Origin of the sequence: Clostridium gasigenes (assembly GCF_900104115.1) — a bacterium.
In the GTDB taxonomy this organism is placed as follows: Bacteria; Bacillota; Clostridia; order Clostridiales; family Clostridiaceae; genus Clostridium; species Clostridium gasigenes.
Window position 1 is genome coordinate 1 of the sequence record NZ_FNJM01000011.1, and the last position, 94,358, is coordinate 94,358.

85 protein-coding genes, 1 pseudogene and 1 riboswitch are annotated in these 94,358 nt (G+C 27.7%); of the genes and pseudogenes, 69 read left to right on the forward strand and 17 right to left on the reverse strand.

The features are described from left to right. Window positions 1–255: 255 nt before the first annotated feature. The 3 genes from BLS77_RS20155 to BLS77_RS14580 all read left to right on the forward strand — a co-directional run bounded on the left by BLS77_RS20155 (window position 256) and on the right by BLS77_RS14580 (window position 2,251). A complete protein-coding gene (locus tag BLS77_RS20155) occupies window positions 256–645 on the forward strand; it encodes a hypothetical protein (protein ID WP_242873994.1) in 390 nt (129 codons plus the stop codon). 4 nt (window positions 646–649) lie between these two features. Next, window positions 650–1,357, forward strand: a complete 708-nt coding sequence (locus BLS77_RS14575; RefSeq protein WP_089971481.1) for a hypothetical protein — start codon at window positions 650–652, stop codon at window positions 1,355–1,357. 195 nt (window positions 1,358–1,552) lie between these two features. Further along, on the forward strand, window positions 1,553–2,251 hold the full coding sequence (locus BLS77_RS14580; protein ID WP_089971484.1) for a MerR family transcriptional regulator: 699 nt from the start codon (window positions 1,553–1,555) through the stop codon (window positions 2,249–2,251). 140 nt (window positions 2,252–2,391) lie between these two features. Here the strand turns inward: BLS77_RS14580 and BLS77_RS14585 are convergent, their stop codons facing one another. After that, on the reverse strand, window positions 2,392–2,865 hold the full coding sequence (locus tag BLS77_RS14585; protein ID WP_089971485.1) for a hypothetical protein: 474 nt from the start codon (window positions 2,863–2,865) through the stop codon (window positions 2,392–2,394). Window positions 2,866–3,227: 362 nt separating this feature from the next. Between BLS77_RS14585 and BLS77_RS14590 the strand changes: the two genes are divergently transcribed. The 3 genes from BLS77_RS14590 to BLS77_RS14600 all read left to right on the forward strand — a co-directional run bounded on the left by BLS77_RS14590 (window position 3,228) and on the right by BLS77_RS14600 (window position 6,717). After that, window positions 3,228–4,208, forward strand: a complete 981-nt coding sequence (locus BLS77_RS14590; RefSeq protein WP_089971487.1) for an LCP family protein — start codon at window positions 3,228–3,230, stop codon at window positions 4,206–4,208. A gap of 101 nt (window positions 4,209–4,309) precedes the next feature. Next, window positions 4,310–5,722 carry a glycosyltransferase family 39 protein gene (locus BLS77_RS14595; protein WP_089971489.1) on the forward strand — a complete coding sequence of 471 codons (1,413 nt, stop codon included), beginning with the start codon at window positions 4,310–4,312 and terminating at the stop codon, window positions 5,720–5,722. A gap of 38 nt (window positions 5,723–5,760) precedes the next feature. Continuing rightward, window positions 5,761–6,717, forward strand: coding sequence for a glycosyltransferase family 2 protein (locus BLS77_RS14600; protein WP_089971492.1), 957 nt, complete (start codon window positions 5,761–5,763; stop codon window positions 6,715–6,717). A 151-nt stretch (window positions 6,718–6,868) separates the two neighbouring features. Here the strand turns inward: BLS77_RS14600 and BLS77_RS14605 are convergent, their stop codons facing one another. After that, window positions 6,869–7,741 (reverse strand): hypothetical protein, encoded by an 873-nt coding sequence (locus BLS77_RS14605; RefSeq protein WP_089971495.1) that lies wholly within the window; start codon window positions 7,739–7,741, stop codon window positions 6,869–6,871. Between the two features lie 320 nt (window positions 7,742–8,061). Here BLS77_RS14605 and BLS77_RS14610 point away from each other — a divergent pair, with 320 nt between their 5' ends. The 4 genes from BLS77_RS14610 (at window position 8,062) to BLS77_RS14620 (ending at window position 12,380) form a co-directional block, all read left to right on the forward strand. Next, window positions 8,062–8,601 (forward strand): fasciclin domain-containing protein, encoded by a 540-nt coding sequence (locus BLS77_RS14610; RefSeq protein WP_089971498.1) that lies wholly within the window; start codon window positions 8,062–8,064, stop codon window positions 8,599–8,601. Between the two features lie 991 nt (window positions 8,602–9,592). Beyond that, window positions 9,593–10,993, forward strand: a complete 1,401-nt coding sequence (gene amrA / locus BLS77_RS14615; protein ID WP_089971501.1) for an AmmeMemoRadiSam system protein A — start codon at window positions 9,593–9,595, stop codon at window positions 10,991–10,993. A 312-nt stretch (window positions 10,994–11,305) separates the two neighbouring features. After that, window positions 11,306–11,458 (forward strand): lmo0937 family membrane protein, encoded by a 153-nt coding sequence (locus BLS77_RS19530; protein WP_139164849.1) that lies wholly within the window; start codon window positions 11,306–11,308, stop codon window positions 11,456–11,458. A gap of 214 nt (window positions 11,459–11,672) precedes the next feature. Continuing rightward, a complete protein-coding gene (locus BLS77_RS14620) occupies window positions 11,673–12,380 on the forward strand; it encodes an SIMPL domain-containing protein (RefSeq protein WP_242873995.1) in 708 nt (235 codons plus the stop codon). A 158-nt stretch (window positions 12,381–12,538) separates the two neighbouring features. Here the strand turns inward: BLS77_RS14620 and BLS77_RS14625 are convergent, their stop codons facing one another. Beyond that, entirely contained in the window at window positions 12,539–13,792 is a 1,254-nt protein-coding gene (locus BLS77_RS14625) for an MBL fold metallo-hydrolase (RefSeq protein ID WP_175490870.1), read from the reverse strand. A 717-nt stretch (window positions 13,793–14,509) separates the two neighbouring features. Here BLS77_RS14625 and BLS77_RS19975 point away from each other — a divergent pair. The 8 genes from BLS77_RS19975 (at window position 14,510) to BLS77_RS14660 (ending at window position 19,699) form a co-directional block, all read left to right on the forward strand. Continuing rightward, window positions 14,510–14,647: a hypothetical protein gene (locus tag BLS77_RS19975; protein WP_175490871.1), complete on the forward strand. Its 138-nt coding sequence runs from the start codon at window positions 14,510–14,512 to the stop codon at window positions 14,645–14,647. A gap of 72 nt (window positions 14,648–14,719) precedes the next feature. Continuing rightward, on the forward strand, window positions 14,720–15,406 hold the full coding sequence (locus BLS77_RS14630) for a lysoplasmalogenase (protein ID WP_089971510.1): 687 nt from the start codon (window positions 14,720–14,722) through the stop codon (window positions 15,404–15,406). A 114-nt stretch (window positions 15,407–15,520) separates the two neighbouring features. Next, complete coding sequence (locus BLS77_RS14635) at window positions 15,521–16,270, forward strand: hypothetical protein (RefSeq protein ID WP_089971513.1); 750 nt, start codon at window positions 15,521–15,523, stop codon at window positions 16,268–16,270. A 114-nt stretch (window positions 16,271–16,384) separates the two neighbouring features. Continuing rightward, window positions 16,385–16,771 carry an SMU1112c/YaeR family gloxylase I-like metalloprotein gene (gene gloA2 / locus BLS77_RS14640; RefSeq protein WP_089971516.1) on the forward strand — a complete coding sequence of 129 codons (387 nt, stop codon included), beginning with the start codon at window positions 16,385–16,387 and terminating at the stop codon, window positions 16,769–16,771. A gap of 71 nt (window positions 16,772–16,842) precedes the next feature. Further along, window positions 16,843–17,271: a GNAT family N-acetyltransferase gene (locus BLS77_RS14645; protein WP_089971518.1), complete on the forward strand. Its 429-nt coding sequence runs from the start codon at window positions 16,843–16,845 to the stop codon at window positions 17,269–17,271. Window positions 17,272–17,568: 297 nt separating this feature from the next. Continuing rightward, window positions 17,569–18,489 carry a DUF2935 domain-containing protein gene (locus BLS77_RS14650; RefSeq protein ID WP_089971520.1) on the forward strand — a complete coding sequence of 307 codons (921 nt, stop codon included), beginning with the start codon at window positions 17,569–17,571 and terminating at the stop codon, window positions 18,487–18,489. 56 nt (window positions 18,490–18,545) lie between these two features. Next, a complete protein-coding gene (locus BLS77_RS14655) occupies window positions 18,546–18,989 on the forward strand; it encodes a MarR family winged helix-turn-helix transcriptional regulator (RefSeq protein ID WP_089971523.1) in 444 nt (147 codons plus the stop codon). Between the two features lie 113 nt (window positions 18,990–19,102). Then, window positions 19,103–19,699 (forward strand): FMN-dependent NADH-azoreductase, encoded by a 597-nt coding sequence (locus BLS77_RS14660; protein ID WP_089971526.1) that lies wholly within the window; start codon window positions 19,103–19,105, stop codon window positions 19,697–19,699. Window positions 19,700–19,841: 142 nt separating this feature from the next. Here the strand turns inward: BLS77_RS14660 and BLS77_RS14665 are convergent, their stop codons facing one another. Both BLS77_RS14665 and motA read right to left on the reverse strand, forming a co-directional pair. Then, on the reverse strand, window positions 19,842–20,597 hold the full coding sequence (locus tag BLS77_RS14665) for a flagellar motor protein MotB (RefSeq protein ID WP_089971528.1): 756 nt from the start codon (window positions 20,595–20,597) through the stop codon (window positions 19,842–19,844). Between the two features lie 17 nt (window positions 20,598–20,614). Beyond that, complete coding sequence (gene motA / locus BLS77_RS14670) at window positions 20,615–21,403, reverse strand: flagellar motor stator protein MotA (RefSeq protein WP_089971531.1); 789 nt, start codon at window positions 21,401–21,403, stop codon at window positions 20,615–20,617. Between the two features lie 297 nt (window positions 21,404–21,700). Here motA and BLS77_RS14675 point away from each other — a divergent pair. After that, window positions 21,701–22,817, forward strand: a pseudogene (locus BLS77_RS14675) (nucleoside recognition domain-containing protein); the annotation flags it as partial. A 32-nt stretch (window positions 22,818–22,849) separates the two neighbouring features. Then, on the forward strand, window positions 22,850–22,990 hold the full coding sequence (locus BLS77_RS14680) for a FeoB-associated Cys-rich membrane protein (protein WP_089971534.1): 141 nt from the start codon (window positions 22,850–22,852) through the stop codon (window positions 22,988–22,990). Between the two features lie 60 nt (window positions 22,991–23,050). Here BLS77_RS14680 and BLS77_RS14685 read toward each other — a convergent pair whose 3' ends face one another. The 3 genes from BLS77_RS14685 to BLS77_RS14695 form a co-directional block, all read right to left on the reverse strand. Then, window positions 23,051–23,680 (reverse strand): hypothetical protein, encoded by a 630-nt coding sequence (locus tag BLS77_RS14685; RefSeq protein ID WP_089971537.1) that lies wholly within the window; start codon window positions 23,678–23,680, stop codon window positions 23,051–23,053. Between the two features lie 208 nt (window positions 23,681–23,888). Further along, complete coding sequence (locus BLS77_RS14690; protein ID WP_139164850.1) at window positions 23,889–26,057, reverse strand: sensor histidine kinase; 2,169 nt, start codon at window positions 26,055–26,057, stop codon at window positions 23,889–23,891. After that, a complete protein-coding gene (locus BLS77_RS14695; RefSeq protein WP_089971543.1) occupies window positions 26,029–26,733 on the reverse strand; it encodes a response regulator transcription factor in 705 nt (234 codons plus the stop codon). Before BLS77_RS14695 ends, BLS77_RS14690 begins: the two co-directional genes overlap by 29 nt. A 474-nt stretch (window positions 26,734–27,207) precedes the next feature. On the opposite strand from BLS77_RS14695, the gene cplR reads away from it, so the two are divergent. Then, window positions 27,208–28,857, forward strand: a complete 1,650-nt coding sequence (gene cplR / locus BLS77_RS14700; RefSeq protein ID WP_089971546.1) for an ABC-F type ribosomal protection protein CplR — start codon at window positions 27,208–27,210, stop codon at window positions 28,855–28,857. A 115-nt stretch (window positions 28,858–28,972) separates the two neighbouring features. Here cplR and BLS77_RS14705 read toward each other — a convergent pair whose 3' ends face one another. Then, window positions 28,973–29,218 (reverse strand): hypothetical protein, encoded by a 246-nt coding sequence (locus BLS77_RS14705; RefSeq protein ID WP_089971549.1) that lies wholly within the window; start codon window positions 29,216–29,218, stop codon window positions 28,973–28,975. Next, a complete protein-coding gene (locus BLS77_RS14710; protein WP_089971552.1) occupies window positions 29,211–31,091 on the reverse strand; it encodes an LTA synthase family protein in 1,881 nt (626 codons plus the stop codon). Before BLS77_RS14710 ends, BLS77_RS14705 begins: the two co-directional genes overlap by 8 nt. A 280-nt stretch (window positions 31,092–31,371) precedes the next feature. Here BLS77_RS14710 and BLS77_RS14715 point away from each other — a divergent pair, with 280 nt between their 5' ends. The 15 genes from BLS77_RS14715 to splB all read left to right on the forward strand — a co-directional run bounded on the left by BLS77_RS14715 (window position 31,372) and on the right by splB (window position 47,924). Next, window positions 31,372–33,687 carry an ABC transporter permease gene (locus BLS77_RS14715; protein ID WP_089971555.1) on the forward strand — a complete coding sequence of 772 codons (2,316 nt, stop codon included), beginning with the start codon at window positions 31,372–31,374 and terminating at the stop codon, window positions 33,685–33,687. Between the two features lie 12 nt (window positions 33,688–33,699). Continuing rightward, window positions 33,700–34,458, forward strand: a complete 759-nt coding sequence (locus BLS77_RS14720; protein ID WP_089971557.1) for an ABC transporter ATP-binding protein — start codon at window positions 33,700–33,702, stop codon at window positions 34,456–34,458. A gap of 92 nt (window positions 34,459–34,550) precedes the next feature. Continuing rightward, window positions 34,551–35,246, forward strand: coding sequence for a response regulator transcription factor (locus BLS77_RS14725; protein ID WP_089971560.1), 696 nt, complete (start codon window positions 34,551–34,553; stop codon window positions 35,244–35,246). Next, on the forward strand, window positions 35,239–36,609 hold the full coding sequence (locus tag BLS77_RS14730; RefSeq protein WP_089971562.1) for a sensor histidine kinase: 1,371 nt from the start codon (window positions 35,239–35,241) through the stop codon (window positions 36,607–36,609). Before BLS77_RS14725 ends, BLS77_RS14730 begins: the two co-directional genes overlap by 8 nt. A 247-nt stretch (window positions 36,610–36,856) precedes the next feature. Beyond that, the gene (locus tag BLS77_RS14735; protein WP_089971565.1) at window positions 36,857–37,708 is read left to right on the forward strand and encodes a DegV family protein; all 852 of its coding nucleotides are present in this window, start codon (window positions 36,857–36,859) and stop codon (window positions 37,706–37,708) included. 21 nt (window positions 37,709–37,729) lie between these two features. Beyond that, window positions 37,730–38,233 carry a DUF1836 domain-containing protein gene (locus tag BLS77_RS14740; RefSeq protein ID WP_089971568.1) on the forward strand — a complete coding sequence of 168 codons (504 nt, stop codon included), beginning with the start codon at window positions 37,730–37,732 and terminating at the stop codon, window positions 38,231–38,233. 258 nt (window positions 38,234–38,491) lie between these two features. Further along, window positions 38,492–39,544: a CdaR family transcriptional regulator gene (locus tag BLS77_RS14745; RefSeq protein ID WP_089971570.1), complete on the forward strand. Its 1,053-nt coding sequence runs from the start codon at window positions 38,492–38,494 to the stop codon at window positions 39,542–39,544. Between the two features lie 169 nt (window positions 39,545–39,713). Continuing rightward, window positions 39,714–40,970: a GntP family permease gene (locus tag BLS77_RS14750; RefSeq protein WP_089971573.1), complete on the forward strand. Its 1,257-nt coding sequence runs from the start codon at window positions 39,714–39,716 to the stop codon at window positions 40,968–40,970. Window positions 40,971–40,992: 22 nt separating this feature from the next. After that, entirely contained in the window at window positions 40,993–42,120 is a 1,128-nt protein-coding gene (locus tag BLS77_RS14755; RefSeq protein WP_089971574.1) for a glycerate kinase family protein, read from the forward strand. Between the two features lie 155 nt (window positions 42,121–42,275). Further along, the gene (locus BLS77_RS14760) at window positions 42,276–42,983 is read left to right on the forward strand and encodes a Crp/Fnr family transcriptional regulator (protein ID WP_089971576.1); all 708 of its coding nucleotides are present in this window, start codon (window positions 42,276–42,278) and stop codon (window positions 42,981–42,983) included. 125 nt (window positions 42,984–43,108) lie between these two features. After that, window positions 43,109–43,885, forward strand: coding sequence for a formate/nitrite transporter family protein (locus BLS77_RS14765; protein ID WP_089971577.1), 777 nt, complete (start codon window positions 43,109–43,111; stop codon window positions 43,883–43,885). Between the two features lie 12 nt (window positions 43,886–43,897). Then, on the forward strand, window positions 43,898–44,905 hold the full coding sequence (gene asrA, locus BLS77_RS14770) for an anaerobic sulfite reductase subunit AsrA (RefSeq protein WP_089971580.1): 1,008 nt from the start codon (window positions 43,898–43,900) through the stop codon (window positions 44,903–44,905). After that, window positions 44,906–45,697 (forward strand): anaerobic sulfite reductase subunit AsrB, encoded by a 792-nt coding sequence (asrB, locus tag BLS77_RS14775; RefSeq protein WP_089971583.1) that lies wholly within the window; start codon window positions 44,906–44,908, stop codon window positions 45,695–45,697. Between the two features lie 12 nt (window positions 45,698–45,709). Beyond that, the gene (gene asrC, locus BLS77_RS14780) at window positions 45,710–46,672 is read left to right on the forward strand and encodes a sulfite reductase subunit C (protein WP_089971586.1); all 963 of its coding nucleotides are present in this window, start codon (window positions 45,710–45,712) and stop codon (window positions 46,670–46,672) included. 229 nt (window positions 46,673–46,901) lie between these two features. Then, window positions 46,902–47,924 carry a spore photoproduct lyase gene (gene splB, locus BLS77_RS14785; RefSeq protein WP_089971589.1) on the forward strand — a complete coding sequence of 341 codons (1,023 nt, stop codon included), beginning with the start codon at window positions 46,902–46,904 and terminating at the stop codon, window positions 47,922–47,924. A gap of 55 nt (window positions 47,925–47,979) precedes the next feature. Here the strand turns inward: splB and BLS77_RS14790 are convergent, their stop codons facing one another. Continuing rightward, a complete protein-coding gene (locus BLS77_RS14790; RefSeq protein WP_089971592.1) occupies window positions 47,980–49,965 on the reverse strand; it encodes an early set domain-containing protein in 1,986 nt (661 codons plus the stop codon). A 243-nt stretch (window positions 49,966–50,208) separates the two neighbouring features. Between BLS77_RS14790 and BLS77_RS14795 the strand changes: the two genes are divergently transcribed. From BLS77_RS14795 to BLS77_RS14805, 3 genes are all read left to right on the forward strand, one after another. Beyond that, on the forward strand, window positions 50,209–51,537 hold the full coding sequence (locus BLS77_RS14795; RefSeq protein ID WP_089971595.1) for a glycoside hydrolase family 18 protein: 1,329 nt from the start codon (window positions 50,209–50,211) through the stop codon (window positions 51,535–51,537). A 49-nt stretch (window positions 51,538–51,586) separates the two neighbouring features. After that, window positions 51,587–53,116: a glycosyl hydrolase family 18 protein gene (locus BLS77_RS14800; RefSeq protein WP_175490872.1), complete on the forward strand. Its 1,530-nt coding sequence runs from the start codon at window positions 51,587–51,589 to the stop codon at window positions 53,114–53,116. Between the two features lie 135 nt (window positions 53,117–53,251). Beyond that, window positions 53,252–54,202 carry a serine hydrolase gene (locus BLS77_RS14805; protein WP_089971598.1) on the forward strand — a complete coding sequence of 317 codons (951 nt, stop codon included), beginning with the start codon at window positions 53,252–53,254 and terminating at the stop codon, window positions 54,200–54,202. Between the two features lie 166 nt (window positions 54,203–54,368). Here the strand turns inward: BLS77_RS14805 and BLS77_RS19980 are convergent, their stop codons facing one another. Further along, window positions 54,369–54,518, reverse strand: a complete 150-nt coding sequence (locus BLS77_RS19980) for a hypothetical protein (RefSeq protein WP_167865404.1) — start codon at window positions 54,516–54,518, stop codon at window positions 54,369–54,371. A 163-nt stretch (window positions 54,519–54,681) separates the two neighbouring features. Here BLS77_RS19980 and BLS77_RS14810 point away from each other — a divergent pair, with 163 nt between their 5' ends. The 4 genes from BLS77_RS14810 (at window position 54,682) to BLS77_RS14825 (ending at window position 57,643) form a co-directional block, all read left to right on the forward strand. Continuing rightward, window positions 54,682–56,436: a WG repeat-containing protein gene (locus tag BLS77_RS14810; RefSeq protein WP_089971601.1), complete on the forward strand. Its 1,755-nt coding sequence runs from the start codon at window positions 54,682–54,684 to the stop codon at window positions 56,434–56,436. A gap of 234 nt (window positions 56,437–56,670) precedes the next feature. Next, window positions 56,671–56,913 (forward strand): helix-turn-helix transcriptional regulator, encoded by a 243-nt coding sequence (locus BLS77_RS14815; protein ID WP_089971604.1) that lies wholly within the window; start codon window positions 56,671–56,673, stop codon window positions 56,911–56,913. Continuing rightward, entirely contained in the window at window positions 56,888–57,190 is a 303-nt protein-coding gene (locus tag BLS77_RS14820; protein WP_089971608.1) for a hypothetical protein, read from the forward strand. Before BLS77_RS14815 ends, BLS77_RS14820 begins: the two co-directional genes overlap by 26 nt. Window positions 57,191–57,340: 150 nt before the next feature. Continuing rightward, on the forward strand, window positions 57,341–57,643 hold the full coding sequence (locus BLS77_RS14825) for a hypothetical protein (RefSeq protein ID WP_089971611.1): 303 nt from the start codon (window positions 57,341–57,343) through the stop codon (window positions 57,641–57,643). A gap of 98 nt (window positions 57,644–57,741) precedes the next feature. On the opposite strand, the gene BLS77_RS14830 is transcribed toward BLS77_RS14825, so the two are convergent. The 3 genes from BLS77_RS14830 to BLS77_RS14840 are packed head-to-tail and all read right to left on the reverse strand — an operon-like array spanning window position 57,742 to window position 60,361. Continuing rightward, window positions 57,742–58,533, reverse strand: a complete 792-nt coding sequence (locus BLS77_RS14830; RefSeq protein ID WP_089971614.1) for an ABC transporter permease — start codon at window positions 58,531–58,533, stop codon at window positions 57,742–57,744. A gap of 4 nt (window positions 58,534–58,537) precedes the next feature. After that, on the reverse strand, window positions 58,538–59,356 hold the full coding sequence (locus BLS77_RS14835; RefSeq protein ID WP_089971617.1) for an ABC transporter permease: 819 nt from the start codon (window positions 59,354–59,356) through the stop codon (window positions 58,538–58,540). Between the two features lie 3 nt (window positions 59,357–59,359). Next, window positions 59,360–60,361: an ABC transporter ATP-binding protein gene (locus BLS77_RS14840; protein WP_089971620.1), complete on the reverse strand. Its 1,002-nt coding sequence runs from the start codon at window positions 60,359–60,361 to the stop codon at window positions 59,360–59,362. Between the two features lie 228 nt (window positions 60,362–60,589). On the opposite strand from BLS77_RS14840, the gene BLS77_RS14845 reads away from it, so the two are divergent. From BLS77_RS14845 to BLS77_RS14885, 9 genes are all read left to right on the forward strand, one after another. Next, entirely contained in the window at window positions 60,590–63,907 is a 3,318-nt protein-coding gene (locus BLS77_RS14845) for a collagenase (protein ID WP_089971623.1), read from the forward strand. Window positions 63,908–64,004: 97 nt separating this feature from the next. Further along, the gene (corA, locus tag BLS77_RS14850) at window positions 64,005–64,958 is read left to right on the forward strand and encodes a magnesium/cobalt transporter CorA (RefSeq protein WP_089971627.1); all 954 of its coding nucleotides are present in this window, start codon (window positions 64,005–64,007) and stop codon (window positions 64,956–64,958) included. A 265-nt stretch (window positions 64,959–65,223) separates the two neighbouring features. After that, window positions 65,224–66,177, forward strand: a complete 954-nt coding sequence (locus tag BLS77_RS14855; RefSeq protein ID WP_089971673.1) for an ABC transporter permease — start codon at window positions 65,224–65,226, stop codon at window positions 66,175–66,177. Between the two features lie 91 nt (window positions 66,178–66,268). After that, window positions 66,269–67,180: an iron chelate uptake ABC transporter family permease subunit gene (locus BLS77_RS14860; protein ID WP_207648697.1), complete on the forward strand. Its 912-nt coding sequence runs from the start codon at window positions 66,269–66,271 to the stop codon at window positions 67,178–67,180. Window positions 67,181–67,182: 2 nt separating this feature from the next. Further along, window positions 67,183–67,938 carry an iron ABC transporter ATP-binding protein gene (locus tag BLS77_RS14865; RefSeq protein ID WP_089971633.1) on the forward strand — a complete coding sequence of 252 codons (756 nt, stop codon included), beginning with the start codon at window positions 67,183–67,185 and terminating at the stop codon, window positions 67,936–67,938. Between the two features lie 72 nt (window positions 67,939–68,010). Continuing rightward, window positions 68,011–68,970 (forward strand): siderophore ABC transporter substrate-binding protein, encoded by a 960-nt coding sequence (locus tag BLS77_RS14870; RefSeq protein WP_089971635.1) that lies wholly within the window; start codon window positions 68,011–68,013, stop codon window positions 68,968–68,970. 151 nt (window positions 68,971–69,121) lie between these two features. Further along, complete coding sequence (locus BLS77_RS14875; protein WP_089971638.1) at window positions 69,122–70,213, forward strand: ribose-phosphate pyrophosphokinase; 1,092 nt, start codon at window positions 69,122–69,124, stop codon at window positions 70,211–70,213. Window positions 70,214–70,461: 248 nt separating this feature from the next. Further along, window positions 70,462–72,216, forward strand: a complete 1,755-nt coding sequence (locus tag BLS77_RS14880) for a flavocytochrome c (protein ID WP_089971641.1) — start codon at window positions 70,462–70,464, stop codon at window positions 72,214–72,216. 191 nt (window positions 72,217–72,407) lie between these two features. Further along, window positions 72,408–74,720, forward strand: coding sequence for a M4 family metallopeptidase (locus tag BLS77_RS14885; protein ID WP_089971644.1), 2,313 nt, complete (start codon window positions 72,408–72,410; stop codon window positions 74,718–74,720). Window positions 74,721–74,864: 144 nt separating this feature from the next. Here BLS77_RS14885 and add read toward each other — a convergent pair whose 3' ends face one another. After that, window positions 74,865–75,890 (reverse strand): adenosine deaminase, encoded by a 1,026-nt coding sequence (gene add, locus BLS77_RS14890; RefSeq protein WP_089971645.1) that lies wholly within the window; start codon window positions 75,888–75,890, stop codon window positions 74,865–74,867. Window positions 75,891–75,982: 92 nt separating this feature from the next. After that, a riboswitch (purine riboswitch) is annotated at window positions 75,983–76,083 on the reverse strand. 187 nt (window positions 76,084–76,270) lie between these two features. On the opposite strand from add, the gene BLS77_RS19985 reads away from it, so the two are divergent. The 8 genes from BLS77_RS19985 to BLS77_RS14925 all read left to right on the forward strand — a co-directional run bounded on the left by BLS77_RS19985 (window position 76,271) and on the right by BLS77_RS14925 (window position 84,838). Further along, on the forward strand, window positions 76,271–76,423 hold the full coding sequence (locus tag BLS77_RS19985) for a hypothetical protein (RefSeq protein WP_175490873.1): 153 nt from the start codon (window positions 76,271–76,273) through the stop codon (window positions 76,421–76,423). A 564-nt stretch (window positions 76,424–76,987) separates the two neighbouring features. Further along, window positions 76,988–78,949, forward strand: coding sequence for a KUP/HAK/KT family potassium transporter (locus tag BLS77_RS14895; RefSeq protein WP_089971675.1), 1,962 nt, complete (start codon window positions 76,988–76,990; stop codon window positions 78,947–78,949). A gap of 425 nt (window positions 78,950–79,374) precedes the next feature. Next, a complete protein-coding gene (locus BLS77_RS14900; protein WP_089971648.1) occupies window positions 79,375–79,581 on the forward strand; it encodes a hypothetical protein in 207 nt (68 codons plus the stop codon). A 154-nt stretch (window positions 79,582–79,735) separates the two neighbouring features. Then, window positions 79,736–80,392, forward strand: a complete 657-nt coding sequence (locus tag BLS77_RS14905) for a hypothetical protein (RefSeq protein WP_089971650.1) — start codon at window positions 79,736–79,738, stop codon at window positions 80,390–80,392. Window positions 80,393–80,521: 129 nt separating this feature from the next. Next, the gene (locus BLS77_RS14910; RefSeq protein ID WP_089971652.1) at window positions 80,522–81,184 is read left to right on the forward strand and encodes a hypothetical protein; all 663 of its coding nucleotides are present in this window, start codon (window positions 80,522–80,524) and stop codon (window positions 81,182–81,184) included. 141 nt (window positions 81,185–81,325) lie between these two features. After that, entirely contained in the window at window positions 81,326–82,096 is a 771-nt protein-coding gene (locus BLS77_RS14915) for a hypothetical protein (RefSeq protein ID WP_089971654.1), read from the forward strand. A 29-nt stretch (window positions 82,097–82,125) separates the two neighbouring features. After that, the gene (locus tag BLS77_RS14920) at window positions 82,126–83,289 is read left to right on the forward strand and encodes a class I SAM-dependent methyltransferase (protein WP_089971656.1); all 1,164 of its coding nucleotides are present in this window, start codon (window positions 82,126–82,128) and stop codon (window positions 83,287–83,289) included. A 166-nt stretch (window positions 83,290–83,455) separates the two neighbouring features. Next, the gene (locus BLS77_RS14925; RefSeq protein ID WP_089971658.1) at window positions 83,456–84,838 is read left to right on the forward strand and encodes a L,D-transpeptidase family protein; all 1,383 of its coding nucleotides are present in this window, start codon (window positions 83,456–83,458) and stop codon (window positions 84,836–84,838) included. Window positions 84,839–84,928: 90 nt separating this feature from the next. Here the strand turns inward: BLS77_RS14925 and BLS77_RS14930 are convergent, their stop codons facing one another. Beyond that, on the reverse strand, window positions 84,929–85,219 hold the full coding sequence (locus tag BLS77_RS14930) for a hypothetical protein (protein ID WP_089971660.1): 291 nt from the start codon (window positions 85,217–85,219) through the stop codon (window positions 84,929–84,931). A 250-nt stretch (window positions 85,220–85,469) separates the two neighbouring features. Here BLS77_RS14930 and BLS77_RS14935 point away from each other — a divergent pair, with 250 nt between their 5' ends. The 9 genes from BLS77_RS14935 to BLS77_RS14975 form a co-directional block, all read left to right on the forward strand. Further along, on the forward strand, window positions 85,470–86,303 hold the full coding sequence (locus tag BLS77_RS14935) for a deoxyribonuclease IV (RefSeq protein ID WP_089971662.1): 834 nt from the start codon (window positions 85,470–85,472) through the stop codon (window positions 86,301–86,303). 173 nt (window positions 86,304–86,476) lie between these two features. Further along, entirely contained in the window at window positions 86,477–87,697 is a 1,221-nt protein-coding gene (gene pepT / locus BLS77_RS14940; RefSeq protein ID WP_089971664.1) for a peptidase T, read from the forward strand. A gap of 265 nt (window positions 87,698–87,962) precedes the next feature. Beyond that, complete coding sequence (locus tag BLS77_RS14945; RefSeq protein ID WP_242873996.1) at window positions 87,963–88,613, forward strand: hypothetical protein; 651 nt, start codon at window positions 87,963–87,965, stop codon at window positions 88,611–88,613. Between the two features lie 110 nt (window positions 88,614–88,723). Continuing rightward, entirely contained in the window at window positions 88,724–89,281 is a 558-nt protein-coding gene (locus BLS77_RS14950; RefSeq protein WP_175490874.1) for a hypothetical protein, read from the forward strand. A gap of 127 nt (window positions 89,282–89,408) precedes the next feature. Beyond that, window positions 89,409–90,509, forward strand: coding sequence for a hypothetical protein (locus BLS77_RS14955; RefSeq protein ID WP_207648696.1), 1,101 nt, complete (start codon window positions 89,409–89,411; stop codon window positions 90,507–90,509). Window positions 90,510–90,916: 407 nt separating this feature from the next. Beyond that, window positions 90,917–91,861 (forward strand): hypothetical protein, encoded by a 945-nt coding sequence (locus BLS77_RS14960; RefSeq protein WP_089971667.1) that lies wholly within the window; start codon window positions 90,917–90,919, stop codon window positions 91,859–91,861. Window positions 91,862–92,040: 179 nt separating this feature from the next. Beyond that, window positions 92,041–92,919 (forward strand): hypothetical protein, encoded by an 879-nt coding sequence (locus BLS77_RS14965; protein WP_242873997.1) that lies wholly within the window; start codon window positions 92,041–92,043, stop codon window positions 92,917–92,919. A gap of 506 nt (window positions 92,920–93,425) precedes the next feature. Further along, entirely contained in the window at window positions 93,426–93,986 is a 561-nt protein-coding gene (locus BLS77_RS14970; protein WP_089971671.1) for a Uma2 family endonuclease, read from the forward strand. Between the two features lie 94 nt (window positions 93,987–94,080). Next, the coding region (locus BLS77_RS14975) for a helix-turn-helix domain-containing protein (protein ID WP_139164851.1) at window positions 94,081–94,358 on the forward strand (278 nt) is incomplete at its 3' end.

A 94,358-nucleotide genomic window follows, 5' to 3' on the forward strand; every position in this document is an offset into this window, starting at 1 on the left:
CTTAAATTCATCTGTATAAGTAATAGCTTTATTACTAGCTTTTTTTACAAATGGATTTACTGATAAATCTTTCAATTGTTCATCTGTAAAATAGATTCTTCCCATAACTACAATCCTCCTTTAGAATATTTTACAATAAAAAAAGACCCTATAAAATAGAGTCAGTTAAATAAATGTTTAGCACTTTTTTTCTAACTGTCCATTCTATAGGTACCAGTTTAAAATACTATGGCTGTTATTTATTTTATTTTCCCAATGTGTTTTGTATTATTGCTGTTAGTGTTTATGCCAATTAGTTTTTTTACATCAGTTAGTTCGGTGAGAAATTCTGGATTCGCTGGACAAAATATGGGGGGAGCACTTATAGGTATATGTGGACTTTTTATTGGGGGATCTCTTCTTATACCTCCATTGAGGAAAATGTATAAAAAATTACCTTGGTTATATTCGCTTATAAAAATTTTCTATGTAAACCTAATAATTCTTAGTGTTGGGCTTATAATATTAAACATGGGTTATCAAGTAAAAGATGATGCTCGTCATGCTAAGTTTTTTATTTTAATGATAGTGCAAATAGTGGTTTGTAGAATAGCAATGTGTATTTACTTTAATCTAAAGCCAGTAAAGTATATTGAGGAGAGGTGAATTTATGAGTAATGAACAACATAATTTAAAAAATAGTATTAATAAAGCCAAGAAAACTCCTATAAATATAAATGAAGATACAAATGAACAATTTAATATTTATCAAAATCAGAGTGATGAGCCACAATTTGATGTTAATTATGAAGAAAATGGCACAAGTGAAGAAAATCACATAATAGAAGAAGAAAAAAGAGATATTCATGAAAAGGCTAGGAGAAAACAGATTGAAAAACCTCTTAAAATATTCGGAGTAATATGTATAGCAGTTTCAATAGTTCCATTTATTGCTATGGGGGGATCAAAAGTAGATACTTCTCAATCAGCTAAAAATGCATTGGAAAATAAAGTATCTACTGCTCTTTCGGCCGGAACTATTTTATTATCAAAAGATGAAAATGCGCAGGCTAAGGATTATACAATTACACATAAATCAGAGATTAAAGATACTAAAATTTGGGTGTGGGATTATGCTGCTGAAGATGGAGATTATGTGCAAGTAATTGTAAATGGTGCACCAGTAGGAGAAGCTTTTATGATTAAACATAAGGCAAAAGAAATTATTGCTCCGGCAGTAGGAGAAGTTCAAATAAAAGGAATAAGAGATGGTGGTGGGGGTATAACATATGCTATTAGATATGATGTTAATGGAACAAGTTATTTTAACGGTACACTAGAAGGTGAATTAAATACTTATACATTAAATAAGGAATAAGTATTATGTAACTTATATATATAGAATTGAAACTACGATAGAATTAAATGGTTTATCGTAGTTTTTTATTTAAATTAAATATTATAATATTATCATAAATAATAATATTTATATTAAAAATATTATTTTTGAAGATAAGTATTGACACTCCACCTAGTGGAAGCCTTAAGATAATAACAAAGGGAGGTTATATTTATGAAAATTGGTGAAGTTGAATTAATAACTGGTATAACAAAAAGGAATATTAGATTTTATGAAAAGGTAGAATTATTAAATCCTAATCGTAATGAAGATAACCAGTATAGAGATTATTTAGAGGAAGATGTTAAAATCTTAAAAGAAATTAAACTATTAAGAAAGCTTGGAATATCTATTGAAGATATCTCTCTTATCCAGAAAGGTTCATTAACTCTAGAAACTTGTATGAGTAAATATGTCACTGATATGAGTAGTAAAATTAAAAAGATGGAACAAGCTATAGAAATATGTGAAGAAATTAAACAGCAAGAGAAATCATTAACTGAATTAAATACTGATGAATATTTAGAGAAGATAGAAAATTTAGAATCTAGGGGAGTTACATTTACGAGTATAGCTAATGATTTTATAACTAAGGTGAAAGGATATATTCCTGAAAAACATGTTATGTGGTTTGAACCAAATAAACCAATAACTAAACCTAGGGAATTTACAGATGAGTTAATTGAATACTGTCTAAAAGAGAAAAAAGAGTTAACTATGTACAAAGAAAATATGATGCCTATTGTAATGATAGATGATGTAAAATACATATGTATTTTAGAAATGCCTAGAATGTTTTCTTTTCCATTATCTATATTCTTTGTAGGTAATACCTTTGGCTTTAAAAATGTCTATATTTACAAGTATAATTAGAGGTAAGATTAAAGACTAACTTATATTTAGGATTCTTGAAAAAATTAAGAAGGAGTAGAAAAATAGCAGCATATTTACATAAGCTGCTATTTAGAAATATTTATTTTAAAGACAAAAGAATACGTCTTCCGTATCTACAGTTAGTCTAATTTTACCAGTGTTAATACTGTATTGACGAATCCCATGACTTGGTTACTTTCATTAACTAATTTTAAACGTGAATAGTTTGAAGTTACTCTAACAAGTATTGTTTTAGCTAAATTTAGTTTAAAAGGAACTGGTCCCACATCGGTTGTTTGTGGTGGGATTTCAACCTGTGATACTGAATCTGCAAGAAGTACATTATTAAGTGTTAACCCAATAATTGCTTCGTTTGTTCCATATGGTGTTGTTGTCCATACTGCTGATGTGCTATAAGATACTAGATATAAGCCTCTATTTAAAAACAAATTGCCTGTAACATCATAGATTATACTAGGACCTTGTCCTCCTACTATAGCTAACCCCAAATATAATGGATTTCCTGCAAATACATTTTGCAATTGGGGGCTAGATAGCTCTGCCTCTCTTGAAGTTATACAATGATTACATTCATTACACATTTCATTACTCATCTATAATTTCCTCCTTAGTAAATAGTTTAAATAGTAACCTCTAAACACATTATGCTTATTAATAGGTAATTGTTACGATTTATTAAATAATCCATCTGATAATTTTGTTAGATTTATGATAGTAAAATAGTTACTACAGAAGGCTAGTTTAAAAAAATTAGGGCTAGCATTAAAAAAGTAATAGAATGGTTAAAAAGAAAACAGAAGAAATTATAGGCATATATATGGTATAATGCAAATATTGTACAAAAATATATAGGCACTTTTAAAAAAATAGACCGATTTACTAGTCTACTTTGAGACATACATCTCACTTGGATCTATTATTTTTTTTAAGGTCTTAATAAGGTAAGGGGATAAATATGAGTAAAAGATTAAGAAAAGAGACATCAAAAAAAATATCAAAAAAGAAAGCTATTTTAATATCAATAATTAGTATTTTTGCACTTATTATTGCTATAGGGGGAATCTATGTAGTTAATTTATCATCTAAGGTTGATAGAGTAGAAATTAATAGGGAAGATATAAAAGATAATGGACAAGAACCTGCTAAGGAAGAGGCTGATATTACAAATATTGCTTTATTTGGGACAGATAAAAGTGGGACAGACAGTACAGCATCTGATTCAATTATGATAGCAACTATAAATCATGTTAAAGGGGAACTAAAGTTAAGCTCAATTATGAGAGATACTACAATGGAAGTTCAAGGATATGGTGAGCAAAATATAAATGATGTAATTATGCTTGGCGGACCAGCACTATCAATGAAGGCTATAAATACAAATTTTAACCTTCAAATTGATAAGTTTATACAAGTTAATTTGGGTAACTTACCAATTGTTATAGATAAACTGGGTGGAGTTGAAATAGAGGTTACTAATGAAGAAATTCAATTTATAAATTCTTATATAGCAGGATTAGATAAGATGAATGGAAGTAATACTAGCCCTATAACATCAGCAGGAATACATAATCTTAATGGTACACAAGCAGCAGCTTACTGTAGAATAAGATATACATCAGGGAGAGATTTTAAAAGAACAGAAAGACAAAGAGATGTCTTATCAGCTTTATTTGAAAAGTTTAAGGATGTTAGTATAACAGAAGTTCCGGGGGTAATTACAGAGTTATTACCTTTAGTAAAAACTAACTTAACAAATACAGAAATACTATCAATTAGTACTAAAGTATTAGGAATTAAAAATAAAACAATACAACAAGCTAGGTTCCCAGAAGATGAAGACTTAACAAGTGGATTTGAAAATGGATATTATAGAATGCGTATAAATAGGGAAGCAACTACAAATAAAATGCATAAATTTATTTATTCATTAGAATAAAGGCTTATAACAGTGTAGAGTATAAGTAAATAAATAAATTCTAAAGTGCTTAAAAATATATAAGAAATGAGGGAATTCAGATTAGAAAGTGTTTAAAGAGTATGTCTTCAAATGTTGTGCTTTATTTAGCCAGTATATTTGCAGCATCAATAGTTTTTATTAATTTAGTTTTAGGTATAAGTTTGAATAGTTTATTTTCATTTAATAAATATAGTGATATTTTAGTTATAATTTTGGCTATAGTAGCTATAGGTATATTAATTTGGTGGGGTTGTAAAATAGAAGATAATAAAAAGTTTTTAATAGTTCTATTTTCTACATCATTTATTATAAGATTAGTATGGGTATTATCAATAAAAACAGAGCCAATTTCAGATTTTGCTTTTATGTATGAAGGTGCTCAAAATATTGCTGGTGGAAATTATGATTATATATTAAATAGTGGATATTTTAAAACATGGGTTTACCAATTAGGGTTTACTATGTATCTAGTTGGAATTATAAAGTTTTTTGGAGATTCATTATTAATAATAAAGGTATTTAATGTATTAATAGTTTCATTAATACCTGTTATAATTTATTTAACAGGTAAAAAAATGGGCTCAAATAAGGGAGCTAAAGTAGTATCATTAGGATATTGTTTTTATATATCAAGTATAGTAAGTACATCAGTACTTACTAATCAACATTTAGCTACACTTCTATTTTATACAGGAATATATTTGTTAATTAGTAATGTTAATAAAAAATATAAATGGATACTTATAGGTCTTTCAATAGGAATTGGAGATATAGTTAGACCAGAAGGCTCTATAGTAATAATTGCAATAATATTATTTATAATATTTAAAAATTTATTAGATTATAAAGAAATAGGGAAAAGCTTAGCAGAGTTTTTAGGAATAATAATGGTAATTATACTAGTTTCTCAAGCTGCATCATTTGCAGTTATGAAAGAGGGAATAAGTAATGATCCATTAATAAATAAAGATCCATTATGGAAATTTGTTTGTGGGTTAAATCCAGATACAAAAGGGTCATATAGTGAAGATGATGATATTTATCTAAGTGGATATGGGACTAGAGAAGGAAGAACAAAGGCAGAATTAGGATTAATAAAGGATAGATTATCAAATCCTAAAGCATTAGTAAAAACAATGTCGTACAAAACAGCAATTATGTGGGGCGCAAACGATACATCAATGAATTTATCGTTAACAGATGAAGTTCAAAATAATAAATACCTAGATATACTTATAAAAATAGAAAAGATACAATATATGATTTTAATGATTATGTTTTTAGGAAGTATTATTATAACAATAAGAAGAAAAGATGGTTTTAAAAATACTCATCTATACTTAATAATATTTATAGGATATTTTTTAGCACATCTATTAATAGAAGTACAACCAAGATATAGATACTTTGCAATACCAATAATATTCATAATACAAGCAGAGTTTTTAGAAATGTTGTTTAAGGATAGAGGTAGAAAAGCTATATCAGGTTAATATATATTAAAATAATTATTAGTAAGGAGAATAATACGTTGAAAAAAATATATTTAGTAGTACCTTGTTATAACGAGGAAGAAGTACTGTGCGAAACAGCAAAAAGATTAGAACTAAAAATGAAAACATTAATTGATAATAAAGATATCAATGAGTATAGCAGAGTAATATTTGTTGACGATGGAAGTAAAGATAAAACTTGGAGTATTATAGAAGAACTTAAAAATAATAATGAATTATTTGGTGGTATTAAACTTTCAAGAAATAGAGGACATCAAAATGCTTTATTAGCAGGGTTAATGACTGTAAAGGATGAATGTGATGCTGTAATATCTTTAGATGCAGATCTACAAGATGATATAAATGTAATAGATAAATTTATTGAAAAGTTTTATGAAGGCTGTGAGGTTGTTTACGGAGTACGGAGCGATAGAAAAAGCGATACATTCTTTAAAAGAAGTACAGCACAAGGATTTTATAAGGTTATAAAATTCTTAGGAGTTGATATAATCTACAATCATGCAGATTATAGATTGATGAGTAGAAAAGCCTTAGATTCATTAGCTGAATTTAAAGAAGTAAATTTATTTTTAAGAGGAATAGTACCTCTTGTAGGATTTAAATCTGATATTGTTTCATATGAAAGAAATGAACGTTTTGCAGGCGAGTCTAAATATCCTTTGAAAAAGATGATTTCATTTGCATTTGAAGGAATAACATCTTTTAGTGTTAAGCCAATTAGATTAGTATTAGTTATGGGCATAATAATGTTTTTTTCAAGTCTTACAGCATTAGCTTACTTCTTAGTAACATGGATAAATGGATATACGGTTCAAGGTTGGACTACAGTAGTTGCATCTATATGGATGCTAGGTGGAATACAACTTCTATGTCTAGGGGTAATAGGGGAATATGTAGGTAAAATATATATTGAAGTTAAATCAAGACCTAAGTATATAATTGATCAATTTATTATAAAGTCAGAAGAAAAATAGTATGGTTTTAATATAATAAATATGAATAAAGTAGTAGCAATTGTTATTACAACTTGTATAGTGATGATGTTTAATTATATAATAAATAAAATGTGGGTTATGTAAGAGTTAGCTTTTACACTAACTCTTTTTTATTTAGAGGTGCCTAATACTAATTCAGAACTTCTAATCCTAAGTCTAATATATTAGCAAATAATGATAATGTAGTACTGGTTGGTATAACATTATTTTTAATATCTAATAATTTTCCTAGGCCGTATTCAGTATATATACTAACTGTAGGGAAACTATTTTTATCTGTAGCATCACCTAAATCACAAACAATATCAGTTTCTACTAATTTTAGTATAGTTACACTATTACTAGGTTTTACTAAGGTATAAAGCCTAGTGTTATAGTTATATCTTAGTACTTTTACACTATCAGTTATTTCTATTTCATTAGTTTTATTATTTATATCATACTTTGAAGTACATGAATCTACATTATTTACTACAAAATAATAAATATTTCTTTTATAGTTTACCTTGTCTTTAAATTCTGCTAATCTTTCTAAGTTTAAGTTAATATCTACTAATATTTCTTCGCTTTCTAAATTATTAAAGCTTTCTTTTATGTAAGTTAATTCTTCTGTTCCATGAAGTTCTCTTGCTAATATATCCATGCAATTATTATAAACATCTTCAAATGAATTAAAAGGTATAGCATATTTAATCTTTCCTAAAACAACAAAAACCTTGAATTTAGCAGATTTGAAGCCACTTCTAGATGAATAATTAATTTCAACGAGCAACATTTCATTTAACTGCTCTCTATCAAATGTTATTTTCTCAATTCCTTTACTAAATTCTATTGTGTAATTATTATCTTTACATAAATCTTGTGTAGATTGATCTATTATATAAATGCTCTTAAAGCCAGCGTCATTAACTGTACCTCTTCTTAATGAGGTTTTTATTGGTAATTTCTTTAAATTAATGTAGGATCTATTTACACATAAGTTGTTTTCTAATATTATTCTCATATTAAATCTCCTTTAGTTCTAACAATAGTGTTAAATTATTTTATAAATAATTTATAAGTAAGCAGTCTAAATTATAACATAACTTATAAAAAAAATTCTATAGAGGTTATTATTCTAGAAATTTAATTTTTAGGATATTTATCTGCACACCTTAAGTATATAACTAAAATATAGGATAATAAGTGAGTTAGATGTAATAAGAAGCAATAAAGATGAATTAATAAAAATGAATAATGATGAAAAACAATAAATATAAAAGTAATTATAGGGACATACTAGAATTGAGTCGAAAAAATAATAAATAGAAGAGGAGTTTTATTATGAAAAAAAAATTTAGTATTGCTATAACATTGGTTATGGTGGCGTTGCTTACTCAGTTTATTCCGGTAAAATGTTTTGCTGAAATTCAAGTTACAAATTTATTAGATAAAGATGACGCGAAAAATTCTAGTGATATAGTTGACATAGCTATAAGTGATGGTAGATTCAAAACTTTAGTAGATGCTTTAAAGTCTGCTGACTTAGTTAATACACTTAAAGGTAATGGACCATTTACAGTATTTGCACCTATAGATGATGCATTTGCAAAACTTCCAGCAAACACAATTAGTGATCTTTTAAAAGCAGAAAACAAGAAGAATCTTGTAAATATTCTAACTTATCATGTTACTCCAGGCAAAATCCTTGCTGCAGATTTAATTAAATTAGATGGTAAGGAAATAACAATGGTAAATGGAGCTAAAGCAAAAATAGAAGTTAAGAATAATGAAGTATTTATTGATGGGGCTAAAGTAATAGTTAAAGATATTATAGCAAAAAATGGAGTTATACATGTAATAGATACTGTAATGATGCCATAGTAATAAGAAAAATTTATGTAGTTTTTATTGCGGTATAATTTATATATAAATTTTATTAAAGAAGTAAATAAATATGAGCGATAAGTTATGTATAATATGAGAGTTTAAAATAATAAAAAAGAAGGTGTATATCTAAAGGATACTCCTTCTTTTTTAATTTATTGATAATATACTTCAATTAAAATAAATCTACAAAGAATATATAAAATCAGACATAGGTTAGATTAAAAATTTATCAGTTTATGAAGTAAAGATAGAATCTTTGACTCGTTATTTTCTTTCAGCTCCCTAACAAAAAAACAACAACCAATTTATTAATAATAATAAATTGTGTTGCTGTTTTAATTAAATAGAGCACATAACAATCTTAACTTGCACAAACATAAGTAAAAAATTATCATTAATAGATAATGAATGTCACCAAATAATAATCTTGCGACTATTAAATAGCAACTATTTACCTATGAAGATGGTTTGCTCAACTATATAAAATATTTACATAACTATAAATAACCTTTCGGCTAGATATAACCATTGGATTTTTAGAATCAGTCAATACTAGATATAATCTTAGCTCGACCTTATATCATAAGTTGGAACCTATATATAATCAAATAAATCGACTATATAAAAGCTTTTCCTAACAATATAAAATCTTCTCGCTGAGTATATATAAACTAAAGGTTTCTAATGTCTTTAACCTACATATAATCTTTGACCGAACTACATACACCTTTTAAAAAAGCATATATAAATCTTGACTCGACTGTTATGCACCCTATGTTATTATGTTAACCATTTATATTTAATATATACTGGAAATTAGAGGAAAAATTATCGTTATTAGTTTAGTCTTGTTTATTTATTTTTGTTAAGTATTACGTTTTAACTTTTATATTATATTTATTTATAATAAATATAGATGATTGTTAATGATAAAATTCTCATGTTAGGGAACAATATAATAGTAAATTATATTGGAGGTGAAAATATGCTAAATTATTTTTTAATGCCACATCCACCTATTATTATCCCTGAGGTTGGCAGAGGTGAAGAAGATAAAGTTATAAAAACAGTTAATGCATGCAAGGCCGTAGGCGAAAAGATAGATAATTTAGATGCAGAAACTATAATTATTATTTCTCCGCATGGAGTTGTATTTAGAGATGCTATTGCTATTGTTACTTCTAATTATATTAAGGGTGATTTAGGGAAGTTTGGCGCAGAAGAAGTTAGTTTTAATTATGAGATTGATTTGGAATTAACTAATAAAATAATTGATTGTGCAAAACAAAGTAATGTTTTAGTGGCTAATTTAGATGAAAAAACTACTCCTAGATATAATGTGCCTCTAGAGCTAGATCATGGAGCAATAGTGCCCTTATATTATGCAGATAAAAGCAAAAATCATAAATTAGTTCATATTACTTATGGGTTGCTTTCACCAATTGAGCTTTTGAAGTTTGGATTAGCCATAAAAAGAGCTGTAAAACAAACAAATAAAAAAGCAGTATTAATAGCATCTGGAGATTTATCACACAGATTGACTAGAAATGGTCCTTATGACTATACACCTCTTGGCGCAACCTTCGATAATACTTTGATAGATATATTATTATCAGGAAATTTAAAAGATCTTTTTAATATAGAAAAAAGGCTAATTAATGAAGCTGGAGAATGTGGTTTAAGGTCATTATATATATTAGCAGGTGCAATAAATACAACAATTATAAAATCTAAACTACTTATCTATGAGGGACCTCTTGGAGTTGGATATGGAACTTTAGAGTTTAAAGAAGGAGAGGGAAATCTTTATGAAGATATTATAAAAGATAAAAAAAATGAACATAAAAGAAGGCTTTCAGAAGGAAATCAATACACTAAACTAGCAAGAACTAATTTAGATAGATATTTTAATGAAGGAAGACTAATTACAATTGATGAGTTAACTGATAATTCTCTTTTAGATCATGAAAAGGGAGTATTCGTTTCGTTAAAGATAAATGGGGAACTTAGAGGATGCATAGGAACTATTCAACCTACAACTAGTTGTGTCGGAGAAGAAATTATTAGAAATTCATTAAGTGCAGCATTGGATGATCCAAGATTTCAACCACTTAAGAAGGATGAACTAATTGATATAGATATTTCAGTGGACTTACTATATCCACCAGAACCTACTCTATTTGATAGGTTAGATCCTTTAGATTATGGAGTAATAGTAACATCTGGAGATAAAAGAGGACTACTTTTGCCAAATATAGAAGGGATTGATACAAAGGAGCAACAAGTAGAAATTGCCATGAGCAAAGGAAATATATCGCTGTCAGACACCTACACATTAGAACGCTTTAAAGTTGAAAGATTTAAGGAGCTAGATAATGATGAGTAAAGAAGCTTTGTATAATTTTAAATGTTCATCTTGTCGAAATTATAATATTTAACAGTATAAAGCAGAAAGTAAGTTTGTCTCACCAGAAGATATGGCAAAGATATCACTAGATATAAAAGATAATATAGGATTAACATTTACCTATAATGAGCCAGCTATAAGGTATGAGTATACTCTTGATGTATCTAAAAAAATCAAAGAGATTAATTAAGCTTTGATTATAAATAGAATGGGTATAGATAATAGAATTTTGGTCATTATAATGTTAAGGGAGATTTATTAAATAAATATATATGAAAGGTAGTGTTTTAAATGGGTTTTTTAAGTTGGATTGGTGCGATAATAGTATGTTTTTGGATTTTGGGAATTATATTTAGTATTGGAGGTCTTATGATTCATTGGTTACTTGCAATAGCTGTAATAGCATTCATAGTAGATATGATTTCAGGAAGAAAAAAAGTATAGTATATTATTATAATTAACAAAAAAGAGCCAATTAGGCTCTTTTTTGATTATATAGAATTATTGGTAGGAAGAAAAAATGTTTCTAATTTTTTTAATTTAGAATGTTTTTATTGAATGTGATAGGTTTAGAAACAATAAAGAGTTTAGTTTATATAATTTAGTATATATTTATTCAAAGCAATCATAGTATAAAGTAATTAATTATTTTAAAGGGATGAAATATATGTATCAACAAGGATATAGCGAGGTATTTCCGAATAATTACAATTGTTATAATCGAAGAGAAGAGGAAACTCTTAGAAATGCTAATAGATTGAAAGTCTTCGGAGTGGGAGTAGTAAATGTAAAGCCAGACATAGCAGAAATCGTAATTGGGGTTATAACAGAAAACAAACAATTGGAATTAGCACAAAAAGAAAATGCAGAAATAACTCAGCAGGTAATAGATAGTATAAAAAGTATGGGAGTATTAGCAAAAGATATACAAACCCAAAATTATAACATTAGAACAAAATATGATTTTACTGATGGAAGACAGGTATTTACAGGTTATGAAGTTGCTAATTATTTGCAAGTAGTAGTTAGAAATATAAATGATGTGGGAGAAATAATTGATACTGCGGTAAGGAATGGGACAAATGTTGTAAATAATATAAGTTTTATAGTTTCGGATAGATCAAAGTATTATAATGAAGCATTAAAATTAGCTATTGAGGATGCTCAAGATAAAGCCTTAATTATAGCAAATAAACTTAAAGTAAAAGTGAATATTGTGCCAATTCAAATAGTTGAGCAAGGGGGATGTAGAGGAGATTCTTTAACACCAATAACATTTAAAGCCGCAGATGCAAGTACACCTATTGAAGCTGGGCAAAATAAAATAACTGCATCTATTGAAGCAATATTTATATATATTGAATAAAAGTATTTTATAAGAAAATAGAAATGTTATTTGTATTTATAAATAACATAAAATAAGCAAGGCAAAAGGGATGTCCTATTTATTAGGGCATCCCTAATATTTAGAATGAAAACATTTTTAAAACAGCAGTTAAATTTATTAATAATAATTTAAGGGAACTATTTGCCAAAACTTGAGATTAAAGTATTTGATGAATCATATAATTCACCAGGGTCATAGGTATCGGACCAAATATAAGAATTGGACCATTTTAAGCTAGAAACTCCGTCTGAATTTGAACCTCTCCCTGAAATAAGATTTATAGTGCTTCCTGCCTTTAATTCAAAACTATCAGGAAAATTAAATATTTGATTTCCAGTAGTTGAAATCATATACCAACCACTCATATCAATTGATTTATCTGAATTGTTTTCAATTATAACAATTTCACTTTTAGAATCTATATTTTTTATATAGATATCTGAGTTAGTAGTTGAATCAGGAGTTGGATTATCTCCAGGATTTTCTGGATTTTCGGACTTTGTATCATCGCCTAAGTTGACATCGTTTTCATTAGGGGGAACATTAACTTCATCATCATTTATACTTAAAGATGTTCCATTTGTTGAAACTATAATATTTCCTAAGTCTTTTGTAATATAATAAGGTATATTAAATGAATTCAATGTATTTATTGTTTCAGCATGAGGATGTCCAAATTTATTATTTGGTCCTGCACTTATTATTGTATATTTAGGATTTACTTTTTGTAAAAATTCAGGACTTGTAGCAGTTTTAGAACCATGATGTCCAGCTTTTAATACATCTGCTTTAAGATCTCTGTTCAGTATTTTTTTCTCTACTTTTTGTTCCATATCTCCTGTAAAAAGATATTTGATTTTTTCATAAGTTAATTTTGCAACAACAGAATTATTATTAGTACTTCCGTTATTATCACCAGTTTCTATAATATCAAGTTTAACGCCATTACTAATATTTATAGTCATATCAGAATCGCCAGAATAAACAGCGCCATTTTTAACTTGTGCATTAACTTGTTTTAGATAATCTGAATAAGTTATTGAGGTACCAGACATTCCGCTATCTATAATTTTATTTGCTTTGAAACTTTTTAAAACTGTATCCATTCCACCTATATGGTCAGCATCCGGATGAGTAGCAATAACAAGCTCTAAATTTCCTTTGATTAGTGGTTTTAAATAATTTACAACTCTATCCCCCATATTATTATCACCAGCATCTATTAAAATATCATAATCTTTGTATTGAATATAGATAGAATCACCTTGTCCCACATCGATATAATGAACCTTTAATAAATCACTGCCAGTTGCAGCATTTACTTTTACTGGAGCTAAAAATAAAGCAAAAGCCATAAATAAGGATAGAATTGAATTAAAAACTTTTTTCACTTTTAAATCCCCCATTTCATTAAATTAGGTTATATAAGGTTTGTTAAATTTTATATTATTTTATAATTATTCCTCCTTTAAAATAATAATTAAAATACAAAATTTATATTAGCTAGTATATAATATTAGACAATTTGTGATTTTAAAACAATTTACTAAAATAATTCTATATGTTTTAAATTAATGTTGAAAATCGAAAATAAACTTATCGAAGTACAATCTCGACAGGCTGTGTAGGTTGTTTTATTTTTTTGCTAGGTTAATAAGGATTATATTGGTACAAGAAGTATGATTATCTATACTGAAAATTAACCTCTTGGTTTGCCTGTGTCAGATGGATTAACAGAATGGTATGTCTAGTGCAAAGAATGTGGCGAATTGTGGAATAGCTATATATAAATATTAGAGAATAATTGAAAATTTAAGGCGAATAAGTTTAAAAAAAATATTTTAATTGTTATAATATAAGTATAAAATAACACTACATAGTAAAGCGATTTAGCTTAATATTATTAATAGGAACTGAAAAAGGAGAGAAATATGTATTAATACTGATGACTTTGACAATAAAGATAAAACTAAGTCTTTCAATAAATTATTGAAAAAAGGAGATAAATCTGTATATAATGGTTGGGAAGAATGGAGAGTTAAAGTTATAAGGAATTAAAAGATGAGTTTGAGGAGAAAAAATGGAATACGACTGAGTATTATGCAAATATGCTAATTAAGGAAAATGATTTAGCAGAATTATTATCCTTTGTAGCCAACTATGTGAGCTATATTGAGCAATATGATCAAATTATTATTAATGAATATAAGGATGAAGTTAATGAAATATACATATATATAGAATAAATTTAGAAGGGATAAAATATATATATTATCTAGTTAAATATATAATATTTTAGTGTGAAAGGAGATTTAATAATGATTCCATTTGTAATGTTTTTCTTAATGATTATTTCATTAACAATGTTAATTATTTTTAATTTAAACCCAAATGAGGTATATAAAAAAATATTCAAAACAAGTACTAGCTTTTTATTTATTGGGACATGTATAGCTAGTGCATATCCCTGGCAAGAAAAATCTGAATACTTTATATTAATTTTAATAGCTTTGATTTTCTCAATGCTAGGAGATGTATTTCTTGTTTTTCATAATAGCAAGGATATAAATACTAGGAATATGTTTATTTTGGGACTTTTAAGTTTTTCAGTTGCACATGTTTTTTATACCTTAGGATTTATTGCTTTAGTACCTTTAAAAGTTATGGACTTAATAATATTTGTTATTCTTTTGATAATAGCAATTATATTTCTTACAAAAATCAAAAAATTTAATTTTGAAAATCTTTTTCCCTTTGTGATTGTGTACGGGATTATACTAAGTGCTATGCTTACTAAATCAATATCAATTATTTCTATAGCAAACTCAAATCCAGTAGGTACAATATTATTAATAACAGGAACAGTATTATTTTTTATATCAGATGCACTTTTATGTTTTTACTTGTTTTATGATGACTGTAAACCTTATATATCAAATATAAACTTAATATTTTATTATGTAGGACAAGGCTTAATAGCATTAAGCTTTATAAGTGGATTTTAATTAGGAAACTAAAAATGGGGTAATAAATAATAAAATTTGAAAGTAATACAATTTCACAATTAAATTTTTATAATTTACACATACTATTTAGATAAAGTAGTTAGGAGAAAAATTATGAAAAAAATATTATTACCACAAAGAGCAATGATAACACCAAAGAACGTATTAGAGGAAATTAGTAAATTTGATTATATTAATAAAAGTCCATATAGCAAAACTTATTATAATGTACCAGGAATTACTTGGGACTATAAACCAGAGGGAAGTTTAAGAATATCAGATCATTGGAATTTTAAATCTAATGGGAGTAGGCATTGTGTTTTAGATTATACAGAAGATTTAATAGAAAATTATTGGATGCTGGCAAAATATATAGATGGTAAGTATCATGTTTTAGAAGAATTTGGGTCAAATGTTGCTGGATATATATTTAGTGAAGTAAGTAAAAAGGATTTAGAGTTGATAAAAGATTTATATGAAATAGGTTGTATAGTTAATTCGAAAAAATGGAATAAAAAGTATCAGGTAAAACCCAAATTAGTAGCTGAAACTCATACAAAGAATAAGAAGTTATTATCAAAGAGTATAAATTCGGAGAGACTGAATAAGTTTATGGATCAAAATAAAAATGTTAAAAAGATAGTTTATATTGAAGAACAATATATGGATATAATTGAGGATGTGTTAAATTTATATAAAAATAGTAGTGAATTTGATGAATTATGTAAATCGAATAAAGGTGTCAATGAATTAATTAATACATATAAGGCATATAAGTTTAAGAATGATGAAATTGAATCCTTTGAGAAAATATATATTTTGATTTTAGATAATACAATGGCAATTAATTTTACAATACCTTAGAAAAAATTAATTAGAGAATAATAGATGAAAGAAATAAAAAGTTATCATAAGCTATTTAAAGAAAATTAGAAAGATGGTAACTTTATTTCCTTAAAAGTCATAGGAGGGTAAGAGATGAAATTTAATAAGATACATCATGTAGCTATTATTTCTTCGGATTATAATAGGTCAAAAGAATTTTATGTAGAAAAATTAGGTCTTGAAATAATAAGAGAAGTATACAGAAAAGAGAGAGATTCATATAAATTGGATTTAAGATTAGGAGATAACCAAATAGAGTTATTTTCATTTTCGAATCCACCAAAGAGGCAAAGTTATCCAGAGGGCTGTGGATTAAGACATCTTGCCTTAGAGGTAGAAAATATTGAAGAATCAGTAAGAGAACTAAATAGTAAAGGGATAGAAACAGAACCTATCAGAGTGGATGAGTTTACAGGTAGGAAGTTTACATTCTTTGAAGATCCTGATAACCTTCCGTTAGAATTATACCAATGTGAATAAATGCATAACAAGATTATGTTATATAAAATAATCAATGAAATATACTTGAATAAGTAAAAAGAGGTGAAATTATGGATATAAGAGTGGAAAATGATTGTTCTAATATAGATTGGAATAATATAAAAGAAATATTAAAAGCAGCTGGTATGAGTTATTTTGATGAAGATACACATAAAAAAGCTTTTGAAAATAGTTATAGTACAGTATTTATATATGATGGTAATGAGTTGATTGGGTTTGGAAGATCTATTTCAGATGGAGTATATCAAGCAGCTATATATGATGTGGCTGTATTACCAAGTTATCAAGGAAGTGGGATTGGAAGAATAATTATTAATAATATTTTAGAATCAATTCCACAATGTAACACAATATTATATGCTTCTCCAGGAAAAGAGAGCTTTTACAATAAATTAAATTTTAAAAAGATGAAGACTGGTATGGCATATTTTCAAAATGCGGAAAAGATGTATGAAAAGGGATTTATTGAAAAAGTTTAATAAAAAGATATAGGATATAGGATATTAAAATTGAAATAGCAACTAATTTTTTCAAGTTGTTAGATGATTAGAGAATACAAAATAGATAGATTTGATATAAAAAAGTACTCCTTCTTATAATTAATTGTTATCTTAATTATAAGAAGGAGTACTTTTTATTTGGTTTAAACAAAATTATTTGAATAGTGTCTAACATTTAAGTAAAAGAAGTAAATAAGTATTACTTTTAGAAAATAATATGAACGAAACGTAAACTTAAGAATATAATAGTATATAATTTTTTTTTGGAGGACAATGATGTTAAATGATAATAAGTATGTTATTTTATCACTTGAACAACACCTATTTTTCGCGAGAATTATGAAAGAACATTCTCTTTTTTTAGAGGCAGGTTTTACACCTAAAAATACTAAGCTTTCTAAGGAAGCGGATTCTTTTAAAGTAGAATTTGAAAAACTTTTATTAGATACAGTGAAATTAAGTAATGGAATTGTTAGAGAAAGCATATTAGATTCTGGTGAAATTATTACTGAGTACACTTTAAGCACTGAGAAAAAAACAGAATATTTTACGGGTATACCTATAAATAAAAAGATAACTATGCTTGAATCAAAGTTAGATTATGGAATAAATCCCAATATCAAACCTGAGATGATAAATATTATAAAAAAGATTAATAAAAAAGCTATAAAATTACTTGATGGACTTATAGATTTAAAAGTGAGAGTATTAAATGGTATGCTATCTAGCGAAATTTTCACAGTAAATTACCCTTTACTTATTGAACATATAATTAGGGAAGCTAAATTATATAGAGCTTACATTGTAGATCTTGAAAATGGAGAGGATATTGAAAAGAAAAATATTAAACAAAGTGAACTATTTTGGGATCAAATTATGATGGAACATGCATTATTTATTAGGGGTCTACTTGATCCTTCTGAAAATAAATTAATTGAGGCTTCAGATAAATTTGCTAAGGAATATGCTGCTTTAATTGAAAAAGCAAAAACTATGACAGATGAAACAATATCTAGTATTACATTAGAAACTTTAAATGAGACTATAAAACTTAATGAGTTTAAACAAGCAGGAACAAAGGGGATTGATGAATGTAAAATAAAAGCTATATTCTTACCACTTCTTGCTGATCATGTATTAAGGGAATCTAATCATTTTATAAGATTATTAAATGATTATAAAAGATGTAAAGATTAGTCAGTATAAAACAAAGGTATATTGACAATGTAACTAATTAGTGATAAATTATATTCATGGATAATATAAATGAACTAATTAAAAATAATAAATTAAATTTATCTACATTAGTTGTTTTTACTAGAGCAGAGCATAAAATTCATAAAATAGAATATAAAACTATTAAAAAAAATGGTTTAACTGGTGCTCAATTTGGTGTGTTAGAAGCTTTATATACAAAAGGTGATTTAAAGATATGTGAGATAATAGAAAAAATATTAACTACCTCTGGGAATATGACCGTAGTAATAAAAAATTTAGAAAAGGACGGTTTAGTTAAAAAATATTCGGACCCACAAGATAAGAGGTCTACTATTATATCACTAACAGATAAGGGGAAAGACATTATATCGAATATTTTACCGGAACATATTATTAATATTAGTAAAATATTTGATATTTTAACTGATGAAGAAAAGCTTACATTGAAAAAAATATTAAAAAAATTTAAAGAAATATAAAATTTTTTCGATATTTATTACTAATTAGTGATAAACTTAAGGCGTTATGGATGGTTATGTAGAAATTTTCATTATCAATTATAAATAATATTGAAACAAAGAAGGAGAAAATTATGAATAAAGTATTATATATTAAAGCAAACATTAAAAAAGAGGGACAATCAAGAACTTTTAAGGTGGCGGATAGATTTATAGAAGAATATAAAAAGTCTAATCCAAATGATGAAGTTGTTACATTAGATTTATATGAAGAAAAGATAGATTTTTTAAGACCAGATGATTTAGAGAAAATATTTGGACCTAAGAATGAAGAAAGTAAAAATAATCCAATCTTAAAGTATGCCTATCAATTTGCAGAAGCAGATAAGTATGTAATTGCAGCACCAATGTGGAACTTAAGCATTCCTGCAATATTAAAAGCTTATATAGATTATATAAGTGTAACTGGAATTACATTTACATATACAGCACAAGGGCCAGTAGGGCTTTTAAATGATAGAAAAGCTGTACACATAGTATCAAGAGGTGGAGAATATGTTAATGCTCCATATGAAATGGGAGATAAATATTTAAGAACAATACTTGGATTCTTTGGAATTGGAGAAGTAGAAACAATTGCAATAGAAAATGTAGATGTTATTGGTGCGGATGTTGAAGGTAAAATTAATAAATCTATAGAAGAAGCGCAACAAATTGCAAGAAACTTTTAATTCTCATAAAAATAATTTAATCTGTTAAATATTTTTAAGTAAGTTGTCAAGAAAGCTAAGAAGAGATGTATTTAATAAAATAATATTAAAGAAAAAAGTATCAATCTATCATGACTGATACTTTTTTTTCTTTATGATTAGACTATTGATTAATATCTGTACTTACAGGATCTTCAACAGGATATTTTCTAAGGATACTAATTTCTACTCTTCTATTACCTGATTGTCCTTCTTCTGTTGAGTTATCATATTTTGCCTTATGCTCTCCGTAAGCTTCAATTGATAATTTATCTTCTGGTAATCCCCCGTACTGACTCAAAAATTGCATTGTATTTATTGCACGCATTGCACTTAGATCCCAGTTTGAACGAAATTCTCCATTGTTTATTGGCCTATTATCTGTGTAACCTATTACCTTTATGTCGTTATCGAACCCTTTCAACGATTGTGAAATCTGCATTAACAAAGGATTACTCTCTTCTTTTACATCTGCTTTTGCAGAATCAAAAAGAACAGTATCTTTTATATTAATAGCTAACCCAGATTCGTTAACTGAAACTTCAATTTTATCGGAATAGCCCGCAGTATTAATCCTTTGTTCAATTTCAGATTTAGCTTGATTCATACTTTCTTGCTCTATTTGCCCATTAGTTAATTCCTCAACAATTGATGGGGTACCGTCTGTTGAAGTACCACTATCACCTTTTTCCAAAACAGAGGTTCCTCCCACAAAGGCACTATTTAAGCTTGCACTAACCTTAGCAAATTTTTCTGCATCTACCTTACTCATAGCAAACATAACTATAAAAAGTGCTAATAATAATGTAAGCATATCTGAATATGGAATAAGCCATGTTTCGTCTACATGTTCTTCATGATGCTCTTTTTTCTTAGTCATAATTATCCTCCCTAGAATTAACTTTCTTTATCTAATTCTGATTGCATTTTAATTTGTTCCTTTGGTTCTAGCATACCCATAAGCTTATTTTGAATACTTTTTGGATTTTCACCAGCTTGCAATGCTAAAATACCTTCTAACAGAATATACATAGTGTTTATTTCCTCAAGAGATTTTCGTTTAAGTCTAGATGCAAAAGGATGTAAAATTACATACCCAAAAAAAATACCATAGAGAGTAGCTACAAAAGCCCCGGCTATCTTCTCACCAAGCGCACCAGTATCCTCTAAATTTCCAAGAGCGCCTATTAAACCAATAACAGCTCCTAAAACACCTAATGTAGGTGAAGATCCTCCTGCTGTTGTAAAAACTTGTGCCCCAAGACGATGTCTTTCCTCTGTGGCATTAATTTCAATCTCTAACACTTCCCTTACATAGGCTGGTTCGGTTCCATCTATAACCATTGATAGTCCCTTTTTCATAAATTTATTAGACATAGTAGAAACTTGTGGCTCTAATGCCAATAAACCATTTTTCCTAGATAATTGCGACATTTCTACCAATTGACTAATTGCTTCTGATGGACCTACATCTTTATTATCTCTAAACAAAGCTCCTAAAACTTTAGGGATATTAAGAAACTCTTTTTTGGGGAATGAATTCATAACTGCCGCCGAAGTTCCAATAAGAATAATGATTGCAGCCTCTGGATTTAATAGCACCATAAGATTAGTCCCGTTTAATCCCATTCCTGTAACAATAGTAAGTAGGCCTATTATCATACCGATAATTAGAAAAATATCCATTTTATCCATCTCCTTATTTTTATTGAATTTTAATAATATAGATTAATACCTAATGAAGTTGTTTTATAACTTGTCCATATATTATAAAAACCTATTTTTTTTTTAATATTCTTTATCATTCCCTATCATATTACTATTTTTTTTATGCTTTTTCAATAAAATTATAAATACTATTAAACTTATTATCATTTTAATATTTCTAAACATTTTCAGTTTATAAGAATTAAGATAGAAAATAAGGTTTAGCATCCAGAAGATTAGGGGGAATAAATCAAGCGGCGTTACGAATTACCAAGTATGAGGGGTATATACTTCATAGCAGTAAGTTCACTTGGTGCAATAGCAACTGATTGGACAAACGATAGATTGTTTGGTGAAATTGTTAGTGGTAATGTTAGTAGTTGGCTTGAAATAGCTGGTGTGGCTGGTTGGTTACAAGGGTTGATTATTGATGGAGTAATTGGTGGTGTTGGTGCAGTTCTTGGTTTCGTTCCACAGATTATGATTTTATTCTTCTTATTAGCTATAATTGAAGATTGTGGTTATATGGCTCGTGTTGCCTTTGTTATGGATAGAATTTTCCGTAAAGTTGGGCTTTCAGGTAAGGCGTTTATACCTATGATTATTAGTTCAGGCTGCGGTGTTCCTGGTATTATGGCAACTCGTACTATGGAAAATGACAGGGATAGAAAGGTGACAATTATGTTAACTACATTTATTCCATGTAGTGCTAAAATTCCGATTATAGCATTGTTTGGTGGAGCAATTTTTGGTGGAGCATCTTGGGTAGCACCATCAGTATATTTCTTAAGTATTATAATGATAATTATTTGCGGTATTATTTTAAAGAAAACTAAGTTATTCGCTGGGGAACCTTCACCATTTGTTATGGAATTTCCACAATATCATATTCCAAGCTTTAAAGGTGTTTTGATTCATATGTGGGAGAGAGGAAAAGCGTTTATAATAAAAGCAGGTACAATTATTTTTGTTGCTTGTGGTGTAATATACTTTCACCTATATTTGCGCCTCTTGGTTTTGGTAACTGGCAATCAGCAGTTGCAACAGTTACTGGTCTTGTTGCAAAGGAAAATGTTGCAGGCATGTTTACTACAGTTAGTGCATTCTCATTCATAGCATTTAACATACTTTGTGCTCCTTGCTTTGCAGCGATAGGTGCAATTAAAAGAGAAATGGGTTCATGGAAATGGACTTGGATTACAATTGGATTCCAAACATGTACAGCTTATATGGTTGCTCTTCTTATTAACCAAATTGGTAGCGCAATCTTTTATGATGGAAGTGTTATAGGAGCAGTAAGCTCGGTTTAATAGTAGTTGGAATAGTATCACTAGTTTTAACATCTTCTAAGCGTTCAGTGCAAAATAAAGTTGGTGCAGACTTAGGGGTATGAAAATAATATAGATAATTAAGGAAGTGATATTTATGTTAGCAACAATTATATTAGCAATTACTATATTAGGGCTAATGTCTTTAGTAGTAGTAAGGCAATTTAAAAGAACTAAAAATGGTAAAAGTAGTTGTGCAGGTTGCCCTTCAGCGGGTACCTGTAATAGAAAAAAATAAAAAAATAAATTCACTAGAGAGTAATTTCTAGTGAATTTATTGTTATGTATATAAATAGTTTTAAGTATCGTCATTATAAATTTTGTTATAAGAATGATGTAATTCTTCAAAATATTCTTCCTCTAAATCAGAAAAACTAGATTTATAACATTTTTCATTTATGCAACCACTATGCTTAATATCATTTTCTACCATATGCCTATATATAGCATTTCTTCTTTTAAAAGTTTCAAAAACACAGTATGCTTCTTTTATTATTTCATAAGATAAATCTATTGGAAGTCTTATTTGTTTCTTTTTTGAATATGCATTAGCTTGCATGTTTTGCGCAGTTATAGAAGCACCTTGAGCTGATTGAGTTAAAAAATATATCATATCTATTAAAGGACTAACTTTTCTATCGTAGAAGAATTTTTCATCCTCTCCGCCTGTTGTCAATGAACCTATATTTTGTTGAGCTGCTTCTAATGCAACTGTTAAGGCTGCGATTTTTGTAATGGTTTGGTTTAATGTGGAATTTTCAGGAGAATTACATCCAGTGCACCCAATGCAATTATTAGAAGATGAATTTGAACCAATACAATTAAGACCGGTTAGATTACTTAGTGCTTCTTCTTTTTGAATATTTTCTTCAATTACTACTTTTTTTGCATTAAGAATATCATTTGGTATTCTTTTGTTTTTGCCCACTTAATCATCTCCATAACATAGTTGTTATAAATATATTACTAAAATGTTATATTTAGTATAAAAGATTTAATCTGAAGATAGATAAATATCTGACTAGTTATTTTTTGGAGATACCTAAAAGGGTACATAAAGATAGAGTATGACATAAAAGAAGCTTTCACTCCATAATAAGAGTGAAAGCAATGTTGGAGGGAATATTTTAATTTGATTAAGTATTAATTAGTTTTTCCTTAAAAGAATTCTTAAATGTTATAATTACCTTAAATAAATCTCCATCTAACATAACTTCAAAGGTTCCTCCTTGAAGATCTACAAAGGTTTTAGCTAAGGCTAAGCCAACACCACTGCCTTCTGTATTTCTTGATTTGTCCCCACGTATAAATCTTTCTACTATTTCATCTACACTAAAGGTGATTTCTTCTTGAGACATATTTTTAAGTTCAATAATAACCTTATTTTCTACTTCAAATATATCAATATAGGCTCTGCTACCTTTCATAGCATACTTTGTTATATTAACTACTAGATTTTCAAAAACTCTATAAATTCTTTGGCTATCTAAAGGTAATACGATTTTTCCATTAGAAAATCTAGTTCTTATATCTAAATTAGCTTCTTTTATTCTATCTTCTAATTCAACTAAGGTTTCTTTCATAACAGAAACTACATCTACATCTATTATATTTAAAGTAATATTACCACTAGTGGCTTTACTTACTTCAAATAAATCTTCTATTAATACTTGAAGCCTTTGAGATTTTCTATCTAGAATATCTAAATAATCAAGGCGTTTTTCTTCACTTAGATTTTTACCTTTTAGAAGATCTACATAAGAAATTATTGAAGTTAATGGAGTTTTTAAGTCATGAGATACATTAGAAATAAGTTCGGTTTTCATCCTTTGACTTTTAACTTCTTCATTAACAGCATTTCTAAAACCTATTCCGATATCACTTAATTCATTTTTTATATCATTAAATAATCCAAGGTTTTCATCAGTTATAGCTCCTAAATTTCCATTAGCTATTTTCTTTGTTTCTTCAAATAAATTATTATAATCACTAGTAATTTTATTTGTTTTTTTCTTTATTAAGATAAACAATGTGATTGAGTAAACTAGAGATAAAACTATTCCAAAGAACCAAAACATCGATATAAGTGAAATAATAATAAAGTTTATTCCCATTAATATAAGTAATTTCTTATTAACGCCCTTTTTAATATCAAAGGTTGTTACTATTTTATATAAGCTAGCAGATTTTTTTATTATATAAATAAGAATCCTGATTATAATTGAATGTTTCTTTAAGTAAGACCAAAGACCAGTTTTAAATATATATTTTATTAGTAGTACACTTATAAAAATAAGAATAAATAAAAGCGTAAGTATACTTATTAGTAGTAAGGCTGAGAGTAATCTTTGCTCGTCATAAATATTATAAGTTTGCAGAAGGTGCATTATAATAATTGGGATCATAGAAAAAGCTATAAGTAAAATAAAGGATAAAAATTCTAGTGGTATTTTTAAAATACTTTTTACTCCAAATATATTACTTTCTACTTTATAAGGAATTACTAAAGCTAATAGGAAGACTATTAAAAGGGAGATTACAGAATAAGGACCTAAGTCTTTAATAGAAAAATTATTCATTTCATTCACTGCTGTAGTGACAATATAATTATTTACATAACTATCATATTTTCCGTAATTAACTTCTGTAATATTAGCGGGTATAGCAAAAATATAAGTCATATTTTTTATTTTATTTAACTCTATTTTTTCGCTAGAACTATTAGCTTCTATATATTTTGATCTATTTTTTATAAAAGTAGTATTATTATGTTCTTTTCTATTACTAGAGTTTATTATTTCAAGATCTCCATTTTCATCATAACTTAAAACCATGTAGAAAAGATATTCTTTTGAAATATTTTTTAAAATGTCTTTGTCATCACTAAGGAAAGCTTGTATATTCCTATTTTTATTATATCTACTTAATGAATCTCCTTTTTCATTAAGTGCATAATATTCTATTATCTTGCTCTCTTTAAGAATTGTATTGTAATTAGAGATAATGCCATTTGCATTTTCCTTTAAGTTGGACTTATCAACATAATCTGCATTAAAGTCTAACATTGTATCAATAGGATCTTTTTCGTTATAAGCTTTTAACATGTCATAATAAATTCCATAAGAACTTTCAAATATTAACTCACTAACATTTGATTTACTTAATTCTTCTGAAATTCGAGCTCTTTTATTTTCTTCAATGTTTGGAAAGCCTGCAAGTAAGCTTGCTGATATTGTAACAAATATCGCTATTAGAAGAAATGTGTTAATAAATATATTATTGCTTTTCGATTTTATATCCAACACCCCACACCACCTTTAAATATTTTGGATTCTTAGGATTAACCTCTATTTTTTCTCTAATATTTCTAACATGTACCATAATAGTATCTGAATTAATAGCTACCTCGTTCCATACTCTTTCATATATCTCATCTGCGGAGAATACTTTGCCTTGATTTTTTATAAGTAACTTTATAATTTTATATTCACTTGGGGTAACCCGTACATTGATACCATCTATTAAAACTTCTTTTGTATCTGTATTTAACTCCAGACCACCACTAGAAAAAGTATTTATAACTTCATTTTCTGTCTTAACTAGAGAAATAAATTTACTATATCTTCTTAATTGAGAGTTTACTCTAGCTAATAGTTCAAGTGGTCTAAAAGGTTTAGTTACATAATCGTCTGCTCCTATGTTTAAACCCATTATCTTATCTACCTCTTCTGATTTAGCTGAAAGAAATATTACTGGGAAATCATGATTTTCTCTAAGTTTCATTGTAAAGGTAATACCATCCATTCTTGCCATCATTACATCAACTATAGCAAGATGGATTTTTTCTGATTCTAATATAGAAAGGCCACCAAATCCATCAATTGCTTTAAAAACCTTATACCCTTGATTAATTAAATAAGCTTCAATGGCACCTGCTATTTCAATTTCATCTTCTACTACTAAAATATTATATTTCTCCATTACTATCCCGTCCTTTATAACTTATCATTATTATCATCTCCTTAAGTTCTTTCATACCTTTATATTAACTATAGTTTTTAAAGAAAAACTGTATATAAATCTAAAGATTTTCTAAAGAAAGTTATTAATATCCTTAGATTAACTAAGAGATGTTATTTTAATTATATATCAAAAACATATTAAGGGTAACTGTGGCTTAGGGAAAAGATGGAAAAATAACGTGTTGAAATTATATTACATATGATGTATAATATTATTAAATTAAAGAAAGGTAAAGGTAGTTTCAACTATGAGAATATAATTTAATTTCTAATTTTAAATGCATAATCAATAAGTTTTAAAGAACCTAGAAGATAGGTTTAATTGGTGTGCTTAATTTTAATGAGAGTAGATTATAGGCTTGAAGTATAGTAACTTTTACCTTTTACGGAATAGTTCTATAATCTCTCCTATATTTTAGGGAGGGATTTTTTTATGTCATTAGCAATGTTAGATAAAATAAAGAAATATTATGGAGATAGATTAATATTAGATATTGAAAAGTTTGAAATATTTAAAGAAGATAGAATAGGGTTAGTTGGAGAAAATGGAGAAGGAAAGACAACTTTAATAAAGGTTTTACTTGGAGAAATTAATGTGGAAGAAGGAAATGTATTTTTAACAGATAGCCATGCATATATAAGTCAAAAAGAAGATTACAAGGGCGAGTGTATTTTAAGTAAGGCTAAGAGTTTATTTAATGCACCAGATCAATATAAGGATTACTTATCTGGTGGTGAAAAAGTTAAACTTAAAATTTCAAAGGCTTTAAGTGAAAATAGAAGCATTATTATAGCAGATGAACCAACTTCAAACTTGGATAGTAGTAGCGTTAGTATTCTTGAGAAAATGTTAAAATCTTATAATGGGGCTATGTTACTTGTATCTCATGATAGGGAGTTTTTAGATTCATTATGTAATATTATTGTAGAAATAGAGAATGGGAAATTAAAGTTTTATAAAGGTAATTATTCTAAATATATAAAGATTAAAAAGGAAGAAATAAAAAGAGAAGCAGTTGAATATACGGATTATATAAAAGAAAAAGAAAGATTAAATGGTATTATTTTAGAAAAGAGAGGCTTGGGAGATAGTATTAGAAAGACACCAAAAAGAATGGGGAATTCAGAGGCTAGGCTTCATAAAATGGGAGGACAAAAAGGAAAGCAAAAAATTGATAAAAATATTAAGGCTGTAATAAGTAGGGTTGAGCATCTTGATGTTAAAGAAAAGCCAAAAGCAACAAGTGAAATAAAGATACGGATACAAGAAGGTTTAGAGATAATATCAAAGAATCCAATTGAAATAAATGAATTTAACGTAATTATAGGGGAAAGGATATTAATAAAAGAAGCTACATTTAGAATAAAGAGAGGAAAAAAGATAGCTCTTTTAGGGGAAAATGGTTGTGGTAAAACTACATTATTAAAGGCAATATTAAAGTATGATAATGAAGCAATAAAAATAAATAATAGAGTTGTTATTGGATATTTTGACCAAAATCAAAGTATATTGAAAGATAATAAAACTATACTAGAAAATATTATGGAAGACTCATCCTATGACCAAAGCTTTATAAGAATTAACCTTGATGGATTTGGGTTTAAAGGGGATACAGTATTAAAGATGGTAAATTCATTAAGTGGAGGAGAAAAAGTTAAGGTAGCGTTATGTAAGATTCTATTAAGTGATAATAATGTTTTAATTCTAGATGAACCAACAAACTACTTAGATATTAAGTCTATGGAAGCTCTTGAAGAAGCGTTAATTAATATGGATAAAACAGTGATTATGGTATCTCATGATAGAAAATTTATTGCTAATGTGTGTGATTATATTATTGAAATAGAAAATAATATGGTGAAGCAATTTAATGGTGGTTATAGTGAGTATATCAGGGAGAAGAATAAGCCGAAGGTAAATAATAAGGAGAAAGAAAATAAAGAAAAATTAATGCTTTTGCAAAATAAACTTTCAGAAATTATTTCTATTTTATCTATAGGTGGAAATATAGTTGATAAGCAAAAGTTAGAAGTTGAATATGAAAAAATAATTAAGGAAATAAATAAATTAAGGCAAAGATAAATACCCCATAAAAAAGACTCCTTTTAATAATTAATATATTAATTATTAAAAGGAGAAGTCTTTTTATTAAGTTTACACAAAATTATTTGCAGGATCATTGTAACGCTTGATTCTTTTAAAGCCATGCCTTAATTAATATATCTTCTATATATCTAGCAATAATATTGTACATTAATATTATTCCACCACAATAAATCATATTAAAACATATTGGTTTAAGTGTTTCTTTTGCCTTAAACTCTTTTATAGATTTATGAATAAAAAATAAGGCAACTACCCAAGGCGTAAGAGCTTCAATTGAGATAATAGGCATTAAAAAGATTAATCCTATTATAATATATAATATAATTTTTTTATTCATTAATACTAGCCTCATTTCTATAGTAATTTCCCCGAATCATCTTATCACTTATATCAATAAGACTTTTTATTTTAATCTGTTCTTCATAAGTTAATCCAGTTTGAAGTAATTCTCTATTTGAAAGTAGTACGTAACTCTTGTTTGTATTTAAAAGATTTCTTCCAAGTGTTAAGGAACTAGAGTAGTTCTCTTTTGGAACTCCAAATAAATAAGCTAAGGTTGGCAATGTATCTACTTGGCCACCGTACATTGAAAAAGTTTTGCCTTCTAATTCATTGTTATAAATAACTAATGGAATCTTTCTATTATTTTCCTTCATCCAAGGCTCTAAGCCCTTTATACTTGCGATTTCATCTGGATAAAATTTATGAACACCTTCATGATCTCCATAAATTGCAATTGCAGTATTATTTAAAATTCCATTTGTCTTTAATTGTTTTAAAAATTCACCTAAATATTTATCAGTATAATGAATAGAATGAAAATATCCACCTAGCTTTGTTCCTTCTAAATTTGATGGTAACTTAAGTACTTTTTCATTTTCTGGCATTTCAAAAGGACTATGGCTTGTCAAAGTAATAGTATATCCTAAATATGGTTCCTTTATTTCTTTTATAACATCAGCTAATTGTGTAAAATAACTCTTATCTGATATTCCAAGATTAATCCTTTCTGTTGTATCATAATCAGTTGAATCTAATAACGTATTATAACCAATTGATTTAAGATTAGCTAACCAGTTCCAATAAGATCCCTTATCTGGATGGGAGGCAACAGTAGTATAACCCATATTATTAAATAAATTAGGAAGTGAATAATCATAGGTATTAGTTGGATATCTAAAGAAGGTTGCACCCTCTCTTACTGGAAAAGTTGATGTGTTTGTAAGAAGTTCTGCATCTGAACTTGTCCCACCATATGTTTGTTCATAAAAATTATCAAAATATAATGAGTTATTTAGTAGCTTATTCAAATTTGGAGTTATTTCTTGTCCATCAATTTTTTGATTTACTGCAAAAGTCTCTAATGATTCCCACTGAATCACTAATAAGTTTTTACCATTCATCATTCCTGCATATTCATTATTTGGATTATTTTCTTTTAAGCTTATTAATGTGTCCTTGACAGATTCTTTTTCATTTTCATCAAAAACATAAGGTTTAGATTGCTTATAAAAATCGAAGGCGTCGTATATATGATAACCAATAGGTGTTAGGTTAGACATAGTTTGATTTGGTGACCAACAAGTTCTGAAAATAAACTGGTTTTCAAATCCTAGATTTTTCTTATCTACTTTTATATGAGCATATCCAAGATAAAGTAGTGATATAAATAATATAGCTAGTCCACCTATTGCATTTCTATTATACTTATTATAAGTTTTTGTGAACTTTATATTTCTAAAAGCAATAATTACTAAGTCTATAATAAATAAAAGATCTACTATTCTAAACATAGATATTATTGAACTTCCCAGATTTTCTAAGTTGCTTGCCATCCCAAACATATGATAATTTAAGAAAACTGCATTACTTCTAAAGTACCATATATCAGCTATTACGATAATAGTAAAGAATAAATTAAGCCCAAAAAAAGCCCATTTCTGTGCATTAACCTTAAAGAAAAGTCCTAAAGATAAAAATGCTGATTGAACAGTAACCCAAACTAATATTGGGGGCATTGAATAAAAGACCTGTTTTAAATTTACTCCATTTGCATTATCATCAGAAATAAGCATTAAGAATAATAATATCTTAACTAATAATATAAGAATATTTTCTAAAAAATACTTGTTTTTAACTCCTTCAACAAAGCTCCTTTTTATTTTAAACGGAAGCCCCTGGATTATAACTTCCTCATTGTAATTCAACATTTAACATTCACCTCATATCTTAAAATATTGATTAATAATATCATAAAAGATAGTGTTTTTATATAGATAGGGCGGTATTCCAATAAAAACAAAAAACATGTATTAAATTTAAAATTATGTTAACAAATTTAACCATAATAAATATGTTTTAAAATATTAATGATATTGATGTAAGATTTTGTTAAGAAATAGAAAATAAGTGGTTTATAATTATCCTATAGTATTAAGAGTATAGAAATTTAATATTAAGGTGTCTTAATGAATAAGGGAGAGATGAAAATTGTGGTTATCTAAATTAAAGAAGAAAAAAACTCAATATATTTTACTAGGAATAATTTTCACTATAGCTATAGCACTGATATCACTAAGTACAATAATTACAGTTGTGGCAAATACTTTTGGAGCCGAATATTACAAAGGTGATAGTACAGCAGATTTAACAGTTATTACTACGAAGCCCACTGTAGTTGAAAAAAGTAAAGATTGGTATGAATCAAAGGGAAATGAGGTTAGAAATTATAGAAAGTATGACAATTATTCTATTTCAACTAATTTTACTGTAAACAATAAGGATTTAGGTATTTTTATGGGACTCGTAATGCCAATAGATAATTTAGAAAATTTAACTTTTAAGATTGAAGTAATTGAAGGTAATAGTAAGCAAAAGGCTCCTTTAGAAGGAGAAATATGGATACCTTCAACAGTCGCTGAGAGTAAAGATTTAAAAATGGGGGATATTGCTAAAATAATTGATGGCAATGGCGAAACAATAGAATTTAAAGTTTCAGCAATTATTAATGATTCAAATCAACCATCAACCACGATAGGTATTCTTTATACCTATATAAATGAAAAAGATAGAGAATTACTAAAAATGTTGCCAGAGGTAAAACTTGTAACAATGAACACAAATAAAGGGTCAGATAATGAATCAAAAGATTTAATTAGTTATATAAATGAGCCCTTAGGTGGGGTGGTTTTAGATAAAAGTGTATATATTATGAGTGCAACCATTACACCAATTTTAGCTGGGGGACTAGGGTTAATGGCATCAGTAATACTTATAGGCGTTTTACTGATAATTTTAAGATCAAATATTAAAAATAATATATTAAAGGAATACAAGTCCATAGGTATTTATAAATCTATGGGATATTCTTCAAAGAAAATAAGAAGAATTTATTTATATGGATATGCTTTAGTATCAATAATTGCATCAATAATTGGAATATTAATTAGCGTTCCAATCTCAAACTATATGTGTAATATAATGTTTAAATATTTAGGTGTGTACACTTTTGGTTTAATATCACTGGGTGTTGTTTCTATGATATTTATATTATTTAATTGCCTAGTATATTTGAACGTCAGAGGGGTACTAAAGGCAGTAAATAAAATAAAACCAATTAATGCAATTAATATTGGGTTAACTTCATCAAAAGAGAAACTAAAAAAGTCTATAATTAAAAACAATAGTTCAGCTTTTCCTATGGCTATTAATGATATATTTAAATATAAAAAAAGCAACGTTACTATTTTAATAATATTTACTTTAACATTTTATATTTCAATTTTATTTCTTAATTTATCATATTCAATGTTAACAATAGAAGATAATTTAGATAAATTGTTTGGTACGCCAAAATCACAATTAGTTGTGACAGCCCAAGCAGATAAGGAAGATTCAATAAAAGAAGTAAAGGAATATTTAGAGAAAGATGAAAGAGCAGAGGAATACTATCTTTGGAATGGTATAGGACAAAGTAAAATTACTATGGATAATTTAAAATATAAGTTAGATAGTACAGCACTTATGGCAATGACTTTTGATAAATTTAATGATGAAGACTTTAGTATACTAGAAGGTAGAAATCCTAAAAATGAAAATGAGGTATCGTTAAGTAAATCAATAATGGATAATAATAAATTAAGTGTTGGAGATTATATTACAATAAATGTAGAAAATACAAATAAGGAGTTTTTAATTACAGGTAGTTATGCTTCAATGATGGGAAATCAACAGAATTTAAGATTAACTAATAAGGTTTTATCTGGAGGTTCTAATGGTAATATCGCCTTTGTAAAATTAAGAAATAAAGATGATTATAATACTTTAAAAGAAGATATTTTAGATGAATTCAAAGGGGTTTCAGTTGATAAAACATATATTCCACTAAAAGATACAACATCCTCGATTGTAGAGATATTTGTTCCCGTTTCAATAATATTATTAGTTGGAATATTAGCATTTGCAATAATAAATATTATGAGCATTATACTATCAACAAACCTAGATAATAGAAAAAATTATGGCATAATGAAGGGTATTGGATTTTCTTCAAAATATATAAGAAGAAGAATAACATATAGAATAATGAGTTTAACAATTTTAGGATCAATCATTGGTCTATCTATTAATATGTTAACAGCAAGATGTCTATTTAAGTTAGCATTAGGGGAATTAGATTTATATAGCTTTAGTTTTAAAATTATAATAGCATTTATTATAGCAACCTTATTATTAGTGCTTTTAATAATTTATATTTGCAATAGAGGAATTAAAAAAATATCAACAGTTGAATTAATAATGGAGTAGGGGGAGTTTTAAATGAGTGAGGTATTAATAAAAACAGAAGGTTTATGTAAATCATTTATAATAGGTAAAACAGGGGTTCATGTATTAAAGAATCTTGATATAGAAATATATAAGGAAGATTTCACAGTAATAATGGGAAGCTCAGGGTCAGGAAAATCTACCCTTTTATATTCATTAAGTACAATGGATAATCCAACTTCAGGAAAGGTAACTTTACTTGGACATGATATATCAAAAATAAATGAAGAAGAGGCAAGTAAAATTAGAAATAAGGATATTAGTTTTATATTTCAAGGAATAAACTTGCTACCAGATTTAACAATTTATGAAAATATAACTTATGCAGCATTTATTGATAAAAAAAATAAAGAAAAAATTCAAATTATAGCAAATGAAATTTTAAAGGAATTAGGATTATATGATGACAAAGAAAAATACCCGGCAGAAATTTCTGGGGGAATGCAACAAAGAGCAGCAATTGGAAGAGCAATAATAAATAACCCAAAAGTAATATTTGGAGATGAACCAACAGGAGCATTAAATTCATCAATGGGTGAAAAGGTATTAGATATATTAACAGATTTAAATAAAAAAAGACAATCAATAGTAATGGTTACTCATGATATAAAATCAGCTTTAAGAGGAAATAGAATATTATATATTAATGATGGAAAAATAGACGGTGAGTTAAATTTAGAAAAATATAGCGATGAAGATGTTAAAATGAGAAAAGAAAAAATTAAAAGATTTTTAGAGGAAAAATCATGGTAAACATTGATATAATAAACTATAAAAGGTAGAATAATTATATAATTAGCTCAGTAAGGGGTAACTTTTACTGGGCTTAACTTTTAGGGGGAAACATGGGTAAGGAAAAAATATTAATTGTTGAAGATGATAATGATTTAGCAAATCTTATAAAGGATTATTTAAGTATTGATGGATATATTGGCATAATTGCAGAGGATGGAAAAAAAGCTATTGAACTAGCTAAAAATGAGGAGTTTTCATTAGTAATATTAGATATAATGTTGCCATTTGTAGATGGCATAACAGTATGCAGAAATATTAGAGAAACATCTCATATTCCTATTATTATGTTGTCAGCAAAATCAGGGGAAATGGATAAAATATTATCACTAGGAGTTGGAGCAGATGATTATATGACAAAACCATTTTCACCTATGGAGTTAATAGCAAGGGTAAAGGCACATTTAAGAAGAGAGAACTTTACGGAAAGACATACCTTAGATGATAATATAATAAGTTATGGCCCATTAAAAATTTATCCTAAAAGCTATAAGGTTATATTAGATGAAAGGGAATTAACTTTAACTACAAGGGAATTTCAAGTGTTAGATTTTTTTACTAAAAATGCAGGACAGGTATTTTCAAAGGAACAGCTATATGAAAATGTGTGGGGACAAAGCGAATTTATGGATGAAAATACAATAGCAGTATATGTAAAGAGATTAAGAGAAAAACTTGGTATAATAGGACAAAAATCAATTAAAACAGTATGGGGTATAGGTTATAAGTGGGAATATACTAATGAATAAGCATGTAAAGAATACAGTAACTAAGCTTCTAATTTTATTAATAACTTTAATTGTAGTTCTTGTAGGAAGTTTATTTATTATATTTAAGGATGATTATTTCAAGGATATAGTAAATAGTTGTAGAGTAATAGTTTCAGAGGATTTAATTAATATTTCTAAGGCTTATGAAGACTATGAGGAAACTAATGTAGAAACAATTTATACATATACTATTGTAAATTTAGATGGGAAAATTATAAAAACCATTGAGGATGAAAAACGATATTATATTCCTTTAAATGAACTTTCATTTGATAATTGGTATGAAGTAAATAATAAACAGGTAGTTAGATATTCAGCACCATTAATTAGAGAAGGAGAAATTAAAGAAATAGTAATTTTTACAATTCCTAAGGATGATATATTAAAGATTAGAGGAGATAGAAGAGGCTTTATTTGGTATATCCCCTCAATATTAATTTTTCTAGCTATTATGTTTATAATACATAAAATTTATAGAATTATTAATGTTGATATTTTAGTTCCAATTAATGAAATGCATAATTCTGCAATGGAAATATTAAAAGGAAATTACTTTGAAAAAATAAAATATGATTATCAGGGAGAAATAGGAGAGTTTTCTCATGACTTTGAAAGAATGAGAGATAGTTTAAAGGTTTCAAGGGAAAGGGAGGAAACTTTAAAGAAAGCTGAAAAGGAATTGCTAGCATGCATTTCACATGATTTAAAAACTCCTATAAGTAATATTTCAGGATACTGCGAGGGAATATTAGATGGTGTTGTAAAAGAAGAAAATCAAATAAAAAGGTATGCAGGAATTATATTAAAAAAATCAAAGGTATTAACAAAGCTCTTAGATGATATGCTTGAATTTTCAAAAGCAGAAATAAACCAAATGAGCATAAAAAAGCAAGAGGTTTATTCAATGGAATTTTTCAAAGGACTATTAGATGAAATATCTATGGATGTAATTTCTAGTGGAAGAGAATTTATTATAAATGGAGAAATACCTAATTTATTAATTAATTTAGATGGAGATAGAATAGGACAGGTATTAAATAATATTATTTCTAATTCTATAAAATATACTTCAGATAAAGGAATTATAACTATAAGCTTTAAAAAACTTAAGGATGGATTAGAGGTAAGCCTTAATGATGATGGGGTAGGTATTGCATCAGAAGAACTTCCCTTTGTTTTTAATAAGTTTTATAGAGGAGAAAAACATAGAAATCAAAATATACCAGGTTCAGGTCTTGGATTATCTATTGCTAAATATATTATAGAGATGCATAAGGGAAATATTGAAGTTAGAAGTTATAAAGAAAAAGGTACAATAGTAACTTTCGGTATTAATAATTAAAATGAGGAAAAAATTAACTATGTTTTTTTATTAGGTTGCATGGATTTTAAGTAAGTTATAAAATCTCAAAGTAAAAGTCAAAGTGAAAATATAAAAAAAAGTGAAGTTTGAAACTGAGAATTAAGAATTTAGACTAATTATTGACAAAGAATATCTAGCGTGGTAATCTAAATTATCTAGTCTTAAAGACTAGATAATTTAGATTGCAAAACAAAGCAAAAAATAAATATTCAGGGGGATAATAATTATGGTTAAGATTGTATCAGACTCATCCACACTTTATTCAATTCAAGGTGCAAAGAATAATAATATTGATATTGCACCACTTGCAGTTACCATAAATGGGGTTACATATAAGGAATATGAAGAAATAGATACTGAAGAATTTATAGATATAATTAATGAAGGGCATATACCAATATCATCTCAACCAGCTATTGGAGAAGTTATAAATATATATAACAAATATCCACATGACGAAATAATTAACATATCAATGGCAGATGGACTTTCAGGTACATATAACTCAGCGTGTGCAGCTAAGGGACTAGCAGATAATCCAGAAGGTATAGAAGTAATAAACTCTAAAACTCTTTGTGGACCACATAGATATATAGTAGATGTAGCTGTTAAACTTGCTGAGATGGACAAATCTAAGGATGAAATATTAAAAGAAATAAATGATCTGATAGAAACATCTCAATCGTATCTTATACCAAATGATTTTGACTATTTAGTTAGAGGTGGAAGATTATCTTCACTTGCAGGTAAAATAGGTAGCTTGATAAAACTAGTACCTGTGATTAGGCTTTCAGAGGATAGGACAAGGTTAGAGAAATTCACAACTAAAAGAACTTTTCCTAATGCAATTAAAAAAATTTGCGAAGACTTAATTAAATCTTTGGTAGATAGTAATTATAAGATATATGTCGCACATGCATGTAGAGAAGATTTGGCAAATAAAGCTAAAGAGATTATACTAGAATCTATTGAAGGTTTAGAGGTAGAAATTAAAAAATTAGGACCAGTATTTACAACTCAAGGGGGACCTGGATGTATTGCTATACAAGTAATAAAGAAACATAGTATATTAGGCTAAAATATAGATTAGGAGAAAAGAATGGATAATATAGAAGAAATTTTAGAGTTTCATTGCCCAAGGTTTAATGATCTGCCAAAGGTTCCTCTGTATAAAGATCAAGTTATAATGTATATAGAGAATGCTTTGAATGTTATAAATGTTAATTCAGAGGAGAAGTTTTTAACACCAACTATGCTTAATAATTATGTTAAACAAAAGGTTGTATATCCTCCTAAAGACAAGAAATATAATGAAAAACATTTAGCCTATTTAATTGTGGTTTGTATTTTAAAGCAAGTTTATACTTTAACAGAAATTTGTGAACTAATTAAAATTCAAATAGCAACTTGCCCCATTGAGCAAGCCTATGATTGTTTTTGCATAGAGTTAGAAACTTCATTGAGGTCTGTTTTTATAACACGGAAATTTTCAGCATCTAGCTCATCGATAAAGAACGCTTATGAAAGTGAAATAATTAGATCCGCTGCAAGGTCATTTGCCCATAAAATATTTATACAAAAATATCTTAGGGATCGAGAATAAATTTATTATTAAACATGTTATTAGTTTTATTGCTTTAGCATATTCATAAAAAACGAAATATTAGATTTATCCTTGTAGTAAATTACTACAAGGATTTTATATATCCTAGATTGAATATTAAAAAAAATAGATTATAAATATATAAATAAGTCTGTGATATTAAAAGAGTAATTGGATTATGCTATAATTAACTTTTTGAAGACTCCTTATGGAGCTTAAAAAAATAATTTATATTAAAATAAATAGTTTGGAGTATGTATGATAAGTAAACAATTAGCACAAGAAATTGTTAATAAAATGATGGAAGTAATCCCATACAATGTGAATATTATGGATAATAATGGGGTTATAATAGGTAGTGGAAATTATGAGAGAGTTGGACATGTCCATAGTGGGGCAGTAGAGGCATTAAGAAATAAGCAAATAGTTAAAGTATATGAAGAGATAAATAAAGTTAAACTAGGAGTTAATATTCCAATTATATTTAAAGAAAAAATTATTGGAGTAATAGGAATAACGGGTAAGCCAAATGATGTTAGTCAATTTGCTAAATTAGTTAGCGTTACAGCAGAATTGCTAATAAGCCAAGAATATAGTTTAAATCAATATATAACAAAGCAAAAGTTAAAAGAAGAATTCATATATGAGTGGATCTATTCTAAGGTAGAATATGATAATGATTTTATTAGAAGAGGAAAAGCGCTAGATATAGATGTAAAACTAGATAGAATAGTTATAGTTATACAAGGTAATAAAAAATATAGTAAAGAAATTAGTAAATTTATAAAAGAAAATGAGTATACGGTTAATTTAACAGAAGACAGAATAGCTTTAATATTAGAAAATAGTAAGTATATTGTAGGAAGAATTAAAAGTATTGAAGAGAAAAATAAAGATACATTAGTAAAAATAGGTGTAGGAACGGTACATGATTTACTACTAAATTCATTACTTGAAGCTTTAGAGGCTTTATATATAGGCATTAAGTTATACGAGGATAATTTTTGCAATACATATAATAAAATAAAATTGTTTCATAAAATGGAAAATATATTTAGTAATTATGAATGTGAAAATATAATCTTGAAAATAAGTAATGATGGAAAAGATAAAGAATTATTACAAAGCTTTTTAATATATATGCAAATGAATGGAGAAAAACAAGGGGTGGCTAATGCACTACATATTCATAGAAACACATTGCATTATAGATTAGAAAAAATAGAGAAATTGACAGGACTTAAATTTGAAAATTATTTAGATTTTTTTCAATTACTTTCAGCTTATATAAGTTACAAAATAAAGCTTTAGTATTTAGTAGATGCAAAAGCAATTAATATGGTTATGTGCATATGCATAAAAAAACTTTGTATATTTAGTCAGTATCCTAATGAATTTATGTAAGAAAACATTTACTATAAGATTATAGTAAATTAAGAAAACGTTTGTAAAAAGATATAATTTAAGGAGGATAATGACGATGAATATTACAGTTACAGCATTAGGCGCAATAGTTGCATTAATAGTTGCAATAACACTAATAATAAAAAAGGTGCATCCAGCTTATGGATTAATAATTGGAGCATTAGTAGGAGGACTGGTAGGTGGAGCTGGAATAGTTGGAACTGTTGATTTGATGATTACTGGGGCAAAAGGAATGATGCCAGCTATTTTAAGAATAATTACAGCAGGGGTTTTAGCCGGAGCACTTATACAATCTGGTGCAGCTGCAAAAATAGCAGAAACAATAGTAAGTAAAATTGGTGAATCAAAAGCATTAATAGCATTAACAATAGCAACTATGGTTTTAACAAGTGTTGGAGTTTTCGTAGATGTAGCGGTAATAACAGTTGCACCAATAGCAATTGCAATAGCGAATAAATCAGGATTTACAAAAACAGCAATACTTTTAGCAATGATAGGTGGAGGAAAGGCTGGTAACTTAATGTCACCTAATCCAAACACTATAGCAGCTGCAGAAAATTTAAATATTTCATTAACAAGCTTAATGATTGCAGGTATAATACCAGCTATATTTGGAGTGATTGTTACTTGTATAGTAGCGAAACATCTTAAAAATAAAGGAAGCTTTGTTGAAAAAAATGTAGAAAGTAAAGAAATTAAAAACATGCCAAGTTTCTTTGCTGCAATTTTTGGACCATTAGTGGCAATAGTAATACTAATGTTAAGACCAATAGCTGGAATTAGTATAGACCCATTAATAGCACTTCCATTAGGAGGAATTTGTGGGGTAATAGTAATGGGCAAAGCTAAGCATATTAATGAGTATGCAACATATGGTTTAGGAAAAATGACTGGGGTTGCAATATTATTAATTGGAACAGGTACCTTAGCTGGAATAATAGCCAATTCAGGTTTAAAAGATGTAATAATTCAGGGGATAAATACTTTAGGATTACCAGATTTTGCATTAGCACCAGTATCAGGTATGTTAATGGGAGCTGCAACAGCGTCAACAACATCAGGTACAGCAGTAGCGACTTCAGTGTTTGGACCTACTATAACTGGAATGGGAATATCATCAATAGCAACAGCTGCAATGATACATGCTGGAGCAACAGTTTTAGATCATCTTCCACACGGAAGTTTCTTCCATGCAACAGGTGGTAGCATAAATATGGAAATGAATGAGAGATTAAAACTTATACCATATGAATCATTAATTGGTTTAACAATGACAATAGTATCAGTAATAATATTTGGATTCATACTTTAATTTTAAAAAGGAGTTGGAATATATGAAATTTATATTAGCACCAGATTCTTTCAAGGAAAGTATGTCTTCAAAAGAGGCTTGCGATGCAATGGAAAGAGGAATAAAAAAGATAATACCAGAGGCAGAATGTATAAAGGTACCAATGGCAGATGGTGGAGAAGGAACAGTTGAGGCTTTAATAGGAGCGACAAATGGAACTTTTCATAAGGTAAATGTTATAGCTCCTTTAGGAAATAAAGTAGAAGCTGTATTTGGAATATTAGGAAATAAAAAGACTGCAGTTATAGAAATGGCAAGTGCAAGTGGAATACAACTTGTTAAGAGAGAAGAAAGAAATCCACTTATAACAACAACTTTTGGAACAGGACAACTTATTAAAGCAGCCTTAGATTTAGGTGTTAAACATATAGTTGTAGGAATTGGTGGAAGTGCTACAAATGATGGTGGTGCAGGAATGATACAAGCTTTAGGCGGTAAGCTCTTAGATAGAAAGGGAGAGGAAATATCATTTGGTGGTGGAGCTTTAGGAAACTTAGATAGCATAGATATAAGTGAATTAGATTTAAGACTTAAAGATACAGTTATAGAAGTTGCATGTGATGTAACAAATCCATTAGTTGGAGAAACAGGAGCATCAGCAGTGTTTGGACCTCAAAAGGGTGCAACAGAAGAAATGGTTAAAGAACTAGATAATAACCTTCTTCATTTTTCAAGAATTATAAAAGAAACACTAGGAAAAGATGTAGCCTATATTGAAGGTTCAGGGGCTGCAGGTGGCCTTGGAGCAGCATTATTATCATTCTTAAATGCAGAGCTTAAAAGAGGAATAGATCTTATAATAAATCATACAGAACTTAAAGAAAAAATTAAGGGCGCAGATTTTGTATTTACAGGAGAAGGTGCTATTGATAACCAAACTATTTATGGAAAAACACCAATGGGCGTGGCGAAGGTGGCAAAGCAGCAAGGTGTAAAAACAATTGCATTTGCAGGTAAAGTTGGAGAGGGCGTAGATAATCTTTATGCAATAGGAATAACTTCGATATTTAGCATAATGCAAGGTGTATCAAATTTAGATAATGCTCTAAAAGATGGAAAAGAAAACTTAGAGCTTGCAGTAGAGAATGTAGTTAGACTAATGAATATATAAAATAATAACAAGTCAAGGTGTGAAATTTTAGGGGCATCTTTGACTTGTTATTTTATTTCAGATATCTAAGAACTATATCTGAATAAAATAGTTATGTGAAAAGTTATCCAATAGTATATAATAAAAATTAAAGATGCCTTATGCTAGGAGATATTATGAAAAATAGAGAATTGGACAGCTTGGAAATATTTAATAATATATTAGAGAAATCTAAAAAAGAGTTAGAAGATTTTGGGGAAAATAAAAAGATTAAAAAGGGAATGCATTTATTTAGAGATAAGGATAACGTTAATACTATATATATAGTAGCAAGTGGAAAAGTAGCCTTGTACAAATTAAATGAGTCAGCTCAGAAAAAGATTATATTCATATTAGGTAAGGGAGATATAATAAATGCAGTTATATTAGATACTTTACCGGCATCTATTAACTGTGAAATATTTGAAGATGCAGAAATATTATGTTTTGAAAGAGGAAAATTTATAGAGGTTATGAAGACTGATTTTGAGCTAACTACAGTAGTAATGAATTCTTTAGCACTAAAGGTTAGGCGAATGTATAGGCAAATGAAAAATACAACTCCAATAAAAGTAGAAAAAAGAGTTGCAGCTAAACTTTGGAAATTATCTAAAGATTATGGAGTAGAAAATAAAGAGGGAACATTAATAGACTTAAATATAAGCGTAACTTATTTAGCGGATATGTTTGGAACACCTAGAGAAACAATATCAAGAGCTTTAAAAATATTGCAAAATGAAGGTTTGATAATTTGGAGATCTAAACAGATTGTAGTGATTAACAAAGATAAACTTTCAAAATTTTTTAAGGAAACTACTAGAAAAAAGAAGATAAATGAAAGATAAATTTTAAAAATAGTATTTAAAAACCAAAAGACTGTGATAATTATCACGGTCTTTTAGTTATATCCTCGATATAATAAGTGTATAAAGGTTGTTAATGAAATAACAATAAACAGGAGGATTTACTTATGTTTAGTGAAGAATTTGAAAAGGTTGCAGGTGCAGCAAAAGCAAAAGTTGGATTGTTAAAAAATAATAGAATTGGATATTTTATTAGTTCTATGATGGCAGGAGCTTTTGTGGGTCTTGCTATTATGTTGATTTTCAGTATTGGTGGATTATTAAATTCAGCAGGTTCACCAGCTACTAAAATTGTTATGGGATTATCATTTGGGGGAGCTTTAAGCTTAGTAGTATTTGCAGGTTCGGAATTATTTACAGGAAATAATTTTATAATGACAGTGGGTTTGTTAAATAAAACAGTATCATGGATGGATACATGTAAAGTTTGGGTAGTAAGCTTTATAGGGAATTTAGCAGGTTCAATACTTGTTGCATATATGTTTTTTTCTGCAGGGCTTGCAAAAGGAGCAATTGGAGAGTTTATAGCAAATACAACACAGGTAAAAATGAACGTACCAGCTTCAGAATTATTCTTTAGAGGAATACTATGTAATATGTTAGTTTGTTTAGCTGTATGGTGTACATTTAAATGTAAAGAAGATACGGCAAAATTAATAATGATATTCTGGTGTTTATTCATATTCATTACAGCGGGATTTGAACATAGCGTAGCAAACATGACATTAATGGCTATTGGTTTATTTGCACCAAATGCAGCACAAGTTAGTGTTATTGGTTACATGTACAATATGTTATTTGTTACATTAGGTAATATGGTTGGTGGAATAGTGTTTATGGCGATTCCTTACTACTTAATTTCAAGAAAAAATAAAATAAAGTAAGAGGTGTTTTAAATGGGATATAAACTTAACTTAGAAAACTTAAATATTGCATTAAAAGAACTTTCAAAGGAATATAGAATATTCGCTCCTAAGGTTTTAAGTGGAGAAGGGACTTTTTCAGATACAGATATAGTTAGATATGGAGAAATTGAGACAGTACAAGAAATAGAGTTTAATAAAAAATCTCAATTCTCATATAAAGAAGTATTACTTCCAATAAGACAAACTTTATTTTTCTTTACTGAAGATCAAATTAAAGAAGCAGAAGTTGAAGAAAAGGCTGCCTTAATATTTTTAAGAAGTTGCGATATGAATGCATTAAAGAGAATTGATGATATGTATTTAAGAAATGGATTTGAAGATATATATTATAAAAAGTTAAGAGAAAAAGCTAAATTTGTTTTAATTGGATGTGAAGAAAGTTTTGATTCTTGTTTTTGTGTAAATATGGGAACAAATAAAACAGACGAGCATGATGCATATCTTAAAGTTTCTGGAAATTATGCTTTTGTAGATATCAAAGACAGTTCATTATTAGAAGTATTTGCATCATTAACTAAAGAAGAAGTGGAAGTTACGCCTGACTTTGTAGAAGAAAATGAAGTTAAGGTTAATATTCCAGAAAACTTAGAGCTTAAGGTTATGAATTCTAAAATGTGGGCTGAGTATTCAGAACGATGTATAGCTTGTGGAAGATGTAACTTTGTGTGTCCAACATGTACATGCTTTAATATGCAAGATATTTTCTATAAAGATAATAAAAAGGCTGGAGAAAGAAGAAGAGTTTGGTCTTCATGCCAAGTTGATGGATATACAGTAATGGCTGGTGGTCATAGTTTTAGAAACGATAAAGGTCAAAGAATGAGATATAAAGTGCTTCACAAAGTTTATGATTACAAAAAGAGATGGGGATATAACATGTGTGTTGGATGTGGTAGATGTGATGATATCTGTCCTGAATATATATCTTTCTCAAATTGTATAAATAAATTAGAAGATGCTATGGAAGAGGTGAAATAAATGAAGAATGAATATATACCTTTTATATCAAAAATTTTAGAAGTTATAAAACATACGGAAATAGAATACACTTTCAGAATGGCATTTAAAGGTGAAGTTAAACCTGGACAGTTCTTTGAAGTTTCAATACCAAAGTATGGTGAAGCACCAATATCGGTAAGTGGAATAGGTGTGGATTACGTAGATTTAACAATAAGAAAAGTTGGGGTTGTAACTGACGAAATCTTTAATAACTATGTAGGTGATAAGCTATTTTTAAGAGGACCATACGGAAATGGTTTTGATATAGAAAATTATAAAAATAAAGAAGTTATAGTAGTTGCTGGGGGAACAGGATTATCACCAGTAAAGGGGATAGTTGATTATTTCTCAGCAAACCAAAGTGATGCTACTACATGTACATTAATTGCAGGATTTAAGTCACCAGTAGACATACTTTTTAAAGAAGATATGAAATGCTGGGAAAAAAATATAAATTTAATAGTATCAGTAGATGGAGCAGAAGAAGGATACACTGGCAAAGTAGGTCTTGTAACCAAATATGTTCCAGAACTTGAAATTAAGGATATAGACACAGTGCAAGTAGTTGTAGTTGGACCTCCAATGATGATGAAATTTACAGTTTTAGAATTCCTTAAACTTGGAATAAAAGAAGAAAACATTTGGATATCACAAGAAAGAAAAATGTGTTGTGGTTTAGGAAAATGTGGACATTGTAGAATAGATGATACTTATATATGTTTAGATGGACCAGTATTTAATTATTCAATAGGTAAGTCATTAATAGATTAGGAGGAATTTCAAATGGATATAAATATCAAAAAGCTTAAAAAGAATGCTTTTAGAGTTTCAAAAAATAGAGGGATAACAGCTTCTAGAGTGAGAGTTCCTGGTGGTCTTATAAAGGCAGAATACCTAGGTCTTATTCAAGAAATAGCGACTAAATATGGTGATGGAACTGTTCATATAACTACAAGACAAGGCTTTGAAATTATAGGAATAGATATGAAAGATATAGAAAAAGTAAATGAACTTCTTCAGCCGATAATAGCTGGACTTGAAGTAAATCAAGAAATACCTGGCAAGGGATACACGTCAGCTGGAACTAGAAATGTATCAGCTTGTATAGGAAATAATGTTTGTCAGTTTGCAAATTACAATACAACGAATTTTGCTAAGAAAATAGAAAAAGCTATTTTCCCAAATGATTTACATTTTAAGGTTGCATTAACAGGTTGTCCAAATGATTGCATAAAAGCAAGAATGCATGATTTTGGTATTATAGGAATGACACATCCACAATATGATGTAGATAAATGTGTATCTTGTGGAGCTTGTATAAAGATGTGTAAGAGAAAATCTACAGAAGCATTACATGCAGAGAATTATGCAGTTATAAGAGATCATAGCAAATGTATTGGTTGTGGAGAATGTGTAATTAATTGTCCAACAGGTGCATGGACAAGAAGTAAGGAAAAATATTATAGATTAGCAATAATGGGTAGAACAGGTAAGAAAAACCCAAGACTTGGTGAAGATTTTATAATATGGGCAGATGAAGAAAGTATTATAAAAATTATTTTAAACACTTATAAATATGTAGAACAATATATTGATAGAGGAGCTCCAGGTGGAAAAGAACATATAGGATATATTGTTGACAGAACTGGATTTATGGAGTTTAAGAAATGGGCATTAGAGGGTGTTAAGCTTTCAGATATTGCTATTTTAAAAGAAAATGTTTATTGGAGCGGAATTAAATATTAGAAATATGAAAAAGAGACCCAACATCATCTATAAGGCATCTTAAAAAATGTCTTATAAATGATGTTGGGTCCTTTAAAATATAGTATAATCATAATTTAATAAGGGTATTTTCTTAAGTTAGATAGTATTATATTTTAGATAAAAGGCAAAATATAATATAAGGAATCTGAAAAAATAACAAGTAAGTATGATAGGTTGTTTTTGAAGATGCTTAAAGGAGAGTGATATTATGTTTGTGCCTCAAAGGATATTATTTGAAAAAGAAACTTTGAAATATGATGTAGGCAAAAATATATATAACAAGTTTAAGGATAATGAGAATGTTGAAATTATTAATTTAACATCTAATAGAGTGAAACAACATATCCCCGGAGAAGAGATATATGAGTATTATAGAGAAGGTAAGAATACTCTAGTTGTAGGAATTAAAAAGGGTTTTAAATTTCAATCCTGTAAGCCGTCAGCGCATTATCAATTACCTTTAATTAGTGGGTGTGTTGGAAATTGCCAATATTGCTACCTAAACACAAACTTAGGAGATAAACCTTACATTAAGGTAAATGCAAACGTAGAGGATATTCTAAGCCAAGCTCAAAAATATATAAATGAAAGAATACCTAAAATTACAATATTTGAAGGTGCTGCCACATCAGATCCTGTACCGGTAGAACCATATACTGAATTGTTAAAAAAAACCATTGAATTCTTTGCTAATAGTGAATATGGTAAGTTTAGATTTGTTACAAAATATAATGATATTGATGGACTATTAAATATTAAACATAATGGTAAAACAGAAATTAGATTTACACTAAATACTGATAAAGTTATTAGTGATTGTGAAAAAAGAACTGCTTCCATTAATAATAGAATCGATGCAAGTGTAAAAGTTGCTGAAGCTGGGTATCCTCTTGGGTACATAATTGCACCTATATTTATTTATGATGGATGGAAACAGGATTATATGAAGTTGCTCATTGATTTAAATAAAAGATTACCTAAAAACTTAGCTTATCCAATAACTTTTGAGGTAATATCTCATCGTTATACAACAAGAGCAAAAAATGTAATAACACAAGTGTTTCCAAATAATACATTGCCTATGAATGATAGTGAAAGAACATACAAGTATGGACAATTTGGTTATGGAAAATTTGTGTACACAAAAGAAAATATTTTGGAAATAAAAGAATTTTTTGAACATAGTATAAAAGAGGTTTTTCCAGATAGTGAAATAAAGTATATTATATAAAAAAGGTGGAGTCTCTTTTTTAAGACTCTACCTTTAAGGGCACATTCACTATTCTTTATTTAGGTGAAGTAGCAGCCTGATTATTTGCTGAGTTTATTTGCTCAATCCAAGATGAACTTGAAGGTGCAGGTTGCTTGTTTTTAGGTAAATATTCTTCAGCAACTCTTAATAAAGTTAAGAAATCATATCTATAAGAAATAGTATCACTTCCCCAATGTTTTGATAAAATATCAAATGATCTTTTAACATCAGTCTTCATGGCAATCCATTCAGAATCTGAAGGAGTTCCGTTGCCATAATAAAGCCTTAACTCATTCAAGTAGTTTTCCATCATAGGCCAAGTAATTTTCGCATCATAAACTGTATTTGTCTCATTGTCCATTTCAGTTATTACACTTTTAATAGTTTCAATGTGACTTGCGAACCCACCTAAATCAAATTCTTTATTTAAATCCGTGGTGTTCATAGCTTGATTTCTATGAGTTGTGAATAAGTTTCTTTGTAATAATCCGTAGACACCTCTGTTATAAGCATTATCTACAAGAACAAATTCTGCCCATGGATCTTTAGAGCCAGCTAAAAATTCATCAAATTTGTTATTTGGAATTGCATATAAAAGTTCTCTTGTCATAGTTAAACTCATATATGAAGACATAGCAGAATGTACATAAGATGGATCATCTGGATCACCAGTTTTTAATGTAACATATTTTTCATGTTCAGCAGTATCAGCTAAGTAATCTGGATATTGTTTTTTTATTTCGTTAAAGTTACCCTTTTCTTGTTGGAAAGGGCCATCTGTATGTTTCTTTTGAATAGGCCAAGACCAGTTTTTACCATCGATAGTAGTTATATTTTCATTGTATCCTGACTCAATAGGAGCTAATCCACAAGTGAAGTTTTCTTTTATAGATAAACCAATCATAAAATTAGGGTTTAATCCAAAGAACTCAGTTCCAGTTCCAATACCCATAGCTAAATACTCAGAAGGCATCCAAATCTTTAACCCTTTTACACCATTAACAGGTACTGGCATTTTATTAGGTAAACCAAGTTGAATTTGAGTTGCATGTGCAGGTTTTGAATACATTAACATGTTGCCTGTTTTACCTTCAACAGTAGTTTTATAGTAATCTGCCTTGTTTGCAATAAGATCATTTTCATTTAAGTTAGATTTAGTCTTTTCCCAGCTAGTAGGTAATCCTTGATATTTAGGATAGGTTAGATTTCCTCTAAATATATTAGGCTTAAAGTTAGTAGGATTAGTTATATTTTTCTTATTTCCTTTAACTTTAAATACTCTTGTAGTTGAATAAGGAAATAATCTTTCGTCTTGTTTTAAGTCAATAGTCACCTTTTTACCTTCTTGTTTGAAAGAAGAACAGTTTGAGACAGAAGTTATTTCATGGTCAGTATCAAAATTTAATCCCCAAGCAGAAAATTCTTTACCTTCCCAAATATAACCTTTATTTGGATTTGCAATAAAAACTGCCCATTCAAATGTGGAATCAGTTTCTTGTAGAATTTTATATCCTACAGCAGGTTCACCAGAAGCTGAAGTAGGCAATTCGATATTAATAGGTTTTTCATTTTTAGTAACTTCGTGAGTTACAGAGGTTTTGCCTTTTGTAACGCCTACTGAATTTACAAGCTCTGCTGTATAAACGTAAGTGTCATTAGGCTTATCAGTAAATGTATATTGTGCACTCTGAGCATTTGGCGAATTGTTAACTAGGGGGATTTCAGATAGTAGTGCGCCATTTTCATATAATTTCCATACATCGCCATTGGTCCCATACCACAATTGCATGGAAATAATGTAGTTTGGTGCTCCATCCCAATTATTTTTAGTAATTTGGAACTGTGCAGGAGCTGTAGTATCCTTTGAGACAGTAATTTTTTCCTTGTCATTTAAATTTTCTGCTATAGATCCAGATGAAATAGTTGCTTCCGAAGTAGTATTTAGGGCTTGTACCGGTTGAGTATAACCTAATAGAATTACGGTTGATAAACTAATAGCGGTTAACTTAGAATTGTTCATTATTATACCTCCTTTTCTTTTATAATATAATTGTAATCATTTACCTTAAATGAGTCAATAAGGAAAAATATTATTTATGATAAAGAGATGAAAAGTAAAATTTTAACAAAAAGAAAAATTGAGGTATTATAAAATTATTTACATTGTTTACATGTATTGACTTTTTATGGTGATGGTATAAGCTTTAAGTATACATATTTTTATTGTTAAAAAATATGTAAAAAATTTAAGGGAGGTAAGAAGATGAATAAAATTTTAAAATCTATCATACCAGTACTTTTTTGTGCAAGTTTAATTGTGCCAAATGGTATATCGGTAAAAGCAGAAACAATGACTAATACGAAACTAGAAGCAAAAGCAACAAGTAAAAAAAGGATAGTGACATATTTTCCAAGTTGGGGAACTTATCAGGCGGCACAACAAAACATTACTGTATCGAATATAGCTTGGGATAAAGTAACACATGTTAATCATGGTTTTTTTGAAATTACAAATGATTACAAAATTCAAACTACAGATTCATATGCAGATTATGAAAATGAGGGATTTGGACATGGTCCGAAGCAAGATTGGGATAAATATCCTATAACAGGAGTGCCAGCTGGGACCGTATATGGGCATTTTGGGGAATACAAATACTATAAGGAAAAATATCCAGATGTTAAGTTATTAATATCAGTTGGAGGATGGACAAGAAGTGATAAATTCCACGAATTAGCTAAGAGTCCGGCGCATAGGAAAACCCTTGCAATGAGTATGGTTAACTTTATGAAAAAGTATCCTTTTATTGATGGTATGGATATAGATTGGGAATATCCAGGGATTACTAGAGCTTCAGAGGATCAATATGATAGGGGATGCGTTGGTGGACCAGAGGATAAGGAAAATTTCACGCTTTTATTAAAAGATATTAGAGAAACATTTAATGCAAATGGAATGTCTGAAAAGCTTTTAACTGTAGCAGTTTCAGCAGGAGAAGCAAAAATAAAAATGACTGAACCAGATAAGTATGCCAAATATGTAGATTATATTGGTGTAATGACTTATGATTTTGCAGGTAGTTGGGATAATGTCACAGGTAATTTGGCAGGTTTATATCAAAATCCAGCAGATAAGATAAGACCTAAGTTTAATATGGATGACGCAATGAAAATTTTTAAAGATGAATATAAGGTTCCAGCAGATAAACTTTTAGCAGGAACACCATTATATTCAAGAGGATGGGGTGGGGTTGAACCGGGCCCAAATGGTGATGGATTATTCCAACCAGCCAAATCAAGTTTTAAAGGTAATCTTGGTGAGGGTGGTCAATACTCTTGGTATGATATACCTGCTATGGAGAAATCATCAGAATGGCAAAAATTTAGAGATCCAATAGCTAGAACACCTTATCTTTACAATAAATCTAAAAAGCAATTTATAACTTATGAAGATGAACAATCATTAACAGAGAGAGTAAGCTATGTTAATAAAAACAACTATGGTGGATTAATAGTTTGGGATGCAAGCGGAGATAATATTAAGGCAGGACATCCTATGCATACAATTATGTACAATGGATTTAAGAATTGAAGTATTGTTAAGTCAAGGTTTAAAATAGAAGATTGTAAGGAGGGATATAATGAGTAAGAAATTTAATAAAATTTTATCACTAGTGATAGTAGCAATGTTATCCATATTATTTGTACCAAGTATAAAAACAAAGGCAGCCACTAATTTAGGGGATAGATTATTAGTTGGATATTGGCACAATTTCATAAATGGTGCTGGTATTATTAAATTAAGTGAGGTTTCAAATAGCTGGGATGTTATAAATGTTTCATTTGGAGAAACATTTGGGGATAAGGCAGTAGTTGAACTTCATCCAGTTTATGATGAAGTTGAGTTCATTAAGGACATTAAAAATCTTCAACTTAAGGGGAAAAAAGTTGTTTTATCTTTAGGGGGAGCTGAAGGCGCTATAAAAATTTCTACAGAATCAGATAGACAAAAATTTATGACATCTGTTGTAGGTTTAATTGAAAAATATGGATTTGATGGGATTGACATTGACTTAGAAGGTGGAAGTGGTATGATTCTTCAATCCGGAGATACTGATTTTAGAAATCCAACTACTCCACAAATTGTTAACTTCATTAAAAGTATTAAAGAACTTGATAAAAAGTATGGAAGTAACTTTATAATAAGTATGGCTCCAGAATTATCATATGTTCAAGGTGGCATAATAGCATATGCAAACAATTGGGGAGCATATTTACCATTAATTCATGGAGTTCGTGATCAATTAGATTATCTTCAAGTTCAACATTACAATAGTGGTGGAAATTTATGTTTAGATGGAAATACTTATAAAGAAGGTACAGCAGATTTTCATGTATCAATGATAGATATGTTATTAAAAGGGTTCCCAATAGGTGGGAATAAAAATAATATGTTTCCTCCACTTAGACAAAATCAAATTGTAATTGGAGTACCATCGTCAACACCGTCAGCAGGAAGTGGATATACAGCTCCAGCTGAGATGAAAAAGGCATTAGATTATTTAATAAAAGGTCAAAGCTTTGGTGGACAATATAAAATGGAGGGAAATGGTTATCCAGAGTTAAGGGGTATGATGACATGGTCAATTAACTGGGATGTTAAATATAATTCAGAGTTTATAAATAATTATAGACCATATTTTGATGCATTACCTAAATTAAATGATGCACTAAAGAAAGCATCAATAAGCTCAAGTGATGTGGTTAATGGAGATTATGAATTAACAGTAAATATTCCTTCAAGAAATACAGCAACAAGCTATAAAGTTATAGAAGGAATAACTGCAATTGCATCAGGAACATTGAAGCCTTCTTTAACAGAAGCTCAAGTAATAACAAATAAAATAATAAATAAGCAGATTGGAAGTTATAAGTACACAGTAGTGCTAACAGATGAAAAAGGACAAGCTGTTACATCTAGCGAATTAGTAGTTACGGTTAAAGATCCAAATGAAAATCCAAAACCAAGTGTAGATAATTATGATTCAGTGCACCCATATACTTTTGGTGATATAGTAATATACAATGGAAAAGAATATAAATCACAAGGTTGGTGGGTTGTCGGTATTACACCAGGTACTAATGATGGCGTATGGAAACCAATGAAATAATACTTTAATGGATCTTGTTGGATGAATTTTATTTCAAAGAAAGAATCTAGTCAGAAGTGTAAAAGATTACAATGAGTATAAAATTCAATATTATTGTACAACCTTCAATTATAAGATTGGAGGTTGTTTTTTATTATGGATAAATTTATGATAAAAAGTGCTTTTAGAAAGGTAAGGGGAGTAACGGTTAGTATTACATTATTGTTGTTAACATTTAATTTAATTTGTTATAAAACTTTTGCAAATGTAAAAACAGGTAATTTAGAAAAAGAAATAGGTATGGCTGAGGATAAACTTAAGAATCATCAATTATTAAGTTTAAGTGGTAAGGAGGAAGCTTTAGAAACTAATATTTCCATAGAGCAAAGAATAGCACTATATTTAGAGGGAGGTATAAAAGATTTTGGATTTATTTATTATGATTTAACTACAAAGGAAAAGATAGTGATTAATGAAAATAAAGTCTTTATAGCTGCAAGTACATATAAGGTAGGATTAAACATGCTTGTATATGAAGATATTATAAATGGTGTATTAGAAATAAATCAAGGGATTATATATGATGATGATAAAGATTTTGAAGATGGAACAGGAATACTTAAGAATGAAATAGACACAACATTAACAAAACCAGTTTTATTGCAAAAATTATTAGATCTGTCAATTATTGAGTCGGATAATATTGCATCTAAAATGTTAAAGAGAACATTAGGTGGAGACAAAGAGACTAGAAAAAGAATAAATGAGATGGCTGAATTAAGTTGTGATACAGATAGTAATAAAACTACACCAGAAATTCAATTTAAATTACTTGAAAATTTATATAAAAATAGAGAAAATACATATTACACACACCTTTTAAATATTATGAAAGAAACAGAATTTCATGATAGGTTAGATAAATATCTCCCTTATGAGATAGTAGCTCATAAAATAGGGAATTATGAAGAATCAATTAATGATATTGCAATTATATTTACTGATAAACCTTATATTATTGTAGCTTACTCTGAAGGAATAGATGAAGCTAATGAAAAAATAGCTAAAATATCAAAAATGATATATAGTGAACAATTGAAAAAATAATATTAATAAGGCATACATTATATTTTTCAAATCTTTAAGATAGATATGAATTAAAAAAAACAAAGAAACAGTGGCATTTTGCCCCTGTTTCTTTGTATGGTTATATACACTAATAAATATTACAAATTTTGGACTAGTAGAGAAGATTTTATCTGCTATTTCAATATTAGAAATGACTGCTTATTTCATCTTTTTGGATTCTTTTTAAATCTTTTAATCTTAAACCTGTTGCATTCATAATTGTATCCCAAGATTCGCCTTGAATTAACATTTGTTTAGCCTGATTGCTAACTGTGTCCTTATCTTTAATGTCCATTTTTATCATCTCCTTAATTTTGCTTCAATAGTATTTTAACTGTAATGATTAAATTTTATACATTTTGATAGCAAGTTATATGAAAATTTCTAAGGGGAAAAGAGAAACATTATATATATAAAACTATACTATTTATTATAAGTAATAAATAGAGAGGTAATATATGAGTTTAAAAACAAAGTATTCTTTATATCCAGCATTAGTAAATACAAAGGATGGAGCAAATTATGGGTATATAAATAGAAAAAGCATTTTCAAAATAACTCCAAAATTTACAGTAGCATATGATTTTAATGATTCCAATAGAGCTATAGTTAGCAAGGATGATAAATATGGATTAATTGATACAGAGGGTAATTTAAAAGTAAATTTTATTTATAGTAGTATATCACCATTTAAGGAAGGCTTAGCTGTGTATACTTTAAATGATAAAATGGGGGTAATGGATAAGTTAGGGAATAGCATTACTAAAAAAAATTATAACTTTATTAATGATTATAGTAATGGCATGGCGTTAGTTGGTGAAAGTGATGGAAGTGATGATTATAAGTATGGTTACCTTAATAAGGATGGCGTAGAAGTAATACCTACAAAATATAAACAAGCTAATGATTTTAATGGTGGCTATGCAGTAGTAAAAATAAAAGATGGTGAATTTGCATTAATAGATTTAACTGGAAAATTAATTAATAAATATAACTATCAATATGTAGGTGGCTATGGTGAAGGCTTAATGTTTTTCTCAAATGGATTTGGTGAAAAATATGGGTATATTAATGTAGCTGGTGAAATAGTTATAGAACCTACTTATTTTACAGCAACTGGTTTTAAAGATGGAATGGCTATAGTAAGTATTGATGAAGGTTATAATGGTCCAAATGGAGTTATAAATAATAAAGGTAAATATATTTATTCGCCAATTTATAGCAATATAAACTTATTAGGTGAGGACCGAGTCTCTTTAGGGATGCCCATAGGTGAAGGTGAAATTAATCTTACAAGTATTTATGCAATAGGGAACAATAGAGGGGATATATTTACTGATTTTAAATTCTTAGTAGTTGGGAACTACAATAATGGATTATCTTATGGATCAAATGAAGAATACACTTTTTTTATAGATAAATCAGGTAAACCAATTAAAGACCTCCCTAAAGTAAAGGGCAGTGGAACTTTAGAAATAAAAGATGGTATAGTTTACTCGGATATAGATTATGAGCCATACTATTTAAATAAAGATGGAAGTGTTATTTATAAACCCAATAAAAAAATTATATTATCTGATAAATACTCTGTTATAAAGGAAAAGTATAAACCAAATATTAATTATTTAATTTATTATCCTGTAATTATTGGAGTATATAATAAAAAAATCAATATTGAAATAAATAAAAAACTATGGGATATGTCATACTTTACACCTTATGCAGAAGAGGGAAAAAATAAGAATAGTGTTATAACTAAAGATGATGTTTTAGATTATAGTTATTATGGAAATTTTACAATAGAATTTTATAAAAAGGATTTATTAGTTCTAAATCTTTCGGGATATTATTATCCAATAGGAGCAGCCCATGGGATGCCGAGTAAAAAAACGCCTTGTATAAATTTAGTTACAGGTAAATTCTATTCATTAGGAGATTTATTTATGGGTGGAGTTTACTATACAGGAGAGTTAAATAAAATAATTAATAATATGATAGAAACAGATCCACAATATGAGTATGTATTTAAAGATGCATTTAAAGGAATAACAGAAAAACAAGATTTTTATGTAGATAAGGATAATTTATATATTTATTATCCACCTTATGAAATAGGACCATACTCAGCTGGTTTCATTACCTTTAAAATTAATTTTGATGAAATAAAGGGTATGATAAATAAAAATGGAGAGTTTTATAAATCATTTAATTAAGTTTGAGTTATTTAGAATGAAAATAAATTGCATGTGTAAAAGTACTTAGTGATAAGTACTTTTTTTGATTAAGGCACTTTTATAAGAATAACAAAGAAGTTATGTTATAAATTTTGAGATGTTTTTAATAATGTATATTATTGACATAAATATTTTTATAGGTTAATATAATATGAAGCAAGCTTCATGTGAAGGTAACTTCATATATATATTAATATGAATGGAGGAATTCTATTGAAAAATAGAGTCAAAGAGTTACGTACAGATTTAAAGATGACGCAAGAACAATTATCTGATTTAGTTTCTGTTTCCTCTAGAACAATAATATCACTGGAGAAAGGTCAGTATAATCCATCAATTTTATTGGCTTATAAAATAGCATGTGTTTTTAACACAACAATAGAAGAACTATATTGCCTTAAAGAAAATTTAAGAGAGAGGGATGAACAATATGATAAAAGATATAAAAATTTATAATAAAAAGAAGTTTTGGAGTGGTGTTTTATCTCTTAGTTTAGTTCTTATGAGTATAGTGATTTTATTTTTAAAGCCAAAAAGCTTTGATTTAAAAGGATTTTTTATAACGCTATTTCTCCTTTTAATCGGGATAAGTGACATTTCTAGAAGCATTAACCTTAAAGATACAAAAAAAGATGAACAAGAAGATGATGAAAGAAAGTATTTAATAGAACTAAAAGCCTCTTCATCAGCATTTACAATTAGCCAGTATTTATTATATATTCTTTTTTTATAGGTTGCTTTAGTTGGTATATAACCAAAATAGAGGCTGTATTATATGTAATTATTCCAATTGGGTGTATGACGGGGATTAATGTTATTATAGTTAGTATTACATATTTCTATCAACAAAAAAGAAATTAGTAATTAAGAAAGGATGAATAATATGGATTGGTATTGTGCAGTTTGGAATAGTGATAAAGTTAGTAATGAAATGGGAGCACAATTTTTATATGAAAAGATATGTGAAGGGGAGTCGCCTCTAGTAGAAGATATAGATAGAATTGATGAGTTTTATGATGAGCTAATATTAAAAAATCAAAAGATTAATGCAAGTAAAGGTAAAGGTTTTGTAGTAATAGGATGTGATTCAGATAATGCAGAAATTTTTTATGAGCTAGTTCAAGTATTAGCAAAAAAGCATGGATTATCATTTTATGAACCGCAAAATATGACTTATGTATTTTAAAATTAAAGATATGAGTAGGGTATCTATTAGTGATGGTAAAATCATTAATAGATACCCTTTCTTAATGTCTAAATATAGAATTGCTGAGGAAATAGCAATTAACTACCGGTACTTTCATATTTACTAATACCTATAACCCATATTCTATAAGCGATTATAAAAGATACTATTGCAATAATACAAGTTAACAATATTCCTTTTATAAAGCCTTCTCTTCCTAAGAAATATGCTGCAGGATAATATCCTGTGAATGCAAATGGAATTAAAAAGGTTATTATAAATCTTATAGCAGTAGGATATATAGTAATAGGATATTTAACAAAACTACTTAATTGATAAGCCATAAACATGTAGCTTTGTGCAAACTTAACCCAAAAAGCTAAGGATGTAACTGCAAGCTTTATAGCTGTATATATTAGTGTTGCAAATAAAATTACAATTATTAGTATAAGTAATTTACTTATACTTACTTCAATTCCAAGTTTAATCCAAGATACTATAAGAAGGGTAGTGCCTATAATTATTTCACCAAAGCCATCTGGCTGAAATTTTTCTGAAATAACTTGAAACAACGGATTAAGCGGTCTAACTAAATATTTATCAAATTCCCCTTGAACTATTGTTTTCCAACTAAATATCCACAAATAGTCTGTAAAAACATGGTCTATTCCTCTAGGAATTTGTGCAAATCCATATATAAATAATATTTCGTAGAAACTCCATCCTTGAAGACTTGGAATAGAATTAAATATTAATTGAATAAAAATTACCCCAACAAATTGTACTAACACAAAACCTACTAATCCTAAAATAAAATCTGCTCTATATTCAATTAAGGTTTTAATATATTGTTGTAGAAATTTTAAATATAATTTCATATATCTCTTCATATATTTAACCTCCTAAAATGGTTAAAGTTTTAATTAACTTTTTCCACATAATTTTTGCTATTGTCATCAATATTACTATCCATATAACTTGAATTAGTAGTGCCTTTAATATTTCAGTATTATTTAATTTTCCAAGGTATATCATAGTAGGGGTGTAAACCATAGAGCTAAAAGGTAAAAATTTAAATATAGGTTGTGCCCATACTGGGAAAAAAGCAATTGGTATCATAATTCCAGATAAAAGTTGAACTATAGCTTGTGTTATTTGAGTTAAACCCCACATATTAGTTATTTTAAAAGATAATAATCCGAAAATATAACTAAAATAAAAATTAAGAAGTATTCCAAGCGTTATACTAAATAAATATAATAAAATATTTGCTATATTTACATACCCAAAAAAATTATAAAACATAGCTGTTGTAACTGCGAATGTACCTATAAATATAAAGATGAAATAGTAAAATACAGTTCCTAGGCTTTGGAAAAACATTCTTTTTTCATAGCTAATTGGTCTAATTAAATTAATGGCAATAGAACCATCCTTAACTTCTCTTGCAATATCATAAGAAATATCAACAGCTATTATTAAGCTTGTCAAAAATGAAATAAATACATATATTATCATTTCATTAAAGCTAAAACCATGTATAGAAGCACCTTCAGTGCTGCCATATATTGCTTTCCATAAATAATAGGTTACTGCAAGCATTAGTGATTCACCAAATATAAATATAAGTACATTTGCTTTATAAGATATAAGTCTTTGGAATGTATTAGTGGCAAATGGTAAATAGGGTTTTAAATTTTTAAAGCATTTCATAACCTACACCCCTCTTCGGTACATCTTTTTAATAATATCCTCAATACTTGTATCCTTAATTGAAAAATCTAAAACAGTAAATTGTTTCATAACCTTGGACATAATTTCAGCTACCGTTGTTTTATTTTTATTAAAGGTTATCATAAACTTATTTTCAATGACTTCTATCTTAAATTCATCATCATGTAGTTCAATTTCATTAGTAAGATTTAAATCCTCTAATTTTATATCTTCTTTAAACTGAATTTCTATAGTTGTTAAATAGCCATAAAGAGTTTTTATATCATTAATTTTACCGTCATAAATTTTCTGTCCATTGTCAATAATAATAATTCTGCTACATAACTCCTCTATATCAATTAAATCGTGAGTTGTTAATATAATTGTTGTATTAAACTCATCATTAATAAGTTTAATAGCTTTTCTAACCTTTTCTTTTACTACAACATCAAGCCCTATGGTTGGTTCATCAAGATATAAAATTTTTGGATTATGGATTAATGCAGCTGCTAAATCAGCTCTCATTCTTTGTCCTAAAGATAATGTTCTAACAGGACTTAAGTAAAAAGGTTCCAAGTCTAAAACCTCATTTAGAAAAGCCATTCTTTTTTCAAAATCATCATCACTCACATTGTAAATATCCTTAAGTAATGTAAATGTTTCTGAAATAGGTAGATCCCACCACAACTGAGTTTTTTGACCAAAGACTACACCTATATTTTTAGCGTTATCTTCTCTTTTTTCATAAGGAATAAGTCCATTAACGGAAACGGTTCCAGAACTGGGAGTAAGAATACCAGTCATCATTTTTATTGTTGTAGATTTACCAGCTCCATTAGCACCGATATATCCAACTATCTCTCCTTTTTTAATTTCAAAACTTATATTGTCCACAGCAACTTTACTAGTATATTCATTAGAAAAAAAAGATTTAATAGCTCCTTTAAATCCAGGAAATTTTTTGTTTGTTTTAAATTCCTTAGTTAAATTCTCAACCTTAATCATAAATTCACCCCTTTTATAGTTAAATATAAAATATTCACTTTAAATTATAACTTTAATTGAGAAAATTTTCAAATAAATATATAAACTTAAAGTAAAATAATAAAATTTAATCAAAATGTTAATATGGCTATATTTTTATTAAATATTGTTTACAAAATTCGCAAATAGATGTAAAATAATAGATGATATTGAATAATTATATAAAAATATTAACATTTAGGAGGAAAAATGAATAAAAGAATAAGGGGAGTAGCAAGCTTTTTAGCTGTTACAATAATTAGTACTACTTTATCTACTCAAAGGGTGTTTGCTTTAGACAAAAATTTGGAAGCTAAACAAAGTAATAGCTCTTATGAACAAGAAGATAAACAAATTGGGGGACAAGTTAAGGAAAATATAGAGGAGGTAAAACATGCAAATAGTGAAGCTGAGGTTAGAAGTGTAAAGCCTAAGATACCAGATGATATAAATGTAATAGTCGCTAATAAAAAGTCAAATGAAGTATATTCTATGAAGGATTTAAACGCTTTATCTTATGAAGGATTGGTTGAAAAAATTTCCGTTATTCCTTGGAATAATATAACTGATTTATTTGAGTACAATGAAGATGCTGTAGAATTTTATAGTGATACAAATCGTATGGAGTATTTATTAAATGATTTAAGTAGAAGAGGGAAAGAGTTTACCCCAGAGGATGACTTGGGAATACCTACTTTAATAGAAGTTATAAGAGCTGGATACTATTTAGCATATTATAATAATGGAATACCAGAGCTAAAAAGTAAAGAAGGCCATGAAAAATGTATTCCATCTATATTAGCAATTCAAAGTAATCCAAATTTCAAGTTTGGTACAGACGCACAGGATAATATTTTAAGTACATTAGGAGTATTAATAAATAATACAACATCAAATGCAGATATTGTTAATAATTTTGTGCCAATTTTAAACCAATATAAAGAAAATTTTGATGCATTTATAAAAGATCCACTTAAAGGAAAAGCTATATATAATATAATTACAGGGGTACAATATAGCATAACTGTATATGGGTATGAAAATAGTAATGACTATAGTAAATCTTCTTGGTCCGGAAAAATAGATGGCTTTATAAATTTTATATCTTATTTAGCTTTGAAAGGGGAGTTAACAGAAGATAATGCCTGGCTAATAAATAATGGATTGTATTCTATAGCTAAACTTAGTCCAGTTCACAGCAATCCAAAGGAAGGAGTAAGGGTTTTAACTAGGTGTATGGAAATATACCCTTATTTAAGTGAACAATATCTTCAAGTTGTATCTTCAATAGCAGATAATTATAATTCTACTGATGATACAGGAAAAAAAATTGATTATGATAAAGTAAAAGCTGAAGCTAGAGAAAAATATTTGTCTAAAACTTATAAGTTTGATGATGGACAAGTAGTGATAAAGGCTGGAGATAAAGTTACTGAAGAAAAAATAAATAGTGTATATTGGGCATCTAAAGAGGTTCAAGCACAATTTTTTAGAGTTTTAGGTACTGATAAAGCTTTAGAGAATGGAAATAAAGATGATGTATTAACTATAGTAATATATAATAGCCCTAAAGAATACAAGCTTAATAGATTAATAAATGGGTTAGATGTTGAAAATGGTGGTATGTATATAGAAGGAGATGGAACATTTTATACTTATGAAAGGACTTCTGATGAGAGCATATATACTTTAGAAGAGTTATTTAGACATGAATTTACTCATTATCTACAAGGTAGATATTTAGTTCCTGGTATGTGGGGATCAGGCGGGATTTATGAAGGAAATAGACTTACTTGGCTTGAAGAAGGTGGTGCAGAACTTTTTGCTGGGGCTACTAGAACCGAAAATATAATGCCTAGAAAGTCAGTAGTAAGTAATATAGTTCGTACAGAAAAATCAGATAGATATACTGTAGATAAGACAATGCATTCAAAATATGGAAGCTTTGATTTTTATCATTATAGCTTTGCATTACAAAGCTATATGTATAATAAAGATTTAGGGAAACTAAATGCTATTTTTGAAGCTGTTAAGGCTAATAATATAGCTAAATATGATGAATTAATAAAAAATTATAGTAGTAACTCTAATTTAGAAGAATCTTATCAAAACTATATGGATAGTTTAATTAAAGACTATGATAAGCTATCTACACCTTTAGTATCAGCTGATTACGCTATTAAACATAAAACTAAAAATTCTAAAGAAATTTATGATGATATAACTAATTCTGCAAGAATTACAAATGTTAAAACAGAAAATAAAAAATCGCAATTTTTTGATAGCTTTGTTTTAAGAGGTACTTATGATGCAGGAAAATCAGAAGGCAAAGAAAATGATTATAATAAAATGAATAAGAATCTTAATGAAATATTAAATACACTAGATGGATATTCATGGTCAGGATATAAGACTGTTACAGCTTATATGGTTAATTATAATGTTGATAGAAATAGTAATGTTACTTGGGAGTTAGTGTTTAATGGAATATTAAAAGAGGGAGTAACAGAAGAACCATCTGAAAAACCTGTGGTAAATATAAGTGTACCAGATAAGGTATATAAGAATAAAGAAATTAAATTTACTAGTAATGTAACTATGGATAATAATAATAAGATTATTGAGTATTTATGGGATTTTGGTGATGGAAATACTAGTAATGAAGCTAATCCAAGTCATAAATATGAAAAGATAGGTGATTATACAGTAACTTTAAAGGTTAAGGATAATGAAGGGCTTTCAGCTAATAAATCAATTAAAATAAAAGTTGAGAATATGTCAGTAATAAAACCTAAAACTTTAAATGAAGTTGAAGTTAATGATTCTATTGAAAAGGCTAATGGACCTATATTAAATGATACTTTAGTTAAAGGTAATATGGAAAATGGAGATAGCGATACTTTCTATTTTGATGTATTATCAGATTCAGAGTTAGATATAAATGTGCAAAAAGCAGGAGAGGCTAATATTACTTGGGTATTATACGATAGTTCCGATGCAGAGAACTATATAGCATATGCAAATGAAAGGGAAGAAAATAATTATAAGGGTACTTATAAAGCTACTAAGGGCAGATATTATATAGTTGTTTATGGATTTTCACAAGTTAAAGAAGAATATACATTAAGTATTGATGGTAATATAGGTGGAGGGAAAATTGAAGAAATTGATAATAATGTTATAATGGAAAAGGAGAATAATAATGATTTTGATACTGCAACTACTATTCATATTAATGATAGTGTAGTTAAGGGCGGCTTTTCTCAAGAGGATAACATAGATATGTATAGTTTTAAAGTTTCAGAAGAAGGAACTGTAGATATATCGTTAACACCGGATAGTGAAGGCTTGGGTGTGGCTTGGACTTTGCATTCTGAAAAGAACTTTAATAAATATATAGCATATCCTCATAGAGAAGGAAAAAAATTATGTAATACAATGAATTTAAAGCCTGGTAAATACTATTTAAATGTATACAGTTATGAAGGCCAAGGCAATTATACAATAGAAAATCATTTTAGTAATTAATATTAAGGCTGTTCATAATAATTATGTATGAGCAGCCTTGAATATACACAAGGTGGTTGTATTAGAAATAGACTGTGAGAAGAAGGGGTGAATTTATTTGATTCGTATTATAGCTATTACAAATGATTTAAAACCAATTTATGATTTGCCTTTAGAGGATTTAGCAAAGGAAAATATTTTGTGGTATTGGATGGATTTTAATGACCCTAGTGAAGAAGAAAAATCATTGCTTGAGAAACATTTTCATTTTCATCATCTGGCCATAGAAGATTGTATTTACTCATTAAATGCACCTAAGTTAGATTATTATGATAGTTATAATTTTTTTATATTTAATACTTTAAATAAAAATAATTTAAACCCAATAGAAGTTTCTCTTTTTGTAGCAAATAATTACATAGTGTCCTATCATACTACTCAATTAAAAGAATTAGATGAAGCTTGGGAATTAGCAAAAATAAATGAAAGAAGTTGGGAAAAAGGACCTTCTTATATTGTACATCAAATATTAGACAATATAGTTGATTACTTTTTTCCTACTATTTATAAAATTGAAGAGAGATTAGATGAAATCGAAAGTAATGTTAAAAGAAAGCCAATTCATGATTTAATGAATGAAATTTTTAGTATAAGAAGCGATTTATTAAAGTTAAGAAGAACAATAAATTCTATGCGTGATTTAGTGTATAGAATATTAAATTCTAATAGACTGGAAGGATTTCCTGATCACAAATTATATTTTTCTGATATTTATGATCACTTAGTTAAACTTTCGGATATGGTAGATTCTAATAGGGAAATAACATCTGATATGCGTGATAATTATTTATCTATAAATTCAATTCGTATGAATAAACATACCATGGTTCTAACTGTTATAACAACTATATTTATACCTCTAACATTTATAGTAGGGGTTTACGGTATGAATTTTCAAAATATGCCTGAACTTAGCTCAAAGTATGGTTATTTTGTAGTTTTATTAATTATGGCTAGTATTTCAATAACTATGTTTTTATGGTTTAAACGTAAAGGGTGGTTTGATGTATAAGTGAGCTTTTTAAAAAATAGCAAGTCAATATGATGGTATATTTGGATCCATGATGGGACTAATTAAACTACATATAACACCATAAAATTAATTTTTATGGTGCTTTTTTCACGCTTTTTTAGAAAAAAGATATAAAGAATATTTTAAAAATAATTAAAGATGAGAAGGTATAATAAATAAAAGCTTGACAAAGAGAATGATTATCAGTAGAATAATAAATGAAATTGATTATCAATTAACAATAGTTTTCGAAAGTTGGATAAAAATGAAAAAGCGATATTTATCAATAATATTAATATTACTGTCGTTAATATCCTTATTTGTAGGAGTTAAGGATATAAGAGCAGTAGACATACTTAGTTTAAATCAAGAAAAAATGGATATATTATTCATAAGTAGATTACCAAGATTAATAAGTATATTAGTTGCAGGAATAGGAATGAGTATATGCGGGCTTATAATGCAACAAATAAGTATGAATAAATTTGTATCCCCAACAACAGGAGGTACAATAGATTCTGCACAACTTGGACTGGTTTTTGCAATGCTAATTATGCCTAGTGTGGGCATGGTAGGGAAAATGGTAACTTCTTTTATATTTGCATTAGTTGGAACATTTATATTTATGAAAGTGTTAAAAAAATTAAAATTTAAAAATGTAGTGTTTGTTCCATTGGTAGGTATAATGTTTGGAAATATTATAGGGTCTGTTACAACGTTCATAGGGTATAAATATAATCTTATGCAAGATCTTACAGCTTGGATGCAAGGTAATTTCTCTATGATACTTAAAGGGAATTATGAAATGCTATATATAACAATTCCGCTTATTATACTTGCTTATATGTATGCAAGCAAATTTACTATTGCGGGAATGGGAGAAGATTTTGCCACAAATTTAGGTATAGATTATAATAAAACAATTAATTTAGGATTAATTATTATATCGATAGTAACAGTTAGTATTGTTATAACGGTTGGAAATATACCTTTTATAGGACTTATAGTTCCTAATATAGTTGCAATTTATAAGGGGGACAATTTAAAGGATACTATATGGCACACAGGATTATTTGGAGGGATATTTGTACTAGTATGTGATATATTCTCAAGAATTATAATATATCCTTATGAAATTCCAATAGGTCTTACAGTGGGGGTTATAGGAAGTATAATTTTCCTTTATATGATATTAAGGAGGAATAGATATGAAAGCTAGTGCAAATATAAAAAAAATTTCTGAAAGAAAAAGCAATTATAATTTTAAAAAAGAAAGTAAATTAAAAAAGAATATTTGCATAATAGCTTTGATGATAATTGTATTCTCATTCCTATTTTTAACAGTAGGAATAAATTTCAAACATTTAGACTATGCCATGAGTCAAAGAATACCAAAGTTAATAGCAATAATTATTACTGGTGGATGTATAGCTTTTTCATCTATTATATTCCAAACTATAACAAATAATAATATATTAACACCTAGTATACTAGGTCTAGATTCATTATATATATTAGTTCAAACTATAATAGTATTCTTTGCTTCCGTTGATAGCAAATTTATTGTAAGTAAAAGTAATAATTTTTTATTAGCAGTAATTATAATGATTATTGCATCAGTATTACTTTATAAAATATTATTTGAAAAAAGTAATAATAACATATTCTTTTTATTACTTGTAGGTGTTATTTCAGGAACCCTTTTTAAAAGTATATCAACTTTTATGCAAGTAGTAATAGATCCAAATGAGTATGCAGCACTTCAAAATAATTTGTATGCAAGTTTCGCAAGTGTAAATACAGAAATTTTATTAATTTCTAGTGTAATAATAATAGGAATTATACCTTTTATATATGATGATATAAAAACTTTAGATGTAATAGGGCTTGGAAAAGATCAGGCAATTAATTTAGGTGTGGATTATGATAAAATTGTTAAAAAAATGATAGTTATAGTAGCTATATTAGTATCAATATCAACTGCTTTAGTTGGACCTATAACATTTTTAGGCCTTTTAGTAACTAATGTAACTAAACAATTATTTAAAACTTATAAACATAGCTATTTAATAATAGCATCCATATTAATAAGTATAGTAACTTTAGTAGGCGGACAGTTATTAGTTGAAAGAGTGTTTAGCTTTAATACAACTTTAAGTGTAATTATAAACTTTATAGGTGGATTATACTTTATATATTTATTGTTAAAGGAGAGTAAATAGTTATGATAGAAGTAAAAAATATAATAAAGAAATATTCCAGTAAAACTGTTGTGGATAATGTATCTGTTAATATAGAAAAGGGTAAAATAACTTCTTTTATAGGACCAAATGGAGCTGGAAAGAGTACAGTATTATCTATAATAACTAGACTTATAAAAAAAGATGATGGACAAGTTATTATAGAAGGAAAGAAATTAGAAGAATGGGATAAAAAAGAACTTTCTAAAAAAATAGCCATATTAAAACAATCTAATAACATAAACTTAAAGCTTACTATAAGAGAACTTGTTACTTTTGGAAGATTTCCACATAGTGAAGGAAGAATTACAAAAGAAGATGATAAATATATAGATAGAGCTATAGAGTATATGAAACTTAAGGATATTGAAGATAAGTATATAGATGAATTAAGTGGGGGACAAAAACAGATGGCATATATAGCCATGGTTATAGCACAAAATACAGAGTATGTGTTTTTAGATGAACCACTTAATAATTTAGATATGAAACATTCTGTTGAAATGATGAAAATACTTAGAAATCTTTGTGATGAACTTGGGAAAACTGTGGTTTTAGTTATGCATGATATAAACTATACATCTTGTTACACAGATTATATAGCAGCACTAAAGGATGGCAAACTAGTTAAGTATGGAAAAACAGAAGATATAATAAAAAAAGAAATATTAGAAGAAATCTATGAAATTAAATTTGATGTTAGAGAAATAAATGGAGATAAGATATGTATTTATTTCTAAAAAATTTTTAAAAAACTACTGATAATGAGAATCGATGAAATTAAAATATTTATTGAAAAGGAGATTTATAATATGAATAAAAAAATAGCTTTAATAGTAGGGATAGTAATAGTGGGATTAATTGGAGGAACAGTATTTTTAAGTTCAAAAAAAGGTGATACAAAACAAAATATGGGGGAAGAAATAATAAAAGTAGAACATTCTCTTGGAACAACCGATATAAAATCTAATCCTAAAAAAGTAATAGTATTTGATTATGCAGCATTAGATGCTATGGATGTATTAGAAATTGATGGGATTGTAGGGGTTCCTAAAGCGTCATCAATACCTGAGTATTTAAATAAATATAATGGAGATGAATATGCAAATATTGGAGGCCTTTTTGAGCCGGATCTAGAAAAGATAAATGAACTTAAGCCAGATTTAATAGTGATAAATGGAAGGCAACATAAATTTTATGATAAGCTTAATGCAATAGCGCCCACTATATCATTAAGTAAAGAAGATGGCAAATATATGGAATCATTTACTCATAATATGGAGGCTTTAGGAAATATATTTAACAAAGACAAAATAGTGAAAAAAGAATTGGCTAAAATAAATGAAAAAATAGAAGAGATAAATAAAGAGGTAACTAAAAATTCATATAAGGCAACAACATTAATGGTTAGCGATGGTAAGTTAAGTGTTTTTGGAGAAACATCAAGATTTGGGTTAATATATAATAATCTTGGATTTAAAAATACTGATGATAATATAGAAGCTGCAAATCATGGACAAGATATATCGTTTGAATATGTTGCGAGCCAAAATCCAGATTATATGTTTGTAATTGATAAATCAGTTGTAATGAAAGACGGAAATCAAAAACCAGCTAAAGAAATATTAAATAATGAGTTAATAAATAACACTAATGTAGCTAAAGAAGGGAAAATTATTTATTTAGATACTCACTCTTGGTATTTAAGTGATGGAGGATTTATATCTACAAATAAAATGTTAGATGAAATAATGGACGCTATAAAAAAATAATAATATTAATTTAAGGGATATTTAAAAAAAAAATAGTAAGATGAAAAAAATATTGCTGAAATATATTTATAGATACATGATTTTGATATATACTGTTATATGTTAGGAATTTTATAAAAATAAATTCTTTAGCTAATAAGGAGTGTGGAAAATGAGTGAATTAAATCATGAACTTGGATTAATAGTATTAGAGAGTTGTGCAGAGCTAGGTAATGCTGTAGACAAGTACATCCAAGATAAAAGAAATTGTACTGAATCATTCTTAATACCTATTGATGAAATAAGATTTTCAAATGGTGAAGGAAAGGTTAGAATTTCTGAGACTGTTAGAGGTAAAGATATTTATATTTTATGTGACGTTGGAAATTATAGTTGTAAATACAAAATGTTTGGATTTGAAAACCATAAAGGACCAGATGAACATTTCCAAGATATAAAGAGAACTGTTTCAGCTATAAAGGGTAAGGCTACAAGAATAACTGTAATTATGCCACTTTTGTATGAATCAAGACAACATAGACGTAAGGGAAGAGAATCTTTAGATTGTGCATTAGCACTTCAAGAGCTTGAAAGATTAGGCGTTGATGAAATTATTACTTTTGATGTTCATGACCCTAATGTTCAAAATGCTACTCCTTTATTATCATTTGAAAATATATATCCTACATATAACATAGTAAAATCACTTATATCTAATGAAGCTACATTAGAATTAAATATGGAAAAATTACTTGTAATTAGTCCTGATACTGGAGCTATGGATAGAGCAATTTATTACTCAAGTGTTTTAGGGGTAGATGTTGGTCTATTCTATAAAAGACGAGATCATTCATTAATAGTAAATGGTAAAAATCCTATAGTTGAACATCAATATATGGGGAAAGATGTAGCAGGTAAAGATGTTTTAATAGTTGATGACATGATAGCATCTGGAGAATCTGTCTTAGATATTGCATTAGAGCTAAAAGCAAGAAATGCTAGAAATGTATATGTTGCAGCAACATTTGCTTTCTTTACAGAGGGGCTACAAAAGTTCAATAAATTATATGAAGATGGAATAATAACTAAAGTTTACTCAACTAATTTAACTTATGTATCCGAAGAATTAAAGGATGCTAAATGGTTTAAGGCTGTTGATATGTCAGAATTCTTAGGTAAAATCATAAACAGACTAAATTATGGAAAGTCTATTTCAAAATATATGGATGCAACACAAGTAATACGTAGTTTACTTGAAGAATAATAGAGTTTATAAAAAGGAGCCTTTTGGGCTCCTTTTTTGTGTAAACATAAAATAGTTTCTAAAAGTTAAAAAATACCATGATAAATTATTAATAAATAAATTATTTTGTTGATAATTTAGTAAGAAATTACTTATAAGAATTTGGTATTTATATAAAATTAATAAAATGAGTATAAAATTTTACAATGGAGGATATTAAATGTATTATTAAGTGAAATGATTTTTCAACAAATGAAGGAGGAAAAATAATGAAAAAGAAAAAAATACTAGGATTAGCCTTAGCTTTGGTGATAACGTTATCGTCATTAGTGGGTTGTGGATCTAACGGAACTTTTACGGGACAAGCTGATGGAAAACATGGGGCTATAAAAGTAGAAGTTAAAATTAAAGATGAAAAAATTCAAGATATTAAGGTTATTGAAAGTAGTGAAAACATAGTATTATCTGAACCTGTATTCAATAAAATCAAAAATGTTATGGTTGAGAAGAATAACTCTAATGTAGATGCTATATCAGGATCTACTGAAACAAGTAAAGGATACATAGCGGCTGTTCAAAATGCTTTAGAAAAAGCGGGAATTAAGAGTGATGGTGATAAAATAGTAGTAGAACATCTAAAAGAAGAAGAAACAACACAAGAATATGATGTTGTTGTTATAGGGGCTGGTGGAGCCGGATTTAGTGCAGCTTTAGAAGCAGAAAAGGCTGGGGCTAAGGTGGTTATATTAGAAAAAATGCCTTCAATAGGTGGAAATACATTAATATCAGGTGGAGAAATGAATGCACCTGAAACTTGGGTTCAAAAAAATGTTGGCATAGAAAATGATAGTGCAGAAACATTTTATAATGACACATTAAAGGGCGGAGACAACAAAGGATTACCAGAAATGGTTAAAATATTAGCTGATAATGCAAAGAGTGCAGCAGAATGGTTAAGAGATGAAGTTAATGTTAAATTCATTGACGATAAATTATTCCAATTTGGGGGACATTCAGTTAAAAGAGCACTTATTCCAGAAGGACATACTGGTGCTGAAATGATTAGTAAACTTAAAATAAAGGCAGACGAAAAAGAAATACCAGTAAAGACTGAAACTGAAGTTAAAGAGCTTATAGTTGAAAATGGAAAGGTAACTGGGGTTAAGGCTAAAAATTTAGCTGGACAAGACTTAACATTTAAGGCTACAAAAGGTGTTATTGTAGCAACAGGTGGATTTGGATCAAATGTTGAAATGAGAAAAAAATATAATGCAGAGCTTGATGAAAAGTATATGTCAACAGATACTCCAGGTACTACTGGAGATGGTATAGTTATGGCTGAAAAAGCTGGTGCCAACATAATGAATATGGAATATATTCAAACTTATCCTATATGTAACCCAGAAACAGGGGTAATATCACTAGTAGCTGATTCAAGATTTGATGGTGGTATATTAGTAAATCAAGAAGGTAAGCGATTTGTAGAAGAGCTTGAAAGACGAGATGTTATTTCTAAAGCAATATTGAATCAAACAGGTAAACAGACTTATCTATTATGGAATGAAAAAATAGATGAAATATCTAATACTATAGATGTTCATAAGTCAGAATATGAAATGTTAATAAAACAAGGGTTATTATATAAGGCAGATACATTAGAAGATGCTGCGAAATTCTTTAATATACCAGTAGATGAATTAAAGAAAACAGCTGAAAGAGTAAGTGGATTCGCTAAAAATGGAAAGGATGAAGACTTTAAGCACAGGGGTAAATTAGTATCTCTTGAAGAAGGACCATACTATATCCAAAAAGCAATTCCATCAGTTCATCATACAATGGGCGGATTAGTAATTGATACAGAAACAAGAGTTTTAGATAAAGATGGTAAAATAATACCAGGATTATATGCAGCAGGTGAAGTAACAGGAGTAGTTCACGGAACTAATAGACTAGGCGGAAATGCTATTACTGATATAACAGTATTTGGTAGAATTTCAGGAGTAAATGCTGCTCAAGGTAAATAATAAACAAGGTTTATTTTAATGTAAATTTTAAAAAAATAAATTATAATATAATTAGTTTTATAAAGAGTTGAACTTAGTAATATTCTAAGTTCAACTCTTTTTATTTTTTAAAAAACTATTGTAAATTTATAACATTAATTGTATAATTTACTAAAGATATCTTTTAAATAAATAAAAATGGAGGGGTAAAAATGAAAAAAATAGCACTTTTACTAGCGGTAATATTAACAACCGTAATATCACCTATTAGTGTACAAGCTGATGAAAATAAGGGGTATTTAAAAAGCCTTATAGAAAAAGAATCATATGTATCAGATAATAATATATCAGTACAATGGGATAATGATGAAAAAACTCCTAGGTTTATTGAAGGGAAATTAAGTTCACAGCCAGTAAGTACAGAGAAAGAGGCACTAAAATATTTAGAAGAAAATTTAGATGCTTTTAATCTAAACGTTGGATCATTTAAATTGTTAAAAGTCGAAAAAGATTCATTAGGATATACGCACTATAAATATCAGTATGAAATTGAGGGGATAAGAGTATATGGATCAGATATAATTTTGCATACAGATAAAAATAATTTTGTGTGTGATATTAATGGGCTTTTAGAATCAGACGTACCAAATGAAGAATATTCAAAAAAATTTAAACTTAATAACGATAATCTAACAAATGAAGCTTTAGATTTTATCAAAAAAGATAGAGATAGCTTAAAAGAAAACGATATAACTAAAGTGATTTATAATTATAAAGAAAAATGGCAGCCTTGTTATTTAGTTAATGTTGTTGGAGACGATTACAACTATAATATATTTATAGATAGCATTAATGGACAAGCTCTAGAGATGATTAATAACATGCATTCTGAAAATGTTAGTGGTAGTGGTATGGGACAAGATGGCAAAGCTAGAGAATTGAATGTAAACAAGCAAGGAAATAAATATTATCTTGAAGATATTTCTACAACAGGAAGGATATCAACTTATGACGCTAACAATGCTAGTGATGTAAAATTAGCTAATACATTGCCAGGAAAATTAATTGTATCAGATACACCAAATTTTAATGAGGAAAGACAAGAAGCGGCTATTGATGCTCATTATTATGTAGTAAAAACAAATGATTATTTTAAAAAGAATTTTAATAGAAAAGGTTTTGATAATCTAGGCGGAACTTTAAAAGTATCAGTACATTATGGAAGCAATGAAGTTAATGCTTATTTTAATGGAAGAGATACCTTGTTTTTTGGTGATGGGGACAATGTAATGGCTACTAATTTTGCTAAATCATATGATATAGTAGCACATGAATTTACTCATGGAGTAACTAAAAATTCTGCTGATTTAGAATATAGAGGAGAAAGTGGAGCTTTAAATGAATCATTTTCAGATGTATTTGGTTGTATTATAGAAGAAAAAAATGATTGGATTATTGGAGAGGATGTAGCGCTGCCAAACAATAGGTTTGATTTAAGAAGAAGTTTAAAGGATCCAACTCTTTATAAACAACCAGCTAATATGAAAGATTATTATCAAACATCAAAAGATAATGGCGGTGTTCATACAAATTCAGGGATACCAAATAAAGCTTTTTATAATATTATGACATCTGTGGGCGTAGAAAAAGCTTCAGCTATATATTATAGAGCATTAACAACCTATATGAATAGGAAGTCTGTATTTATAGATGCCAGAATGGCTTTAGAAAAATCAGCTATTCAATTATATGGTGCAGAAGAAAAGTGGGCTGTGGGAAAAGGATTTTACGATGTTGGTATAGGAAATAATCCAGGAGAGAATCCTGGCAAAAATCCAGATGATGACTTAAAATTAAAGGAAGCTACATTAACTATAGATAATCAAGTTAATGATGGTAACTTCAATTTAAGTATATTAGTGCCAGGAAAAACATCAGCTAAAACAGTAAAACTTATAGAAAATGATAAAGTTATATTAGATCAAAAAATAGATAGTTCAAATAGTGATGTTAAAATAAATAAAGAAATAAAGGGTAAGACACCAGGAGAATATATATATTTAGTAGAGGTTAGTGATGGGAATCAGACATTGGTTTCAAAATTAAAAGTAGTTGTTGAAAAGAATACCCCACCAACTCCAAATACTGGAAATGAAATAAATACAAACTTTGATATTATTTCTGATTGGGGGACAGGTGCTAACTTTAATTTGACTATAACTAATAATAGTAGTAAAGCTTTAAAAGAATGGAATATAGAATTCTCCTTTGATAAAAAAATAAATTCTATTTGGGATGGAAAGCTAACTTCTTTAGGAAATAATAGATATAGAATAGAGGGTTCTGAATGGAATAATATTATAGATGCTAAAAAATCAGTAGTAATAGGGGGTAGTCTAGAAGGGAATTCTAAAGGGCAAAACATTTATAATATATCTGTAAATGGAGTTGCTATAGATAGTACAAAAATAGCTCCAGTAGGTCTAAATAAACTTAAACCATTAAGTTCCAATATAGTTGAATGAAAAAAGTTAGAAAACTATAAGGTTGGAGATCTGGTTATGTATAATGGTAAAAAATATATATAAACTGAACAGCTACGTAGAATTCTATGTAGCTGTTTTATTTTTAAAAAATAAATTTTATCAGTACACTATAAAAAGTTGTAACTAGCACGTTGGCTTATTATTTTTTATAGATTCAGTTAATTTGTCCTTTAACCATTCTTTAACATCCTCAGTAGTAAATGTTGCATTAACACTATTTAAATAAATTTGTTTATAATCTTCTTGGGTTATATTAAAAGTATCATATATAGATTGGCATTCCTTAGTCATATCCGTATCTGATACTGTTCTGTTATCAGTATTAATTGTTATTTTTATTCCATCATTATAAAATTTATGGATTGGATGAGATTTATATTCTTGTACTGCTTTAGTTTGAACATTACTAGTTGGACATATTTCTAAAACAATATTTTTAGCTTTAACAATATTATAGGCTTCGATACAGTCGTTAATATAAACTCCATGTCCTATCCGCTCAGCCCCTAAAAGTTCAACGGCATCAAGAACGTTTTTACCTATTCCAGTTTCCCCAGCATGAATAGTTACTCTGTAGCCATAATCTCTAGCTACTTTTATAGCGTCTACATACTCAGCTGCAAAGCCTGCTTTTTCAGGGCCTGCTAAATCAACAGCAACAACTCCTTTACCAAGGAATTTCTTGCCTTTTTCAATTACTTCTAGAGCATTAGCTGATGACATAGTTCTCATGCATGATAATATTACATTTCCTTTTATATCATATATATTTTCCGCGGACTTAATTCCTTCTATAACGCTTCCTATTATCTCGTCAATAGTTAAACCTTTGGCAGTATGAAGTAATGGCGCAAACCTAACTTCCATATACTTAACATTTTCTTTTGATGCATCCTCATAAAGCTCAAATGTAATTCTTTTTATATTTTCTTTTGATTGCATTACTAAATTTGGTAATGAAAAACTCTTTAAATAGTCATCAAGAGATGTACACTCTAATGGCGCAGTAATCTGATTTTTTATTACATCAATATTAAAAGATGATATGGTGATTCCGTCTTTTTTAGCTATATCAATTATTGTTTCTGCCCTAACACTACCATCTAAATGACAGTGAAGTTCAATTTTTGGTAAATTAAAAAAATTCATAATAATCCTCCTAAATTTATAAATATATTTTATTTTGAAAAACTAGATGATAAAAAATTCGCGAAAAAATCCCTGATTATGAAGAATACGCACCTATAGTGTATATTCTTCGTAATCAGGGATTTATTGGTACCTGGTAGAGACCTCCAAACCATATTATTGGAGTTATACGAAATTATTATATTAATAATATTGCAAAATAACTAGTAAGTGTAATTAGTTATTTTTTTACATAATTATAAATAATTTTTATTCAAGTGTCAAGCACTTTTGCGATGTTATAAAAATCATATGTGGAGTTTTTATCTTAAATGCCTAATTTATAATATAAATAAATGAATTAATTAACTATTAAATTAATGGTTAGAGGTGTTGTGATATTGCTTGTTATTAATATAGAATGGTTTTATAAAAAAACAAGTATAGAAAAAACACTAATTTTTATAGTTTTTTCTATAACGTTAGTATTAGTATCTGGGACAAGCAGTGCGAAAGCTACGAGTAAAGAAGATACTGTGACTGGAACATTTTAGGGTATGTTGGGTAGTGTCTCTTTTACATGGATTTGCTGTATTAGCTGGATTAATGCTTTTAAACGAGTCATTTAGACGAAAAAGATAGGCGGCTATAGGTCGCTTGAATCAGTTGAACTACTAGTTCAAAGAAATATTTATTTAATGACCGTAATTTCAATAATAAGTAGTGTACTAAATATTGCATATATTTATGTTTCAATTAAAAGGTTCAATAGTAGTAGATGGTAAGTTATCGGAAGTTATAATATAAAATAGAAATGAAAAATTCCAGAATTGCTTATTATAGCTAATAGAAATTGACGTGATCTTAGTTTAATAGTTTTAATTTATAATATATTGTATAACTTCCTTGATAAAGAGTACAATATATAGTGTTATGTAGAAAAATAGATATTATCAATGATATAGTTAGCAAATAGATTCCTATGTTATTAAACAATGTATATTGAGCAAATATTGACAGAATCGTTCCTTTTAGGAGATAGACAATAAAAATTTGTAGGATTATAATGATTGATGGTTCGTTTCAATATAAAATTAAAGGGAGACTTAAACAACGATATGGATAATAATATAAAGAAAAACATTAAAAATAAAATTAGTATAGCATCGATTTTAGTAGCATTAGGTATTGTTTACGGAGATATTGGAACTTCTCCACTTTATGTTATGAAAGCAATACTAGGAACAAGTGGTGGATATATATCTAAAGAACTTATTTTAGGTGGCGTATCTCTTGTGTTTTGGACATTAACACTTCAAACAACAATAAAGTATGTAATACTAACTCTTCAAGCTGATAATAATGGAGAAGGAGGAATATTCTCCTTATATACTCTTGTAAGAAAACAGGCAAAATGGTTAATTGTGCCTGCTGTTATTGGGGGAGCTGCATTGCTTGCAGATGGAATGATTACACCACCAATGACCGTAACATCAGCTATAGAAGGTTTATCTATAGTTTTTCCACTTAATACAAGTAGTATAGTTATAATTGTATTAAGTATAATAACTGTATTATTTTTACTCCAAAGGTTTGGGACATTAGTAATAGGACGAATGTTTGGGCCAATGATGTTTATATGGTTTTCAATGTTAGCAATTTTAGGATTTAGCCAAATTATTAAATATCCTCAAATAGTTCAAGCGTTTAATCCATATTATGGAATTAGTCTTTTGATAAGTAATCCTAAAGGTGTTTACATAATAGGAGCAGTATTTCTTTGTACTACAGGGGCAGAAGCTCTTTATTCAGATCTTGGCCATTGTGGTAGGGAAAATATTCATTATACATGGATATTTGTAAAAATATGTTTAGTTATGAACTATCTAGGTCAAGGTGCTTACCTTATGTTAAGACAAGGAATGGTGATTCAAGAAAATCCATTCTTCTTAATTATGCCAAGTTGGTTTATTATACCAGGGACAATTATAGCTACTTTTGCAGCCGTAATTGCCAGCCAAGCACTTATATCGGGATCATTTACATTGGTTGCAGAAGCTATTAAATTAAATCTTTTCCCGAAATTGCAATTTAGATATCCAAATGATGAAAAAGGTCAAATTTATATACCAGCAGTAAATTTTACACTTTATATTGGCTGTGTATTGCTAGTACTTCATTTTAAAAAATCAGAACATATGGAAGCAGCATATGGATTATCAATTACAATAACAATGCTTATGACAACTATTTTATTAACTCAATATTTAAAATATAATAAGAAAAAAAGAGTTATGGGAAATATAGTTTTTAGTATATTTATGGTATTGGAATTAAGTTTCTTATATGGTAACTTATTTAAATTTTTAAATGGCGGATACATAACAGTTTTAATTGCAGGGGCAATTATGTTTATTATGTATATTTGGATTTACGGTTCAATTATAAAGCGAAGGCTTAATGAATATGTTGATTTATCAGATTATCATTATCAATTTAAGGAAATAAAGGAAGATAAAGAACTTCCTCTTTACTCTACTAATCTTGTATATTTAACACAATCACCTAATTATAATAAAATTGAAAATAAGATAGCTTTTTCTATATTTAATAAGCAACCTAAACGTGCTAAGTATTATTGGTTTATAAATGTTAACGTGACAGATGAGCCATATACAACAAATTATAGAGTTAAAACTATTATTCCAAATGAAACTTTTAGCATTCAATTTAATCTTGGATTCCGTGTTGATCAAAGAATTAATGTGTTCTTACGTCAAATTATTAAGGAACTTGTTTCTAGTGGTGAATTAAAATCTACTGCGAAGGAATACATGATTAATAATAGTGAAACATGTTCAGTTGGAGATTTTAAATTTGTATTATTAGAAGAAATACTTTCTAATGAAAGTCAAATTTCAGCTTGGGATAGTTTTATTATTAGCTCAAAATTAGCAATTAAGAAATTAACTGTTTCACCAGCAAAATGGTTTGGAATAGATACAAGCAATGTTGAGATAGAAAAAGTTCCTGTTGTTATAGGTAATAGAGAAACTTTAAAACTAACAAGAATAAGTTAGGCATAGTAAAATCTTTTAATAGTGAGTATATGGAAAAATCAGTATACAGGACTTATTATTGTCTATAATAATATAATTAATTAAAGATTTAGAGGCACTAAAATTTAGTGCCTCTAAATTTTATAAAAAAAATTAACGTAGGGAACTAATGCGAATCATAATTATTGATAAAATTTTGAAAATATATTTTCCATTTAGGCTATATTTAAAAATAGTGTTGATAGTATAGCAAATATTAAGGGAAGTAATTTGGCTTCCCTTAATAAACACGTTAAAAAATTGTTGTGATAATTATGTACACTAAAATATACAAGAATAAATAACTTATTTTGAGTATAAATACAATTAATCATGTATATGATATATATTGGAAATGTTAATTTGATTTACCAAAAAAACATACAACTTTAAGGGTGGCGTTATTAATGGAACAAATTAAAAGTGAAATCAAAAGTGAAATTAGAAAGCGCAACAAGGAAAAATCTCTTTGGGAAAAAGATACTAGATCGTGGAATAGTGGAATGAAAATTGAAGAGTTAAATAATAAAATTAATGAATTAGAAAATCAATTGTTTGAAATTGAATATCAAGAGTTAGAAGAGCAAGAAAGACAACAAGGATTACAGGGATAAAAAATATATAGTGTTAAATAGAAAATGAAATAACAATTCATTTTCTATTTTTAATTTAAGGGATTTTTAAGCTAGTCTCTTCTGAGTTCAAATTTTTTTGTTATGAATAATATGGTATAATATACATAATTATAAAACTAGGGGGATAAGCTTTATGATAATAAATAATCATTTCGATAAGAAATATATTGAATTAACAGAAGATAAAATTATATTTTACAGATTTTTTGGTAAGAGAACTCTTGAATTAAAGAAAATTAGAGCAGCGTATATGGATGATAATTATATTATAAGAATATTATATGGAAAAACGGTTAGACAATATGAGGTTGCAAATATAAAAGAACGGGATAAAAATTTATTAAGAGAATTAATTGAAACATTAAATAAAGATGAAAAATTAGTTTTTTCAAGTGGTCAATATTATCAAACCTGGGGATGGGTATTGTACGCGATGTTACCTATTAGTAATTTAATAGATGGCGGGTCCAAAGGCGATTATATGTTTTATACATGCATCCTAATATTTGCTGTGACTATGATAATAATTGCAAAATATCATAAAATATTCATTTATGATTCTATTAATAATTCAATTATATTAGAGCGAAATTCTAAAAAAGTTAAAGAGTATTTTCCTAATGAAAGTAAGTATAAATTTGAATATAATACATCAGGGGATAGATATGTTTTCAAAGCTAATAAAAGTAAGGCTGTAATGATACCGACTAATATTATATATCCAGCGTACTATAGACAGAAGTTAAGAAAATTATGTAATATTAGTAACAATATGGAAGCAAAAATATAGAAGATTTAGGTTTATTTAAAATGTAAATAAGTATGGGGAAAATGATAAAAAGTTAAATCAACGAAACCGAGTAATAACAGGAGTTATTGGGTTTCTGTAATTACTCGGAAGAGTAGGAGGATAAATTTTATGGTAATAAGCTTTATGATAATAAATAATTATTTCGATAAGAAATATATTGAATTAACAGAGGACAAACTTATATTTTACAGATTCTTTGGTAATCAAACTCTTGAATTAAAAAAAATTAGAGGTGCTTATATGGATGATAAGTATAATATAAAAATATTATATGGAAAAAAGGTTAAATCATATCGGGTTGTAAATATAAGCGAAGGGGATAAACCTTTATTAAAAGTGTTAATTGAAATATTAAATAATGATAAAACAGTATTTTTTTCAGAAAATAAAAATTTATCACCATGGATATTCGGATGCTATATAGTGCCTATGACTATTAATAATTTAATGGATTTTAAATCAATATATAGTTGTATATTTTGGATAATAATTGCAATAGGAATGATAATAAGCATTTATGATGCCACTTATTATAGTAATAATATATTCATTTATAATAATAATTTAATTATAGTAGAAAATAGATTGGGAAAAAATAAGGAGTATTACCCCAATAAGGATAAATATAAATTCGAATATAATATATCGAATTATACATATAGTTTCAAACCTTCTAAAAATAAGACTATAGTAATACCGTCTAATATTACTTATCCTGTATATTATAAAGAGAAACTAGTGGAATTATATAATATTAGTAACAATATGTAAGCTAAAATACAGAAGATTTAGGTTTCTTTAAAATGTAAACAACTATGGGGAAAATGATAAAAAGTTAAATCAATGAAACAGAGTAATAACAGGTGGTAATGAGTTTCTGTAATTACTAGGAAGAGTAGGAGGATAAAATTTATGGTAATAAATAATCATTTCGATAAGAAATATATTGAATTAACAGAGGACAAACTTATATTTTACAGATTCTTTGGTAAGAGAAATCTTGAATTAAAGAAAATTAGAGCAGCCTATATGGATGATAATTATATTATAAGAATATTATATGGAAAAAAGGTTAAACAATATTACATTTCTAATATAAAAGAAGGCGATAAACCTTCATTAGGAGAATTAATTGAAACATTAAATAAAGATGAGAAATTAGTTTTTTCAAGTGGTCAATATTATCCACCGTGGATATGGGTATTTTATATGGTTTTACCTATTGAGAATTTAATAGAAGGTGGGTCAATATTCCATTATATATTTTGGATATTTTTATTAATAGTGTGGATAACTTTACTGATATTTGGAATATATAACAAGGTATTTATTTATGATTATAGTAATAGTTCAATTAGATTAGAATGGAATTCTAAAAGAATCAAAGAGTATTTTCCTAATGGCGGTAATTATAAACTTGAATATAATGCAGTAGATTATAGATATGTTTTCAGAGCTGCTAAAAGGATGTCTATAATAATACCAATTAATATTATGTATCCAGTATACTATGGAGAGAAGTTAATTGAATTATATAATATTAGTAACAATATAGAAAAGAAAATTGAGGATGATTTTACTATCAAAAAAAACATTAATGAAAGTAGTGCTATAATGGTATATGGAAAGAGAAAATGGATAACTAATAATACTAAATCAGTAGATGATGAAGATATTAACTAATGTAAAAATAAATAAGAAGGTGTGTTTAAATGGAAGATTTAAAAAAGGTAATTAATGAAATTATAAAAGAAGATATTATAAAGATAGTTCTTAGCAATAAAATGAATAAAGATGTTACATATAATAAAATAACCTTTGTACTTAAAGAAAATAAGGAAAAAGAATATTATCAAGTTGAAAAATATACTGAGAAGCAGGTTTTTCATGAAAATATAGATATAGATAAATTAGAAGAAAAAGTTTTAGAATATGTATGCGGAAATTATAAGCAGGTTTCGGCTTGGTCAAAGAGCGATACATTTGAAGTTAAAATATCTAAAAAAGGTAAACTTCTTTTAAGTAAGAAAAAAGAAGATAATATAAAACTTGTTAATAAAGAACATAATAAAGAAAAAAATTATATGCTTAGAGAGGGTACTATAATACAACCTCTTATAGATTTAGGTGTTTTTACAAAGGAAGGAAAAATAATTAATTCAAAATATGATAAGTATAAGCAAATAAATAGATTTGTAGAAATGATTGACGATGAAGTTAAAAAAAGTGGTTTAGAAGAACTTACAATATTAGATTTTGGCTGTGGAAAGTCTTATTTAACATTTGTTCTATATTATTATTTTGTAGAAATTAAAAAACTTAAGGTTAAAATGATAGGGCTTGATCTTAAAGAAGACGTAATTAAAAAATGTAATGATATAGCAAAACGTTATAAGTATGAAAATTTACATTTTGAACTTGGAGATATAAATGGATTTAAATATAATAACAATGTTGACATGGTAATTACATTACATGCCTGTGATACAGCTACAGATTATGCTTTATATAATGCTATAAAATGGAATAGTAAAATGATTTTCTCTGTGCCATGTTGCCAACATGAATTTAATAAGCAAATAGAAACAGAGTCATTATCTATATTAACTAAATATGGAATAGTGAAAGAAAGAATTGCAGCACTTATGACAGATACAGTTAGAGCTAACCTTTTAGAAAGCATGGGATATAAAACTCAGCTTCTAGAATTTATAGATATAGCACATTCACCTAAAAACCTATTAATTAGGGCATCAAAAGATAATATATCTAAAGAACAAAAGAAAAAATCATTAGAAGAAGTTAATAATTTAATGAATCAATTTAATTTAAAACCAACACTATTTAAATTATTAAAAGAAGATAACTTAATATAAGGTATTTTAATAAGCAAGAAATTTACTAAGGTAGATATTTTGCTTATTTTTTATATCTATAAATTTTATAAAAAACATTAGTATAAGTTTTAAATAGTACTCTAGCTACATAGTATAGATAGAGTACTAGCTACTAAGAAAAGTTATGAGGAAGGAATAAAATAGTATGAAAGAAATTAAACCTAATAAAGTTGTTGGAGATATTATAATTGTAATTTGTGTTTTAATACTTGTATATGTGGGGGGATCAATATATTTTATAAAGCATTTCAATTTTGGAACTATAATAAATGGTGTTAATGTTTCTGGGAAAACTATTAACAAAGCAAGTGAAAAAATAGCTAATGAAATTAATAGGTATAAATTAGAGTTAAAAGAACGAGGAGGTGTTACGGAAGAAATTTTAGTAAATGATATTGATTTAAAATACAATTCAGATAGTACAATTCAACATATAAAAGAAAAACAGAATGAATTTGAATGGATGTTTGGACTTGTTACTAAAGCTTATTATAAGCTTCCTGAAATAAGTTTGTATGATGAAGAATTATTACGAGAGAAGTTATTAAATCTTTCTTGTATTAATGGTGAAAATATAGTTGACCCTAAAAGTGTAAGCTTTAAATATGGAGATGGGGCATATACAATGATAGATGAAGTTTATGGAAACAAAATTAATGAAGAAGTTTTATATAAGAATGTAGAAAATGCAATTACTTATGGGGAAATAATCCTTGATTTAGAAGCAATAAATTGCTATGAAAACCCTAAATATATTTCTAGTTCAAAAGAAGCCATAAAAGCTAAAGAGATACTTGATAAATATAACTCATCAGAAATTATATACACATTTAATGAAGAAGAGGACATTGTAGATAGTTCTACAATAAATAATTGGATTAATATTAATGAAGATTTAGATGTAATGATTGATGAAAAAAAGGTAAAGGAGTATGTAGGTACATTAGCTACTAAATATAATACAGTTGGTAAAACTAGAGATTTTAAGACTTCTTATGGAAATGAAATACAAGTACACGGGGGCTATTACGGATGGAAGATTAATACACCAGCCGAAGTTGAAGCCTTAATTGAAAATATAAGAAATGGAGAAGAAATAACTAAAGAACCATTATATTTACAAAGTGCAGTATCTAAGGGCGACAATGATATAGGAGATACCTATGTAGAAATTAGTATAAATAGGCAATATTTATGGTTTTATAAAAATGGCAAAATTGTTGCTGAAGGAGATATTGTTACAGGCGATATAAGTAAAGGATTTAAAACGAGCTTGGGTACTTATATGTTGAATTATAAACAAAAAAATGCAACTTTAGAAGGTGAAAATTATAGCTCTAAAGTTAAGTATTGGATGCCTTTTAATGGCAATATTGGTATTCATGATGCAAGTTGGAGATATTCCTTTGGAGGTAATATATATAAGGAAAGTGGAACTCATGGATGTGTAAATGCTCCAGAATATTTAGCAAAAAAGATATTTGAAAATATTGAGGATGGAATACCTATTATTTGCTATTATGAGTAAATTAAAAAAGAATAAAAAATAAAAGCCTTCACATTTCGGTGAAGGCTTTTATAATTCAAAATTATATTTATAAATTCAGTCTAAAAATGGCTAATTACCACAATCATAGCTAGCCCATTCATCCTTCATATCTTCCTTTGGATCTCTTATAGTTATAGTGCTTTCATTACCATGGACTCTAACTGTATAACCTTTTTTATATAACATACTTCTTAATTCACTAATTATAGGGAAGTTTAGAACTAGGCTATCTTCACTAGTAAGAGTTCCTATTTCTTTCATAATTAATTCTGATTGCTCTGTCATCTGAGATTCCTTATTAGCATTTCTTTTTACTAATAAATCTTTAGCTTCTGGTAGTTTATCAAATAAATTTTCCATAATGTATCGCTCCTTATTTTAAAAGTTTAATATAATAAAAATTTTTAGATAATAAAAATTATTCATTGCATAACCTAATTATATTATAGTATTATTTTAATTAAATGCAAATTAATTACCTATTAAGAATTATATCAAAAATTAAGAGTTATATCAAAAAATAATAGGAATAATAAATTAAGAATACATTTAGGGTATATGAGTATATTATTTATTTTACAAGCCCTAATACAAATTGGAGGATACAATAATGTTAAATATAGGATGTCATTTATCAACAACTAAGGGATTTGAAAATATGGGAAAGGAAGCACTTAAAATTGGTGCTAATACTTTTCAATTCTTCACACGTAATCCAAGAGGTGGAAAAGCAAAGGCAATAGGTGAAAAAGATGTGGCAGCTCTTTTAGAAATAACAAAAAATAATAATTTTGCAACATTATTAGCTCATGCACCGTATACATTAAACGGGTGCTCCGCAGATGAAAAAACTAGGGAATTTGCACTAGGAATGATGATTGATGATTTAGTGAGAATGGAATATTTACCAAATAGTTTTTATAATTTTCACCCAGGTAGTCATGTTAAACAAGGGGTTGAAGTTGGAATTAATTATATTGTAGAAATGCTTAACACTGTTATTAGACCAGAGCAAACAACAACTATATTATTAGAAACTATGGCAGGTAAAGGTACAGAGGTTGGTAGAAAATTTGAAGAAATAGCAGAAATAATTAGTAGAGTGGAACTAAAAGATCATATGGGAGTATGTCTTGATACATGTCATGTTTATGATGCAGGATATGATATAGTTAACAATTTAGATGGTGTATTAGACGAGTTTGATAGAATAATTGGGCTAGATAAATTACGTGCAATACATTTAAATGATAGTAAAAATCCATTTGAAAGTCATAAAGATAGACATGAAATAATTGGAGAAGGATTTATTGGAATTGAAGCTATTACTAGAATTATAAATCATCCTAAACTACGACATTTACCATTTTTCCTTGAAACACCAAATGAAGTTGAAGGTCATGCAGAGGAAATAAAATTGTTAAAAGGTGTTTATAAAGATTAATATATATAGCTGTTATAGATATTAATTTCAAAAATGAATTTAATAGTATAATAAGGGTTGAATGAGAATTATCTTTTTAAGAATATGTGTTTTTAGTTTTTCATAAATTTAGGGTATAATAGAAATAGTTATATTACAGTAAATTTAATATATTAAAAATGGAGTGTGAAATTATGAAAAAGGTAGAAGAAAGATTTTTAGAATATATTAAGGTTGATACTAAAGCAGATGAAAATACTAAGGTAACTCCTAGCACAAAGGGACAGTTAAAATTAGCAGAAATACTTTGTAATGAACTTAAAGAAATGGGTATTAAGAATGCAAAGATAAGTGAACATGGATATGTTTATGCATCTTTAGAGAAAAATTGTAATAAGGAAATACCAACTATAGGGTTTATAGCACATATGGATACAGCACCAGATTATTGTGGAACAAATGTAAACCCTCAAATAGTTAAAAACTATAATGGTGAAGATATAAAATTAAATAAAAATGTAACATTATCATCAAAATTCTCACCTGAATTAAAAAAATATATAGGTAAGACACTTATAACTACAGATGGAAATACTCTTTTAGGTGCAGATGATAAAGCTGGAATAGCAGAAATTATGACAGCTATTAATTACTTAGTTAATAATCCAGAAATAGAACATGGAACTATTAAAATTGGATTTACACCAGATGAGGAAATTGGAGAAGGTGCAGACCATTTTGATGTTGAAGGATTTGCTGCTGACTTTGCATATACTTTAGATGGTGGAGAAGTAGGAGAGCTTGAGTATGAAAATTTCAATGCAGCTGGAATAAATGTTGAAATTAAAGGCGTTAATGTTCATCCAGGGCATGCAAAAAATAAAATGATAAACTCTATTATGGTAGCTCATGAATTTATAAATATGCTTCCAATAAATGAAGTGCCAGAGAAAACAGAAAAATATGAAGGTTTCTCACATCTTTCAGATATAAAAGGATCAGTAGAAAATACTACTCTACAATTTATAGTTAGAGACTTTTTTGAAGATACATTTGAAAAAAGAAAATCTCAATTTAAAGAAATAGAAAAACAATTAAATGAAAAGTATGGAGTAGGAATTGTTAATGTAATCATAAAGGAACAATATAAAAATATGAAAGAAAAAATTGAGCCAGTTATGCATATAGTTGAAGTGGCTAAGAAAGCAATGGAAGATGCTGATGTAGTTCCTAAAATAAAACCTATTAGAGGTGGAACAGATGGAGCAAGACTCTCTTACATGGGATTACCTACGCCAAATATATTTACTGGGGGAGAAAACTTCCATGGTAAATATGAATATATACCAGTAGAGTCTATGGAAAAAGCAGTTGAGGTAATATTAAATATAATTAAGATATATGCTAATAAATAAATTTATTTTAATTGTTTAATTAAAGTGAATTTAGATAGAGCAAATAGATATGGCAGTTACTGAATATAGTAACTGCCATATCTATTTTTATAAGAAGTAAAACTTAAAGATTTGGTAGGTTAAATAAAGGTGGAGAATAATCTGTGGAAATTGTGAACTAGATAAAAATATGATATTTGAAAATTAAATAATGTTATATTTACAAAATATGTTATAATTAATTCATAATAGTAATTGGCTGTTAGATAAATAGGAATTTATGGGGGTGATTACAATAGAAGAACTAAAACCAAATGAAAAAGAAAGAGAAGTATTAGCGTTATTTTATAATAGATTTTATGATTTATATGAAGAAGTTGTAAATGATAATTTTATTAACAATGATGCAAAAATAAGATTTTATAAACTAAGGGAATCATTTTCAATATATAAAGAATTATTAAGTTATGAGTCTATTAAAGAATATATTAACTGGATGAAAAAAGGTGGACGACCTCATTTTGAAGGTATAATTGCAGATGATTTGTTTAGTTTTATAAGAAATCTCCTATTGCACTTTCCTATTTTTGATACATGGGATGAGGTATATATAAATAAGAACTTAGCCACTTGGAGTAAGATGGGTCAAATAGATAAATTTCTAACTAAAAGTATTAAACAAAAGATTGATGGTAAAGGCACTGTAAAATATAGAATATGGGAAGAAAAAAAGAATAAAATGACATATTTTTGCATTAATTTTCCTGAACAATATAACAATACTAATATTTACTTAAAAGATATAATACCAGAAGAAGTTGGAATGAAATTTTGTATGGCATTAATGAGAGCGATATTAGATACTCAGGTGGAGGACGCAGAAGTGCCTGATATAAAAATTATGTCTCAAGTATATTTACCTATAAAAAACGAATAATACTTTAAACTACATTCCAATTTCAGGGAGGCCAAATTTCCCTTTATATTTATAATTAAATAAGTATGTATATATATAAGTTTATTAATAGAAAAAACGAGGTGTATTATATGATGTTACGACTAATTGCTGATGTTAACAAAGCATTGGAGGCAGAGAGTTACTTTTCCGCATTATCATTAGTATTAACTTTCCCTGATATTTGTGGTAAGGCTGAATATCCCCAAGAAAAGAGTACTGCAAAACGATACAAAGATTGGTATGACGAGTATATCGGTAAATATGAACAGTGCCCTTGTGAACATTGTCAGAATACTCCAATGCCTTATTTAAGTGGAGAAGTGGTATACAATTTAAGAAACTCTTTATTGCATCAGGGGACACCTAATATAGATGCTCTTAAAATTAAAAATGATAACAATAAAATTGATTGCTTTGAGCTTGTTATTGAATCTAAAAAGCCATTTGATATTTATAGTGATGCATCCGGCATCCTTAATGGAAGTGTAAGAACTTATCGTGTAAATGTACGACGTTTGTGTTTAATATTTTGTAATTCTGTCAGAGCCTATTATGAAGAATGTAAGGATAAGTTTAACTTCTTCAAGTTCACTATTATTGATTGGGATAAAGAGAGTGAAAAGATGAAAAATTTGAAATTATATTAAATAAGTATGCTTGCCATTATAATTAGTAAGCTAATGAAATACAAAAGAAAGAAACAGAGAAATCAGAATTCAGTGAATTGAAATTAATGATTTAGTTAAACATTCGTTGTTTAGGAGAGGTGATTTATTGAATATGGGTGAAAATACATATAATGATATTTTAAGAATGCATTCAAAAATACTTATAGCACAAGATGGTAAGACATTAATTGATCTACTATTAAATGTTCAGGATAGTGCAGTATCCTTATCTTTAATACCATTTTCTGCTCTTTATTGTAGATCTGCCAAAGAATTTCTATGTATTGAGGATGCAAGGAATGAGATTGAAAAAGACGTAAAAGACATAAGAAATGGATTAAAAATATTTACTGATAAGTATTCAAAAGGGAAAAAGATGGTGTCTGAATCGGATAACCAGCAAAACGAAGTTTTTAAGAATATGTTGCGTTTCTCCATAACTAAAATATTAAATATTCATTTGAATCTTGGAGTTTATTTTAATGAACAAGGGAGAGTTGTATTTAACACGCAGCAGGCTAATTTTTATTTAAATATACCAAGAAGCAAAGAGGATTCAGCTGGAGGACATGCAAGAATAGTTGGAGAGAAGCTAGGTGGTGAAATTGCTAAAATTCTTGTAAAATATTGTGGTATCAATAACTTGGAAGACAAAACAATTCTTTTTAATTCTGTCCCTAAATATGGATACATCGATTTTAATACAAACAGGAAGAGTGAATTTTTCAGTAAAGAGTTTGATAAGGAAATCAATCTTAGACTATTACATATGCTCTCAACAATTGGGTTCGTGAATAACTTACTTGTTCCAGTTTTCCGAGATACTAATGTATGGCTTTTAAGAATCATATACATCACAGCTCACAATACATGGCTTGGGATAAAAAAGCTTAGTCAACATCTTGAACAAAATCATCATAGCGGAATAAAATTTCATGATTTAAGTGAATGTATTGATGGAAATATAAATTTATTCTCGTCTTCTTTTAGAAATTGTATGATGCATTACGATTTAGTAGATAAGCGTGATTGCCCGATCATTTTACAAGAGTACTATAATCCGGTAAAACCATTGTATGGACTTGTAGAAAGTTGTTATAATGGTATGCATTTTAATCAATATTATGACAAGCTTTACAAGCTGTCGCAAAAGCTTGAAGAATACCTGTTATCGTATTTTAATGTAAATCAAAATAATATACGTTAGGATTGGCACTAATTAGAGGTTAATTAATCACACTTTGAAGACTATATCTTTTTAATAGTTTCCAAAGTATCTTACTGGCTTCGTTCAGTGCATAGCATAGATTTTAATGAGACAAATTCCAATTTGTAGGGTAGATTAAATTAACTTTAAGGAAACAATTTTAGGATACTACGAATTAATAAAAATAAATAATAGACTTAAATATCGCATTATTCATTACTGAATATGTGATATTTTTTCGTTCGCAATTCAAGGAGTTATTGCAAAATATGCAACAACTTAAATTGTTGATATTGCGAAGCATTTAATAAAAATGTTCTTTTAAAATTGAATAATGCGATATACAAATATGCTATAATTAATTAGAAGTAGATTGATAAATTAAAATTTTAAGGAGGAACCAATTAGTGAATACAGAGACGCATATATTAAAAGAAGATTTAGATATTGATTTAGAGAAAATGAAAATTCCTAATTTAAATGAAGATGAGAGATTAATCATTGAGTCCTATGTAGAAATAACAAGACATATTAAAGAGATAGAAAAATTATTTAATATTTTTAGATGTAATCTAAAAATTATCTTAAACCATTATACACTGTATAATAATGACACTATTAAACGTAATAAAATATGTACTTTTGAAGAAGATGATTATGTAGTAATTAACACATTAGTAATTAACTTTTTAAGTTCTGGAAAGACACTAGTAGAATCTATTGAAAACTTCATGAAATCAGTTATAAATCCAGAATTACGAATATATAATGATTTCAAATGTAAATGTATAAATAGAATATATGATACTATTTTTTCATATAGACTATTAATTCGATTAAGGGATTTTTCTCAACATGGCCATTTACCTATTAGTGGAAATTATAATGGAGGTTATTGTTTTGATTTGAATAGAATTATAACAACTCCACATTTTAATCATAATAAAAAGATTGAAGAAGAAATGATAAAATTAGAAAAGGAAATATACGAAAAATTTAAAGGGTATCCAAGAATCTGTTTTACAAAATCAATATCAGAATTTAATTTATGTATAATAGAGATATATGTAGAATTTCTCAATGCAATAGAAAACTTCTTTTATGATGTATTACAAAAAGTAAATTTATTATTAAATCAACGGCCTGATCTTATTTATAAATCTACTGATCGCTTTAATAATCATGTTTTTTATAAAGATTGTAATGGATTTATTCATTGTTTTGACTTACAGGATAATTCTAAAAAAATGTTTCTGGAATTTAAAGAAAAAGCTATGAAAATTTTTGATTATGAGAAAAGTGCGATGAAGGAATTAAATGATAGTATAAAATTCAAAAAAAATTCGGTTTAGTTTAGTTATAAGGTTAGTTTCAGATATTATTTAAAGCAAAAACAAGCAATATATATAGAGTTATTCATTGAGCATCGAATAATACGGTATTTATATTAAATAACATAATAAAGTTAATTTTAAATGTAAGAATATGTTATAATATTTTTAATGTTTTATGCTTAGGGGGAATGGCAAAAATGAAAAAAACATTATTTAAAATATTTACAGCAATATCCAAACAAAAATGGCGATATTTCATAATACTATCATTAATATTAATTTATTCTTCAATACAAGCTATAAGATACTCAGATATTCCAATATGGGCTAATATGCCAGAATATTTTATTAAACCACAAAATGCAGATATGTTACAATATAACTTAAGTGTAAGTTATATTGTAAGTTATATGTTTTATATGCTTGTGAATTTTATTCCAGATTTGGTTGAATCGGTAGAAAAACAAAGTGAAACAATACCTTTTAAGGCGACTATTCATAAAGAAATTCAACAATTTACAAAAGGCATAATATATTTATGGGCAACTATTGGCGTTAATGCTAATTCAAAAGGATATTTTAATATATCAGAAATAGTTGAAGTAGATGATTTTTTCAAACAAGATGTCATAGAAGAAATAACAAAACATGTTAAGTTGCAGGAATCAATAAAAACTTATGCAGCTTTAACTTTAATTTCTGAGCATTATGATTGGAGTCTAAAAATGAGACTTGAGTTAGATAAAATTTGCACTCTAGGAAACTTGATTTTAACTCGATACAAAGATAATGTACCTTTAGAAATATTCTATGATATATTTTATATTATTAATGAAAGTAACATGATAGGGGAACTTTTAGTTCAGCTTAATGGTATAAATTCCTTAAAAAACGGGAAAAATCTCTATTTAGCTGATTGTACAAATTTTAACAAGAATTTAAATGTTGGTAAATCTTGTCAGTCAATAATAAATTTATACAATTGGGTTAATATAGAATATGAATACTTTTCTGATAATATTAATGATATTAATATTACAGTTAATAAAATTGATATTAAATATTTTTTCAAATAATATATAATAATATTACAAAAAGTACCGTATTATTCAGAAATGAATTTTACGGTACTTTTTCGTTCGCAATTCAAGAATATTTGTACTTGGTAAAAAACTGTTCCGCTGGGCATAGCAGTGAAGTTAACTTTTATATAATTAACAGATCTTAAATTGAGTTTTTTTTTGGGGTGGACATTCCATCTAGAGAAATACAGTTTTGACGATATCAAGAAACGTGCTAACGTTAAACGTAGTATAAAATAACACTTAGGCAAAAGAAGAATACAAGAGAATGAAAGGTAAAACCGAAGGGGTATTAAGGAATTACCAGTAGTATCTAATAGGATTAGATACACCAGAAAAAATAGAAGATGATTATAAAAGAATAGTTAATGCAATAAATTATGTTTATAATAGTTTTAGATAATATTTGTTTAAATTAATTCATTGCAATTGAAAATATAGAGGAATATAATATATACATAATAATAATAAGGTAATAGGGTGCGAAGGAGTTGATTAGTATGAATACTCAAAAAGAAGTTGCTATAACATCATTGTTTATAGAATATCAAAAGCTAAGAGAAACAAGTGAAGAAAACTATGAGTTTATAAATGGTGAAATTATAAAAATGCATTCACCAAGCATTAAACATCAAGATATTGTTTTAAATCTGGTAATGGAGTTAAAGCAATACTTTAAGGGAACTAAGTGCAAAACTATGATTTCTCCAACCGATATTTATCTTGAAAAAGATAACATAAAAAAAGAAATATGTGTTATTCCAGATATTTCAGTTATGTGTGAACAGAGTGGATTTGATGAAAAAAGATATCATGGGGTTCCTACTATAATTGTTGAAGTGTTGAGTTCAAATTGGGCTGATGATATGATTAAAAAATTCAAGCTGTATCAAGAATTTGGAGTGTTAGAATATTGGATCATAGATCCGAGTAGTGAGTCATTTATGGTTTATAGCTATGATACTGAAGAAAAAAATTATCACAATGTAATTCAAAGAGATAATGAATTATGTTCAAAATTATTTTGTGATTTGAAGATAAACATGGAAGAGATATTTTGAATTAGATAATAAATAGTCTAGGGGTTTGATATGCTCCCTTTATAGTAGACAGTTGAAATAATAAAAACTGTTTATATAGAGGGAGCATTTTATTATGGAAAGAAAAACTAAAATATTGTCAGAAATTAAGATAGAGGTTGTTAAGGAGTATTTATCAGGAAAAATAAGTGTAGGGCAAATAGCTTATCAACTACAAGTTTCTAGCTTCTCGGTTGAGGAATGGATACGTAAATATAAGGCTTTTGGAGTGGATGGATTAATAAGTAATAGTAGAAATAAACATTATTCACATGAACTTAAGATTAAAGCAATAACGGATTATATCAACGGTGAAGGTTCTTTATATGATATTTCTATTCGTTATAAAATATC

Bases quoted from the DNA above. Each gene is read 5' to 3' on its own strand.
- BLS77_RS14830 (WP_089971614.1), bottom strand. From the start codon at position 58,533: ATGAAGAGATATATGAAATTATATTTAAAATTTCTACAACAATATATT.
- BLS77_RS14620 (WP_242873995.1), top strand. From the start codon at position 11,673: ATGAAATATATGTATCAACAAGGATATAGCGAGGTATTTCCGAATAAT.
- BLS77_RS14745 (WP_089971570.1), top strand. From the start codon at position 38,492: ATGATAAGTAAACAATTAGCACAAGAAATTGTTAATAAAATGATGGAA.
- BLS77_RS14580 (WP_089971484.1), top strand. From the start codon at position 1,553: ATGAAAATTGGTGAAGTTGAATTAATAACTGGTATAACAAAAAGGAAT.
- splB (WP_089971589.1), top strand. From the start codon at position 46,902: ATGTTTGTGCCTCAAAGGATATTATTTGAAAAAGAAACTTTGAAATAT.
- asrC (WP_089971586.1), top strand. From the start codon at position 45,710: ATGGATATAAATATCAAAAAGCTTAAAAAGAATGCTTTTAGAGTTTCA.
- BLS77_RS14800 (WP_175490872.1), top strand. From the start codon at position 51,587: ATGAGTAAGAAATTTAATAAAATTTTATCACTAGTGATAGTAGCAATG.
- motA (WP_089971531.1), bottom strand. From the start codon at position 21,403: ATGGATATTTTTCTAATTATCGGTATGATAATAGGCCTACTTACTATT.
- BLS77_RS14845 (WP_089971623.1), top strand. From the start codon at position 60,590: ATGAATAAAAGAATAAGGGGAGTAGCAAGCTTTTTAGCTGTTACAATA.
- BLS77_RS14735 (WP_089971565.1), top strand. From the start codon at position 36,857: ATGGTTAAGATTGTATCAGACTCATCCACACTTTATTCAATTCAAGGT.
- BLS77_RS14840 (WP_089971620.1), bottom strand. From the start codon at position 60,361: ATGATTAAGGTTGAGAATTTAACTAAGGAATTTAAAACAAACAAAAAA.
- BLS77_RS14870 (WP_089971635.1), top strand. From the start codon at position 68,011: ATGAATAAAAAAATAGCTTTAATAGTAGGGATAGTAATAGTGGGATTA.
- BLS77_RS14965 (WP_242873997.1), top strand. From the start codon at position 92,041: ATGAAAAAAACATTATTTAAAATATTTACAGCAATATCCAAACAAAAA.
- BLS77_RS14970 (WP_089971671.1), top strand. From the start codon at position 93,426: ATGAATACTCAAAAAGAAGTTGCTATAACATCATTGTTTATAGAATAT.
- BLS77_RS14910 (WP_089971652.1), top strand. From the start codon at position 80,522: ATGGTAATAAGCTTTATGATAATAAATAATTATTTCGATAAGAAATAT.
- BLS77_RS14740 (WP_089971568.1), top strand. From the start codon at position 37,730: ATGGATAATATAGAAGAAATTTTAGAGTTTCATTGCCCAAGGTTTAAT.
- BLS77_RS14900 (WP_089971648.1), top strand. From the start codon at position 79,375: ATGGAACAAATTAAAAGTGAAATCAAAAGTGAAATTAGAAAGCGCAAC.
- BLS77_RS19980 (WP_167865404.1), bottom strand. From the start codon at position 54,518: ATGGACATTAAAGATAAGGACACAGTTAGCAATCAGGCTAAACAAATG.
- BLS77_RS14855 (WP_089971673.1), top strand. From the start codon at position 65,224: ATGAAAAAGCGATATTTATCAATAATATTAATATTACTGTCGTTAATA.
- gloA2 (WP_089971516.1), top strand. From the start codon at position 16,385: ATGAAATTTAATAAGATACATCATGTAGCTATTATTTCTTCGGATTAT.
- BLS77_RS14725 (WP_089971560.1), top strand. From the start codon at position 34,551: ATGGGTAAGGAAAAAATATTAATTGTTGAAGATGATAATGATTTAGCA.
- BLS77_RS14825 (WP_089971611.1), top strand. From the start codon at position 57,341: ATGGATTGGTATTGTGCAGTTTGGAATAGTGATAAAGTTAGTAATGAA.
- BLS77_RS14925 (WP_089971658.1), top strand. From the start codon at position 83,456: ATGAAAGAAATTAAACCTAATAAAGTTGTTGGAGATATTATAATTGTA.
- BLS77_RS14645 (WP_089971518.1), top strand. From the start codon at position 16,843: ATGGATATAAGAGTGGAAAATGATTGTTCTAATATAGATTGGAATAAT.
- BLS77_RS14660 (WP_089971526.1), top strand. From the start codon at position 19,103: ATGAATAAAGTATTATATATTAAAGCAAACATTAAAAAAGAGGGACAA.
- BLS77_RS14950 (WP_175490874.1), top strand. From the start codon at position 88,724: ATGATGTTACGACTAATTGCTGATGTTAACAAAGCATTGGAGGCAGAG.
- BLS77_RS14610 (WP_089971498.1), top strand. From the start codon at position 8,062: ATGAAAAAAAAATTTAGTATTGCTATAACATTGGTTATGGTGGCGTTG.
- BLS77_RS14695 (WP_089971543.1), bottom strand. From the start codon at position 26,733: ATGGAGAAATATAATATTTTAGTAGTAGAAGATGAAATTGAAATAGCA.
- BLS77_RS14835 (WP_089971617.1), bottom strand. From the start codon at position 59,356: ATGAAATGCTTTAAAAATTTAAAACCCTATTTACCATTTGCCACTAAT.
- BLS77_RS14650 (WP_089971520.1), top strand. From the start codon at position 17,569: ATGTTAAATGATAATAAGTATGTTATTTTATCACTTGAACAACACCTA.
- BLS77_RS14765 (WP_089971577.1), top strand. From the start codon at position 43,109: ATGTTTAGTGAAGAATTTGAAAAGGTTGCAGGTGCAGCAAAAGCAAAA.
- add (WP_089971645.1), bottom strand. From the start codon at position 75,890: ATGAATTTTTTTAATTTACCAAAAATTGAACTTCACTGTCATTTAGAT.
- BLS77_RS14905 (WP_089971650.1), top strand. From the start codon at position 79,736: ATGATAATAAATAATCATTTCGATAAGAAATATATTGAATTAACAGAA.
- asrB (WP_089971583.1), top strand. From the start codon at position 44,906: ATGAAGAATGAATATATACCTTTTATATCAAAAATTTTAGAAGTTATA.
- BLS77_RS14590 (WP_089971487.1), top strand. From the start codon at position 3,228: ATGAGTAAAAGATTAAGAAAAGAGACATCAAAAAAAATATCAAAAAAG.
- BLS77_RS14655 (WP_089971523.1), top strand. From the start codon at position 18,546: ATGGATAATATAAATGAACTAATTAAAAATAATAAATTAAATTTATCT.
- BLS77_RS14720 (WP_089971557.1), top strand. From the start codon at position 33,700: ATGAGTGAGGTATTAATAAAAACAGAAGGTTTATGTAAATCATTTATA.
- BLS77_RS14920 (WP_089971656.1), top strand. From the start codon at position 82,126: ATGGAAGATTTAAAAAAGGTAATTAATGAAATTATAAAAGAAGATATT.
- BLS77_RS14595 (WP_089971489.1), top strand. From the start codon at position 4,310: ATGTCTTCAAATGTTGTGCTTTATTTAGCCAGTATATTTGCAGCATCA.
- BLS77_RS14635 (WP_089971513.1), top strand. From the start codon at position 15,521: ATGAAAAAAATATTATTACCACAAAGAGCAATGATAACACCAAAGAAC.
- BLS77_RS14790 (WP_089971592.1), bottom strand. From the start codon at position 49,965: ATGAACAATTCTAAGTTAACCGCTATTAGTTTATCAACCGTAATTCTA.
- BLS77_RS14805 (WP_089971598.1), top strand. From the start codon at position 53,252: ATGGATAAATTTATGATAAAAAGTGCTTTTAGAAAGGTAAGGGGAGTA.
- BLS77_RS14730 (WP_089971562.1), top strand. From the start codon at position 35,239: ATGAATAAGCATGTAAAGAATACAGTAACTAAGCTTCTAATTTTATTA.
- BLS77_RS14930 (WP_089971660.1), bottom strand. From the start codon at position 85,219: ATGGAAAATTTATTTGATAAACTACCAGAAGCTAAAGATTTATTAGTA.
- BLS77_RS20155 (WP_242873994.1), top strand. From the start codon at position 256: ATGTGTTTTGTATTATTGCTGTTAGTGTTTATGCCAATTAGTTTTTTT.
- BLS77_RS14760 (WP_089971576.1), top strand. From the start codon at position 42,276: ATGAAAAATAGAGAATTGGACAGCTTGGAAATATTTAATAATATATTA.
- BLS77_RS14705 (WP_089971549.1), bottom strand. From the start codon at position 29,218: ATGAATAAAAAAATTATATTATATATTATAATAGGATTAATCTTTTTA.
- BLS77_RS14750 (WP_089971573.1), top strand. From the start codon at position 39,714: ATGAATATTACAGTTACAGCATTAGGCGCAATAGTTGCATTAATAGTT.
- BLS77_RS14680 (WP_089971534.1), top strand. From the start codon at position 22,850: ATGTTAGCAACAATTATATTAGCAATTACTATATTAGGGCTAATGTCT.
- BLS77_RS14755 (WP_089971574.1), top strand. From the start codon at position 40,993: ATGAAATTTATATTAGCACCAGATTCTTTCAAGGAAAGTATGTCTTCA.
- BLS77_RS14895 (WP_089971675.1), top strand. From the start codon at position 76,988: ATGGATAATAATATAAAGAAAAACATTAAAAATAAAATTAGTATAGCA.
- BLS77_RS14665 (WP_089971528.1), bottom strand. From the start codon at position 20,597: ATGACTAAGAAAAAAGAGCATCATGAAGAACATGTAGACGAAACATGG.
- BLS77_RS14860 (WP_207648697.1), top strand. From the start codon at position 66,269: ATGATAATTGTATTCTCATTCCTATTTTTAACAGTAGGAATAAATTTC.
- BLS77_RS14585 (WP_089971485.1), bottom strand. From the start codon at position 2,865: ATGAGTAATGAAATGTGTAATGAATGTAATCATTGTATAACTTCAAGA.
- asrA (WP_089971580.1), top strand. From the start codon at position 43,898: ATGGGATATAAACTTAACTTAGAAAACTTAAATATTGCATTAAAAGAA.
- BLS77_RS14880 (WP_089971641.1), top strand. From the start codon at position 70,462: ATGAAAAAGAAAAAAATACTAGGATTAGCCTTAGCTTTGGTGATAACG.
- pepT (WP_089971664.1), top strand. From the start codon at position 86,477: ATGAAAAAGGTAGAAGAAAGATTTTTAGAATATATTAAGGTTGATACT.
- BLS77_RS14915 (WP_089971654.1), top strand. From the start codon at position 81,326: ATGGTAATAAATAATCATTTCGATAAGAAATATATTGAATTAACAGAG.
- BLS77_RS19975 (WP_175490871.1), top strand. From the start codon at position 14,510: ATGCTAATTAAGGAAAATGATTTAGCAGAATTATTATCCTTTGTAGCC.
- BLS77_RS19530 (WP_139164849.1), top strand. From the start codon at position 11,306: ATGGGTTTTTTAAGTTGGATTGGTGCGATAATAGTATGTTTTTGGATT.
- BLS77_RS14935 (WP_089971662.1), top strand. From the start codon at position 85,470: ATGTTAAATATAGGATGTCATTTATCAACAACTAAGGGATTTGAAAAT.
- BLS77_RS14865 (WP_089971633.1), top strand. From the start codon at position 67,183: ATGATAGAAGTAAAAAATATAATAAAGAAATATTCCAGTAAAACTGTT.
- BLS77_RS14885 (WP_089971644.1), top strand. From the start codon at position 72,408: ATGAAAAAAATAGCACTTTTACTAGCGGTAATATTAACAACCGTAATA.
- BLS77_RS14875 (WP_089971638.1), top strand. From the start codon at position 69,122: ATGAGTGAATTAAATCATGAACTTGGATTAATAGTATTAGAGAGTTGT.
- BLS77_RS14795 (WP_089971595.1), top strand. From the start codon at position 50,209: ATGAATAAAATTTTAAAATCTATCATACCAGTACTTTTTTGTGCAAGT.
- BLS77_RS14605 (WP_089971495.1), bottom strand. From the start codon at position 7,741: ATGAGAATAATATTAGAAAACAACTTATGTGTAAATAGATCCTACATT.
- amrA (WP_089971501.1), top strand. From the start codon at position 9,593: ATGCTAAATTATTTTTTAATGCCACATCCACCTATTATTATCCCTGAG.
- BLS77_RS14710 (WP_089971552.1), bottom strand. From the start codon at position 31,091: ATGTTGAATTACAATGAGGAAGTTATAATCCAGGGGCTTCCGTTTAAA.
- BLS77_RS14575 (WP_089971481.1), top strand. From the start codon at position 650: ATGAGTAATGAACAACATAATTTAAAAAATAGTATTAATAAAGCCAAG.
- BLS77_RS14630 (WP_089971510.1), top strand. From the start codon at position 14,720: ATGATTCCATTTGTAATGTTTTTCTTAATGATTATTTCATTAACAATG.
- BLS77_RS14810 (WP_089971601.1), top strand. From the start codon at position 54,682: ATGAGTTTAAAAACAAAGTATTCTTTATATCCAGCATTAGTAAATACA.
- BLS77_RS14820 (WP_089971608.1), top strand. From the start codon at position 56,888: ATGATAAAAGATATAAAAATTTATAATAAAAAGAAGTTTTGGAGTGGT.
- cplR (WP_089971546.1), top strand. From the start codon at position 27,208: ATGTCATTAGCAATGTTAGATAAAATAAAGAAATATTATGGAGATAGA.